The organism is Duganella sp. GW821-FHT07F09 (assembly GCF_059418705.1).
On the sequence record NZ_JBWKQJ010000005.1, the window covers coordinates 401,285 to 516,627 of the forward strand.

Annotated in this window: 81 protein-coding genes and 2 pseudogenes (1 of these 83 cut by a window edge); 43 read left to right on the forward strand and 40 right to left on the reverse strand. The window is 62.9% G+C overall.

The genetic code is table 11. From position 1 onward, the window contains the following. Positions 1-201: 201 nt before the first annotated feature. Both AC07P1_RS16150 and AC07P1_RS16155 read left to right on the forward strand, forming a co-directional pair. Positions 202-879, forward strand: a complete 678-nt coding sequence (locus AC07P1_RS16150) for a HEAT repeat domain-containing protein (RefSeq protein ID WP_494696771.1) — start codon at positions 202-204, stop codon at positions 877-879. Between the two features lie 32 nt (positions 880-911). After that, positions 912-1,340, forward strand: a complete 429-nt coding sequence (locus AC07P1_RS16155) for a DUF7832 domain-containing protein (protein ID WP_494696772.1) — start codon at positions 912-914, stop codon at positions 1,338-1,340. Positions 1,341-1,566: 226 nt separating this feature from the next. Here AC07P1_RS16155 and AC07P1_RS16160 read toward each other — a convergent pair whose 3' ends face one another. Together AC07P1_RS16160 and AC07P1_RS16165 are read right to left on the reverse strand one after the other, a co-directional pair. After that, entirely contained in the window at positions 1,567-2,703 is a 1,137-nt protein-coding gene (locus AC07P1_RS16160; RefSeq protein WP_494696773.1) for a PQQ-dependent sugar dehydrogenase, read from the reverse strand. 117 nt (positions 2,704-2,820) lie between these two features. Further along, positions 2,821-5,013, reverse strand: coding sequence for a TonB-dependent receptor (locus AC07P1_RS16165; protein WP_494696774.1), 2,193 nt, complete (start codon positions 5,011-5,013; stop codon positions 2,821-2,823). A 130-nt stretch (positions 5,014-5,143) separates the two neighbouring features. Between AC07P1_RS16165 and AC07P1_RS16170 the strand changes: the two genes are divergently transcribed. Both AC07P1_RS16170 and AC07P1_RS16175 read left to right on the forward strand, forming a co-directional pair. Continuing rightward, positions 5,144-6,316: a PepSY-associated TM helix domain-containing protein gene (locus tag AC07P1_RS16170; protein WP_494696775.1), complete on the forward strand. Its 1,173-nt coding sequence runs from the start codon at positions 5,144-5,146 to the stop codon at positions 6,314-6,316. After that, the gene (locus AC07P1_RS16175; protein ID WP_494696776.1) at positions 6,313-6,486 is read left to right on the forward strand and encodes a hypothetical protein; all 174 of its coding nucleotides are present in this window, start codon (positions 6,313-6,315) and stop codon (positions 6,484-6,486) included. The genes AC07P1_RS16170 and AC07P1_RS16175 overlap by 4 nt, the downstream gene beginning before the upstream one ends. 12 nt (positions 6,487-6,498) lie before the next feature. Here AC07P1_RS16175 and AC07P1_RS16180 read toward each other — a convergent pair whose 3' ends face one another. Then, positions 6,499-6,882 (reverse strand): hypothetical protein, encoded by a 384-nt coding sequence (locus AC07P1_RS16180; RefSeq protein WP_494696777.1) that lies wholly within the window; start codon positions 6,880-6,882, stop codon positions 6,499-6,501. A gap of 255 nt (positions 6,883-7,137) precedes the next feature. On the opposite strand from AC07P1_RS16180, the gene AC07P1_RS16185 reads away from it, so the two are divergent. From AC07P1_RS16185 to fabI, 3 genes are read left to right on the forward strand one after another with little or no spacing between them, the layout of a single operon-like run. Then, positions 7,138-8,097 (forward strand): phosphate acetyltransferase, encoded by a 960-nt coding sequence (locus tag AC07P1_RS16185; RefSeq protein ID WP_494696778.1) that lies wholly within the window; start codon positions 7,138-7,140, stop codon positions 8,095-8,097. 4 nt (positions 8,098-8,101) lie between these two features. Continuing rightward, on the forward strand, positions 8,102-9,295 hold the full coding sequence (locus tag AC07P1_RS16190; protein WP_494696779.1) for an acetate/propionate family kinase: 1,194 nt from the start codon (positions 8,102-8,104) through the stop codon (positions 9,293-9,295). Beyond that, complete coding sequence (gene fabI, locus AC07P1_RS16195) at positions 9,292-10,068, forward strand: enoyl-ACP reductase FabI (protein ID WP_315220012.1); 777 nt, start codon at positions 9,292-9,294, stop codon at positions 10,066-10,068. The genes AC07P1_RS16190 and fabI overlap by 4 nt, the downstream gene beginning before the upstream one ends. 14 nt (positions 10,069-10,082) lie before the next feature. On the opposite strand, the gene AC07P1_RS16200 is transcribed toward fabI, so the two are convergent. Next, complete coding sequence (locus tag AC07P1_RS16200) at positions 10,083-11,756, reverse strand: FAD-dependent oxidoreductase (RefSeq protein ID WP_494696780.1); 1,674 nt, start codon at positions 11,754-11,756, stop codon at positions 10,083-10,085. Between the two features lie 182 nt (positions 11,757-11,938). Here AC07P1_RS16200 and AC07P1_RS16205 point away from each other — a divergent pair, with 182 nt between their 5' ends. Together AC07P1_RS16205 and AC07P1_RS16210 are read left to right on the forward strand one after the other, a co-directional pair. Then, positions 11,939-15,115 (forward strand): TonB-dependent receptor, encoded by a 3,177-nt coding sequence (locus AC07P1_RS16205; protein ID WP_494696781.1) that lies wholly within the window; start codon positions 11,939-11,941, stop codon positions 15,113-15,115. A 53-nt stretch (positions 15,116-15,168) separates the two neighbouring features. Continuing rightward, entirely contained in the window at positions 15,169-16,158 is a 990-nt protein-coding gene (locus AC07P1_RS16210; protein ID WP_494696782.1) for a glycoside hydrolase family 43 protein, read from the forward strand. A gap of 90 nt (positions 16,159-16,248) precedes the next feature. Here the strand turns inward: AC07P1_RS16210 and AC07P1_RS16215 are convergent, their stop codons facing one another. From AC07P1_RS16215 to AC07P1_RS16240, 6 genes are read right to left on the reverse strand one after another with little or no spacing between them, the layout of a single operon-like run. Beyond that, a complete protein-coding gene (locus tag AC07P1_RS16215) occupies positions 16,249-17,643 on the reverse strand; it encodes an FGGY-family carbohydrate kinase (RefSeq protein ID WP_494696783.1) in 1,395 nt (464 codons plus the stop codon). Beyond that, the gene (locus AC07P1_RS16220) at positions 17,640-18,659 is read right to left on the reverse strand and encodes an ABC transporter permease (RefSeq protein ID WP_494696863.1); all 1,020 of its coding nucleotides are present in this window, start codon (positions 18,657-18,659) and stop codon (positions 17,640-17,642) included. Before AC07P1_RS16220 ends, AC07P1_RS16215 begins: the two co-directional genes overlap by 4 nt. Before the next feature lie 14 nt (positions 18,660-18,673). Beyond that, positions 18,674-19,675, reverse strand: a complete 1,002-nt coding sequence (locus AC07P1_RS16225) for an ABC transporter permease (protein ID WP_363495187.1) — start codon at positions 19,673-19,675, stop codon at positions 18,674-18,676. Further along, entirely contained in the window at positions 19,672-21,195 is a 1,524-nt protein-coding gene (locus AC07P1_RS16230; RefSeq protein WP_494696784.1) for a sugar ABC transporter ATP-binding protein, read from the reverse strand. Before AC07P1_RS16230 ends, AC07P1_RS16225 begins: the two co-directional genes overlap by 4 nt. 11 nt (positions 21,196-21,206) lie before the next feature. Further along, positions 21,207-22,220, reverse strand: a complete 1,014-nt coding sequence (rhaS, locus tag AC07P1_RS16235) for a rhamnose ABC transporter substrate-binding protein (RefSeq protein WP_494696864.1) — start codon at positions 22,218-22,220, stop codon at positions 21,207-21,209. Then, the gene (locus tag AC07P1_RS16240) at positions 22,211-23,077 is read right to left on the reverse strand and encodes a DeoR/GlpR family DNA-binding transcription regulator (RefSeq protein WP_090318706.1); all 867 of its coding nucleotides are present in this window, start codon (positions 23,075-23,077) and stop codon (positions 22,211-22,213) included. The genes rhaS and AC07P1_RS16240 overlap by 10 nt, the downstream gene beginning before the upstream one ends. A 324-nt stretch (positions 23,078-23,401) precedes the next feature. Between AC07P1_RS16240 and AC07P1_RS16245 the strand changes: the two genes are divergently transcribed. The 6 genes from AC07P1_RS16245 to AC07P1_RS16270 are packed head-to-tail and all read left to right on the forward strand — an operon-like array spanning position 23,402 to position 32,595. Beyond that, positions 23,402-25,501, forward strand: a complete 2,100-nt coding sequence (locus AC07P1_RS16245) for a bifunctional rhamnulose-1-phosphate aldolase/short-chain dehydrogenase (RefSeq protein WP_494696785.1) — start codon at positions 23,402-23,404, stop codon at positions 25,499-25,501. A gap of 38 nt (positions 25,502-25,539) precedes the next feature. Further along, complete coding sequence (gene rhaI, locus AC07P1_RS16250; protein ID WP_494696786.1) at positions 25,540-26,847, forward strand: L-rhamnose catabolism isomerase; 1,308 nt, start codon at positions 25,540-25,542, stop codon at positions 26,845-26,847. Positions 26,848-26,850: 3 nt separating this feature from the next. Then, positions 26,851-29,640: a glycosyl hydrolase gene (locus AC07P1_RS16255; RefSeq protein WP_494696787.1), complete on the forward strand. Its 2,790-nt coding sequence runs from the start codon at positions 26,851-26,853 to the stop codon at positions 29,638-29,640. Positions 29,641-29,648: 8 nt separating this feature from the next. Then, the gene (locus tag AC07P1_RS16260; RefSeq protein WP_494696788.1) at positions 29,649-31,088 is read left to right on the forward strand and encodes a glycoside hydrolase family 28 protein; all 1,440 of its coding nucleotides are present in this window, start codon (positions 29,649-29,651) and stop codon (positions 31,086-31,088) included. Next, positions 31,088-32,284: a glycoside hydrolase family 88/105 protein gene (locus AC07P1_RS16265; RefSeq protein WP_494696789.1), complete on the forward strand. Its 1,197-nt coding sequence runs from the start codon at positions 31,088-31,090 to the stop codon at positions 32,282-32,284. The genes AC07P1_RS16260 and AC07P1_RS16265 overlap by 1 nt, the downstream gene beginning before the upstream one ends. Then, the gene (locus AC07P1_RS16270; RefSeq protein ID WP_363495213.1) at positions 32,281-32,595 is read left to right on the forward strand and encodes an L-rhamnose mutarotase; all 315 of its coding nucleotides are present in this window, start codon (positions 32,281-32,283) and stop codon (positions 32,593-32,595) included. The genes AC07P1_RS16265 and AC07P1_RS16270 overlap by 4 nt, the downstream gene beginning before the upstream one ends. Here the strand turns inward: AC07P1_RS16270 and AC07P1_RS16275 are convergent. Next, positions 32,583-33,491, reverse strand: a complete 909-nt coding sequence (locus AC07P1_RS16275) for an alpha/beta hydrolase (protein WP_494696790.1) — start codon at positions 33,489-33,491, stop codon at positions 32,583-32,585. The two genes, AC07P1_RS16270 and AC07P1_RS16275, sit on opposite strands and share 13 nt — an antisense overlap. 17 nt (positions 33,492-33,508) lie before the next feature. Here AC07P1_RS16275 and AC07P1_RS16280 point away from each other — a divergent pair, with 17 nt between their 5' ends. After that, entirely contained in the window at positions 33,509-34,141 is a 633-nt protein-coding gene (locus AC07P1_RS16280) for a 3-keto-disaccharide hydrolase (protein ID WP_494696791.1), read from the forward strand. A 7-nt stretch (positions 34,142-34,148) separates the two neighbouring features. Here the strand turns inward: AC07P1_RS16280 and AC07P1_RS16285 are convergent, their stop codons facing one another. Beyond that, positions 34,149-35,477 carry a TolB-like translocation protein gene (locus AC07P1_RS16285; RefSeq protein WP_494696792.1) on the reverse strand — a complete coding sequence of 443 codons (1,329 nt, stop codon included), beginning with the start codon at positions 35,475-35,477 and terminating at the stop codon, positions 34,149-34,151. Between the two features lie 125 nt (positions 35,478-35,602). Between AC07P1_RS16285 and AC07P1_RS16290 the strand changes: the two genes are divergently transcribed. Next, on the forward strand, positions 35,603-37,264 hold the full coding sequence (locus tag AC07P1_RS16290; protein WP_494696793.1) for a rhamnogalacturonan acetylesterase: 1,662 nt from the start codon (positions 35,603-35,605) through the stop codon (positions 37,262-37,264). 19 nt (positions 37,265-37,283) lie between these two features. Further along, a complete protein-coding gene (locus tag AC07P1_RS16295) occupies positions 37,284-38,645 on the forward strand; it encodes a glycoside hydrolase family 88/105 protein (RefSeq protein ID WP_494696794.1) in 1,362 nt (453 codons plus the stop codon). A 177-nt stretch (positions 38,646-38,822) separates the two neighbouring features. Here AC07P1_RS16295 and AC07P1_RS16300 read toward each other — a convergent pair whose 3' ends face one another. The 3 genes from AC07P1_RS16300 to AC07P1_RS16310 are packed head-to-tail and all read right to left on the reverse strand — an operon-like array spanning position 38,823 to position 42,393. Then, positions 38,823-39,779, reverse strand: coding sequence for a glycoside hydrolase family 43 protein (locus AC07P1_RS16300; protein ID WP_494696795.1), 957 nt, complete (start codon positions 39,777-39,779; stop codon positions 38,823-38,825). 1 nt (position 39,780) lies between these two features. Beyond that, complete coding sequence (locus AC07P1_RS16305) at positions 39,781-41,166, reverse strand: rhamnogalacturonan acetylesterase (RefSeq protein ID WP_494696796.1); 1,386 nt, start codon at positions 41,164-41,166, stop codon at positions 39,781-39,783. Positions 41,167-41,169: 3 nt separating this feature from the next. Further along, the gene (locus AC07P1_RS16310) at positions 41,170-42,393 is read right to left on the reverse strand and encodes a BT3233 family polysaccharide utilization protein (protein WP_494696797.1); all 1,224 of its coding nucleotides are present in this window, start codon (positions 42,391-42,393) and stop codon (positions 41,170-41,172) included. A gap of 362 nt (positions 42,394-42,755) precedes the next feature. Between AC07P1_RS16310 and AC07P1_RS16315 the strand changes: the two genes are divergently transcribed. Genes AC07P1_RS16315 through AC07P1_RS16325 form a run of 3 tightly spaced genes read left to right on the forward strand, consistent with a single transcriptional unit; the run spans position 42,756 to position 47,280 of the window. Then, positions 42,756-45,242 (forward strand): cellulose binding domain-containing protein, encoded by a 2,487-nt coding sequence (locus AC07P1_RS16315; RefSeq protein WP_494696798.1) that lies wholly within the window; start codon positions 42,756-42,758, stop codon positions 45,240-45,242. A 15-nt stretch (positions 45,243-45,257) separates the two neighbouring features. Continuing rightward, the gene (locus tag AC07P1_RS16320) at positions 45,258-45,860 is read left to right on the forward strand and encodes a PEP-CTERM sorting domain-containing protein (RefSeq protein WP_494696799.1); all 603 of its coding nucleotides are present in this window, start codon (positions 45,258-45,260) and stop codon (positions 45,858-45,860) included. A gap of 22 nt (positions 45,861-45,882) precedes the next feature. Beyond that, positions 45,883-47,280 carry a glycoside hydrolase family 5 protein gene (locus AC07P1_RS16325; protein WP_494696800.1) on the forward strand — a complete coding sequence of 466 codons (1,398 nt, stop codon included), beginning with the start codon at positions 45,883-45,885 and terminating at the stop codon, positions 47,278-47,280. Between the two features lie 142 nt (positions 47,281-47,422). On the opposite strand, the gene AC07P1_RS16330 is transcribed toward AC07P1_RS16325, so the two are convergent. Next, positions 47,423-49,792, reverse strand: a complete 2,370-nt coding sequence (locus AC07P1_RS16330; protein ID WP_494696801.1) for an acyl-CoA dehydrogenase — start codon at positions 49,790-49,792, stop codon at positions 47,423-47,425. 90 nt (positions 49,793-49,882) lie between these two features. Beyond that, entirely contained in the window at positions 49,883-51,652 is a 1,770-nt protein-coding gene (locus AC07P1_RS16335) for a tetratricopeptide repeat protein (protein WP_494696802.1), read from the reverse strand. A 152-nt stretch (positions 51,653-51,804) separates the two neighbouring features. Between AC07P1_RS16335 and AC07P1_RS16340 the strand changes: the two genes are divergently transcribed. Further along, entirely contained in the window at positions 51,805-52,497 is a 693-nt protein-coding gene (locus AC07P1_RS16340) for a cation efflux transmembrane domain-containing protein (RefSeq protein WP_494696803.1), read from the forward strand. Between the two features lie 94 nt (positions 52,498-52,591). Here the strand turns inward: AC07P1_RS16340 and AC07P1_RS16345 are convergent, their stop codons facing one another. Next, on the reverse strand, positions 52,592-54,034 hold the full coding sequence (locus AC07P1_RS16345; RefSeq protein WP_494696804.1) for a pectate lyase family protein: 1,443 nt from the start codon (positions 54,032-54,034) through the stop codon (positions 52,592-52,594). 434 nt (positions 54,035-54,468) lie between these two features. Continuing rightward, entirely contained in the window at positions 54,469-54,897 is a 429-nt protein-coding gene (locus AC07P1_RS16350) for a YybH family protein (protein ID WP_315219935.1), read from the reverse strand. 243 nt (positions 54,898-55,140) lie between these two features. On the opposite strand from AC07P1_RS16350, the gene AC07P1_RS16355 reads away from it, so the two are divergent. Next, on the forward strand, positions 55,141-57,393 hold the full coding sequence (locus AC07P1_RS16355; protein ID WP_494696805.1) for a copper-transporting P-type ATPase: 2,253 nt from the start codon (positions 55,141-55,143) through the stop codon (positions 57,391-57,393). On the opposite strand, the gene AC07P1_RS16360 is transcribed toward AC07P1_RS16355, so the two are convergent. Both AC07P1_RS16360 and arsN2 read right to left on the reverse strand, forming a co-directional pair. Beyond that, positions 57,374-58,579 (reverse strand): MFS transporter, encoded by a 1,206-nt coding sequence (locus AC07P1_RS16360; protein WP_494696806.1) that lies wholly within the window; start codon positions 58,577-58,579, stop codon positions 57,374-57,376. The two genes, AC07P1_RS16355 and AC07P1_RS16360, sit on opposite strands and share 20 nt — an antisense overlap. Positions 58,580-58,626: 47 nt before the next feature. Further along, positions 58,627-59,088, reverse strand: coding sequence for an arsenic resistance N-acetyltransferase ArsN2 (gene arsN2, locus AC07P1_RS16365; RefSeq protein ID WP_494696807.1), 462 nt, complete (start codon positions 59,086-59,088; stop codon positions 58,627-58,629). Positions 59,089-59,235: 147 nt separating this feature from the next. Between arsN2 and AC07P1_RS16370 the strand changes: the two genes are divergently transcribed. From AC07P1_RS16370 to arsH, 4 genes are all read left to right on the forward strand, one after another. Further along, entirely contained in the window at positions 59,236-59,544 is a 309-nt protein-coding gene (locus AC07P1_RS16370; protein ID WP_363495277.1) for an ArsR/SmtB family transcription factor, read from the forward strand. Between the two features lie 36 nt (positions 59,545-59,580). Then, complete coding sequence (locus AC07P1_RS16375) at positions 59,581-60,075, forward strand: arsenate reductase ArsC (RefSeq protein WP_494696808.1); 495 nt, start codon at positions 59,581-59,583, stop codon at positions 60,073-60,075. Between the two features lie 122 nt (positions 60,076-60,197). After that, positions 60,198-61,478 carry an arsenic transporter gene (locus tag AC07P1_RS16380; protein WP_494696809.1) on the forward strand — a complete coding sequence of 427 codons (1,281 nt, stop codon included), beginning with the start codon at positions 60,198-60,200 and terminating at the stop codon, positions 61,476-61,478. A 24-nt stretch (positions 61,479-61,502) separates the two neighbouring features. After that, positions 61,503-62,219 (forward strand): arsenical resistance protein ArsH, encoded by a 717-nt coding sequence (gene arsH / locus AC07P1_RS16385; protein ID WP_494696810.1) that lies wholly within the window; start codon positions 61,503-61,505, stop codon positions 62,217-62,219. A 13-nt stretch (positions 62,220-62,232) separates the two neighbouring features. Here the strand turns inward: arsH and AC07P1_RS16390 are convergent, their stop codons facing one another. Then, complete coding sequence (locus AC07P1_RS16390) at positions 62,233-63,144, reverse strand: LysR substrate-binding domain-containing protein (protein ID WP_494696811.1); 912 nt, start codon at positions 63,142-63,144, stop codon at positions 62,233-62,235. 176 nt (positions 63,145-63,320) lie between these two features. Between AC07P1_RS16390 and AC07P1_RS16395 the strand changes: the two genes are divergently transcribed. Beyond that, positions 63,321-65,516 carry an OsmC domain/YcaO domain-containing protein gene (locus AC07P1_RS16395; protein ID WP_494696812.1) on the forward strand — a complete coding sequence of 732 codons (2,196 nt, stop codon included), beginning with the start codon at positions 63,321-63,323 and terminating at the stop codon, positions 65,514-65,516. Between the two features lie 57 nt (positions 65,517-65,573). Here the strand turns inward: AC07P1_RS16395 and AC07P1_RS16400 are convergent, their stop codons facing one another. Next, positions 65,574-67,841 carry an ATP-binding protein gene (locus tag AC07P1_RS16400; protein WP_494696813.1) on the reverse strand — a complete coding sequence of 756 codons (2,268 nt, stop codon included), beginning with the start codon at positions 67,839-67,841 and terminating at the stop codon, positions 65,574-65,576. A gap of 121 nt (positions 67,842-67,962) precedes the next feature. On the opposite strand from AC07P1_RS16400, the gene AC07P1_RS16405 reads away from it, so the two are divergent. Next, a complete protein-coding gene (locus AC07P1_RS16405) occupies positions 67,963-69,129 on the forward strand; it encodes an ATP-binding response regulator (protein WP_494696814.1) in 1,167 nt (388 codons plus the stop codon). A gap of 44 nt (positions 69,130-69,173) precedes the next feature. Here AC07P1_RS16405 and AC07P1_RS16410 read toward each other — a convergent pair whose 3' ends face one another. From AC07P1_RS16410 to AC07P1_RS16425, 4 genes are all read right to left on the reverse strand, one after another. Further along, positions 69,174-70,556, reverse strand: coding sequence for a hotdog family protein (locus AC07P1_RS16410; RefSeq protein ID WP_494696815.1), 1,383 nt, complete (start codon positions 70,554-70,556; stop codon positions 69,174-69,176). 470 nt (positions 70,557-71,026) lie between these two features. Further along, complete coding sequence (locus tag AC07P1_RS16415; RefSeq protein WP_494696816.1) at positions 71,027-71,335, reverse strand: FlxA-like family protein; 309 nt, start codon at positions 71,333-71,335, stop codon at positions 71,027-71,029. A gap of 135 nt (positions 71,336-71,470) precedes the next feature. Continuing rightward, positions 71,471-72,817, reverse strand: coding sequence for an alpha-L-fucosidase (locus tag AC07P1_RS16420; protein ID WP_494696817.1), 1,347 nt, complete (start codon positions 72,815-72,817; stop codon positions 71,471-71,473). Between the two features lie 95 nt (positions 72,818-72,912). After that, positions 72,913-74,355, reverse strand: a complete 1,443-nt coding sequence (locus tag AC07P1_RS16425) for a DUF1593 domain-containing protein (protein ID WP_494696818.1) — start codon at positions 74,353-74,355, stop codon at positions 72,913-72,915. 324 nt (positions 74,356-74,679) lie between these two features. On the opposite strand from AC07P1_RS16425, the gene AC07P1_RS16430 reads away from it, so the two are divergent. Both AC07P1_RS16430 and AC07P1_RS16435 read left to right on the forward strand, forming a co-directional pair. Further along, positions 74,680-76,281 (forward strand): glycoside hydrolase family 43 protein, encoded by a 1,602-nt coding sequence (locus AC07P1_RS16430; RefSeq protein WP_494696819.1) that lies wholly within the window; start codon positions 74,680-74,682, stop codon positions 76,279-76,281. A gap of 127 nt (positions 76,282-76,408) precedes the next feature. Beyond that, the gene (locus AC07P1_RS16435; RefSeq protein ID WP_494696820.1) at positions 76,409-77,584 is read left to right on the forward strand and encodes a helix-turn-helix domain-containing protein; all 1,176 of its coding nucleotides are present in this window, start codon (positions 76,409-76,411) and stop codon (positions 77,582-77,584) included. 10 nt (positions 77,585-77,594) lie between these two features. Here the strand turns inward: AC07P1_RS16435 and AC07P1_RS16440 are convergent, their stop codons facing one another. Together AC07P1_RS16440 and AC07P1_RS16445 are read right to left on the reverse strand one after the other, a co-directional pair. Next, positions 77,595-79,079 carry a tryptophan halogenase family protein gene (locus AC07P1_RS16440; protein WP_494696821.1) on the reverse strand — a complete coding sequence of 495 codons (1,485 nt, stop codon included), beginning with the start codon at positions 79,077-79,079 and terminating at the stop codon, positions 77,595-77,597. Next, a complete protein-coding gene (locus AC07P1_RS16445) occupies positions 79,076-80,581 on the reverse strand; it encodes a tryptophan halogenase family protein (protein WP_494696822.1) in 1,506 nt (501 codons plus the stop codon). Before AC07P1_RS16445 ends, AC07P1_RS16440 begins: the two co-directional genes overlap by 4 nt. A 403-nt stretch (positions 80,582-80,984) precedes the next feature. Here AC07P1_RS16445 and AC07P1_RS16450 point away from each other — a divergent pair, with 403 nt between their 5' ends. The 8 genes from AC07P1_RS16450 (at position 80,985) to AC07P1_RS16485 (ending at position 94,276) form a co-directional block, all read left to right on the forward strand. Continuing rightward, positions 80,985-82,214 (forward strand): hypothetical protein, encoded by a 1,230-nt coding sequence (locus tag AC07P1_RS16450; protein WP_494696823.1) that lies wholly within the window; start codon positions 80,985-80,987, stop codon positions 82,212-82,214. A 79-nt stretch (positions 82,215-82,293) separates the two neighbouring features. Then, positions 82,294-85,455 carry a TonB-dependent receptor gene (locus AC07P1_RS16455; protein WP_494696824.1) on the forward strand — a complete coding sequence of 1,054 codons (3,162 nt, stop codon included), beginning with the start codon at positions 82,294-82,296 and terminating at the stop codon, positions 85,453-85,455. Between the two features lie 127 nt (positions 85,456-85,582). Then, on the forward strand, positions 85,583-88,591 hold the full coding sequence (locus AC07P1_RS16460) for a family 43 glycosylhydrolase (protein WP_494696825.1): 3,009 nt from the start codon (positions 85,583-85,585) through the stop codon (positions 88,589-88,591). 31 nt (positions 88,592-88,622) lie between these two features. Further along, the gene (locus AC07P1_RS16465; RefSeq protein ID WP_494696826.1) at positions 88,623-89,579 is read left to right on the forward strand and encodes a PA14 domain-containing protein; all 957 of its coding nucleotides are present in this window, start codon (positions 88,623-88,625) and stop codon (positions 89,577-89,579) included. Positions 89,580-89,660: 81 nt separating this feature from the next. Continuing rightward, positions 89,661-91,187 carry an alpha-N-arabinofuranosidase gene (locus AC07P1_RS16470; protein ID WP_494696827.1) on the forward strand — a complete coding sequence of 509 codons (1,527 nt, stop codon included), beginning with the start codon at positions 89,661-89,663 and terminating at the stop codon, positions 91,185-91,187. A gap of 72 nt (positions 91,188-91,259) precedes the next feature. Further along, positions 91,260-92,870 (forward strand): cellulase family glycosylhydrolase, encoded by a 1,611-nt coding sequence (locus AC07P1_RS16475; protein ID WP_494696828.1) that lies wholly within the window; start codon positions 91,260-91,262, stop codon positions 92,868-92,870. Positions 92,871-93,069: 199 nt separating this feature from the next. Continuing rightward, positions 93,070-93,435, forward strand: coding sequence for a MarR family winged helix-turn-helix transcriptional regulator (locus tag AC07P1_RS16480; RefSeq protein WP_494696829.1), 366 nt, complete (start codon positions 93,070-93,072; stop codon positions 93,433-93,435). Positions 93,436-93,535: 100 nt separating this feature from the next. Continuing rightward, positions 93,536-94,276, forward strand: a complete 741-nt coding sequence (locus AC07P1_RS16485) for an NADPH-dependent F420 reductase (RefSeq protein WP_494696830.1) — start codon at positions 93,536-93,538, stop codon at positions 94,274-94,276. A gap of 74 nt (positions 94,277-94,350) precedes the next feature. Here AC07P1_RS16485 and AC07P1_RS16490 read toward each other — a convergent pair. Together AC07P1_RS16490 and AC07P1_RS16495 are read right to left on the reverse strand one after the other, a co-directional pair. After that, positions 94,351-94,536 (reverse strand): annotated as a pseudogene (locus AC07P1_RS16490) (hypothetical protein); the annotation flags it as partial. Next, positions 94,509-94,892, reverse strand: coding sequence for a hypothetical protein (locus tag AC07P1_RS16495; protein WP_494696831.1), 384 nt, complete (start codon positions 94,890-94,892; stop codon positions 94,509-94,511). The gene AC07P1_RS16495 and the pseudogene AC07P1_RS16490, both read right to left, overlap by 28 nt. Before the next feature lie 177 nt (positions 94,893-95,069). Here AC07P1_RS16495 and AC07P1_RS16500 point away from each other — a divergent pair, with 177 nt between their 5' ends. Continuing rightward, positions 95,070-97,049 (forward strand): peptidase U32 family protein, encoded by a 1,980-nt coding sequence (locus AC07P1_RS16500; RefSeq protein WP_494696832.1) that lies wholly within the window; start codon positions 95,070-95,072, stop codon positions 97,047-97,049. 76 nt (positions 97,050-97,125) lie between these two features. Here the strand turns inward: AC07P1_RS16500 and AC07P1_RS16505 are convergent, their stop codons facing one another. From AC07P1_RS16505 to AC07P1_RS16520, 4 genes are all read right to left on the reverse strand, one after another. After that, entirely contained in the window at positions 97,126-98,514 is a 1,389-nt protein-coding gene (locus tag AC07P1_RS16505; RefSeq protein WP_494696833.1) for a hypothetical protein, read from the reverse strand. Then, positions 98,507-99,952, reverse strand: coding sequence for a CHAT domain-containing protein (locus AC07P1_RS16510; RefSeq protein WP_494696834.1), 1,446 nt, complete (start codon positions 99,950-99,952; stop codon positions 98,507-98,509). Before AC07P1_RS16510 ends, AC07P1_RS16505 begins: the two co-directional genes overlap by 8 nt. Positions 99,953-100,021: 69 nt before the next feature. Beyond that, positions 100,022-101,689 (reverse strand): hypothetical protein, encoded by a 1,668-nt coding sequence (locus AC07P1_RS16515; protein WP_494696835.1) that lies wholly within the window; start codon positions 101,687-101,689, stop codon positions 100,022-100,024. 11 nt (positions 101,690-101,700) lie between these two features. Beyond that, positions 101,701-103,041 carry a hypothetical protein gene (locus AC07P1_RS16520; RefSeq protein ID WP_494696836.1) on the reverse strand — a complete coding sequence of 447 codons (1,341 nt, stop codon included), beginning with the start codon at positions 103,039-103,041 and terminating at the stop codon, positions 101,701-101,703. A 13-nt stretch (positions 103,042-103,054) separates the two neighbouring features. Here AC07P1_RS16520 and AC07P1_RS16525 point away from each other — a divergent pair, with 13 nt between their 5' ends. The 3 genes from AC07P1_RS16525 (at position 103,055) to AC07P1_RS16535 (ending at position 108,233) form a co-directional block, all read left to right on the forward strand. Then, positions 103,055-103,390 carry a hypothetical protein gene (locus AC07P1_RS16525; protein WP_494696837.1) on the forward strand — a complete coding sequence of 112 codons (336 nt, stop codon included), beginning with the start codon at positions 103,055-103,057 and terminating at the stop codon, positions 103,388-103,390. Between the two features lie 68 nt (positions 103,391-103,458). Beyond that, positions 103,459-106,536 (forward strand): TonB-dependent receptor, encoded by a 3,078-nt coding sequence (locus tag AC07P1_RS16530; protein ID WP_494696838.1) that lies wholly within the window; start codon positions 103,459-103,461, stop codon positions 106,534-106,536. Between the two features lie 32 nt (positions 106,537-106,568). Then, entirely contained in the window at positions 106,569-108,233 is a 1,665-nt protein-coding gene (locus AC07P1_RS16535; RefSeq protein WP_494696839.1) for a glycoside hydrolase family 43 protein, read from the forward strand. A gap of 74 nt (positions 108,234-108,307) precedes the next feature. Here the strand turns inward: AC07P1_RS16535 and udk are convergent, their stop codons facing one another. The 5 genes and pseudogenes from udk to AC07P1_RS16560 all read right to left on the reverse strand — a co-directional run. Then, entirely contained in the window at positions 108,308-108,949 is a 642-nt protein-coding gene (gene udk, locus AC07P1_RS16540; RefSeq protein ID WP_494696840.1) for a uridine kinase, read from the reverse strand. A 92-nt stretch (positions 108,950-109,041) separates the two neighbouring features. Further along, complete coding sequence (locus tag AC07P1_RS16545) at positions 109,042-109,950, reverse strand: DNA-binding protein (RefSeq protein WP_494696841.1); 909 nt, start codon at positions 109,948-109,950, stop codon at positions 109,042-109,044. 121 nt (positions 109,951-110,071) lie between these two features. Further along, positions 110,072-113,755 (reverse strand): acyl carrier protein, encoded by a 3,684-nt coding sequence (locus AC07P1_RS16550; protein ID WP_494696865.1) that lies wholly within the window; start codon positions 113,753-113,755, stop codon positions 110,072-110,074. 129 nt (positions 113,756-113,884) lie between these two features. Continuing rightward, positions 113,885-115,009: pseudogene (locus AC07P1_RS16555) on the reverse strand (AMP-binding protein); the annotation flags it as partial. Between the two features lie 327 nt (positions 115,010-115,336). After that, positions 115,337-115,343: the final stretch of a Gfo/Idh/MocA family oxidoreductase gene (locus AC07P1_RS16560; RefSeq protein ID WP_494696842.1), read on the reverse strand. The gene runs 1,403 nt beyond the window's last position; only the last 7 of its 1,410 coding nucleotides appear in the window; its start codon lies off the right edge, out of view — the gene reads right to left on this strand; it ends in the stop codon at positions 115,337-115,339.

Genomic DNA, 115,343 nt, shown 5'->3' on the forward strand with positions numbered 1-115,343 from the left:
TATCCTGATAGTTACCGGCTGGGTCAGGCTTGGACCGGACATTCAATGGAAATTAACAAGCAACGGACTTTGATGTATGCAATCAGATTACTTATGCATAAACCTAGTTATTCGTATTGGATTGAAGGAAGTTGCCCTGCATCCAGACCATCCATAGGAAACGACCATCCCGTTGCAGGACAATTGGAAAGATAACGAAATATGGCAGCAGATTTTCGTGCTGAGGTTGAAAAAGTTCGGACTTGGCTAATCACCAACCGTTGGGTAGATCAATATGAGTTCTGGTGGAGCGAAGGTGGTGTAATAAGCGCTTTCCAGGAATTCTTGGCACGCGTGTCGCCGGAGAACTGGTCAGCCGATGACGTCACGGACATACTCTACGTGCTTGAGCAGGCCAACACTGATCACATAGCTGAACTTGTCGCACAAAGCGAGCCGACGATGCTTGCAATCGCCAAACACTCACTTGCGAGAGGTGGGCTTGCAGGTGACGACATTGCTGAGCAACTAGGGTGCTGCGTTCAGCTTCGCGATGAGGCGGAAGTGCTATTGATTGCGTTTATGCAGGACGAGCACGAACGTACACGTAGGATGGCGCTCCTCTCATTGGCGCACATGCAATCAACTGCTGTTGTTTCTTGTGCCAAGGCTGCGTGGGAAAGTGGGGACGAGTATTCGCAGATGGGGGCACTTTCTGCACTCAAAACTGTTGGTTCAGGCCTGTTTGCGTCATACCTTTCACAAGCCTTGGCAGATAGACGAGAGAATTTGCTGGCCTTAGCTAAAAGGTACGCTGATGAGCTAGCGAAAGATAATTCGCATCAACCATCGGGCTCAGCCGAGACCGGCCACAACCGCCAACAGCGGCCTTACCGTTGAATACGGATTTACATTTCGATTTGGAGATGATTTTGAAATTTGATGATGCCTCATGGCATTCTGGCGGTGACTTTCCTGCTGGATTGGCTGCCGAAGCTGCCGCAACCCACATTGGTATGTTCGTGGGCTGGTGTTTACTTAATGGATTAGCTGGAGAACTCCATGCAGTCGAATTTAACAATGAACTAAAATTCCTGAAGAACAGGGTGACCACTCCTGGAGCTTGGTTTTTAGAACACTGCGATGGTAAATTCACCGACGAAGATGTTAACGAAGAGGGCAGCTCGTTCGCCGCCTCATATTATGAAGGGGAGTTGCCGGAATACGTTACGGATTATGAAAAAGCTGTTGGGGAGGGATTAGAATCGCTATACCATGTGTCAGACACTTGGGATTCGTATAATCTGTTGGAACCCGTAATTGCGAGTAGATTTTCTGAATGGAAGAAAAAGTCGGGTTAGAATTTGAGCTTGCAACGTCCGCTTTGGGGAAGCAGACACACGGCAGGAGGTCGGCGTTAAGATAACGGCCGTGTTCGCAGCCGTACTGATGCCAGGGCACAATCACTGCTACCGACACTGGCCGGTGGTGAGCATGCTAGCCAGAACCCGACCGATCAGGGCAAGCTCGGCTGCAAACATATCTACTGGCATGGCATGCCCGCACCACACCGCCCCTCCGCCTGGCCTACCTCTTCGGCGTCAGCATCAGCAGCCGGCCGCGCGGACCGTCTTCCAGCAGCCATAGCGCGCCATCCGGCCCGGTGCGCACGGCGCGGATTCGTTCGCCCATGTCCCAATGATCCTCCTTGGTGGCATTCTCGCCGTCGAGGGCGATGCGGTCCAGCGACTGGCCCGAGAGGCCGGTGATGAAGAGGGAATTTTTCCACTTCGGGAACAGATCCGCGTCATAGTAGGCGAGGCCGCCCGGTGAAATGGCCGGGTTCCAGGACACTTTCGGGGCCTCGAAGCCGTCGCCGGGCGCGTGGTCGGGGATGTCCCGGCCGTCATAGTGGCTGCCATTCGATGCCCTCGGCCAGCCATAGTTGAGGCCTGGCTTGATCAGGTTGATCTCGTCGCCATGGCGCGGCCCCATCTCCATTTCCCACAGGCGCCCCTGCCTGTCGAAGGCGATGCCCAGCAGGTTGCGGTGGCCATACGACCAGACGGCTGCATGGAAGCCCTTGGCCGCGAGCGGGTTGCCGGCGGCCGGCGTGCCGTCGAGGTTCAGGCGCAGCACCTTGCCTTGCGTCGACCCGGGGTCCTGCGCCGGATCGAGAAGCTGGCGGTCGCCACTGGTGAAGAAGAGATGCTTGCCATCCGGCGAAAAGCCGATACGGCCCGAATAGTGCCCGCCAGTCGAAGCATCCTGGCCGCGGAAAATGGCTTTTGTATCCTTGAGCGTGCCGCCTGCCTGATCCAATGTCGCGGTGGCGAGCACGACCCGGCTGCTGGCACCGGGGGCCGCCTCGGAGTAGCTGAAGTAGATCAGCTTGCTGGCCGCGAAATCGGGAGCGGGCACGATGTCCATGAGCGCGCCCTGGCCCTTGCTGCTGACGGCGGGTGTGCCGGACACTGTCCGCCTGGTACCGGTTGCGGGATCGAACAGGATCATCGCTCCTTCTTTTTGCGTAACCAGCACGTTGCCGTCGGGCAGGAATGCCATGGCCCATGGGCTCTTGAATGTGCCGACCGGCTTGACCTCGAAAGGCAGGCCGCCGGTCGCGGATGCGCTGGCCTGCGCGTTCGCGGCTGCCGGGGCGGCGGCGAACGCGAGCAGGGTGAGCGAGAAAGTGGTGGCAAGGCCGAGCATGCTCATATTCATGTTTTCCAGATCTCCATTCGCGTATTGATGCCAGGTTGTTGGGGCGAAAAGCACTGCTGGTCCATAGGGGCGTTGGGGAGTGTAGAGCAAAACTCCCTCAAATATCGCGGATTCACATCAAAAGTCGACCGTCGCCGACAACACCGCCGTACGCGGCGACCCGAGCACCAGATACCCCGAACCCGGATATCCGCCGGCCGACGCCCAGTAGCTCTTGTCCGCGACGTTGTCGATCCGCGCGCGGAAAGTGACCTTGCGGTCCGCGATGGTGGCGACATAGCTCGCGCCGATATCCAACCGGCTCCACGACGGCAACTCCTGCAGATTCGCGCCATCGGCATACTGCGACGACGTGTACAACGCCCGCGCGTTCAGATTCAGGCCACGCACGCCCGGCACATCCCACTCCGCGCCTATGTTCAACTGCGTCTTCGGCACGCCGATCACGTCGTTGCCTTGATTGACGCCGCCGGCGGTGACGCGCTGCTCGGTGTCGAGCAAAGTCAAGCCGCCCAGCACGCGCAGGCCGCGCGTCGGCACGCCGAACACGGTCATCTCCAGACCACGGTTACGCTGCTCGCCGAAGACGCCGAAGATCCTGTTTTGCACGTAGGCCGATGGCTGCTTGGTGCTGAACACCGCCGCGCTGGCGCCCACCGTGCCGATATCGTACTTGACGCCGATTTCCTTTTGCTTCGATACGTACGGCGCGAACGACTGTCCGATATTGTCGACGTCACCGGACGCCACCGGCCCCTGTTGCAGGCCTTCGGTATAGTTCGCGTACAGCGACACCGCTTTCACCGGACGGTAAACGATGCCGGCCATCGGCGTGTTCTTGCTTTGATCGTAGTGCGACAGCGAGGCGCCGGAGTTGTAGTCGTAGCTGTCGGACTTGATGGTCTGGCGGCGCACGCCGACGGTCAGCAGCACCTTATCGTCCAGCATGGACAGCGTGTCCGCCAGCGCGTAGCTGGACAGGATCGATTTGGCGGTCATTTTGGGATCGCTCATGGCGCCGCCGGTGAAGTAATCGGCGACCGGCGCCGCCACATCGACCGGAGTGAAGATATTGGTCGCGAAGCCGGCGAAGTTACTGAATGCGTAGGCGTTGCGTGACTCGGTCCAGAACCCCGACGCCGTCGCGCTCAGGCTATGGCCGATGGCGCCGGTGCGCAGCTTGGTGCGCACGCCGATTTCGCCGGTGCGCACGCTGTCGTGGCGCACGTTGTCGAAGCGATACATGCTGGCCGCGCCGCCGGTACTGCCAACGGTAGGTTCGGCGATGATGTTGGACTCGTCGCCGCTGCGCGCGCCCAGCGCTGCCCAAGCCACCGTGTCCTTGACCAGATCGACTTCGCCGCGCAAGGTGCCGAAGGTGTCGCGTTCCTTCGAGTGCGTCCACTTCTGCGCCCAGTTGCTGTCCGAGTCCGGCGCGGAGGGCAGGGCGATGCCTTGGCTGACCGTCACGCTCGGGCGCGCGCCTTGCAGGTTGTGGTTCTGATAGCCGACATCGGCCGACAGGCGGAAGCCGCGTCCCTGGAAGTCGACGCCGACGGAGGCCACCGACAACTCGCGCTTCTCGCCGTCGATGGGCGTGTCGCCGTCGCGGCGCACCGCGTTGACGCGGATGCCGGTGTTGCCATTCTCGCCGAAGCGGCGGCCGATGTCGACCGCGCCGTAACCCTGGCCGCCGCTATCGACGCCGACCGTCAGCTGCGTCAGCGGGGTGTTGCTGGCGCGCTTGGGCAGCAGGTTGATCGAGCCGCCCACGCCACCGCCGCCAGGCGCCGCGCCGTTGATGAAGGAGTTCGCGCCGCGCAGCACTTCCACGCGCTCGAGCAGTTCGGAGGCGACGAACTGGCGCGGCAACAGGCCGAATAAACCGTTGTACGCCAGGTCGTCCGAGTTGACCGGGAAGCCGCGAATCACATACAGCTCCTGGTAGTTGCCGAAGCCGCGCGCGACGCGCACCGACGGGTCGTTTTGCAGCACGTCGGCGACGCTGCGCGCTTGCTGGTCCTGGATCACGGCCTGGGTGAAGTTGAGCGTATTAAACGGCGTATCCATCATGTCCACATTGCCCAGCAGGCCAAGACGGCCGCCGCGCGCCACCTGGCCGCCGGCGTAATCCTTGGTCAAGCCGTCGGCCGACGCATCCGCCGAGGCGCTGATGACCACGGTCTGGATCTTGCCCTCGGCGACATCGGCCGCCGCGCCTGCGGCGGTTTGAGCTTGCGCGCCGGCGGCGCCGGCCATGAGCATCGCGGCCAGCGCGAACGGGGACAATTTCAGATTTGGAGTGGGCATGATTCGTTTAATTTTTGGTAAGTAAATGAGAGTGATTCTCAATTATAGCGCTGGAGTCCGCAGTATTGCTACTAAATGAGAGTGATTTGCATTATCATTGTAATTTCCGGTTCGCCGTCTCACTCTCAAAATGACACCTGTTACCGTCCGCCGTTGGGCCTGGATCCATAAATGGAGCAGCCTGGTCTGCACCGTGTTCATGCTGCTGCTGTGCCTGACCGGCTTGCCGCTGATCTATCACCACGAGATCGACCACCTGCTGGGCAACGCCATCGAGGCGCCGAAGATGGCGCCGGACACGCCCAAGGCCGATCTCGACGCCGTCATCGCCGCCGCCAAGGCGCGCTATCCGAACAAGCTGGTGATGTACATGTCGCAGGAGGCGGACGAGCGCGAGATCTGGTATCTGACGATGGGCGACCATCCGACGGACGAAGGCTTCAAGTCGGTCGCCGTCGATGCGCGCACCGCCAGGGTGCTGGCCGAGCCGAGTTTCGAGGGCACCTTCCTGGGCGTGATGTTCCACCTGCACGTGGATTTGTACGCCGGCCTGTGGGGCAAATTATTCCTCGGCTTTATGGGACTGTTGCTGGTGGTGGCGATCATTTCCGGTGTCGTGCTGTACGCGCCGTTCATGCGCAAGCTGGAATTCGGCGAAGTGCGGCGCGAGCGCGGTCCGCGCGTCAAATGGCTGGACCTGCACAATATGCTGGGCATCGTCACGCTGACGTGGGCGCTGGTGGTGGGCGCGACCGGCATGATCAACACCTGGGCGGATCTGCTGGTCAAGTACTGGCAAGCCACCGAGATGGCCGAGATGACCGCGCCCTACAAGGATCTGGCGTTGCCGAGCAAGCTGGGTTCGATGCAGAAGGCGATGGACAACGCCGTCGCCGCCGAGCCGGGCATGCAGGTGGGCTTCGTCGCCTTCCCGGGCACCGCGTTCTCCAGCCCGCATCACTACGGCATCTTCATGCATGGCAACGAGGCGCTGACGTCGCGCCTGTACAAACCGGTGCTGATCGATGCGCAAACCAGCGAGATCACCGATCGACGCAAGTTGCCGTGGTACCTGACGGCGCTGCTGGTGTCGCAGCCGCTGCACTTCGGCGACTACGGCGGCGCATGGATGCAGTTCCTCTGGGCGATGCTCGATATCGCCACCATCTTCGTGCTGGGTAGCGGTGTGTACCTCTGGTTGAAACGGGGCGTGCAGGCCAAGGCGCCGGCGCGCAAGGAGGATGACGATATCGTCGCGGAATCGCGGGAGCCCGCCTACGCGGCCGAAGGGGAGGCGCGATGAGCGGCGCGAGTCCCTTCCTCCGCATGTGGGGCGCGCCTATCGTGTTGGCGATACTGACGGTGGTCGGCCTGGTTTCCGCCTTGCTCGGCGACGGCGTGTGGGATTACGTTTCCGCCGTCGCGCTCGGTGTACCGACCGTCGCTTGCGCGTGGTATGGCTTGCGCCGTTAAGTTGCCGCGCGGCTAACCCGCCAGATTCCGCAGGCCTTGCTGTTGCCGCTTGTCCATCAGCAGCGGCAATAACTGCGTGGTCAGTTCGTTCAGCTCGGAGCCGCCGCGCTCTCGAATTTTGTTCACCTGGGCGACGATCTGGTCGTTCGCCAAGGTGTACTCGACGGTTTTTAGCATCTCGATGCGGCTGCGTATGCGCCGCAAGTCGTCGACCGCCTTGGGCTCGGCGGTCAGTTCGGTTTCCTCCACAACCGCCAGCAACACGTCGGTGATCAACCCGAGCTGTTTGCCGTACGACGCGACGCCGCTGAAGGCCTTCTCTTCAATTGCCGCGTTGCCTGCACCGGGGGTAATCCAGTGTGAGAACCACGTCAGATCGGGGTCGATCTGTTGCATTACTCCACCGCTCCAGGGGAAGTAAAATTGTGGCGACCAGGTCCAGAATGAAAGTGGCGATGTCATGATGACTCCTTTTAATTGTAGGTCTTGCGCTCTGTTAGACAGGGCTCATCAGTTAAGTTCAAAATATATAACTGCTAATTGATGTGGGTTTAGGGCAATTAAAGGCGCGGCTGCCGCACCGCACAAATCGGCGGTTGCTTTTTGTGCATGGATTGCTATCATTTGCCGGGTCATCCTCCAGGAGCCCCAATGAATGCATCGAGCCGGCAGCAATCCACGCACCCCAACTACGACCGTCTGATCGCCGCCGCCCGCGACGCCGGGCCGGTGACGGTGGCGGTGGCCCATCCATGCGACCGCAACGCACTGGAGGCGGCGCTGGATGCGGCCGAAATGGGCTTGATCACGCCCATCCTGGTGGGCCCGCGGGCGCGTATCCAGAAGGCGGCCGACGAGGCGCAGTTCGACATCTCGGCGCTGCCATTGATCGACACGCCGCACAGCCACGCTTCGGCCGCGCGCGCGGTGGAGCTGGTGCGCGAGGGCAAGGCGCAGGCGCTGATGAAGGGCAGCCTGCACACCGATGAACTGATGGGTGCCGTGGTGGCCGCCGACACGGGGCTGCGCACGGCGCGGCGCCTGAGCCACTGCTTCATCATGGATGTGCCGGGGCGCAGCGAACCGCTGATCATCACCGACGCCGCCGTCAACATCAATCCGGGGTTGAGCGAGAAGGTCGACATCGTGCAAAACGCGATCGACCTGGCGCTGGTGCTCAAATTCGATCCGGTCAAGGTGGCCATCCTGGCCGCCGTTGAGACGGTCAGCGCCAAGATGCCGTCCACCATCGACGCGGCGGCCCTGTGCAAGATGGCCGACCGCGGCCAGATCACCGGCGCCATCCTCGACGGCCCGCTGGCGATGGACAACGCCATCGATCCGGAGGCGGCGGCGATCAAGAACCTGGTGTCGCCGGTGGCGGGGCAGGCGAATGTGCTGATCGCGCCGGATCTGGAGGCGGGCAATATGCTGGCCAAGAGCCTGACCTTCATGGCCGGCGCCGGCGCGGCCGGCATCGTGCTGGGCGCGCGCGTGCCGGTCATCCTGACCAGCCGCGCGGACTCGGTGGAGGCGCGTCTGGCGTCGTGCGCGGTGGCGGTGCTGCTGGTGCACAGCAAGGCCTCCGTCGTCGCCGCGACCGGGGCCTGAGGCGATGGCGCCCAACGACTGCATCGTCGTCATCAACGCCGGTTCGTCCAGCATCAAGTTCTCGCTGTTCGACGGCCCGTCGCTGCAGCCTGCGCTGCGCGGCAAGATCGAGAACCTGTACGCCGGCGTGACGCGTTTCATCGCCCGGGATGCGCAGGGCGCGACGGTCGGCGAGCGAAGCTGGCCGGATGCGCCCATCGATCACGAGGCCGGCATGCGCTTCCTGATCGACTTCGCGCAGACGCATCTCGATGGCAGGCGGGTGGCCGCCGTCGGGCACCGCATCGTCCATGGCGGCGTCGCCTACAGCGGGGCCCAGTTGCTGGATCAGGCCGTGGTGGCGGAGCTGGACAAGCTGGTTCCGCTGGCGCCGTTGCACCTGCCGCACAACCTGGCGCCGGTGCGCTCGATGATGGCGCTGGCGCCGGAGGTGCCGCAGGTGGGCTGCTTCGATACCGCCTTCCATGCCGGCCAGCCGGCGCAGGCGCAGGCGTTCGCGCTGCCGGCCCGGATCACCGATCTCGGCGTACGCCGCTACGGCTTCCACGGCCTGTCCTACGAATATATCGCCAGCCGCCTGCCGCAGGCGGACCCCGGCCTGGCCGGGGCCAAGGTGGTGGCCGCGCATCTGGGCAACGGCGCCAGCATGTGCGCGATGTCGGGCGGGCGCAGCGTCGCCAGCACGATGGGCTTTACCGCCGTCGACGGCCTGCCGATGGGCACCCGCTGCGGCGACCTGGATCCGGGCGTGGTGCTGTATTTGATCGACGAGCTGGGCATGGACGTGGCGGCCGTCCAGAAGCTGCTGTACCAGGAATCCGGCCTGCTGGGTGTATCGGGCATCTCGGCCGATATGCGCACATTGGAGGCGAGCGGCGATCCGCGCGCCAGGACCGCCATCGGCTTGATGGTCTACCGCATCGGCCGCGAACTCGGTTCGCTGGCCGCGGCGCTGGGAGGGCTCGATGCGCTGGTGTTCTCCGGCGGCATAGGCGAGAACAGCGTGGCGCTGCGCGCCGCCGTCTGCCGCGACGCGGCCTGGCTGGGCGTGGAGTTGGACGCGGCGGCCAACGACGCCAATCCGCACGGCGTGGCCCGCATCAGCGCCGCCGGCAGCAAGGTCGCGGTCTGGGTGGTGCCGGCCAACGAGGAGCTGATGATCGCCCGCCACACACTGGCGATGCTGGAGGAGCCATGAATACTGAAACCGTTTTTCCCATTTTGGCCGGCAAGCGCGCGCTGGTGGTCGGCGTGGCGAACGAGCACTCGATCGCCTGGGGCTGCGCGCTGGCGTTCCGCAAGGCGGGCGCCGATGTGGTGCTCACCTACCTGAATGACAAGGCGCTGCCGCACGTGGCGCCGTTGGCGGCGCAAATCGACGCGCAGCTGCTGCCGCTGGACGTGACCCAACCGGGTCAACTCGAAGCGCTGTTCGCGATCCTTGCAGGGCAGGGCAAGCTCGACATCCTGGTCCACTCGATCGCGTTCGCACCGAAGGCGGATTTGCAGGGCGGCCTGCTCGATTGTTCGCTGAACGGTTTTCTGCAGGCGATGGATGTATCGTGCCACTCGTTCGTGCGCATGGCCAAATTGGCGGTGCCGCTGATGACGGACGGCGGCTCGATGTTCGCGATGAGCTACCACGGCGCCAACAAGGTGGTGCCGAACTATAACGTCATGGGGCCGGTGAAGGCGGCGCTGGAGGCGTCGTGCCGCTACCTCGCGTATGAACTGGGGCCGCGCGGCATCCGGGTCCACGCGATCTCGCCGGGACCGTTGAAAACGCGGGCGGCGTCCGGCCTCAAGGATTTCGACCGGCTGCTGAACGAGGCGGTCGAACGCGCGCCGCTGGGCGAGTTGGTCGACATCGACGATGTCGGCGCCACCTGCGCGTTTCTGGCGACGCCTTACGCGCACCGGCTCACCGGCAGCACCGTATATGTCGACGGCGGGTTGAATATCGTCGGTTGACCGAGCCGGTGCGGCTAGTTGTCCATTTCCCGCCGCGCCAGGAACGCGTGGATCTGCGATACCACGGCGGCGCCTTCGCCGACGGCGGCGGCCACCCGTTTGGTCGAATTGGCGCGCACGTCGCCGATGGCGAACACCCCCGGCACGCTCGTTTCCAGGCTGGCCTGCCGGCTTTCGAGCGTGCAGCCCGGGGCGTCGTAGCCGGTCAGGATGAAGCCTTTGGCGTCGACCTCCACGCCGCAGTCGCCCAGCCAGCCGGTGTTCGGATCGGCGCCGATGAACAGGAACAGGCGCCGCAGGTCGTAGTCGGTTTCGACTTCGTCGCGGTTGTCGCGCACGCGCACCTGCCGCAATCCATCCTCGCCGGTCCCTTCCAGCGCGACGATCTCCGAATGCGTGTGCAGCACGATGTTCGGCGTCGCCTCGATACGTTCGATCAGGTAGCTCGACATCGTCGAGGCCAGGCTGTCCTTGCGGATCAACATATGCACCCTGGACGCGAAGCCGGACAGAAAGACCGCCGCCTGGCCGGCCGAATTGCCGCCGCCGACCAGCATCACTTCCTCGCTGGCGCACAGTTTGGCCTCGAGCGGCGAGGCCCAGTAGTACACGCCCTTGCCCTCGAACTGGGTCAGGTTGGCCAGGGAAGGACGGCGATAGCGCGCCCCGCACGACAGCACCACCGTGCGCGCTTGCAGCCGTTGCAGGCTGCCGCACATTTCCACTTCGAGCGGATAAGTATCGCAAACCAGCCGTCCGGCCGGCGCCGGTATCGCCATCTCGACGCCGAACTTGCGCGACTGGACGTAGGCGCGGCCGGCCAGCGCGCGGCCGGAGATCCCGGTCGGGAAGCCCAGGTAGTTCTCGATGCGGGCGCTGGCCGCCGCCTGGCCGCCGTAGGCCCGCGTTTCCAGCGCCAGCACGGACAAGCCTTCGGAGGCCGCATATACCGCCGTCGCCAGTCCGGCCGGTCCGGCGCCGACCACGATCACGTCCCACACCTGGGCGGAGCTCAGCTCCGGCAGCGTGCCGAGGCAGCGTCCGAGGTCCACCGTCGATGGATTCTTGCGCACGCTGCCGTCGGGGCACACCACCATCGGCAGTTCCCCGGGCAGCGGGTGATACCGTTCGCACAGGGCGCGCGCCTGTTCGTCAACCTGCGGGTCTAGCACCTTGTTGGGTATCCCGTTGGCGTTCAACCAGCCCTGCAGCGCGTGCACGCGCGGATGGCCAGGTGTTGCAATCAGTACTACGCCGCTGGCGCCGTTATCCATCAATTCGACGCGCCGCAATATGAAGGCGCGCACGATCTTCTCACCCAGTTCCGCCTCCGCCACCAGCAGCGCGCGCAGCGATTGCGTGGTCAGCACCAGGACTTCGACGGCACCGATGGCGTGGCCGTTGACCAGCGACGGCGCGTTGGACAGCTGGCTCATTTCGCCGGCGAATTCGCCCGGCAGATGTTCGGTGATCACCGACGTGTTTCCCAAGCCGTCATAGCGGCTGATGCGGATTTTCCCGGCCAGCAGGACGAACATGCCGAAGGTGCTGCGGCCGGCCTCGAACAGCATCTCGCCGTCGCGGTAGCAGGCGCGCGCGCCAAAGCGCTCGATCCGCCGGACCTCGGACGCATCGAGTTTGGGGAGTGCCTGGCCGGCGCGGGATTTGAAGGTGTCGTAGGTCGTCATGATCACAGTTTAACGCGGTTAAATGCTGCACTGCCAGATTCTAAAGGAAGAGCGGTTGGTGATCATCATTGTGATTCTTTGAGCGGGCGATGATTTTTATGCGCAAGTGACTACTAGAATGCGCTCACAAGCTGATCATAAAACACCGGCCGGACATACGGCCGAGACGACGGGAGACAAAAGTGAATATAACAAGCAAGCATCCGATGCAGGCCGGCAGCCGCACCCGCACTCGCAACACCCAGCGTGTCATCGTAGCCGCCGTGGCGTCGGCGGTCGCCTCCATCCTGGCCAGTAACGCCGCGATGGCGCAATCGACCGAGGCGGCGTCCACCTCCCAGCCGGCCGCCGTGCCACGCGCGCCGGACGACGCCGCGCCGGCCGTCGTCACCGTGGTCGGCACCCGCAAATCGGTCGCGTCGGCGATCGACCGCAAGATCCGCAACTCCACCGTCTCCGACTCGCTGGTGGCGGAGGACATCAACCAGTTCCCCGATAAAAACGTCGGCGAGGCGCTGTCGCGCATCACCGGCGTGCAGCTGACGCGCGACTTCGGCGAAGGCTCCCAGATCTCGATTCGCGGCGTGGAGCCGGATTTGAACCGGGTCGAGATCAACGGCATGTCGGTGCTGGGCACCAACGGCAACGCCGGGCGGGGCGCCGAGCTGCGCGAGCTGGCCTCCGAGTTGATTGCGTCAATCGACGTGTTCAAGGGCAGCACCGCCGACCTGACCGAGGGCGGTGTCGGCGGCACCGTGGTGATCACCACCCGCAAGCCGCTCGACTTCAAGAAGTTCACCATCGCCAGCACGGTGTCGGGCGAGCAGTCGTCCAGCCGTGGCGGCGTGCAACCGCGCGCCAGCCTGTTGATCGCCGACCAGTTCCTCGACGGCCGCCTCGGCGTGATGGCCAACGTGGTGTATGACGATGTCCGTACCCGTAACGATTACACCCGCAACACCAGTTGGCGCTTCCTGCGCGACTGGGACTTCTCGCCGGAGAAGACCGTCACCTCGCTCGACCCGACGGTGGCAGGCATCTCCGAGGCATCCGGCTGCGCGTCGACCGCCCTGACGCCGGCCCAGCGCACCGCCTGCAGCTCGCAATGGTACGATTACACGCCGGGCATCCCGCGCTACGGTATCTGGACCCGCGACCATAAGCGCTCGTCGGCGGAGCTGACCGCGCAGTACAAATTCAGCAACGAGCTGAAAGCCTACGTCAGCTACCAGGGCAACAAGCAGGACCAGCGCCTCAACGATCGCAATTTCGGCACCGATTTCGGCGCGGTCACCCGCCTGGCCAACGCCGGCGTAGCGCCGACCTATAGCGCCACGGGTGTGCCAACGGGGGGCAGCTGCGTCGCCGCGCCGACCAACATCACCCCAGCGGGTATGACTGTCACCAACCACTACGTCACCGACTACACCGTCGGCAACTGCACCTACGTGGCCGGCCAGGGAGGCCAGGGCGCCTTCAGCACCTCGGCGCGCGATTTCGACCTGAAGATCGACTCCCGCTACGTGAGCACGGGCTTCACGTACAAGAACGGACCGTTGGAGGTCGAGGGCCTGGGCGGCACGTCGCGCTCGAACTATCACAACGAAACCAACAGCATCGTGCTGACGCAGAACGCTCCCGGCCTGAAGGTATCGCTCGACAACCAGGGCATGCCGCATTTCGCCTTCCCGGCCGGGTATTCGCCGGACGACAGCAGCTCCTACGTGCGTGCGGAGCTGCAGTACCGTCCCTACGAAACCAAGAACGACGAAGACCAGGCCAAGCTCGATTTCAAGTATCGCCTGTCGACGCCATTCCTCAGCAAGCTTTGGTTCGGCGTGCAGGGGCGTAAATCGTCGGCGCAGCGTTACAACGGCAACGGCTATTTGGTCAGCAACGGCTCGGATCTGGTGGGCACGGCGGACGACATCGCCGTCGGCGGGGCCAATCTGAACCAGACGTTGACCTACGACCCGAACAACACCTCCGGCGTGATACGCCAGCCCGACAGGTTCAGTCCTATCAACGCCGGCAACTCCAGCGGCTACCTGAGCGCCGCCCAGATGGCGCAGCTGGTCGACACGGTGCGCGGCCGCTCGCCTGGCACCTTCTTCGGCGGCTACGACAAAGTCAGCAACATCCCCAACGACTGGCTGTCACCGGTGTACAGCCAGGCGACGCAGTACTTCGATCCGTCCAAGTTCAACTTCAACGCCATTTACACGGGTTTGGGCAGCGACGGCAATATGTACCCGCAAGTGCCGATCTACAAAGTCGAGGAACGCACCAAGGCGGCCTATCTGCGAGCCGACTTCGACACCGAACTGTATGGCCACCAGATCTGGGGCAATGTGGGCGTCCGTTACACCGGCACGCGCGACAAAGCCACCGGCTCGCAAACCTACGCTGTGCGCGTGGCGACGGCTAGCACCGGAAGCGGCTACGCGGACCGCATCCTGGGCACCTCCATTTCGACGCTTGAAAGTTCGTACCACGACTACCTGCCAAGCATGAACGTCATGGGTTGGGTCGTCCCCGACAAGTTCATGGTGCGCTTCGGACTGGCCAAGGTGATGTCGCGCCCCCGCGTCGATCTGCTCGTACCGAACGCGAACTGCATCCGCGGCAGCGGCGATGCTCGCTTCGGCGGCGACGGCGAGGACGATTGCACGGCCGGCAATCCGGATCTGAAGCCGTTCCGCGCCAAAAACACGGATTTGAGCTTCGAGTACTATCCGAGCGCCGACAGCCAGGTGAGCGTGGGCCTGTTCAAGAAGGACATCGACAGCTACATCCTGGAGAAGCAGCTGGTCAAGGGCGTCGACCTGTTCAAGAACGGTGAACTGTTCGACGTCACGCAAGCGGTCAACGGCAAGGGAGCCACCACCAAGGGTATCGAACTGACGGCGCGCACCGCCTTCACCTTCTTGCCTGGCTGGCTAGGTGGCTTCGGCGGTGACGCCAACTACACCCGCATGACGTACAAGTACGCGGCGGGGACCGAGCGCCTGAATATTCTGGACGGTACGGTGCTGCCGTATGCCGGACTGTCCAAAAACAGCTACAACGTTGCGCTGTGGTATGACCTGGGCAAGGTCAACGCCCGTCTCGCCTACAACTACCGCGACCGTTTCTACACCGGTAGCAACGACGTTTCGGGCAATCCGAACTTTCAGGAGAAGACCGGTTTCCTCGACGCCAAGTTCCAATATCGCTACAATGACAACATCACGTTCTCCATCGAAGGCAAGAACCTGACGGACCAGGCGCAGACCACCGACGCCGGCGATACGTTCCGGGTGAACGAATTGGCATGGTCCGGTCGTCGTTACTTTGTGAGTGTATCGTTTAAAAACTAAGGGCATCCATGGCGCAAGCGTTTATTGCGCGCGGACTGAAAACGGCGGCCTGCATGGCCGCTGTTTTTTCGTTTGCGCTCGCCGCATCGGCGGCTGAACCGGTATTTAACAACCCGCTGGTCAAACAGCGGGCCGACCCGCAGGTCTCGCTGCACAGCGACGGCTATTACTACTTTACCGCCACGGTGCCGGAGTACGACCGCATCGAGCTGCGGCGGGCGCGCTCGCTCAACGATTTGGGGAAGGCCGAGGCCAAGGTGGTGTGGCGCAAGCACGCCAGCGGCATCATGGGCGCGCACATCTGGGCGCCGGAGATGCATCACATCGACGGCAAATGGTATATCTACTTTACGGCTGGCGCCTCCGACAAGATCTGGGAGATTAGGCTCTACGTGCTGGAAAACAGCTCGCCCAATCCGCTGGAAGGGGAATGGAAGGAACTGGGGCAGCTCAAGACAGGCTGGGAATCATTCTCGCTGGACGCCACCACGTTCGCGCTGGATGGCAAGCGGTATTTGCTGTGGACGCAGGTCGCGCCGGAATCGACCACGCACGCCACTAACATCTATATCGCCGCGATGGACACGCCAGCGTCGATCAAAGGCCCGGCGGTGATGCTGACGAAGCCGGAGTATGACTGGGAGAAGGTCAAGCACGCCGTCAACGAGGCGCCGGCGGCGCTGGTGAAGAATGGCAGGGTGTTTGTCAGCTACTCGGCCAGCGCGACCGATGCGAATTATTCGCTCGGCTTGTTGACGGCGCCGGTGGGAGGGGATCTGCTGAAGCCCGGCACCTGGAGCAAGTCGCCGAAGCCGGTGTTTGTCAGCAGCGAGGCGAATGGGCAGTATGGGCCGGGACATAACTGGTTCACGACGACGCCGGATGGCAAGACGGACATATTGGTTTACCACGCGCGCAACTACCGCGACATCGTCGGCGATCCGCTGAATGATCAAAACCGCCACACGCGCGCGCAGGTGCTGCACTGGAACGCGGATGGCACGCCGAATTTCGGTCAACCGGTAGCCGACAAGCGTGATTGACAACGGAGGCACGTAGGGCGGATTAGGCGGAACGCCGTAATCGGCCATGCATGCGCCGCCAACGGAGCATGCATGGCCGATTACGCTGCGCTAATCCGCCCTACGTGTCTCCACGAGGGATAGCCAGCGCTGCTTGTATTCGCTCCAACCACCGATCCCCAGCGGCTCGGCCGTCGTGCTGCGCACAGCCGGCGCGCTACCCCAGTGATGCAGCATCCAGCCGCCGCACGTGGTGCCGCTGGTATCGTCCGTGCTGCTGATCTGCTGCCGCGGACGCAACGCCGCCAGCAACGGCGCGAACCACGGATTTCCCGTGTAGCTGCCTTCTACCACCACCGCGCCGTCCACACCCAATTGCTCCAGACAGTAGTCGCTCATCAAAACACAATACAGCGTGGCGAGTGCGTAACGCTGCCTGTTGTCCTGCGGCGGCACACCGACAATCTCGCCCGTCCGCCCGGCAAACGGACCGCCGGCCTGCGAGTAACACGGCAGCGCTATGGTCTGCCGTTCGATCAGCAAGCGCAAATCCTCAACGCCACAAACCTCCAGCCCCGCCCCCGCCAATTCCCCGAACTCGCGCCCACCCATGAAGCGCATGCACGCCACGGCCTGCCCCATCGCGTTGCTGTTGGCTAGCATGTCGGCGGCCTCGCGCAAACCTTCGAGCGGCTTGCCCGGCGCGGCGGCGATCACCCAGGTACCGGTCGACAGCACTGCCGGCGCATCGCCTTCATCGCCCTCGCCACGAGCGAAATGCCGCAACAGCGACGCGTTGCTGTCATGGATGCCGCACAAGACCCTGCACTCGGACGGCAGGCCGGTTTGCCGCGCCAACTCCGCCTTCAAGAAACCAAGCGGCGCCCACGCCGGTTGCAGCGGCGGGAACAATCCGCTCCAGTTCATGCGTTCCACCAGCGATGAATACTGCTGGCGCGCCGGCTGCCACAGATCCGTGTGACACCCCAGCGACGTGACCTCACTGGCCGCCATTCCGCTCAAACGCCATGCCCAATACTGCGGATACATGAGGATATGGCGCGCGCGGCCGAATTGCTCCGGAAAGGCCTGCGCCTGCCACGCCAGCTGCCTCCCCAGATTCAGGCCGGCTGGCAGCCGAGGCGAGTAGGTCGCGGGATAGGGCGGCCGCTGGCCGGCATAGTGCGCGCCCTGTTCGGCGGGCATGTCGAATTCGTAGTCGAGCACCGGCAGCACCAGCCCCTCGTCATCGACCAGCGCCGCCGTGGCGCCATGCGTGACGCTGACGATGGCGCCGACATGCGCCAGCGCCGAAAATTGCTGCATCCCGTCCAGCATCCAGCTCCAGATGCGGTCCGTGTCGTGATGCGGATACGGACCGCAATTCAATATCGTATTCGGGCTGCGGCGCTCCGCCAGCACCGCGCCGTCGGCATCGATCAGCACCAGTTTGACGTTGGTCTTGCCGATATCGAGGACGATGGTGGCTTCGATCGGCAAGCTCATTTAGCGGTCCTTCGACCGCGCAGCAGGCGTGGCAGGGCGATGGTTGCCAGCAGCAGAACGCCGACGACGATGGTCATGTAGATGCCCGGGATATTGGCCAGCGACAGCCCGTAGGTGACGGTGCCCAGGGTCAGCACCGCCAGCATCACGCCGCCGATGGTGCCGGCGCCTCCGGCGATGCTGACGCCGCCCAGGATCACCATCGTGATCACTTCCAGCTCCCACCCCATGGCGATATTCGGACGCGTGCTGCCGATGCGTCCCGTCAGCAGGTAGGCTGCCAGTCCGGCCATCGCTCCGGTCAGCATGAACAGCACCAGGCGGTAGCGGTCTACGGCGATGCCGGAGAAGCGCGCCGCGACCGGGTTGTTACCGATGGCGTAGATGCGGCGGCCCCAGGTCGTCGCGTGCAGCACGAACGCGAACAGCCCCGCGAACACCAGCAGGATGACGAACTCGCGCGGGATGAAGCCGAAGAAGTAGCCTTGACCCCAATCTGCCATCACCTGCGGATAGCCGGTGAACGCCTTGTCTCCCAGCACCACGCTGGCCAGCCCGCGGAACAGCGAAACGGTGCCGATGGTGACGACGATCGACGGCAGCCGGAAACGGGTGACCATGATGCCATTGAGCCAGCCGCAGGCCGTGCCGGTGGCCAGGGCGACCGGCAGCAGCAGCTCCGGCGCCACGCCGTTGGCGTGCGCCAGGCCGATCGCCACCGACGACAGCGCGAGGATGCCGGACACGGAGATGTCGATCTCGCGGCAGATGATCAGCAACGCCATCGGCAGCGCGATCAGCGCCTTCTCGCTGAAGTTGAAGGTGCCGTCGGCCAGGTTGTACAGGTCCAGGAAGTGCGGCAGCATGATGGCGTTGGCGGCGAAGGCCGCCACCAGCAGCAGCGCAAGCAGGCTTTCCCAGCGGCCGAGCAGGGCGCCCAGGCGGAAGCCAGGGCGGTCCGCGATGATGTAGCGGGAGGAGCTGGCTTTTTCAGGCGCGTCGGCGGAATTGGACATCACGGTACTCGTATTCACGCAGCGCTCCCGGTTGCGTTGGATTTATTCAGGTGCAGCGGCAGGATTTGCCGGCCGATAGGTCTGCCGCCACGGGCGTTGATCAGCACCGCAGTCAGGATCACGACGCCGGTCAGCGCGCTTTGCCAGAAAGGCGATACTTTCACCACCGGCAGCGCGTTGCCGATCACGGCGAGGAACAAGCCGCCCAGCACCGCGCCGGCCACGCTGCCGCTGCCGCCGGCGATGCTGATGCCGCCGATGACGCACGCCGCGATGACGGTGAACTCGAAGCCGTAGGCGATCTCGGTGTAGGCGACCGCGTAGCGCGCCACCCACAGATAGCCGCACAAGCCTGCCATGGCGCCGGACAGGCCGTAAGTCCACATCAAGCGGCTGGCGATGGGAATGCCGACGTAGCGCGCCGAAAACGGCTCGTTGCCGATGGCGTACAGGTCGCGGCCGAAGCGGCTGTGCTTTGCGACATACCACGCCGCCAGCACGGTCAGCGCGGCGATCCACACCAGATGCGTGACGCCGAACAGGCGTGCCAGCGGGAAGGCGATGAAGTCGGCCGGCATCTGGTGCGACGACACCCAGGCGCCACCTGACAGCACGAACACCAGGCCGCGATAGACGCTCATGGTGCCCAAGGTGACGACGATGGGCGCCAGGTCCAGATAGCCGATCAGATAACCGTTGATCAAACCAAGCAGCAGGCCGATCGCCACCGCAGCCAGCATCACCAGCGGCAGCGGCAGTTCGGGAAAGCGGGACGCCAGCAGCGCCGACATCATGCCCGCCAGCGCCAGGCTGGAGGCGACCGACAGATCGACGCCGCGCGTGACGATGACCAGCATCTGCGTCAAGGCCAGCATGATCAGCAGGGTGCTGTCGGTGAGCAGATTGGCCAGGCTGGAGCCGGTGACGAACACCGGCGCCCGCGTGCCCACCAATATAATCAGTGCGACGGTGCACAGCGCAAGCTGAACTTCGCGCATTTTCAGCAGCGCCTTCATACGCATTCCTCCACTGGCAGCGCGCAGCCCGAGGCGGCGGCCACGATATTTTCCGGCGTTGCATCCGCGCGGTTATATGTATGTTCGATGCGGCCCTGGTGCATGACGACGATGCGGTCGGCCAGCCCCATGACCTCTGGCAGTTCCGACGAGACCAGGATCACGGATAGCCCCTTGCCCACCAACTCGCCGATGAAGCGGTGCACGGCGGCCTTGGAGCCGATATCGATGCCCTTGGTCGGCTCGTCCAGAATGATCACTTTGGGATTGGTCGCCAGCCATTTGCCCAGCACGACCTTCTGTTGATTGCCGCCCGAGAGTTCGGATACGTTCTGCGACAGGTGCGCCGCCTTCAGTTCCAGCTGCTCGGCGTAGTGGCGTGCGATCGCGGTCTCCTGCGCCCGGCGTCCACGCAGGAAGAAGCCCACCCTGGACAGGATGGGCAGGGTGATGTTCTGCATGATGGGCAGCGACAAATGCGCGCCCTGGTGCTGGCGGTCCTCCGGCACGTAGGCGATGCCGTGCTTGATCGCGTCCGACGCGCAGGTGACGCAAATCTCCTTGCCATCGAGCCTGACCGTTCCGCGTGCGGCGGTACTCAGTCCAAAGATCGCGTGCATGACCTCCGAGCGGCCGGCGCCGACCAATCCATAGAAACCGAGGATTTCCCCGCGCCGCAAGGAGAAGCTGACGTCGTCGAATTCGGTGGGGTGGCACAAGTTTTTCACTTCCAGCAGCACCTCGCCTAGCGTGACGTCGGCCTTGGGATAGGCCTGCTTGACGGTGCGGCCCACCATCAGCGCCACCAGCTCCTGCTCGGTGACGTCGGCGATCGTGCCTTCGGCGATGAACTGGCCGTCGCGCAGCACCGTGTAGCGGTCGGCCACGGCGAAGATCTCGTCGAATTTATGTGTGATGAAAATGATCGCGGTGCCGGCCGCGCGCAACTGGCCGATGATGCGATACAGCTCGTGGATTTCGCGTTGCGACAGCGACGCCGTCGGCTCGTCCAGGATCACCACCCGAGCGTCCTGCGACAGCGCACGGGCGATTTCGACGAAGTGGCGTTGGGCCACGCTCAGATCCTTGACGCGGGCGCGTACCGGCAGGTTGACCTCCAGGCGCGCGAACAGCTTCTCCGCCTCGGCCTCGATTTTGCTCCAGTCGATTCGGCCGGATGCGCCCTTGCATGGCTGGCGGCCGACGTAGATGTTCTCCGCCACGGTCAGCTCGTCGAACATCACGGTTTCCTGGTGCACCGCCGTGACGCCGGCGCGCATCGCGTCCTGCGCGTTGGCGAACTTGATCGGTTGGCCGGCCAGTTCGATCGAACCTTCGTCCGGCCGGTAGATACCGGTCAGGGTTTTGACCAATGTCGATTTGCCGGCGCCGTTCTCTCCGATCAGCGCCATAACCTCACCCGCGCGCACCGACAGCGCCACGTTGTTCAACGCGACGATGCCGGCAAAGCGCTTGCAGATCCCGGTCAATTGCAGGACCGGGGTTGTATTGTTATTCATAGGACTCCAGCTCAGAAGATCTTGGAGAACTTGTCGACGTTCCCTTTGTCGTAGGTGAACGGCGGCGCCATCGCGCCTTCACCGTTGGCGTCCAATGCGATGCTGCCCATGCGGCCGGCCGAGACGCTGCCGCCCGGCTTGGCGGTGGGCTGGCCCTTGACGAAGTCGTAGGCGGCGTAGGTGGCGGCATAACCGAGGTCGATCGGATTCCAGATCGCGAACTCGCGCACCGCGCCGCTCTTGACGTGGCCCGCCATCTCGGACGGCAGACCCAGGCCGGTGACGTACACCTTGCCGACCAGGTTTTCATCGACAACCGCCTTGCTGGCGGCGTTGATGCCGACCGTGGTAGGGGCGATGATCGCCTTCAGATTAGGATTGCTGCGCAACAGGCCGATCGCCTCGCGGTAGCTCTTGTCCGACTGGTCGTCGCCGTAGACGGTAGCGACCAGCTTCATGTTGCTGAACTCCGGCTTCTCCAGCGTCTTCTTCATCACGCCGATCCAGATATTCTGGTTGGTCGCCTGCGCCGACGCCGACAGGATCGCGATCTCGCCCTTGCCGCCGATGGCGTCGGACGCCATCTGGATCTGCTTCAATCCGATCAGGTCCGCGTTGGAGGGATTCAGCTGCATCAGGCGGCCTTCCGGCGCCAGGCCGCTATCGAACGAGATCACCTTGATCCCGCGCGCCATGGCCTTCTTCGTGATCGGCACCAGCGCGTTGGGATCGTTGGCGGAGATGACGATGGCGTCGACCTTTTGACTGATCAGCGAGTTGATGATTTCGATCTGGCCCTCGGCGCTCGGCGTGGTCGGGCCGGTGTAGATGATCTCGACATTTTTCAGCTCCTTGGCCGCGTCCTTGGCGCCGGTGTGGGCGGCGTCGAAGAAGCCGTTGCCCAGGCTTTTGACGACCATCGCGATGCGCATGTTCTCACTTTTCTTCTCGCCGCAGCCGGCGATGGCCGTGAGCAGGCCGGCGGCAACGGCCGCCAATACGATCTTCCTGCGCTTCAATGCGATACCTCCGATTGGTACATCGCGGCCGACTGGTAGTCGAACGGTGGATTGAACTGGCTGGCGTTGTGTTGGGCGGGAATCGCTTCCGGCTCCACGGTGACCACGCGCACGCCGGATTGCTCGAGCAGCTGCACCGCGGAATCGGAGGCGTAGGTGTCGGTGATCACGGTCGATACGCGGTTCAAGCCGCACAGGATCAGGCCAGCCTTCTTGGCGAACTTGGAGCTGTCGACCAAAACGATCAGTTCTTCCGCCTGCGAGATCAGGCGCTTCTCGGCCTGGATCAGCAGCGGGTCGGCTTCCATCAGGCCAAGCAGCGACAGGCCGTAGACGCTCATGAACATCTTGGCCGCGTAGTGGTGCTGGGTGATGTCGTTGTCGAAGGGGCTGAGGATGACGTTCTGCTCGCGATAGACTTTGCCGCCGGGGACAATGATCTCGTTCTCGCTCGATACCAGCAGGCGCTCGGCCATCAGGAAGGAATTGGTGAGGATCTTGAGGTGCTGGTCGACCAGGAATTCCGCCATCATGAAGGTGGTGGTGCCGCCGTTGATGATGATCGTTTCGCCTTCGGTGCACATGCCTGCGGCGTGGCGGGCGATGGCCCGTTTGCGCTCGGCGTAGCACTGGATATTGTGCTGGAAGGTCTCGCTGGTGAGGGTGAAGCTGCGTTTTTTCTGCTCCAGGTTCGCGGCGCCGCCACGGGTGCGGGTGAGCAGACTGCGGGCGGCGAGCCAGCTGATGTCGCGGCGCACGGTGGCGGGGGAGGCGCTGAGCCAGTCGACCAATTGCGGCACGCTGGCCGTATTGTGTTCGGCGAGCAACTTCAGCAAACGTTTACGGCGCTTGTGATTTACCATTCCTGTCTCCTTTTATTCGTCACTACTACCGTCGCTGCCGCAGTTTTCTGGGGGACCGATCCGGTGTGTGACTTTATTAATTACTAAGACTAAACATTTCAAAATCGTCCGTCAATCATTAGTCGATCAAATATTTGATTGTTTCGATATCGATTTCGCGATCCAATCAACTTTCGATCATCGATATGATTATTTCCTACTTGGTCATCAACTTGAGCGCTTGCGCATTGACACCCATGCGCCGCTGATTTCTACTGGTTACAGTTGCCATAAGCGGCATGAACGAATATGACAAACGCACAATCAAACAACGGAGATCAGTAAATGAAAGTAACCCAGCAGCAGGCCCCGATCACTTCTCTGTGGGACGACAAAGCTGCGGCAGCCATGAGCGAGCCGGAGCTGTTGCTATACCGTTCGAACCTGCTCGGTTCGGACCTGCGTATCACCAATTTCGGCGGCGGCAATACCTCGGCCAAGGTGATGATGGACGATCCGCTCAGCGGCGAGCAGGTGGAGGTGTTGTGGGTGAAGGGCTCCGGCGGCGACCTTGGCAGCATCAAGCTTGACGGCTTCTCGACGCTGTACATGGATAAGCTCAACGCCTTGAAGGGACGCTATCGCGGCCTGGCGCTGGAAGACGAGATGGTCGCCTATCTGCCGCACTGCACCTTCAACCTGAATCCGCGCGCAGCCAGCATCGACACGCCGCTGCACGCCTACATCGCCCGCAAGCACGTCGACCACATGCACCCGGACGCGGTGATCGCCATCGCCGCCTGCGCCGGCAGCCAGGCGCTGACGCAAAAAATCTTCGAGGGCGAGTTGGGATGGCTGCCATGGCAGCGTCCAGGCTACGACCTTGGCCTGAAACTGGAACAGGTATCGAAGGCTCAGCCTAACCTGAAGGGCATCATTCTCGAAGGCCACGGCCTGTTCACCTGGGGCGACACAGCCAAGTCCTGCTACGAGACCACGCTGGCGATCATCAAACGCGCCGAGGAATGGCTGGCCGCGAATTCGAAGCAGCCTTCGTTCGGCGGCCAGGCGATCGAGCCGCTGCCATCCGGGCAGCGCAGCGCCCTGGCGGCCAAACTGATGCCGCTGCTGCGCGGTAAAATCAGCCGCGACGAATACAAGCTGGGTCACTTCGACGACAGCGCCGCCGTGCTGGAATTCGTTTGCAGCCGCGATCTGCAACCGCTGGCCGCGCTGGGCACCTCGTGCCCCGATCACTTCCTGCGCACCAAAATCCGTCCGTTCGTGATCGACTTCGATCCGCTCAAGCCGGACTTCGACAAGCTGGTCGCCGGCCTCGATCAGGCGCTGGAGGAATACCGCGCAGGCTACGTGGCCTACTACGAGCGCTGCAAGCACGATAACAGCCCGGCCGTGCGCGACGCCAATCCGATCATCTATCTGATCCCGGGCGTCGGCATGCTGTCGTTCGCCAAGGACAAGGCCACCGCGCGCATCGCAGGCGAGTTCTATGTCAACGCGATCAATGTGATGCGCGGTGCGAACGGTGTCGACACCTACGTCGGCCTGCCGGAACAGGAAGCCTTCGACATCGAGTACTGGCTGCTGGAAGAAGCGAAGCTGCAGCGCATGCCGAAGCCGAAAAGCCTGGCCGGCCGCATCGCGCTGGTCACCGGCGGCGCCGGTGGCATCGGCCAGGCGGTCGCCAGGCAGCTGCTGCAGGAAGGCGCCTGCGTGATGTTGACCGATATCGATCCGGAAGCGCTGTCGCAGGCGCACGCCGATCTGGTGAAGTCGGCCGGCAAAGATAGCGTGGGCAGCATCGTCGCCAACATCACCAGCGAAGAAGCGGTGGAAAGCGTGCTGCAGGCGGCCGCGCTGCGCTTCGGCGGCGTCGATCTGCTGATCTCCAACGCCGGCATCGCCTCGTCGGCGCCGCTGGAGGACACCACCTTGGAAATCTGGCAGCGCAACCAGGACATCCTGGTCACCGGCTATTTCCTGGCCAGCCGCGCGGCATTCCGCATCATGAAGCAGCAGGGGCTCGGCGGCAGCATGGTCTTCGTGGCCAGCAAAAACGGCCTGGTCGCATCGGCCGGCGCTTCCGCCTACTGCACCGCCAAGGCCGCGGAGATCCACCTGGCGCGCTGCATCGCGCTGGAAGGCGCGCCGCACGGCATCCGCGTCAACGTCGTCAATCCGGACGCGGTCATCCGCGGCTCGCGCATCTGGGACGGAAAGTGGAAGCAGGAACGCGCCCAGTCGAATAAAATCGAGGCCGACGACGTCGAGAAGTTCTATCGCGACCGCAGCATGCTGAAACTGAGCGTTCTGCCGGAGGATATCGCCGAAGCCGTGTACTTCCTGGCGAGCGACAAAGCCGGCAAGAGCACTGGTAACATCCTCAACGTCGATGCCGGCAACGCCGCTGCCTTCACACGCTAAGCCACACACTATAAAAATAACGAAGGAGACCTATTCTAATGAGCACCTCGTCTAACACCATGATCGACAGCGGCCGCGTGGCCGAACACAACGCCAAGCTGCGCGCCAATCTGGACGAAGACTACGCGGCGCTGGGCGGCATGCTGGCCCGCCGTGGCCAGGATATCGAAAAGCTGACCGCGCAAGCGCAAAAATTCGCCGTGGCCTTGCCGAGTTGGGGCGCCGGCACCGGCGGCACGCGCTTCGCCCGTTTTCCGGGCAAGGGCGAGCCGCGCAATGTGGTCGAGAAGCTGGAGGACTGCGCCGTCATCCACCAATTGACCTGCGCAACGCCCGGCGTGTCGCTGCACTTCCCATGGGATAAAACCTCGGACCCGTCGGCGCTGCGCCAGCAGGCCGAGAGCCACGGCCTGTACTTTGACGCCGTCAACTCCAACACCTTCCAGGACCAGGTGGGCCAGGAGCACACCTACAAATACGGCAGCATGACGGCGCACAGCGCCGCCACGCGCGCCCAGGCGGTCGAGCATAATATCGAATGTATCGAGTTGGGCCGGGCGTTGGGATCGAAGGCGTTGACGGTGTGGGTGGGCGACGGCGCCAACTTCCCGGGCCAGCACAATCTGCGCGGTGCGCTGGAGCGGTATCTGGACAGCGCGCGCGGCATCTACGCCGCGCTGCCGGCGGACTGGAACATGTTCATCGAGCATAAGCTGTTCGAGCCGGCGTTCTACGCCACCACCATCGCCGACTGGGGCACCAGCTTTGCCTGCGCGCAGACGCTGGGCGAGAAGGCGAAATGCCTGGTCGATCTGGGCCACCACGCGCCCAACACCAACATCGAGATGATCGTCGCGCGGCTGGCGCAGTTCGGCAAGCTGGGTGGCTTCCACTTCAACGATAGCAAATACGGCGACGACGACCTCGATTCGGGCAGCATCAATCCGTTCCAGCTGTTCCTGGTCTTCAACGAGCTGGCCGATGCCGCAGAACGCGAACGCGCCTCGTTCGCTCCGGCCTACATGCTGGACCAGTCGCATAACGTGACCGATCCGATCGAAAGCCTGATGAACAGCGCGGTCGAAGTGCAGCGCGCTTTCGTCCAGGCCAACCTGGTGGACCGCGTGGCCTTGCGCCAGTACCAGGAAGCCAACGACGCGCTGCAGTCGGCGCAAACGCTCAAGCATGCCTACCGCACCGACGTCAGCGCGATCCTGGCCATGGCGCGTCTGCGGTCCGGCGGCGCGATCGATCCGGTGGCGTTCTATCGGTCCAGCGGTTATCGTGGGCAGGCCGCCGAACGCCGGCCTGCCAAGGCGGGTGCCAGCAGCAGCGGTATCGTCTAAGCGGTGGCCCCGACAATCAAGGGGCCGCGCGATCAGCGCCGCCCGGAGGCGCTGGCCACAAGGGCGGTCTGTCGCTCATTGGCGTCGGCGCTGGCGTTGATGTGCGCTGGCTGGGCTGCCGCGCAGAGCGGCGCGCCCGGGCCGGTGCTGTCGGACCGGCTGGCGGACGTCGCCGCGCACCTGGCCAATCCGCCGGCGGACGCGCGTCCCATGGTGCGGTGGTGGTGGTTCGGCCCGGCCGTGGTCCAGTCGCAGCTTGAGCGCGAACTGCTGGCGATGAAGGCCGGCGGCTTCGGCGGCGTCGAAATCCAGCCGGTGTACCCGATGGAGCTGGACGACCCGGCGCGCGGCATTCGCAACGTTCCCTATTTGTCGGCCGATTTCCTCGATTCGGTCAGCTTCGTCAACCGCAAAGCGCGGGCCGAAGGCATGCGCGTCGATATGACCCTGGCCAGCGGCTGGCCGTACGGCGGTCCCAATGTTCCGGTTACTGAATCGGCGGGGCGCCTGCGCGTCGCCGTTGCGGAAGTGGCGCCCGGCGCGGCCAGTGTCACGCTGCCGGCCATCATGAGCGGCGAGAAGCTGCTGGCCGCCTTCGTCGGCGCGGGCAACGCCATGCAGTATGACGCCGCCGCACTGAAGCTGACGGAGCTGCCTGCCGCTGCCGGGCCGGGACGCGCGGTGGTGGCCCCCTTGGCCGATGCGCGCGTGATGGTGTTCTACATCGCCAGCCGCACCGGCCAGCAGGTCAAGCGCGCGGCGCTGGGCGCCGAAGGCTTTGTGCTGGATCATCTGAGCCGCAAGGCCATCGATCATCATCTGAATATCGTCGCCGAGCCGCTGCTCAAGGCCTTTGGCGACCAGCCACCGTACGCGGTGTTCTCGGACAGTCTGGAAGTCTACGGCACCGACTGGACCGACGATTTTCTCGAAGAATTCCAGCGCCGGCGCGGTTATGACCTCAAGCCGCACCTGCCAGCGATCTATAACGGCGCCGGACCGGACGCGGGTGCGCTGCGCCACGACTGGGTGCAGACACAAACCGAATTGGTCAACGAGCGCTATCTGACACCGGTCAACGACTGGGCCAAGGCCCACAAGACGCGGTTCCGCTCCCAGACTTACGGCGAGCCGGCGGTCTCCATGTCCAGCAACCGTCTGGTGGCGCTGCCGGAAGGCGAGGGGCCGCAGTTCCGCGCCTTCTCCTTCACACGCCTGGCGACATCGGCCGGTCACTTGTACAACAAGCCGGTGATCTCGGCCGAGACCTGGACCTGGCTGCATTCGCCGGCCTTCAGCGCCACGCCGCTGGATATGAAGGCGGAAGCCGACCGCATGCTGCTGCAGGGCGTGAACCTGTTCGTCGGCCATGGCTGGCCGTACACGCCACCCGGGTCGCCGGAGCCGGGCTACGCGTTCTACGCGGCCGCCGTCTTCAACGATCACCAGCCCTGGTGGAACGTCATGCCCGACGTGACGGCGTATCTGAGCCGCACCAGCTATCTGCTGCGCCAGGGACGTCCGGCCAACGACGTCGCCGTGCTGCTGCCGAACGACGACGTCTACGCGTCGATGACCCCGGGTAAAGTGTCGCTGTCGGCGGAGATGCACAAACACGTCACACCGGAAATAACCGAGCATATACTCGATGCGGGCCACAATCTGGACTACGTGGATGCGGAATCGATCCTGGCGCTGGGCGTCAGCCATCCGGTGCTGGTGATGCCGCGTGTGACGCGCCTGTCGCCGGAAGTGATGGCCAAGCTGGCGGACTACGTGCGTGGCGGTGGCAAGATCATCGCCGTCGGCGCGTTGCCGTCGATGGCGCCTGGCTTCGCCGATGCGCGGCGGATCACGTCGCAGGTGGCCGCGGCTTCCAAAGCGCTGCAAGGCATGGCTGGCGTAACGCTGGTGGCCGACGATGCGGCGGTTGGCGCTGCGCTGGCCAAGGCGCTGACGCCCGACCTGAAGCTGGCGTCGCAGTCTGCCGCTGTCGGTTTTATCCGCCGCAAGCTGGTCGACGGCGATATCTACTTCATCGCCAATACCAGCAACCGTGAAGTTCGTACCACGGCAAAGTTGCGGTCGGCACGCAAATCCGCGTCGTGGTGGAACCCGCATGACGGCACGGCCAGCGCGGCCACGGTGACGCCGGCGCTGGAGCTGGTTCTGGCGCCATACGAATCACGGATTCTGGTCTTGAGCGACGGTGATGCGAGCGGCCCGGTGGCGATGCCCAAGCCATCGACTGTTCTCGCGGACATTGGCCGCGACTGGCAAGTACGATTCCCCGGTGAGCAGCCGCAGTCGGTGGCACAACCGCGCTCCTGGACCGATGACCCTTCCAGGCGCTTTTTCTCCGGCATCGCCGTCTACAGCAAAGATGTGAAACTCACCGCGTCGCAACTCAAGGGCGCCGCCATCCGTCTGGATTTCGGCAAAGGCACGCCGTTGGACAGCACGCCCAAGGTCCCAGCCGGCATGCGCGCAATGATGGAGAGTCCGATCCGAGAGGCGGCAGAAGTCTTCGTCAACGGCCAGCGTGCCGGCTCGGTATGGCATCCACCCTATGAGCTGGACGTGACCAGCCAACTGCACGCGGGCATCAACAAGATCGAAGTCAAGGTCGCCAATCTGTCGATCAACGCGCTGGCGGGCCAGGAGCGTCCGGATTACCGCCTGCTGTCGGCGCGCTATGGCCAGCGCTTCGTGCCGCAGGATACGCATCTGATCGTCCCGACGCCATCCGGCATGCTCGGCCCCGTGCGGCTGCTGGCGCAACCTAAGGAATGAGAACCAACATGAAGCTAACGAAGTGGATACGCCTCGCCGCAACGGCGATCCTCGCCTTTGGCATGGCCTCGGCCGGCGCCAAAACCTACAACGCCGGCAGCTACGGCGCCAAGGGCGACGGCGTGACCCTCAACACCAAGGCGATTCAGGCGGCCATCGACGCCGCCGCCAAGGACGGCGGCACGGTGGTGCTCAGTCCCGGCACCTACCTGAGCGGATCGATCTTTGTCAAAACCGGCGTCACGCTTCAAGTCGACAAGGGGGTGACGATCCTCGGCTCGCAGCGGATCGAGGACTACCCCATCATGCCGACCCGGATCGCCGGTATCGAAATGAGCTGGCCGGCGGCCTTGGTCAACGTCTACGAGCAAAAGAACGCCGCGATCACCGGCCAGGGAACCATCGACGGCGACGGCAAGGTCTTTTGGGACAGTTACTGGACCCTGCGCAAGACCTACGAACCACGCGGCTTGCGCTGGGCGTCGGACTACGATGCCCGGCGTCCGCGCCTGATCCAGGTATTCAATTCGTCGCAGGTCAAGGTTGGTGGCGGCCTGCTGTTGCGCCGATCGGGCTTCTGGACGCTGCATATCTGCTACTCGACCGATATCACCGTCGATGGTGTCGTCATCCGCAACAACGAGGGCGGACGCGGCCCGTCGACCGACGGTATCGATATCGACTCTTCGAAAAAGATCCTGGTGCAGAACGCCGATATCGCCGTCAACGACGACGCATTGTGCCTGAAGGCTGGACGCGATTCTGACGGCCAGCGAGTCGCCCGCCCGACGGAGGATGTCGTCATCCGCGGCTCCATCGTCCGCGACGGCGCCGCCGGGGTCACATTCGGCAGCGAGACGGCTGGCGGTTTCCGTAACATCGAGGCCTACAACATCACGGTGCTGGACAAAGTCCCCGTCGGCATCCTGTTCAAATCGGCGCACACACGCGGCGGTTTCGGCGAAAACCTGCGCCTGCACGACTTCACGATGAAGGGCACGCCCGTCGTCATCCGCATCACGATGAACTGGAATCCAAGCTACAGCTATGCCGAGATACCGAAAGAGATCAAGGACTATCCGCCGTATTGGAAGGTGCTGGCCACGCCGGTGCCGAGGGAGAAGGGTATCGCGCACTTCCACGATGTCCGCATCTGGAACATCAAGGCGGCCGGCGCCACCACAGCCTTCGAGGTCGACGGCTACAAGGAAGTGCCGCTGGACCGCTTTACCTTTGCCAATCTGGACATCGAAGCGGAGAAGGGCGGCCATATCTACGATGCCAAAGCATGGCAGTTCACAGACACGAAACTGCGCCTGAAACAGCCGGTCGCCATCGAGGACGCTACGGCGGTGCGTGGCCTGCCGGCTGGCAGTGTGGTCGTCAAGCCGGCGCCGCCCAAGGAAGATCCATCGAAGAAGAGTTTTGAAGAACAGGACAAGACTTGATGAAGACCTCGTATTTGCTTTTGGTGGCCCTCGGCCTGGTCGGCGGCTGCGCCGGCACCGGCACGCAGCAGTATCCGTTGCCTACGCCTGCCATGCAGGCCATCATCGACAAGGACACCGGCCGTCATTTCGGCGACGCCCCGGCGGATGGTGGTCCGATGGCCACCGACCTGTCGCCGGCATTGCAGGCGGCCGCCATCGACAAGGCGCTGCGCAAGGTGGCCGACTGGCAGCTGGCGCGCACCGTCCCGCATCTGGACCGGATCTGGACTTCCAGTGTGTTGTTCAGCGGTTTCATGGCCGCCTCGGAAGCGACCGGCGACCCGAAATATCGCGATGCCATGCTGGCCATGGCGAATCAGTTCGAATGGAAGCTACGCACGCCGTATCCCAACGCGGACGATATCAGCGTCGCGCAAACCTACCTGGAACTGCACGAGCGCGATCCATCGTCGGCGCGCCTCGGTCCGACCAAAACCGAGCTCGATATCCTGATCGACCTGAAGACGCTTAAACCGGGCGACGACCGGCTGCCCTGGTGGTGGTGCGATGCGCTGTTCATGGCGCCGCCGGTGTGGGTGAAGATGTACAAGGCCACCGGCGAGCGCAAGTACCTCGACTACGTGCACGAGCAGTGGCGCAAGACCTACGATCTGCTGTACGACAAGGAAGAGCATTTGTATGCGCGCGATGCCAGCTATATCACCAAGCGCGAGCCGAATGGCAAAAAGATCTTCTGGTCGCGTGGCGAAGGCTGGGTGCTTGGTGGTCTGGCGCGCACGCTGGATTACATTCCGGAGAACGATCCGCAAAAGCAGTTTTACGTGCAGCAGTTACGCGAGATGTCGGCCCGTATCGCCAGCTTGCAGGGCGAGGATGGTCTGTGGCACGCGGGGCTGCTCGATCCGGTCAGCTATCCGCTGCCGGAGATCTCCGGTTCCGCGCTGTTCGTGTACGGCATGGCCTATGGCGTCAACAAGGGTTACCTGGACGTCAAAATCTACCGCCCCGTGATTGAACGGGCGTGGGCCGGCATCCTCAAACACGTCTATGCGGACGGACGTCTTGGCGGCATCCAGCAGACCGGCGCGGAGCCGGCGTTCTACCGGCCCGCGTCCAGCTATAACTATGGCGTCGGCGGCTACTTGCTGGCCGCCGCCGAACTGAAAAAAATGGCCAACGGAGGCAAACCATGATCACGCGCGCGTTCCGCATGAAGCTCAAACCGGGCACGGTGGACGAATACAAGCGGCGCCACGATGTGCTGTGGCCCGACCTGGCCGCGGCGCTGAAGGAAGCCGGCATCTACGACTATTCCATCTTCCTCGACGAGGAAACGCTGCACTTGTTCGCGGTCCTCAAGCTGGCACCGGACAACAAGATCGAGGCCCTGCCCGGTCAGCCGGTGATGAAGCGCTGGTGGGACTACATGGCGGACCTGATGGAGGTGGAGCCGGGCAACCGGCCCCGCGAATGGCCGCTGCAGCCTATGTTTTACTTCGCCTGAGTGAGCAGGCCGCGATCGCGCATCCATTCCTCCGCGCGGCGGGGCCACAGCGACGAGGTGCCCAGGCCGTCGCGCATGCCCATGCCGTGGCCACCGTGCTCGAACAGGTACATTTCGGCTGGCACCTTGGCCTTGGTCAGCGCCTGATAGAACAGGATGCTGTTTTCAACGGGGACCGCCTGATCTTCCTGCGTGTGGATCAAAAGCGTCGGCGGCGTGGCTGCCGTGACCTGCTTTTCCAGCGACATCAACTGAAGCGTTTCGGCCGAGGGCGCGGCGCCCAGCAGCGCTTTGCGCGAGCCCGCATGGACGGCCGGCTCCTGCATCGAGATGACGGGATACATCAGCACCAGAAAGTCCGGACGGGCGCTGACGGTGTCCATTGCGGCCCCGGTGCGGCCGGCGGGATTGTCGAACAGCGTACCGGCGCTTGCCGCCAGGTGGCCGCCGGCCGAACTGCCCATGACGCCTATGCGCGCCGGATTGATGTTGAATTCGGCGGCGCGCGAGCGCAGCATGCGGACCGCGCGCAATACGTCCTGCAGCGGGGCGGGGTGGCCGTACTCCTGCATGCGATACTTGAGCACAAAGCTGGTGACGCCCAGGGTGCTGAGCCAGTTGGCGTATTGCTCGCCTTCGCGCGCCGTGGACATGCGCACGTAGCCGCCGCCGGGGCAGATGATGACGGCGGTGCCGTTCGGCCGGTCGACTGCGGGACCGACCATGGTCAGCGTCGGCTCGCTGACGTTGGAGTTGTAGCCGCCGCCGACTTTCTCGGGGCCGATGTCGGTTTTAAGTCCCGGCACGCCCTCGGGCCAGAGCTGGATGACGGTGGGGGCGGCGACGGCCAGGCTGGCGCTGACGCCGAGGATCAGGGTAATCAGTGTTTTTTTCATAGTGAAGAGAGTATCAGATGATGAATCGGATGGCATGCGCCGCCTTGCTGTTTTTTTCCGCGCAGTCGGCGGGCGCGGTGGATTTGTTTAACGGCCGCGATTTCAGCGGCTGGGAGTTGAAGACGTCGCCCGCCGCCAGCATCGACAGCGTGTTCCGCATGCTGCCGGGCGGCGTGGTCGCTTCGGCCGGGCAGCCGTCGGGTTTTCTGGCGACGCTGAACAGCTACCGCAATTACAAGCTGCATGTGGAGTGGCGCTGGAGCGGAAAGCCCGGAAATGGCGGCATCCTGCTGCATATCAGCGACGGTCCGATGGATCGGGTGTGGCCGCTCAGTCTTCAGGTGCAGACCAAGCGCGGGAACGTGGGCGATCTGCTGCCGATGGCCGGGGCCAGCTTTGCGGAGCCGCTGACATCCGCTCATGGGGCCGAGCCGCGTATCAAGGCGCATGCGGCGCCCGACAGCGAGCTGGCCGCCGGGGAGTGGAACGTCTGCGATATCGTCAGCCGCGATGGCAAGGTTGAGGTCACGATCAATGGCGTTGTTCAGAACAGCATTACCCGGAGCGAGCCGGCTTCGGGGCGTGTCGGTTTTCAGTTGGAGGGCGCGCCGTATGAGTTGCGCCGTGTGGAGCTGGTGCAATTGGATTGAGCCGCCACTAACGTTTGAGCCATGCCTCAGGCACCGGCACGATGCAAATGTTCATGCTGCGTCCATCCTCCGACAACATCGCCGATTGAATCTGTATGCGCGTGCCATCGGCGTTGAACGTCGGATGGGGATGGTCGGCCGCCGTGGTTTTGTGCCCGGTCGTCAGCATCACCATCTCCCGCGTCTTACGGTCGATCAGGTACACGCTGCGGCTGAAATCATCACCGACAGCCCAACGGCCATCCGACGATCCATGCACATGCCACAAACCGCTGCCGGACGGCGTCTGGCCCGCGATCGTCATCTCGCGGGTACGCAGGTTGACGATCGCCAGCCCGCTCGGCTTTTCGCGGGTGCCGGTGATACCCCAGCCCTCGTCCTGCCCGGGATTAGCGCCCTGAACGCCCGTCGCCGGCGCGCCAACGCCGCCGCCACCCTCGGCGATAGGCCGGTGCCCCATGATCGCCATCGCCACTTCATCCTTCGAGATCACCGCTTCGTGCGTCACCCATTCATATGGCGCCTCCGGGTAGAGCGGCCGCAGGCCGGTGCCGTCGGCTTTCACCGTCCAGGTGCGTTGCGGCGACTTGCCGCCGGTCTCCCAGCAGAAAACTATCTCGCCCGAATTCCACAGGTTCGCCTGGATGTGGCCGATCTGGAAAGGCACGGACACCACATGTTTGACCTCCCCGGTGCGCACATTCATGCGCGAGATCCCGTTCGGGCCGGCGCCCATGCGGCGCGGGCCGAAAGCCGGCTCGATTTTGACGCCCGGCGCCAGGTGCTTTGCGGCCTCGGTCGGACCGGTGCGGAAGTAGGCCCATTCCTCGTCCGCGTCCAGCGCCATGTCGCCGCCTGCCTCCAGCTCCGGCGCGGTGGTGCCGCAGATGCGCTGGTAGGCGTCGGCCGATTTGAGCTTGCCGGCTTTGCTGTCCGCCAGCAGTGCCGCCAGATCCACTTCGACGAACTGCAGTCGCTTGGCATCGGCGTCCTTGCGCATGAAGTAGAGCTTCATCGACTTGCGCGCAAGGTTCAACATGCCGACGTAGCCGCCTTCCGTGACCTGTACCAGCTCGCCGGTTTCCTCGTTGACGGCCATGGCCTCGCCCTTGACCCGCGCGGAACGGAACACCAGCCACTTGCCGTCCGACGTCCACTGCGGATGGGTGGGATAGATCTTGGAATCGCCATTCGGCTTACTGGTCAGGAAGGTCAGCATGGTGCCCGTGACCGGGTCCTTGACCACCTTGCGCTCGGACGGAAAACGCGTGCCGATCTGCGCGTGGGCGCTACTGGAGAGGATCAGGGCTGCGCAAATCAGGATCTTGATAATCATCGATAGCTCAAAACGGGTTGAAAGGTTACGATTGTCTGCTCATACCGATGCGGACATTGCTCATTTTTCTGATTCTTTAAGCTCAAAGTACGAGCCTCGAAAAATCCTCGCATAGAATTGGCGCCATGAACAGATACCTTGCTTTCATCCTTAAATTGTGCTGCGCCGCAGCAGTCGTGGCTTCCTCGACGGCGCTGGCGCAGACGCCACCGCCGGCCGTCAACACCGATCCGCGCAACGCGCAGGTGGTGCTGCCCGAACCGGCGAATCCGAACCTCCCCTCGCTGATATTGATCGGCGATTCGACGGTCCGCAACGGCAAGGACGACGGCCAGGGTAAAGGCGCGGCCGGCCAATGGGGATGGGGCAATCCGCTTGCCACGATGTTCGACCCGGCCAGGATCAACGTGGTCAACCGCGCCATCGGTGGCCTGAGCAGCCGCACCTATCTGACCACCAAACACTGGCAGCGCAGCCTCGCCTTCGTCAAGGCGGGCGACGTGGTGCTGATCCAGTTCGGCCACAATGACGCGGGGCCCGTCAACGACAACGTCCGCGCCCGGGGCACCATCAAGGGTGTCGGCGACGAGGCGGAGGAAATCGATAACCTGATGACGGGCGAGCGCGAAGTGGTGCACAGCTACGGGTGGTATCTGCGAACCTTCGTGGCCGACATCAAGGCGCGTGGCGCCACCGCCGTCATCTGCTCGCCGATACCACGTAAAAGCTGGGGCGCGGATGGCAAGATACGGCGCAGCCAGAACGAATACGCCGGCTGGGCCGAACAGGTGGCACGCCAGCAGAAGGTCGGTTTCATCGACCTGAATGGCATCATCGCCCGCCAATACGACGCGATGGGCCGCGACGAGGTGATGAAGATGTTCCCGGTGGTGACGCCTGCCGAGCAGACCCACACCAACCTGGCCGGCGCCGAATTGAATGCCCGCGCGGTGGTCGCCGGCCTCAAAGCCTTGCGCACGCCCGTGGTCATGGCGGCGCTGAACGCGGCCGGCCAGGCCATTCCCGCTGCCGAGGATGAGCGTCCGGTGGTCGATGCCGGCAAGGTCGCGGGAGAGAAGCCGCGCGATCCCTCGTTGCCCAGTCTATTCCTGGTTGGCGATTCGACCGTCAAAAGCGGCGGAGCGAATGGCGCGATCGGCTGGGGCGAGCGCATTACGCCGCACTTCGACACCGATAAGATCAATGTCGTCAACCACGCGATCGGTGGCCGCAGCAGCCGTACCTTCTTTACCGAGGGACGCTGGGACAAGGTGCTGACGCAGCTGAAGGCCGGGGATTTCGTCGCGATCCAGTTCGGCCACAACGACGGTGCCCGCATTGGCGATCCCGCTGGTAAAAACCGCGGTTCGGCGCCCGGCACCGGGCCGGAGACGGTCGAGGACACACGGCCGGATGGCAGCAAGGAACAGGTGCATACCTTCGGCTGGTATATGGCGCGTTATATTGCCGACGCCAAAGCCAAAGGCGCCACCGTGATCCTGCTGTCGCCGGTACCGCACCGCGACGTATGGGAGCAGGGCCGCGACTTCGCAAACTATGCGCAGTGGGACGAGGAAGTGGCGCGCAAAGGCGGCGCCCTGTTTGCCGATCTGACGATGGTGGTCAGCGACGCTTACCGCAAGGCCGGCGCCAGTGCCGTCAACGGCTACTTTTCCGACGCCCGCACGCACACCAATGAAGCGGGCGCGCAGTTCAATGCGGCGCGTGTGGTCGATGCCTTCAAAACCTTGCCAGGCAATCCGCTGGCAGCTTATTTAAAACACTAACAACAACGAGACACATCATATGAAAGTTAAGCTTTTGCTGAAGAAATCCGCCATCGCCGCCATGCTGCTGCCGCTGGCATGCCAGGCCTGGGCCGAGACCAAGCCGGCCAACGACATGACGGCGCCGCTGCATTTGATGAAGGCCGATTATCCCACCCCGTACGGCAATCCGTCGATCGACGATGTCAGCAAGGTGCTGAACCGGGTGTTCACGTATCTGGACGCCGCCACCCCGGCGCAGGCGATCAACGCCAAGACCAAGAAAGAGATCACCAATTTCAGCCAGATGGATGACGACACCGTGCTGGCGCCTGGCGATTTTCGCCTGACCAGCTATGAATGGGGCGTGACTTACGCGGGCATGCTGGCGGCCGGCGGCGCCACCGGGGACAAGCGTTACAAGGAGTATGTGAACAAGCGTTTGACGCTGCTGGCCAATATGGCGCCGGCCACGCTGGCGCGCATGAAGTCCAACCCGCAAAGCAAGTCGCCGGTGCGCGGCATGCTGGAGCCGCACGCGCTGGACGATATCGGAGCGGTGTGCGCGGCGATCGTCAAGGCCAAGCAGGAGGGTTTGCAGGCCGACGTGAAGCCGCTGCTGGATAGCTGCATCACTTTCATCCGCACCAAGGAGCATCGGCTGAAGGACGGGACCCTGGGCCGCGTGCGTCCGCAGGTCGATACGCTGTGGCTGGACGATCTGTTCATGGCCGTGCCGGCGCTGGCGCAGTTGGGCAAGCTGACCGGCGACGCCAGTTATTACGACGACGCGGTCAAACAGGTGGAGCAGTTCTCGAAGCGGATGTTCAATGAGCAGAAGGGCATATACATGCACGGTTGGGTGCAGGGCATGGAGGTGCATCCTGAATTCCATTGGGCCCGCGCGAATGGCTGGGCGGTGATGACCTTGGTGGAGCTGCTCGATGTGCTGCCGAAGAGCCATCCGGGGTATCCGATGGTGCTGAAGCAGTTGCGCGCGCATGTCAAGGGCTTGGCGTCGTATCAGGATGGCACGGGCCTGTGGCATCAACTGCTGGACCGGAACGACACGTATCTGGAGACGTCGGCCACGGCGATCTATGCGTATTCGATGGCGCGGGCGATCAACAAGGGGTATATCGACAAAATGGCGTATGCGCCGGCCGTCATGCTGGCCTGGAACGCGGTGGCGACCAAGGTCAATGCGAAGGGGCAGGTGGAAGGGGTTTGCGTCGGGACGGGGATGGGATTCGATCCGGCGTTTTACGCTTATCGGCCGGTGAACGTGTACGCGGCGCATGGATATGGACCGGTGCTGCTGGCCGGGGCCGAGGTGATCACGATGCTGAAGACGCACAAGTTCGAGATCAATGATAGTTCTTTGCAGTTGTTGGTGAAGTAACGCGGACTCTGTGAGCCGTCGGGTCGCCGACGGCTCACAGATGGCGGATTACGCTTCGCTAATCCGCCCTACGTGTCTCCGCGAATGCGCGGCGGCCGCCGTATTCCCGTGTTCCACGTAGGGCGGATTAGGCGGAACGCCGTAATCGGCCATGCATGCGGCACCGGGACGCGTGAGTTAACGTGCTTCCGAATTTAACTTGACGAGCACTTCTTCCGGCACGGCGATCACCGTGCCATGGCGCAGGCGAAGCGGCGTCCCTTCGTCGGGGAATTGCATCTTCGCCGTGACGTCCTCCCATTTCACCATGTCGCGCGAGCGCATGGCGCCGTAATGCTTGGTGGTGTAGGCGTCGTAATAGAGAATCACGTCCCGGCCGATCTGCAGCGCCGTCGGACCTTCCACCCACAATCCCGGTGGCGTGATCGGCGCGCCGAGTTTGCCGAACGGTCCGCGCAAATCCGGCGCTGACGCTATCCGCAGATACTTCTTCGGCGGGTTGCGCGTTTCATCCTTGACCATCAGGTAGTTTTTGCCGTTGGCGCGCACGAAGCTGGCGTCGATCACGCTGAAGCCGGGATCGTAGTACAGCTTCGTCGGCGCGTAGGTGACGAAGTCGCGCGTCGTCGTGTAGTACATGCGGTGGTTGTATTTTTCCTCCGACGAGCCGTCGGTGGCCGGGAAGCGCCCAGGTATCGTCGACGCCCAGAAGATCAGGAATTCTCCGCGCTTGTCGTCGTAGACGATCTCCGGCGCCCAGGCGTTCAGCGAGGCCGGTTCGTGCGCCATCACCGGCACCTGCTGTTGCGGCGACCAGTTGACCAGGTCCTTGGAGGACGCGTAGCCGATGTTGTTCTCGTTCCAGCCCGACGTCCAGACCATGTGATAGGTGCCGTCCGGGCCGCGCACGATGCAGGGGTCGCGCATCAATTTGGAGTTGCCGACCTTCGGCGCCAGGAAGCTGCGGCCGCCGCCCAACTTGTCCCACTTGTAGCCGTCCGCGCTGCCTGCGAAATGCAGGCCGTCCTCGCCGTTGCCGGTGAAGTAGGCGAAGACGTAGGCGTCGGCCGCCTGCGACGCGAAGCTGGCCATCGCCAGCGTTATGCCAACGGCCAGTTGCCGCGTGATTTTCATGTTATTGGTTTGCCTCGTCGCCCAGCGGGCGTTCGTTGGTGAAGGTGGGACTGGCCGGGACCGCGAACGCGGCCACCGGGTCGGGATGGGACGGATCGAAATTGCCGTAGCCGTCGGCGATGAAGGCGGCGGCGGACAGGCCGTTCTGACGCATGCCGGTCAGCACGGCCTGCGCCAGCTCGTAACCGCCGTAGTTGTTGTGGTGGGTGTTGTCGATGCGGCCCGGCTCGGGCTCGGCGAAGGCTTTCTTCGACAGCTCGGGACCCAGCGCCTCGTAGAACGGTTTGCTCATCGCATTGAGGTCGATGAAGGCGACGCCCAGCTCTTTCGCGGATTCGCGCGCGGCGTCGGCGTAGTCCCGCAACGACGGCACGACCTTGCCGGCCGCGTCGAAGTTACGGCGTTCCATCGACGATACGATGACCGGCACGCCGCCGTGCGCGCGGATGGCGTCGACGTGGGCGCGGATCTCGTCCTTGTAGGTGGTGAATGGCCCGCCCTTGTTTTCCCTGATCTGCTTCTGGTCGTTGTGACCGAACTGCATCAGGACCGTGTCGCCCGGCCGCATGGCGCTGACGACCTTGTCCAGCCGGCGGCGCGCCAGCGAATCGCGGTATGTCTCGCCCGATTCGGCGTGGTTGGCGACCGCGATGCCCGGCTTGAGAAAGCGCGGCAGCATTTGTCCCCAGCTGCTATACGGCTCGCCCGGTTGGTCACAGACGGTGGAGTCGCCCAGCAGGAACAAGGTCGGTGTTTTGACGGGGACGATCTCGATTGCCCTGATGGCCGGCTTGCCGCCGTTGATTTCCAAGGTCAGGCGCTTGTCCCAGTTCCAGGCTTCCTGCACCGTTTCGCGCGGCGCCTTCAGCTTGACGCTGCCGGCGGCGATGCCGTCGCGGGCCGGAATACGGGGTGTGCGGACATTGACGGTGAAAGTACGTTGAAGCGTGGTGCCCGGCGCGGTCGATACGTTTTCCACCATCAGCCGGCGCAGTTCCGATTTGACCGTGGTGTTCGACGCGGCGTTGCCATCGCCGAAGGTGATGGTGACGTTGTAGTTCCCTTCGGGCAGATCGACGGAGAAGAAGAAGGGCTTGCCGGCGGCAAGGTGCCCGGAACCCGCCGGCACATTGCGCACCACGGCGCCCGGCTCGAAACCGAAGCCGCGTTTTTCGTCGTAGTCCATACCCGGTTGTACGGCGGTGTAGCCGGCAGCCGGCGTGCCGCCGCCGAAAGCCAGCCGCCAGCTGTCGGTGGTTGCGGCCACCGCGGCCGCATGGGCAGAGCCGGAGGCGGCCAACGCCAGAATAGAAAACCCTGCCAGCAGCTTCGCCGAGGAGAGACGGCTTGCCACCGGCAGGGAAGGAGTGCCCGGTTTAAACAGCATTACTTATTTGCTTGCGCCCAGCGCGACGCTGACCGGCGCGCGTACGCGTGCGGCCTGCGCCGCCACGTACTTCTGCCAGTCTTCGCGGGTGGCGAAGTCGCCGCCGCGGGTCCAGCCGGAGCCGACGTAGTAGCGCAGCGGCTGGCCGGAGACGACCTTGGCCAGCATCAGTTGATTCAGCTTGTCTTCCGCGTAGCCCTTTTCGTCGGCGGTCGGCACGATGACGGCGGTGCCGAAGGCGCCGTTCGATTTCTGCTCGATCCACTGCAGCATCGCGCGGTCCGCCGGCACGGTCGACGGCTGGACGACGGCCTCCTGACCCTTGTCGGCCGGCGTCTTGTTCAGGCCAACGGCGGCGGTCAGCTGCTGCGGACCGGTAAAGGTGAAGGTGCTTTCGATCTGGTCGAAGTAGTGGCCGGCATCGACGGTGAAGCGCTTGACTTCGGAAACCTTGGTGCCGGCGGCGTCCCACGCGTCGTAGTTCAATTCGAAGATGGCGCGCACCGGACCGTTGGCGATGACTTTCCATTTGGCGTAGTTCACGCTGGTGAACAGGTTGCTACCGTCCCAGATGCCGGTGCCGCCCGCGCCGCGCGACTTGCCGACGTTGTACATGTCCATGCCTTCGCCTTCATCATGGTGATAATGGTCGTGGCCCTTGTTGTACCAGCGGTCGACGATCGGATAGGCGACGCGCTTGTGCCAGATATCCATGCCGCTGGTGACCAGCACTTCCTTGCCGCTGCCTTCGGGCGCGGGCGCCGCCAGCGCGGGACCGTAGGTGCGGTGCGCCACCTTGTCGTTCTCCCACGCGAAATCGTCCAGGCGTTCCTGAATGTAGCGGGCCGAAACCTTGCTGGGGAAGGGCGGCGCCATCGCTTCGATCTTCTCGACGGTGAAGGTGGCCTTCTTTTCGCCGACGGCGAAGTTATGCTGGAAAATCAGGTCGCCATACGCGATGCCGACGTTCTTCGGGTCCTTGGCCTGCGGGGCGACATTGGTGACCTGGTACGGCAGCACGCGGCCGGCGGCGTCTTTTACTTCGATATGCTGCAGCAGCGCGCCCGGCAACACGCGATTGACTTCGGTCCAGGGGATGGCGATCGTCTCCGACGGACGCGCCGCATCCAGGTTGTGCGTGACGGTGACGGTCAAACGCTCGGCGGCGAAGCCCGCGCCGGCGGCGGCCAGTGCGGCAGGTACGAACAGGATGTGACGAAGTTTCATGTATTTACCAGTGTTAGTGACGACATTATGAAAGCGGGTATTTCCGAGACTTTACCGCATCTTGCAAATTCGGCAAAGCACGAATGAAACAGTCCCGCGGCCTGCCGTCATCTCCTGCATATTTTGATTTTCGGTTGCGAATCCATCGACGAATATCGACGAGTATCGATATTGCGATTGATAGTGTCAACGGTTGACGCGATCTAATCATGTTTGTGACTAAAACTAGTAAGAGTTCGTAAGCCAAATTTCGTTGAGTGCTCTGGTGATTTTCGTAATTGCGGACGCCTTGACGAAATCGCAGAATGGTCGGACGCGCACCAGAGGCGCGATAACTATAAATCTAAGAGAGACGCAAAAAAATGAGAATCAAGCCCGTTGTGGCGCTGCTCGCGGCAGCGTTGTCGATCCCGCTCGTCTCGACGGCGGAAAACTATCACTGGGACTCGGTCGCCATTGGCGGCGGTGGCTTCGTCACCGGGGTTGTCCCCAGCAAGCTTGAACGCGATGTCGTCTACGTCCGCACCGACGTCGGCGGCGCCTATCGCTGGGATGCCGGCAAATCGCGCTGGGCCTCGATGACCGACTGGATAGGCCAGAGCGATGTCGGTTTGCTCGGTATCGAGTCGCTCGCGGTCGACCCGAACAACGCCGCCAACGTCTATATGATGGCCGGCACCAGCTATTTCAGCGGCGGCAAGACCGCCGTGCTGCGCTCCAGCGACTACGGCAAGACCTTCACCGTCACCAACGTCAGCACCCAGTTCAAATCCCACGGCAACGGCATGGGACGCCAGAACGGCGAGAAGCTGCAGGTCGATCCCGGCTCGGGCAACGTGCTGTACGCCGGCACGCGCCGCGACGGCTTGTTCAAGAGTTCGGACTCCGGCGCCACCTGGAACCGCATGCCCGGCTTCGAGGTGACCAGCACGCCGAACGACAATGGCGTCAGCTTCCTGCTGCTCGACCCCACCAGCGTCGACGGCGGACTGGCGCAACGCATGTTCGTGGGCGTGTCGCGCTTCGATTCGGCGGGACCGAACCTGTACTTCAGCTATGATGCCGGCGAGACCTTCGTGCCGGTCGAAGGCGGCCCCACGGGCCTGATGCCGCAGCGCGCCGTGCTGTCGCCGGAGGGGCTGCTGTACATCACCTATGCCAACGGCGCCGGTCCGCATCCGGGCACGGACGAACCGATGGACAACGGCCAGGTATGGGAATACGACGCCGTGGGCGGCAACTGGACCAACATCACGCCTGCCGGCTTCGCGCGGCCGTTCGGTGGCATCAGCATCGACCAGGGAAATCCCAAGCACCTGGTGGTCGCGACCATCAACACCTGGATGCCGCAGGGCGCCAATCAGTACGGCGACCGTATTTTCACGTCGAAGGACGCCGGCCGCACCTGGACCGACGTGGTGGCGCGCGGTTTCGCGCTCGACCCCAAGGGCGCCAACTGGATCGCCGACACCTCCATCCACTGGGCGGGATCGGTCGAAATGGACCCGTTCGACGGCAAGAAGGTGTGGGTGGTCTCCGGTAACGGCTTGTTCAAGACGAACGACATCGACGCCGCCACCACCACCTGGAACTTCGACGTCGCGGGACTGGAGGAAACCGTGCCGTTCGATTTCCAGAGTATCCCGAACGGTCCGCTGGTGTCGGTGATCGGCGACTTCGATGGCTTCATCAACGCAGATCCGGCGCAATACGGCGTGCGCCATTCGCCGCAGACCGGCACCACCACCGGCCTGGCGATCGCCGCGCAGGACCCGCGCATCATGACGCGCGTGGGCAACGACATGTACTACACCACCAACAGCGGCTCCAGCTGGAGCAAGTCGCCGGTGATAAACGGCTCCAAGGGCAATCTGGCGCTGTCGGCCGACGGTTTCGCCCTGCTGCACAGCCCCGCCGATTCGGCCGTCAGCTACCGCTCGACCAATTTCGGCGCCAGCTGGGCCGCCATCTCCGGGCTAACGGCGACCAACGCGCGCCCGGTGGCCGATCCGGTCAACCCATCGAAGTTTTACGCCTACGACAACGGCAAGCTGCTGGCCAGCGCCGATGGCGGCGCCTCGTTCACGCTCAAAAGCACCTTGGCGTCGGGCGGCTCCAAGCTCATACGCACGGCGCCGGGACGCGAGGGCGATCTGTGGGTGTGCCTGAATGGCGGCGGCCTGTCGCGCTCCACCGACTCCGGCGCCACGTTCACCAGGATCGCCACGGTCAACCAGTGCGACGCCGTCGGTTTCGGCAAATCCGCGCCGCAGGCCAACTATCCAACGGTCTACCTTCACGGCACGGTGGGCAGCGTGCACGGCATGATGCGCTCGACCGACGCCGGCGCCACTTGGGTGCGCGTCAACGACATCGCCCACCAGTACGGCGGCTTGGCCAACGGCGGCATGGTGGCCGGCGATATGAATGTCTTCGGGCGGATCTACATGAGCACGGCTGGACGCGGCATCGCCTACGGCACGCCGACGACGGCCGGCGAGGTGTTGGTGACGCCGGTGACCGCGGGGCCGCCGGTGGTTACGCCGCAGCCGGTCAACGAGTGCAGCTACGTGGTCACCGCGTCCTGGTCGGGTGGCTACAACGCCGCCGTCCGCATCAAGAACAACCGTTCGACCGCCGTCAATGGCTGGGCCGTGAGCTGGACCTACACCGATAACTCGAGCGTCCAGGGCTTCTGGAACGCCGACGTCACCGGCGCGCCGCCGACCTACACGGCCACGCCCAACCAAAGCTGGAACACGAACATCCAGCCCGGCGACACGGTCGAATTCGGGATGACCGTCAGCGGCGAGGCTATTCCCGTCGTTACCGGCGACGCTTGCAACTAATTAGAGATGAAGACGATGAAAAAAATACTGACTGGTTTTTTGACTGGTGCCGTCCTTAGCCTGGCATCCCCGGCCCATGCCACAGTGGTGGACTTCGACGACGTGAGCGCCGGCGGCAAGCTGTCGACGCTGTCCAAATACAATCCGTACGAGGATTTGACCTGGACCAGCAGCTGGTACCTGGGTGACACCGCCGTCAATGGCTACAGCAATGGCGCGCATTCCGGCACGCAGTTCGTGTCCAACGGCTTCGGCGTCAACAATCTTGGCATCAGCAGCGCCACCGCCTTCAATCTGAACGGCGCCTGGTTCGCCACGCCGGCCACCAACGGATCGAAGGCCACGTGGATCAACATCACCGCCTACGATGCGGCGAACCAGCTGATAGGCAGCACCGGCAATATCGCCATCAACGGCAGCTACAGCTGGGTACAAGCCGGCTTCGCCAACGTATCCCGGTTGACCATCACTCGCGACAAGGGTTGGTTCGTGATGGACGACCTGTCGATGTCCGCCATCGGCCCCGTACCGAGCCCCGTGCCGGAACCGGGCACCGTGGTCCTGCTCGCGGCGGGATTGCTGATGACGGGTTTTGCAGCAACGCGTCGGAAGTCCTAGCCACGTAACCACGAAAGGTCACATGATGAAACCCTTGTTATCGATGGTGCTATTCCTCCTCGCGCTGGGCGCGGGGCCGCTCGCGCAGGCGCAAAATTGCGGCAGTGGCGGCGGCGCGACCGTTTGCCTCACCGCGACCGGCACGGCCGACAATATCAAACTGACTTGGACCGTCAGCGGCGCCGTCACCGGCGTGCAGGTCTACCGCGACACCGACAGCGACACCAATGGCCGCAGCCGGCTGGCGATCCTGGCGGCATCGGCCACCACCTACACCGACGCCACGCCGGCGCAGGGTACGCCGTACTGGTACTGGATCAAGTTCACCACCAGCGGCGGCAGCTACAGTTCCGGCGCGGCGACGGCGGTGCGCTCCGGCGCGGTGCGCAACCTGACCAGCCTTCAGTTGTCGGCGCAGATGTCGCCGGGCTGGAACCTGGGTAATTCGCTGGAGGCGATCGGCGGCGAAACCGCCTGGGGCAATCCGCAGGCCAACCAGGCGCTGTTCAACGGCGTCAAGGCGGCGGGCTTCAAGAGCGTGCGGATTCCGGTGTCGTGGAGCCAGTACGCGGACTCCAACTACAACATCAGCGCCAGCTGGATGGCGCGCGTCAAGCAGGTCGTCGACTATGCGCGGAACGCCGGTCTGTACGTGATCATCAACGTCCACTGGGATGGCGGCTGGATGCAGCCTTCGTTCGCCCAGCAGGCGGCGGTGAACTCGCGCCTGAACAAGTTCTGGACGCAGATCGGCACCACCTTCAAAACCTACGACGACTATCTGCTGTTCGCCGGCACCAACGAAACCAATATAGAGGGGGTGTTCAGCGCGCCGACGGCGGAGAACTGCACCGTGCAGAAGAGCTTCCTCCAGACCTTCGTCAATGCGGTTCGCGCCACCGGCGGCAACAATACCCAGCGGCATCTGGTGGTGCAGGGGTATTTGACCAATATCGATTACACCATCGGCTGCAACGCCACGATGCCAACCGACTCGGTGGCCAACCGACTGATGATGGAGGTGCATTACTACGATCCGTACAACTTCACCTTGAGCGAGAGCGACAACATCTGGCAATGGGGTGCCAGCGCCACCAATCCGGCGGCCACCGAGACCTGGGCCAACGAGTCGTTCACCGACGCGCAGTTCCAGAAGATGAAGACCAACTTCATCGACAAGGGCGTGCCGGTGATCCTGGGCGAGTACTCGGCCAACTTGCGCAGCAATGTCGACGCGGCGGGCAAGTATCGCAAATTGTGGAACCAGTACATCACGCAGGCGGCGTTCAAGCGCGGTGTGGTGCCGATGTACTGGGATAGCGGCTTCACCGGCAACCACGCCTCGGGATTGTTCAATCGTTCGAACGGCACCCAGGCCTATCCCGACGTGGTCACCGGGATCATCAACGCCGCGAAGTAAGGAGGCCGTGACGTACCGCTGAGACACGTAGGGCGGATTAGCGAAGCGTAATCGGCCATGCATGCGTCCCGTTGACTCATGCATGGCCGATTACGGCGTTCCGCCCAATCCGCCCTACGTGGAACAGTGGCGATCCCGGCGATCAGGCTTCGATTGGCGTTTCCTTCGCCGACATGCGCCAGCGCTTGTCGGCGTCGGCGGCGGCGTTGAGGTCCTGCGGGAAGTCGTCCACGTGCACCGACAGGTCGGTGAAGCGGGCGAAGTCCGATAGCGCGCGGCGTTCCTCCGGCGTCACCAGGCCCTTGGCGGCGGCCTGGCCGACCCACTTTTCCATCTCCGGCAGGCTTTGCGGCATGCCCTCGAGTTGACCGGCACGCACCGCCGGCTTGAGGCGGTGTTCGACCGCCTCCACCTGCGGCAGCAGGCCGAACGCCAGTTCGCCGCACGCCACCGGATCGCGCAGGTCGTCGGCCAGGAAGCCGTCGGCCAGCAGTCGTTCGCGGCCGGCGCCGGCGGTTTGCATGGCGTTCGCCACGGCGCTGCCCAGTTCATCGGACGGCGGCGAGTACGGCAGCCCGAAGGGGAAGGTCAGTAAGCGCGCCAGGACGGCGGCGGGGCGGTTGGGGAAGTTCTCCAACACGCCATCCAGCGCCAACTGCGCCTTGTGCAACGCATCCTGCACCGACCAGTGGACGTAGGGCGCGTCGGCTTGCTGCCGGCCGTCGTCTTCATAGCGCTTCAGCGTGGCGCTGGCCAGGTACATCTGCGACAGCGCGTCGCCCAGGCGGCCGGAGATACGCTCGCGGCGTTTCAATTCCCCTCCCAGCACGAACATCGACATGTCGGTCATCAGCGCGAACGCGGTGGACACGCGGCCGATGGCGCGATAGTAGCCGGCCATTTCTCCGGCCGCCTGCTCCGGCACCGGCGCGGTGCCGCCACCGGTCAGGCCATACCACAGGCCGCGCGCGGCGTTGGCGCAGACGAAGCGCATGTGGCCGAAGAAGGCGGCGTCGAAATCCTGCAGCGCCTTGCGATGATCGGTATCGGCGGTGGCTTGCATCTCCCGCAGCACGTAGGGATGCGAGCGGATCGCGCCCTGGCCGAAGATGATCAGGCAGCGCGTGAGGATGTTGGCGCCTTCCACGGTGATGGCGATCGGGATCTGCTGGTAGGCGCGGGCGAGGAAATTGCTCGGTCCCATGCAGATGCCTTTGCCGCCGAGGATGTCCATGCCGTCGTTGACGACCGCGCGTCCGCGCTCGGTGACGTGGTACTTGGCGATGGCGGAGATCACGGCCGGCTTTTCGCCCAGGTCGACGGCCAGCGCCGACAGCTTGCGCGTCGCGTCCATCATGTACAGATTGCCGCCCATGCGGGCCAACGCCTCCTGCACGCCTTCGAACTTGCCGATCGACGTCTTGAACTGGCGGCGGATTGCGCAATAGGCGCTGGTGCCGCGCACCGCCAGCTTGGCCGTGCCGACGCTGGCCGAGGGCAGCGAAATGGCGCGGCCGGCAGCCAGGCATTCCATCAGCATGCGCCAGCCTTTGCCGATCTGGCGCGGGCCGCCGATGATCCATTCCATCGGGATGAAGACGTTGTCGCCGCTGGTCGGACCGTTCTGGAACACCGCGTTCAGCGGCCAGTGGCGGCGCCCGATCACCACGCCGGGATGGGTGGTCGGGATCAGCGCGCAGGTGATGCCGGTGCTGGAGCCGGCCGGCAGCAGGCCATCGGGATCGACCACGCGGAAGGCCAGGCCCAGCAAGGTAGCGATCGGTCCCAGGGTGATGTAGCGCTTGTTCCACGTGATGCGCAGGCCCAGCGTCTCGCGTCCCTCGAACTGGCCCATGCACACCACGCCGGTGTCGGGAATCGCGGCGGCGTCGGAGCCGGCGTAGGGGCTGGTCAGCGCGAAGCAGGGAATCTCGGTGCCGGCGGCCAGGCGCGGCAGGTAGTAATTCTTTTGTTCGTCGGTGCCGTAGTGCAGCAGCAGTTCGGCCGGGCCGAGCGAGTTCGGCACCATGACCTGCACCGCCAGCGCCGAGCAGCGCGTCGACAGCTGCATCACCACCTGCGAATGCATGTAGGCGGAGAAGGCCTTGCCGCCATATTCCTTCGGTATGATCATGCCGAGGAAACCCTTGTCGCGGGCGTACTGCCAGGCGGGGGCGGGCAGGCCCTGCCAGACCTGGGTTGCCTCCCAGTCGTCGACCAGTTCGCACAGGTGGCGCACTTCATGGTCCAGGAAGGATTGTTCCTCGGCCGTCAGCGCCGGGCGCGGCAGCTTCATGAACTTGTTCCAGTCGGGACGGCCGGAAAACAAGTCGGCGTCCCACCAAGTGGTGCCCGCTTCGAGGGCGTCGCGCTCGGTGTCGGACATGGCCGGCAGGATGCGCTTGAACAGCGCGAAGATATGCGGGGTGACCAGGCTGCGGCGCAGCGATGGCGTGGCGAGGATGATGGCGGGAACGCCGATCAGTATCACGAGGAATAGAGGGAAGATCATATCGTGCTCCTTTATTATTGGAGCACGATACTGCGCGGGAAGCTACGTTACCGTGCGTTCACGCGCATAACTGTCATGTAAATCAGCCGATCATCTCGTGGTGGGGGTGGATATTACGGCTTTGTCCGGACTGCCCGTATTGATGGTCTGGTTGTAGAAGTAGTTTCGGGCGGCGTCGATGCCGGCGTTGTAGCGGACCGTCGCCATCACGCTCTGGGTATCGATGGTCCATTCCTTGAATGTCGGCACGGTCTGCTCGGTGCGCATTTCAGCGAGGATATCGTCGCGGCCGGCGCCCGCCGCCAGTTTTTGCTGCCAGGTGTTCGCCCAGCTCGCGGTTTGGGGATCGAGCGTATTCAGGGCCAGCGTCTTCAGCAGGATCTTGGCCTGCGATGTGTTGCCGAGGTAGGCATGCGTCAACGCGGCGGATCGGGCGAAGGCGCCGACCTCGCGTGCGCCGTGCCAGGCCGTCAGCGCGCCCTCCAGCGCGGTTTCGCTCAGCTCGGATCGTCCCAGCAATTCAGCGCGGAAATAGGCATAGGCGGCGTCCGCCGATTCGTGATTCAGTTCCCGCGCGTTGAGCAACTGTTGCTGTGCGGTCTGGAGGTAAGCCTGCGCGCCCGCGCCCTGGTGTTGTTCCGCCAGTCGCAGATTCGCCAGACCGGACAAATACACGGCGTCGAAATTACCGGGGTTTTTGGCGATGGCCTGCGCCAGCCACGGCAACGCCTCCTGTGGATTGCCGAACGCGACGCGCGCCCGGTTGAGCGTCATTTGCGCGTACTCGTTCTTTGGGAACTTGCTCGCCTCGCTGGCGATCTTGTTCAGCAGCGCTTCGCCCGCCCGTTTGCCCGGGCATGATTTCACGGCGGCGTCGAGCATGACGAAATCGGTGGCCGCCTCCGGCAGCGCGGTGAAGTTGACGGTCGCGGTCGGCAGGTAGGGCACGTCCACCGTCAATACCTTGACCGAGGTGCGGCGGTAGCGCCACATCTCCGTCCCCAGCTGCGTCGCCTTCAGATCGAAAGCGTCCTCGAACGCCGGCACCGCTTCCTTGCCCTGGTACACCGAGTTCAGGTATTTGCTCAGGCGGCCGCGATTGTCCTCCGAAGACAGCATGTAATGCATCAGTACCCAGGACTTGGCCGCGAATTCGAGGCGCACACCGGCGTCCCCCGCGTAGTTCTTGGCGTTGGCGAGTCTTTGTGCGAGCACGTCTGTGTAATCGAGGCTGTAGCGGTGCCCCTCCTCGAGGAAGTCGAGGTATAGCGCGACGTTCAGCGGCGTTTTACCGACGATCATCTGCGTGTCGGTGAAACGTACGCTGGCGAAATACTGCGCGAAACCATCGATGAAGGCGGCGGGCGAACGGATGTCGGTATGGCGATAAATAAAGTGGCGCGTATAGGCTTCGAAGATGTACGAAAGCCCTTCGTTCTGCGACGTTTCGCCGAGATGGAAGCCGAAGCCCTGCACGCCGGCGGCGCAGCTGCTGTACAGGCCGATGGCGTCGGCCGGCAGCGCGGCGTCGATGGTGTTCAAGCCCTCGACGCGGTTCTGGTAGTAAAAGGTCAGCTTCTGATCCGAGCTATTGGCCTTGCGGTAAGGCTTGGTATATATCCGTAACAGGAAGTCGAGCCGTTCCAGATTGTTGAGCAGTTCGATCGTCGCTTCGCGCTTGGTGTCGGCGTAGACGATGAAGTGCTGGCTTTCGGCGCGGAACCATGGCGATGCCTTCTTGTAGTTGGCGATGGTAACGCTCTGGGTTACTTGCTGCGCCTCGCTTTGTTGAGCGGCGGCGTGGGACATCGTGATGATGCCGAGCGCGGCAAGCGCGCCGGCACAAATGGTGTTGTACATGACTGTCTCGTGTGAAATTTTTTAGTACGATAGCACAATCGATGTATTTATTTGCAACCATTTTTACCAAGACAGCTCGTCCTGTTGCATGGGCTTGACCTTATAGTGGCTTCAGGGTTTCTAATGGCGGCTACACAGGGAAAGGAATGCTCATGAATGACTGCTGTTCTGGAGGTTGCGCGCCTGGCAAGCCGGTGGCCGGTCCGCGTTATCGGCGCATCTTGTGGATCGCGCTGATGGTCAATACGGTAATGTTCGGCGTGGAGTTGGCCGGTGGACTGGCCAGCAATTCGGTCGCGCTGCTGGCGGATGCCGTCGATTTTCTCGGCGACGCGGGCAATTACGCGCTGTCCTTGCTGGTATTGGGTTCGACGCTGGCGTGGCGTTCGCGCACGGCCTTGTTCAAGGGCGCGACGATGGGGGCGTACGGCGTCTTCGTGCTCGGCAAGGCCGCGTGGCATATGGTGTCGGGACCCGTGCCCGAGCCGGTGATGATGGGGAGCATAGGTTTCGCCGCGCTGATCGCCAACGGCACGGTCGCGTTGCTGTTGTACGCCTACCGCGACGGCGACGCCAACATGCGCTCGGTGTGGCTGTGCACGCGCAACGACGCCATCGGCAACGCCGCCGTCATGCTGGCGGCGCTGGGCGTGTTCGGCACGCAAAGCGGCTGGCCGGATATCGGCGTCGCGCTGGTCATGGGCTGCCTGGCCCTGAGCGCCGCGCGCCAGGTCGTCAAGCAGGCGAGGGCGGAGATGCGAAAGGGCCCGGAAACGACAGCGCCGGCGGAAATGGCGCAACGCCCAAGGACGATGAAAATATCTGAAATACGTAGGGCGGATTAGCCGAAGGCGTAATCCGCCATTTATGAGCCGCCAACGGAGCATGCGTTGGCGGATTACGCTTCGCTAATCCGCCCTACGTGGTTCAGAACGGAGATTAGTTCAACTTGCCCGCGCCGGCCTTTGCCGGCACCGCAGTCTGCGCCGTGGCCGCCGTCTGCAACGTGTAGGCATACGGCGGCGTCCACGTGTTCGCCGCGCTTGGCGGCGCAAATCCGCACTGTCCATCGATCGCGCTGGTGCCCGACCGGTCGCTGTTGAAGATATGCCCCGACGAACGGAAGCCAAGGAAGCTCTTGCCCTTGATGACCTTGCCGCAGAAGTCCTCCACTTTCAATCCTTCGATGGTGTAGTAGTTATTCTGCAGTAGCATGTTCGACTGGTAGCGTGCGTCGCTGCCGCCCGCGAACTTGAGGTCCGGGTTGGTGGTGGTGGTGCTGCCGGTGACGACGTTGTTGAACATGTGTACCTGGCCAAAGCGATTCAGCGGCAGGCGCGTGGTCGCGCCATTCCACCAGTTGCCCGAGAACGTCACGTGCAGGCGGCCGGCGTCGCTCCAGGCGCGGCCGGAATCGCCGTTGCCCACCAGCGTGGTCTTGTGGTGTTTGGCGAACAGGCTGTTGGCGATGGTGACGTAGTCGCTGCCGCGCACGACGTCGAGCGCGCCGTCGTGCCGGGTTTTGTAGGTGCCGGTCGCCATCGAATCGGGCGTGTCGCCGTCGCTGACCGTCAAGTGGTCGATGTAGATATTCTGCGCGCGTCCCAGTGTGATGCCGTCGGCGTAGGCGTTGGCCGAATCCTCGGGGTTGACGTCCCATGGCGTGTCGAGCACCAGGTTGCGCACGATAACGTTGCGGGTCCAGGTCGGATAGTCGTCGCCGTCCTTGCCGTCGGCGATCCATTTCTTGAAGTCCGATTCCGGATCGCCGCCGGGCGCCAGCGCCAGCTCGCCGCCGATCAGCAGGGCGGTGCCGCTGATGCGTGCCGGCCGGCCCTGCGCATCGTTGATACCCACCAGGGTCGTGTTCGACGGCAGGCTGATCGAGCCGCCGAACTTCTGGTCCGAATAGCTGGTGTACTCGCGGAAGACGGTATTGTTCTGGCTCCAGCGCAGATCGATATGGCCGATCACGCGGATGATCTTCGGCTCGTTGCCGGCCTGCTGGATGGCGGCGATCAACTGCTGGCCGTTGTAGACGGTATAGACGCGGTTGGCGGTGGCCGAACCGCCGCCCGTCACCACCACATTGCCCTTGCGCGACCAGGCATGCCAGCCGGCGGTCGGCGCGCTTTGACGCTCGAAGGTGAGCACGCCGCCGGTCGGATCGGCCGACGCGAACTGCCATGTCGGCAGCTTGGGCGCGGCCATGTAGCTGGCGGGATCGTGCTTGCCGTCCACCAGCACCGGGGCCGAGTAATTGCGCACGCCGTACTGGGCGGTTTGCAGCGGGGTGCTGGCGCCGACCAAGGTGGCGGCGTCGATGGCGGCTTGCGCGGAAGTGGCCAACAGGATGCTGGCGGCGAGGACTGTGAGTTTCATGAGTGTCTCCAATGTGGAAGTAACGTGCGGCGTGCGTTCTTTGGTGAACGCTTCGTTTTCTGCTCGCGCTACGATCCGTACCCGCGTGTGGACGCCTTGCCTGATGCAATGCGAGGTCGAATTTCGATCGCGATTTTCGATCAAAACCGACACCAATATCGGCCGAAGGCGGTGGCGGTAGGCCACTGCGGGTCGCGACGGATATTTTCCAACTGGGTGGGTACGGACAAACATTCAGCATCCGGACAGCGATGGCTGAAACAGGCACCTTGCGTACCTGTCGCCGTTGCGAGGAGGGCGGTGGGCCGAGTTCGCGCAGGTCAGAGAACCGGCGCCGGCGCACCCTGAAGGGCGCGTATCGGCGTCGATGGATGAATACTAATCCCGAAGAAAGAAATTTGCAATGTTGGGTTTACGTTACACTCGGCCGCGCCTCACTTCGGCTTGCGGGAAGACCAGTGCACGTGCGTGATCAGCCATTGCTCTCCCTGCTTTTCCAGCAGCGCCGTCTCGGTGCCGAACAGGTGCACGCTTTTGTTCTGGTATTTACCCGTGGTCTCGGTCTCCCGCATCACGACCGCCAGCTTGCCGTCGACGCGCTCGGTCTGCTTGAGCACCTTGCTGGACGTGGCCTTCGCGAACGCCATGTCCGCCGGCAGGTGGTGGCCGGCATACTCGTCGCGTGAGCGCTCGACGTGGCCGGACTCGTAGATCTGTATCGTTGAACTCAGCAAGGCGCCGGCCTGGTCGGCCTTGCCCGAGGCGAGCGCCTCGTGGAAGGCCGCCACCGTTTCGGCGGGCGTGGCCGCGAGCAGCGACAGGCTGATCGAGGAAAGGGCGATGAAGGAAGTGAATCGACGCATGCGGGCTCCGAAAGATAGTCGAGTGGGATTGCGGTGCGCAATTAAAACAGCCGCCGCCGCCGCTGGCAAGCCACCCGAAAAAATACCTGCACCGATGCAAATTGCGCTTGACCTTCCGTCCGTGGGAAGGTGCATAACCCTTAAGGGGCTTGACCTTTCCATCGCAGGGTTTACATTGGCGGCCAAGTTGGCCGCGACCGGCTCGCCACGTGGAGCGAGCGCCCGAACCCACAGGAGCATCCCATGACCGAGAGCGAACATCAGCACCATCATGAAGGGCATCACGGGCATCCGGGGCATCGCGCCGGGCCCGGAGAGGCTGCCTGCGCGGCGTCGGCGACCCAGGCGCCGGATGGCGCGGTTTATACCTGTCCCATGCATCCACAAATCCGGCAGCCGGCCCCGGGCAGCTGCCCGATATGCGGCATGGCGCTCGAACCGGTCATGCCGGCGGTGGATGACGGGGAAAATCCCGAGCTGGTGGATTTCCGGCGGCGGTTTTGGTGGACGCTGCCGCTGACCGTCGTCGTGTTCGCGCTGGCCATGTTCGGCCACATGGTATGGGGTTCGTCCTTGCCCGGCCAGAACTGGATCGAGTTCGCGGTCGGCACGCCGGTGGTGGTGTGGGCCGGGTGGCCGTTCTATGTGCGTTGGGCGCGATCGATCGCCAACGCCAGTCCGAACATGTGGTCCCTGATCGGGACCGGCGTGCTGGCCGCGTATGGTTACAGCGTGGTGGCGACGCTCGCGCCCGGGGTCTTTCCGCCATCGTTCGCGGCGCACGGCCCGATCAGCGTGTATTTCGAAGCGGCGGCCGTCATCGTCACACTGACCTTGCTCGGGCAGATACTGGAACTGCGCGCCAGGTCACAAACGTCGGCGGCGATCAAATCGCTGCTGGGCCTGGCGCCCAGGACGGCGCGGCGCATCGCTGCCGATGGCGGCGAGGAGGACATCCCTTTGACGCATGTGCACGTGGGCGACGCGTTGCGCGTGCGTCCCGGTGAGAAAGTGCCGGTGGACGGCGTCGTGGCCGAAGGGGAGAGCGCGGTCGACGAATCGATGCTGACCGGCGAGCCGGTGCCGGTGACCAAGCGCGAAGGCGACAAGCTGATCGGCGCGACGATCAACACCAGCGGCAGCCTGGTCATGCGCGCGGAAAAAATCGGCGCCGACACCATGCTGTCGCAGATCGTGCAAATGGTCGCGCAGGCGCAGCGCTCGCGCGCGCCGATGCAGCGGCTGGCCGACAGCGTGGCCGGCTACTTTGTGATCGTGGTGGCCGCCATCGCGCTGCTGACCTTGGCCGTGTGGGGCTTTTACGGGCCCGAGCCGAGCTGGGTATTTGGCTTCGTCAACGCGGTCGCGGTGCTGATCATCGCGTGCCCTTGCGCGCTCGGCTTGGCCACGCCGATGTCGATCATGGCGGCCACCGGACGTGCGGCCACCCAGGGGGTGCTGTTTCGCGACGCCGCCGCCATCGAAGGCCTGAAGAAGGTCGACACGCTGATCGTCGACAAGACCGGCACGCTGACTGAAGGCAAGCCCGCCTTCGACCGCGTGGTCGCCGCCGACGGCTTCGACGAGGATGGTGTGCTGCGGCTGGCGGCGAGCATCGACCAGGGCAGCGAGCATCCGCTGGCGCATGCCATCGTCAGCGAGGCGAAACGGCGCGCGCTGCCGTTGAACAAGCCGGAATCGTTCGAATCGTCGAGCGGCATCGGCGTGCGCGGCGCCGTCGGCGGGCAACGCATCGCGCTGGGCAACACCGCGTTGATGGAGGCGGACGGTGTCGACTGGAAGCCGCTGGGCCAGGCGGCCGAGGCGTTGCGGGTGGAGGGCGCCAGCGTGATGTATCTGGCGGTGGACCAGCGCATCGCCGGACTGCTGGCGGTGTCGGATCCGATCAAGGCCAGTACCGGCGAGGCGCTGAGGGGCCTGTATGCGGACGGCGTCAACGTCATCATGGCGACCGGCGATGGCGTGAGCACGGCGAAATCCGTAGCAGCCAGGCTGGGCATCGGCGAGTACTACGGGGAGGTCAAGCCACAGGACAAGCTGGCACTGGTGGAAAAGCTGCAACGGCAAGGCAAGGTGGTCGCGATGGCCGGCGACGGTATCAATGACGCGCCCGCGCTGGCCAAGTCGGACGTCGGCATCGCCATGGGCACCGGGACCGACGTCGCCATCAACAGCGCGCATGTGACGCTGGTCAAGGGCGACCTGCGCGGCATCGCGCTGGCGCGGGGCATCTCCGTGGAGACGGTGCGCAATATGTGGCAGAACCTCGGCTTCGCCTTCATCTACAACGCGCTGGGCATCCCGCTGGCGGCAGGCGTGCTGTACCCCTTCACCGGACAATTGCTGTCGCCCATGATCGCGGCGCTGGCGATGAGTTTGAGCTCGGTGTCGGTCATCGCCAACGCGCTGCGCCTGCGCCGCAAAACATCGGCCCCGGCCTCGCCGGGCGGGCCGCTCACGGCTCGGTCGGCATAGATGCCGGGCCGCCGCGCGCGCCGCCCTTGACCGCGTGCAGATAAAAACCCAGCGAGACGATCGACATCGCCAACAAAATGACCAGCAAGGCGGCCGGGCTGGCGTAGCCGCTCAAAATCGCCGCCGCGACGATAGGCCCCGCCGCCTTGGCCGCCAGCGATGGCCCCGCCATCGCGCCGGAAATGGCGCCGTAATTGGCGCGGCCGAACATCGCCTGCGGAATCGTGCCGCGCACGATCGTCAGCACGCCGTTGCTCATGCCGTAAAGCACGCAGAACAAGGCTGCGGCCCAGGCCTGGGTGCCGAACAGCAGCAACGCCAGCACCGCCGCCGGCAGCGCGGAAAAGGTGAACTTGCCGACCGTTTGCGGCAGCGCGTCGCGCAGCAGGGTGCGCTCGCAGATGCGGCCCGCGACTTGCGCCGGTCCCATCAAACTTGCCATCAGCACGGCGATGGCCGCGCTGTGGCCCAGGTCCGTCAGCAGCGGAATCAGGTGCACCGACAACGCCGAGAAAATGAAGATATTGGCCGAAAACGCGAACGCCAGCATCCAGAACGCCGGATGGCGCAACGCTTCGGCCAGGGTATGGCTGGGCTCCGCCGGCGCGTTGTGAACCGGCGCGGCGGGCGTGTCGCATCCAAGCATCATATGCAGCGGCAGGCACAACAGTAGTTGCGCCATGCCGAACCAGAAATACGTGTCGCGCCAGCCGATCAGCGTGCTCAGCTTCAAGGTCAGCGGCCAGAACACGGTGCTGGAGAAGCCGCCGAACAAGGTCAGCGTCGAGATCGCCTGGCGGCTGTTGAGATGGAACTTGCGGTTGATGGTGGCGAACGCCGCCTCGTACATCGTCAGCGACATGGCGACGCCCAGCACGGTCCAGGCGCCGAAATAGGACAGCGTGTCGCCGGCCCGGCTGAGCCAGACAAGGCCGGCGCCGCACAGCATGGAGCCGGCCGCCATGATCCACTGGCCGCCGAAGCGGTCGAGCAGGATGCCGGCCGGCGTGGCGACCAGGCCCGAGACCAACAGGCTCCACGAGAAAGCGCCGTAGACCATCTCGGAACGTAGTCCCAGCTCGCGCCCGATGGCCGGGGCGACGATCGAAAAGGCGTAGTACACCGAGCCCCATGTGGCAATTTGCGTGAAGGCAAGTATGCCGACGGTGCGCCAGGAATGTGGCATCAATCTCTTTCTTAGTCCTGCGATGTATAAAGACTTGGCGGGCGCCTTCAGTCGGTCGTCAAAGACATGGACATCAAGGTCGCCGAAGCGGGACATGCGCCCTGAAATTCGCGCGAGGCGTGCAGCGCGGGGGGAACCTCGACGCGGGTGCTCTCCGTGAATCCGCGCCGGGCAAAGAACGCCGCGGCAGTGGTCGTCAGCAAGTACAGCTTGGCAATGCCGCGCGACCTGGCTATCGCCTTGAGTGCGTCGAACAGCAGGCCGCCCGTACCGCCGCCACGCCGGTTGGCCGACACCACCACCGAGCGTAGCAATGCCGTCGCGCCGTAATGTTCCAGCGCGCCGGCGCAGACGATCGCGCCATCGAACTCGCCGACGATAAAGCTGTCCAGATGCTCTCGCGCGCCGTCCAGCGGCAAGCGCGCGTCATTCAACATGGCTTCGATGGCGCCCCAGTCGGCGGCGGTGGCCGGCCGGAATGCCGGGATGCGCGCGGGTAGGCTGCTCATATCTCTCCTGTTTGTTGTTCGGCACACCAGCTTGCCTAAAGAATAATTCCCTGTCATCAAACTGTCAATATACTTCGATAATATTTGAAATGTCGTAGTCTTCGGGTTATGATACTTCAATCATTATCGAATTATGGAAGCAGGATCATGGAAACCAAGGATGTGTTGGCGGCGCTGGCGGCCATCGCCCAGGAGAGCAGGCTGGCGATTTTCAGGCTGCTGGTGCAGATCGGTCCTGGCGGCATGGCGGCCACCAAGATCGCCGAGCACCTGGACATCGCCCCTTCGTCGCTGTCGTTTCACCTGAAGGAACTGACCCACGCCAAGCTGATCACCTCGCGCAGCGAGGGGCGATTCATCATCTACTCGGCCGACGTCGCCGTCATGAACGGCCTGATCGGCTACTTGACGGAGAACTGCTGCGGTGGCGTTCCTTGCGGCCCGGCCGGCTGCTGAACAGATTCACTATCCACATCAACCCGGAGAATTCACATGCAAGAAAAAGCCTATAACGTCCTGTTCCTATGCACCGGCAACTCCTGCCGTTCCGTCATCTCGGAAGCCACTTTCAACCACCTGGCGCCGGCCGGGTTAAAGGCGATCAGCGCCGGCAGCCAGCCGGCGGGCAAACTGCATCCGCGGGCGGTGTCACTACTTGGCAGCAAGGGCATCTCGACCGAAGGCTATTTCAGCAAATCCTGGAACGATCTGCCGGTGACACCGGACATCGTCGTCACCGTTTGCGGCAGCGCCGCCGGCGAAACCTGCCCGGCCTACCTGGGATCGGTGACGCGCACGCATTGGGGCGTCGCCGACCCCGGCCACGTGGTCGGCACGGAGGAAGAGATCGACGCCGCGTTCGAGCACACCTACGGCATCATCCGCGCCCGCATCGAAGCCTTCCTCGCGTTGCCGCTGGCGGAGCTCTCGAAAGACAAGGCCGCACTGAAGGCCGAGCTCGATAAAATCGGTCACATCACCACCTAAACCAAATCCGGGGTCAGGTCCACCATTGCTACACGTCCTCATCTGTATCGGCGATTAATCGACGCTACGGTCGTGCTCGTGTAGCAATGGTGGACCTGACCCCGGAGTATGAAGGACTCGCCGTGCTTGCTGCATTTTTGATTTTTGTCGCTACATTGATTCTGGTTATCTGGCAGCCGCGCGGGCTGGGCATCGGTTGGAGCGCGGCCGCCGGCGCCGTCGTGGCGCTGCTGGCCGGCGTGATCCATGTCGCCGATATCCCGGTGGTGTGGCACATCGTTTGGAACGCCACCGGCACCTTCGTGGCGGTGATTATCATCAGCCTGTTGCTGGACAAGGCCGGCTTCTTCGAGTGGGCAGCGCTGCATGTGGCCCGCTGGGGACGGGGCAGCGGCACGCGCTTGTTCGTGCTGCTGGTCCTGCTGGGGGCCACCGTGGCGGCGCTGTTCGCCAACGACGGCGCGGCGTTGATCCTGACGCCCATCGTCATCGCCATGCTGCGCGCGCTGCGCTTTTCCGCCAAGGCCACGCTGGCCTTCGTGATGGCGGCCGGCTTTATCGCCGATACGGCCAGCCTGCCGCTGGTGGTGTCCAACCTGGTCAACATCGTGTCGGCCGATTATTTCGATATCGGCTTTGCCCGCTATGCCGCCGTCATGGCGCCGGTCAACCTGGTTTCCGTGGCCGCCACCCTGGCCGCGCTGATGTGGTTCTTCCGCAAGGACATCCCGGCCAACTACGAGCTGGCCCAGCTGAAAGCGCCTGACGAGGCGATCCACGACCGCGCCACCTTCATCACCGGCTGGTGGGTGCTGGGCCTGCTGTTGGCCGGCTTCTTCTGGCTCGATCAACTGGGCGTGCCGATCAGCGCGGTCGCGGCGGCCGGCGCGGCCTTGCTGTTGGCGGTCGCCGCGCGCGGCCATAAGATCTCGACGCGCGACGTCGTCCGCAACGCGCCGTGGCAAATCGTGGTCTTCTCGCTGGGCATGTACCTGGTGGTGTACGGCTTGCGCAACGCGGGTCTGACCGGTTACCTGACCGGCGTCCTCAACCAATGCGCCGGCTATGGCGTGTGGGGCGCGGCGCTGGGCACCGGCCTGATCACGGCGTTGCTGTCGTCGATCATGAACAATATGCCGACCGTGCTGATCGGCGCGCTGTCGATCGACGCGACCACGGCCCAGGGCGCGGTGCGCGAGGCGATGATCTATGCCAACGTCATCGGTAGCGACCTCGGCCCGAAAATCACGCCGATCGGCAGCCTCGCCACGCTGCTGTGGCTGCACGTCCTGTCGAGCAAGGGCATCGAGATATCGTGGGGCTATTACTTCCGCGTCGGCATCGTGCTGACCTTGCCGGTGCTGTTGATCACGCTGGCCGCGCTGGCCTTGCGTTTGGCTTAAACACATGAACAATCTGGACTAAACATGGAAAAGATCACCAACCTGCCCAACATCAATCCCGACCAGCTCGACCTGCCGAGGCTGGACAAGCTGGCCCAAGTCGGCGACCTGAGCCACCCGCCGCGCATCCTGATGCTGTACGGCTCGCTGCGGGAACGCTCGTTCAGCCGCTTCCTGACCGAGGAGGCGGCCCGCATCCTGGAGCACTTCGGGGCCGAGGTGAAGATCTTCGATCCGATGACGTTGCCGATGGCCGGCAGCGTGGCGGACGATCATCCGAAAGTGGTCGAGCTGCGCGAACTGTGCATGTGGTCCGAGGGCCAGGTGTGGTGCAGCCCGGAGCGCCACGGCGCCGTCACCGCCGTGATGAAGAACCAGATCGACTGGATTCCGCTGGAGATGGGCGCGATCCGTCCCAGCCAGGGCCGCACCCTGGCGGTGATGCAGGTCTGCGGCGGTTCGCAATCGTTCAACGTGGTCAATACGCTGCGCCTGCTCGGGCGCTGGATGCGCATGTTCACCATCCCGAACCAGTCGTCGGTGCCGATGGCGTACAAGGAGTTCGACGACGCGGGGCGCATGCGGCCCTCGGCCTACTACGACCGCGTGGTCGATGTGATGGAGGAGCTGTTCAAGATGACGCTGTTGCTGCGCGGCCGGTCGGACTATCTGACGGATCGTTACAGCGAGCGCAATGAACGGCAAATGAAGGCGATCGACGCCGCCATCAAACGGATCTGAACGGCTTGCCCTGTCAGCAAGCGGAATCCCGGCCTTTGCGCAACTGGTCCCACAACTTGTCCAGCATGGGCTTGCGGTGGGCGATGGCGCGGAACAGGCGGATCTCGAGCCGCATGGTCCATAGATCGCCGCCGGCGCGCACCAGCTTGCCTTCGGCCAGTTCGCGCGCGATGCTGCTCTCCGGCAGCCAGGCCAGGCCGTGTCCAGACAGCGCCATGGTCTTGAGCAGTTCGGCCATGTCGCTCTCGTAACAGCTGCGCAGGCAGACCGGCTGGCCGGTGCGCGCCTGCAAGCGTTGCACCACACGGCCGAAGTAGGATGTCGCCGTGTAGGCCAGATAGGGCAGGGGAGCGGCCGTGCCGCCTGGCAGCGCGAACATCGGCGATCCGGCGCGGTTGGGCACCGATACCGGCATCACCGTTTCGTCGCCCAGGTGCAGGAATTCAAAGCGCTGTGCATCCAGTTCGATCGGCAAGTCGGCGTGGTGGTAACACAGCAGCAGATCGCAGTTGCCCTCGACCAGCGACAGCACCGAGTCGTGCACATTGGTGGGCAGGATGCGCGCGGGCAGCGGGCCGTATTGGGCCTGCACCGAATTGAGCCATCCGGGAAAGAAGTTCAATGACAAGGCGTGGCCGGCCGACACCCGCAGCACCTGGTCATTGGTTTCCTCGACACGCAACACGGCGCGGGCATCGTTCAACAGCCGCACCGCCTCGGTGGCGCTTGCGGCAAACATCTTGCCCGCCGGCGTGAGCACCAGCGGATAACTGCTACGATCGACCAGATCGGCGCCCACCCAGGCCTCCAGCGTTTGGATGCGGCGGCTGAGCGCCGATTGGGTCACGCCACGGTCGTCGGCCGAACGCGAAAAATTGCGGGTCCGCGCGAGACTGATGAAATCCTCCAGCCACTTGATGTCCATCAGTCCGTTCTCCCCATGCCAACTGCCATTGTCCGCCCTGCCGTGCCTATCGTTATTCCGATTTCGCATAGTATCAGAGCAGCATAGCGGCCGTGACCGTATGCAGTCTTTGCCGCACGGCCAAAACAACGGATAATGGCGGCCAACTCATTTTGCGCACCAGATTGGAATTCCCCATGGAAATTAAGGTCAATTTTCTCGATAAGCTACGTCTTGAAGCTAAATTCGATGATTTCACGGTCATCGCCGACCAACCCATCCGCTACAAAGGGGATGGCTCGGCGCCGGGTCCGTTCGACTATTTCCTGGCCTCGTCCGCCTTGTGCGCCGCTTACTTCGTCAAGTTGTATTGCGTAACTCGCAATATTCCAACGGAAAACATCCGTCTGTCGCAGAACAACATTGTCGATCCCGAGAACCGTTACCAGCAGATCTTCAAGATCCAGGTCGAACTGCCGGCCGATATCTCGGACAAGGACCGGCAAGGCATCCTGCGCTCCATCGACCGCTGCACGGTGAAAAAGGTGGTGCAGGCCGGACCCGAATTCATTATTGAAGAAGTCGAGAACCTGGATGCCGACGCCCAGGCGTTGCTGACCATGAAGCCGGCAGGCGAAGCCAGCACCTATATCGTGGGCAAGGATCTGCCGCTGGAGCAAACCATCGCCAATATGTCCGGCGTTCTGGCGGGCTTGGGCATCAAGATTGAAATCGCGTCGTGGCGCAATATCGTTCCCAACGTCTGGTCGCTGCACATCCGCGATGCGCACTCGCCGATGTGTTTCACCAACGGCAAGGGATCGACCAAGGAAAGCGCCTTGGCGTCGGCTTTGGGCGAGTATATCGAGCGGCTGAACTGCAATCACTTCTACGCGGGCGCGTATTGGGGCGAAGATATCGCCAACGCCGCCTTCGTCCATTACCCGAACGAACGCTGGTTCAAGCCTGGCCGCAAGGACGCATTGCCGACCGAAATCCTGGATGAGTATTGCCTGGAAATCTACGACGCCGATCGCGAACTGCGCGGCTCGCATCTGTACGACACCAACTCCGGCAATGTGGAGCGCGGCATCTGTTCGCTGCCATTCGTGCGGCAGTCGGACGACGCGGTTGTGTATTTCCCGTCGAACCTGGTCGAGAACCTGTATGTCAGCAATGGCATGAGCGCCGGTAACACGCTGGCCGAGGCCCAGGTGCAATGCCTGTCGGAGATCTTCGAGAGGGCGGTTAAACGCGAAATTCTGGAAGGCGAAATCGCCTTGCCCGACGTGCCGCAGGAAGTATTGGCGAAATACCCGGGCATCGTGGCCGGCATTCAAGGGCTGGAAGAGCAGGGCTTCCCGGTGCTGGTCAAGGATGCGTCGCTGGGCGGAACCTACCCGGTCATGTGCGTGACGTTGATGAATCCACGCACCGGCGGAGTGTTCGCCTCGTTCGGCGCGCACCCTAGCCTGGAAGTGGCGCTGGAACGCAGTCTGACCGAGTTGCTGCAGGGCCGCAGCTTTGAGGGCTTGAACGATTTGCCCCGGCCGACGTTTGTCAGTAACGCCGTGACCGAGCCGAACAACTTCGTCGAACACTTCATCGATTCCAGCGGCATCGTGTCGTGGCGCTTCTTCAGCGCCAAGGCCGACTACGATTTCGTGGAATGGGATTTCTCCGGCCAAGGTGAAAACTCCAACGCCGAGGAAGCCGCGACCTTGTTCGGCATTCTCGAAGAAATGGGTAAGGAGGTCTACATGGCCGTCTACGACCAGTTGGGCTCGACCGCATGCCGGATTCTGGTGCCGGGCTATTCGGAAGTGTATCCGGTGGAGGATCTGATCTGGGACAACACCAACAAATCGCTGTTATTCCGTTCCGACGTATTGAACTTGCACAGCCTCGACGAGGACGCCCTGGAGGCGCTGCTCGAACGCCTGGACGATAACGAACTGGACGAATACGGCGACATCGCCACGTTGATCGGTGTTGAATTTGACGAGAACACGCCTTGGGGCCAGTTGACTACGCTGGAGCTGAAGCTGCTGATCAACCTGGCCCTGCAGCAGTTTGAAGACGCAAAAGAGCTGGTGGAAGCGTTCCTGCAATATAACGACAACTCGCTCGAGCGCGGACTGTTCTATCAGGCCTTGAATGTTGTGCTGGAAGTTGAGCTGGACGACGACCTGGAGCTGGAAGATTACGTGGTCAATTTCCGCCGGATGTTTGGCGACGCAAGGATGGACGCGGTGCTGGGATCGATGGACGGCAGCGTGCGGTTCTACGGCCTGACGCCGACGAGCATGAAGCTGGAAGGTCTCGACAGGCACGAGCGTTTGATCGATAGCTACAAGAAATTGCATGCGGCGCGCGCGAAGGCTGCGGTTTGACCTTGTCGTGGAATCGTGGCATCCCACTTCGGCCTTGAAGAGCACCCCGGGCGCTGATCATTGCAACGTTTGGTCGGCCCGGTGGCCGGCGACGAAGGTGCTCAACGCCAGCGACTGGTAGCCCCGCGCCAGCGTGTCCAGGCGAGTGGCGAAAGCGGCGTAGGCGGGATCGAGCTCCCGCAGGTAGCGCGCCCGCTCCCTGATCTCCCGCATGTTTCCGAGTTGCGCCAATTGCCACAGCACCTCGATCTCCTCGGCCGGCGGGATGACCAAATCCGTTGCGTCCTCCCCGGCCGGGTCGGCGGGCGCCGGGCGCGTGGAAATCCAGTGCAGCGACAGTTGGGTACCGATCGTGCGCAACAGTGCCGCGTGTTCGATCGGCTTGGCGAGAAAGGCGTTGGCGCCCGCTTCATAGCATTTCGATTCGTCCTCCCGGCTGGCGCCGGCGGTCACGGCGACAATCGGAATGGTCTCCCAACCCGGCATCCGGCGTATCCGCCGCGTCGTCTCATTGCCATCAAGCAGAGGCATCATGACATCCATCAAAATCAGCTCGGGCTTGAAGCTCTCCAGCAGGACCAGGCACTCCAGGCCGTTCTCCGCCGCAGCCACGATGAAGCCCACCCCCTGCAGCAAGTCCACCAACATCGCGCGATTTTGCGGCACGTCGTCGGCAATCAGCAATCGCTTGCGTGCGCCTTCATAACCGACGATGTCGTGCAGTGGCGCTACGGCGGCCGGGCTCTCGGTGGCGATCGGCACCGTCAGTTCAAACCAGAACGTGCTGCCCTTGTCCGGTTCACTCACGACCGCGATGTCGCCGCCCATCAGGCGCACCAGTTGTTGGCTGATGGCCAGGCCCAATCCCGCGCCGCCTTCGCGCCGCTTCATATTGCCCATCTGCTCGAAGGGTTGGAAAATACGCTCGAGTTGTTGAGCGCTCATGCCGATACCGCTGTCGGCCACCTCGAAGCGCAAGCGCGTGCTGGCGCGGCCGTCGTGGACGGCCGGGCCTTCCTCGGGCGACGCCGGCCGCACCCGCAGGGAAACGGCGCCGTGATCGGTGAATTTCACTGCGTTGCCCAGCAGGTTGAGCAGCACTTGGCGCAAGCGTGTCTCATCGATCGTGACGGCGGCCGGCAAGTCGGCGACCAACTCGTAGCTGAACCGGATGCCTTTTTCTTCGGCCTTCACGCGCACGATGTCGCTCACCACCCGCAGGAAAACGTCGAGATCGACGGCGGTCGGATACAAAACCATCTTTCCGGCTTCGACCCGCGCCATGTCCAGGATGTCGTTGATGAGCGTGAGCAAATGCTGGCCGCTCTCATGAATGGTGTCCAGGCCGACGGCCTGCCGTTCGCTGAGCTGTTGGCTGTCACGCCTCAGCAACTGGGCATAGCCCATGATGGCATTGAGCGGGGTGCGCAATTCGTGGCTCATTTGCGCCATGAAGTTGCTGCGCTGGTGTGCCAAGCGGATCGCCTCGGCCAGGGCCGTCTCGCGCGCCGCCTCGGCCGCCTTGCGTTCGCGATCGACGGCGGTCAAATTTTCCAGGCGTGAATTGCTGGCCGAAAGGCTGGCGCGAAAGTGGAGCAGGCCCAGCGACAAGCCGAACAGTCCGCATCCGATCCAAGCGGACACCAGATACATGAGCAGGGTTGTTTTCGACATCCATTTGCCGCGGAATTCGATCGACCGCAATTCGATCGTGATAAGCTGTTTTGGGCCTAACACCGCGGTCGCAATCTCCACGGCCGTCACGCGGTCAAGCCGCGTGGGGTTTTTAGACAACGGTATCTTGTGTGCGCTCCGCCACCACTCCGCAGTGTGCACCACGTTGAGTGGAATCGTGAAAGTCGTTTCGGGAGGGGGAGCGACCTCGGCTTCGTTATATCGCTGCGAGTTCCAAACACCTGGAGTGGATAAGCCCGGTTCAAAATTCAGCAGGTGCAGCTTGAACAATTTGGGATGATCGCTCGTATAGCGCATGTTAAAGGTAATCGTATCGAAATGCGAAAAGTCCAGTCCCTCGCCCGGCTCGCCCATCAGAAACTGCATTTTGCAAAATGGATACTGGGCGCCGGTTCCCAGGTCGCAGCGCATCGTGAGCGCATCGTCGGTGCGCACCAGCGTTGCGATCGAGTCGCCGTTGTCGTCGTCACGGTCGTCCGCCAGTTTGACGCCATGTGGGTGGCGAGGCGATATCTCAAGGCTCCGGACCATGCCGAAATGCTGCCAGATCAACAATGTCGGCGTCAGGAATAACAATAAGATAACCAGATAGTAAATTATTGCTGTTGGCCTGGAGAGCGTCTGATTCATGTGCGGACCGATGGGTTCTTGGAACAGCAAGGGCAGGGTGGAGCGAGCCCAAGTATATACCCGGGTCTGGTAGCATAGGACCAACTTCCACGAACTCATCTTGTGTACAGCCGGAGTAACCATGAACCTGCCGCCAGACTTGCGTGGCCGCACCATCTTGATCGTCGACGATATCCCGGCCAATCTGACCTTGGCGGTCGACATGCTGGAACAGCACGGCCTGCGCCTATCCGTGGCGCAATGCGGCGACGAAGCCTTGCAGCGGGTGGCGTTCGCCCCGCCGGACCTGATACTGCTCGACGTGCGGTTGCCGGGCATCGACGGCTTTGAAGTGTGCCGCCGCCTCAAGTCCGGCGGCGGCGCGGCGGCCGCCGTGCCGGTGATCTTCATGACCGCGCTGACGGACACCGCCGACAAGGTGGCCGGCTTTGCCGCCGGCGCGGTGGACTACGTCACCAAGCCGCTGCAGCTCGATGAGGTGCTGGCGCGGGTATCGACCCATCTGCGGCTGGCCGCAATGCGGACCCAACTGGTGGACCAGAATGCGCTGCTGATGCGCGAGAACCAGGAACGCCGTGAAGCCGAGCGCGTGCTGCAGCAATACCGCGACAGTCTGGAACTGCAGGTGGCAGCGCGCACCGCCGAAGTGCGCGAGTTGGCCACGCATCGGGAAACCACGCGTGAAGATGAACGCAAGCATATCGCCCACGAGCTCCACGATGAACTGGGCCAATCGCTGACCGCCTTGCGCATGCGGGCCGGGCTGCTGCGGGTACGGTTCGGCGCCGATGTTCCGGGTCTGAACGAGCACGTGCGCCAGTTGACCGATTTGGTTGACCGCAGCATCGGCGTGGTGCGCAATGTCGCCACGACCTTGCGGCCAACCGTGCTGGACATGGGGATCGGCTCGGCGCTGGAATGGCTGGTCGACGAGTTCCGCAGGCATAGCGGACTCGATTGCAGCCTGACGCTGGATCTGGAACCGGGCGGGCTGGACGAACCGCAAGCGATCGCCATATTCCGCATCGTGCAGGAGTCGTTGACCAATATCGCGCGCCATGCGAACGCTAGTGAAACCGCGGTCACGCTGCGGTGTTCCGCGCATCAGTGCGTTTTGCGGGTCGAGGACAACGGGTGTGGATTCGATCCGACGGCGGCACGGCCGCAATCGTTTGGCTTGCTGGGTATCCGCGAGCGCGCGCTCAGTTTGGATGGACGGCTTGAGATTGTTAGCCGGCCTGGCGGGAGCACCTGTGTCGATGTGGTTTTGCCGCGCAAGCCGGCGTGACCGTAGCGTGTAGTGGGGCGGGACGGCCGCTTATCTAAACCGCGCTATCGCGCCTGCGGTGGCGCTGGCTTGGCCCGTTGCATCCGTGCACGCCACCTTCGCATGGCACTTCGTGCCATCCTGAAAACGCGTGATATCCACCCACTAAGCCGTCGGAGCGCACGCATCGTACCGCACCCTGTCGCCCATGCAGCCTGCGCTGCATCCTTGAACAACTGAACGCTGCGCCGGCCCTCGGTCGGGCTGCGCGAGCCCATGGAAAGCAGCTTTATCGTCGAGGTGGCGATTTTTCCGCCAACGACCAAAGAGAAAAACCCGTAATAGAGCCAGCGATAATGTTTGCTGCGCTTATCCCCGATGGTTAGGGCTAGCAGCCTTTGCTGCTCCTCGCGCAGCCGAACCAGCGTCGGGATGATGCATTCGCTCGCCAGCGCGGTCGAGCGAACGATGTGCTCCTTATCTACCTTTCCATCAAGTGGGTCAGCAAAAGCGTTGCAGTACATAGCTGGCGTGCGCAGGCACACCGTGGAAGACGGCGCCAACTGCGAGATGCCAGGAGCTAACTGCTTGACCCGGCACTTCGCCGCGTTGTAAGCGGCGATCTCGCGCCGTATAGTAATGACTTCCTGGGGCAGGAGGGGGCGACGAAAGCGCGCGTATATATCGGCCGAGGTGTGCGGACCGAACTCTGTAAAGATCGCTACATGGTCGCTCGCGTAGTCCAGCAAGGTTTGCTGGACGTCGGAAGCCCAGCGACACGAGGCTGAATCGGTGCTCTGATGTTCTTCGCACCACGCCACATAAGCGCCCGTTTGACGAGCCAAATAACTACTGGCCTGGCGCGACGTGGACTGACTTTCCGCCAATTCCTTCGCATGTTCCCCAACGCTTGCATCAGCCACGAAAAACACGGCAGCGACGAGGCCCGCAGTACACCACAAATGGTCGTACAGGTCACCGAACCGATTCCCTAAGAGGAGGACGTCGGCCAGTAGGATTGTTAGGCACCATCCCAGCAGCACACCGAGTGCGAGCAGCGGCAGAAAGCCGAGCGGTGCGCCCAGCACCCCGGTTCCGTTGATGTCGAATCGATCGGGAAGATAGCGAAGCATCGGCCATAGCGAAACCAGGTTGAGGCATCCGGGCAGCGCAAGCAAGCCTGCGGCACCCATGGCGCCGCGTTTGCGGCCCAGGACGTAGCTGCTTACCACGAACAGAGCGGCCAGCGCCAAGCTGCACAGCGCAAGTATCCCGAGCAGCGGTATGGTAGCTTGCGCGGGAGACCAGTAACTACTGGCGATATGTCCATGTGGATCGCGCTGAACGAAATTCGATGACGCGATTCCCAGTCCTTCCATGTTTTGTTGTATGTTCCACGCCGCGCCATGCAGGGTCGAGACATACGGATACAGAAAGGTTCGGAGCATGCGGGGATCCCTCAGTGAAAAGACTAGCGCGATCGAATTTGACTAGCGCCCAGCTCGAACAACTGAAACTACCTCAACGACGTGCAGATGGGGCTCAGGTGGTGCAAAAAGCGTTCGCAAGCTCGACAAAAATGGCTAACCCTGTGATTTTAATTGCTATTTAACTTCCGTCGTTTTTCCCTGACGTTCAATTTGAGCTGCATCAACGAAACACGACGTAGTCATCACATCACATGTCAAGGCCAAGTTCAGATGTCGTCACAACTTCGCATAATTTATATTATGTAAAATATAGTATTACGACATGGGGGTGTCTTTCACCTAAATCGCGCCAAGTCGAACATCCCGTATAGCCGCCGTCTTCCACTGCCAGTGCCCGCCGCGCGACCACCTGAGCAACATCGGTCAGCGCCCAGCCCTCACAAAAAACCGCTATCGCTAGCGTTTTTTTGTGAGGTTCGGCTTGCTATTTACTGCCTGGCCTTTTCTTCGTCCGCCGGTTGATGTTTGTCGCCCTGCCTGGCGGCTGCCTTTTGCTGTTCGGCGGCCTCGATCTGTGCGATCTGCTGCTCCATCAACTGGATCGTTCGCTGCAGGTCGAAAATCTGCTTGAACAGCAGCTTCTGCAGCTCCGGATCGCTGGTTTCACGCAACTGCTTTTGCATCGAGGCGAGCTGCTTGCGCACGCCCTTGATCTGCGCCATGATCCGCATGATCTGGTTCTGTGCGCCGGCGCTGTTGGTGACGCTGCGGGCGCTGCTGCCGATGCTCAATGCCATAACCCCTCCGTATCTGATGTGCCGCGATAGTAATCCAGTTTAATAATTTAAAGCAACTAAATCATTTTGGTAATCCACCACCACGTCGCATTCGGACGGACCTCGGTGGTGCGGTCGGGAATTTGGCAATACTCCCTAGGGCATCAGCGACAGAACGGGCGCGCTGGTCTGCAACCGGACCACCATATCTACTCCCTCGTGCATACTTGCATTCTCGCCCAGGACAATCCCCTCGGCGGATTGAGTGAAGCGTACCGGCACACCCGCCAGCGTGCTTGCCGAAACGATTTTCTGCGCCAGCGGCGGTAATTTCAGGGTATCGCCGCGCCATGACCGAACATGCAGGTAGACGTTCTTACCGCGTACCGTGGAACCGTACAGTCCATCCACCGGCTGGAATGGACCTGGCCGGGTGTTGTAAATACTCTCGCCATTGACGCGCATCCACGCCCCCAGGCCCCGTAGGGTCTCGATCTGCGCCGCCGGGATGTTCCCGTCCGCATCGGGGCTCATATTGACCAGGGCATTGCCGTTGCGAACGACAGCATCGACCACGAGACGTATCACCTCCTGTGCCCCCATAGTCTTGCCCGAGGCTATGAATCCCCAGCCCGGTCCTATCGAAAAGGCTTTTTCCCACGGTTTCGACCGCACCGGCCCGGTGACTGTGTGCGCGCCCTCCTCCGTATCGAAATCGCCCTGCCAGCCCGAGCGCGGATTGATAACGATCTTGGGTTGGCGCTTGCGGACCTCGGCATTCAGGATTTCAGGGCGCCATAGCCAGGCAGCGTCGGCATCCGATCCCTGATGCGCAAGCCAGCCGCCGTCGTACCAGAGAATGTCGATCTTCCCATAATTGCTCATTAACTCGGCGACCTGCCCGTAGCCTTGCTTCTTCATGAGCGCCGCATTGTCCGGCAATCCCTTGGGATTGAAGTAGCCCGGAAAGCGCCAGTCCATCGGCGAATAGTAAATGCCGACTTTCATGCCATGCCGGCGCACCGCGTCTGCATAAGGCCCGATGAAATCCTGTCGCGCCGCGGAATGCGCGGAGTCATAGTTGCCATAGCTGGACGGGCTGTCGAACATCGCAAAGCCGTCGTGGTGCCTGGCGGTCATCACCATGTACGCCGCCCCGGCATCCTTCGCCAACATTGCCCAAGCGTCCGGATCGAAATTTTTCGGTTTGAAACGATCCGCAAGTGCCGCATATTCCTTCGGATCGATCTTGTCATTGAACATGTGCCACTCCCCTTTCGCGGGAATGGCATAGAGGCCCCAGTGGATGAAAATGCCCAATTTGGCGTCACGCCACCAGCGCATGTCTTCAGCAGGTAACAGCAACTCCGGCGCGAGGTGGCCGGAATCGGACTTCGATTTGAGGGCGGACCGTTCCTCATCGGTGACGGCCGCCGCTTGTGCCCACACGTCCCAATTGCCCAGCAGCAGTAAGCAAACAGCGGTCAATAGCGTCTTCTTCATATTTTCCTTTTCTAAAAGCGCAGCCGAAGCTTCCGCACCGGCGGTCGTCCCGACACAACGGCGCGGCCCCTTGACGAGGCCGTGCCCGTGGTGGTTCAGGGAGTCGACGGCACGATGGTGACGACCACGCGCCGGTAGCGCGTGAGCGCCGGACTGCCCTTGTCGGTCACCTTGACGATGAAGTGGGCGGTTTCCGGCTTGGTGACCACCGGCGCCTGCCCTGTAACGGTATGATGATTTTCCGCGTACCCCAGCTTGATCTCCTCCCTGTAGCTGCCCGCTTCCGGATACTGGAACCACAGATAGCTCAAGCTGTCTCCATCGGGGTCGGAGCTGCCGGCGGCGCTCATCATGAACACTTCGCCGGATTTGATGGTCAGACGGTCGCTATTGCCGAGCTTTACGACCGGCGGATGATTCGCCCCCTTGTACGGCTTGGTGGTCCAATCCATCCGCGCCGCGAAATCGTTCTGGAAATCTTTGCGCCAGCGCCAGATGGTGGTCCTGTATCCCGTGGAGACCTTGTCGTGGGCTTTCACGGTGCGGCCATAGTCGTTGTGGATAAACGGCCTGTAGCTATCCACGGCGTTGCTCCAGATGGGGCGCGGCTCTTGCAGGACCGGGACGTTGCCGGTGAAGCCTTTCGGGTCGGTGGTTTCCAGCGCCGGCGTGTACAACTCGTAACGCCCGCCCCAGCCGCCCCAGTCCGGATGCTCGGGTGCGTTCAGGCCGTTCGGTATCAGGGACAGGAAGGCCGGTGTATCGCCCTCGATGCCAAAAGAGACATCCGGATACACCGCGCCCAGCGGTCCATGCCCCTGCTGGATATGTGTGGCGATCCACCTGTTGCTTATCTCCGTGCTGTCGAAGCCCTGCTCGGTCGAGTGCATGCCGGTCCAGGTGCCGTTGCCGTAGCCGCCGGGGCTGACGATATAGAACAGATCGGGAAATTTGGTGCGCATCCAGATACCGGTATCGTCCTGATCGGAGATCGTATAGACGCGCAACTTCTTCAACAGCCGGGCGGCCTGCTCGGGCGTCCTGTCGTGGTCTATCCGGTACAACGCTTGAGCAAGCGTATTGGCGCCGCCCCACACAGAAACCCATAGGGGCCGCGTGTCATTTTTCTCCAGCGCCTTGACGATGGCGTCCGATCCCGGCGTATCCTTGCCGTCGCCGACACCTTGCATGCCGTAGAGCGGCGAGCCGGAGCGCACCAGCGCTTTCAGTGCCTGCGCTTTCGGAAAGCCCGGTTCGTGCTTCAACAGATTGGGTTGCACCTGGCCGTAGGCGTCGATAATCGTATGCATCGTTGCTGGTGCGATGCGCGACTTCTGATGCGTGGAGGTCGTGGCGACGATGCCTTCGATATCGATCTGGTTCGCGTACAAAAGCAAGCGCACCAGCGACTGGCTGTCATCGGGATCGGCCTCGATATCGCTGAGGACAATCAGGCGTTGTTTCGGTTCGGCGTGGCAAACGGCAGGCACGCAGGTCAGGACAGTCGCCAACAGGGCAGTGGTTGGAAGTAGTCGCATCGTATCTCTCGTGAATTAAGGGGCTAGCTCGCAGCACGGATTGTGATTCACACCCAGCGGGAAGACAATTATCAAATCCGCCGGTGGGACGAATAATTTTATTTAAACCGCACCGAAGTGGCGTTTTTGATGAAATTACTGCATCCGTGCAGATAATCGCATTGATAGTGCACGCCCTTGCATTCGCCGCGCGACGATACAGCTACACTTCGCCAGTTCTGCCGGGCGACCGGGGCCCGCGCCTCCTCGCAGCAAACGACAGCCACTATCAACGGGCAGCATACCCGATTAATATTCCCCATATAACCAGTAAAAACTGTGACCATGAAATTTGACACCAGGATTCCATCAATAATTTCAGTATATTTTATTCGGAAAATAGTCGGGATTATCTCCGCCTCCATTGTTTTATTTGTTCCGGGTACTTCTTTTGCGCAAGCTGAAAATCCGATCATTTTCGCCGATGTGCCTGATGTGGCCATGATCAGGGTGGGCAATAATTACTATATGAGCAGTACGACGATGCACATGAACCCTGGTGTGCCCATTATGAAGTCCACCGACCTTGTCAATTGGAAGCTGCTCAACTATGCCTACGATACGTTGGCGGATTTGCCGGCGTTGAACTTGACGGACGGAAAAGGCATCTATAGTAGAGGTTCATGGGCGAGTAGCCTGCGCTACCACAAGGGTACATATTACGTCACCACTTTTGCACATGACACGCCGGGCGAAACCTACATCTTCAAAACAAAAGATATAGAAAAAGGAGACTGGCAAAGGGTGTCCTTTAAGCCTTCGTATCATGACAGTTCTTTGTTTTTCGATGACGATGGCAAGGTCTATCTGATTTACGGCGCTAACCAGCTGAAAATTGTTGAGCTGAATGATGATCTGACCGGCGTCAGGCAAGATGTTCCCGAGCGAGTGCTTATCGAGAATTCCAGTGCGCCTTGCGGCAAAAAACCTAGCCTGAATGCCGAGGGGTCTCAACTATTCAAAGTCAGTGGGAAATACTATTTATTCAATATTTGCGCGCCGGCGAACTGGGGAATGCGGACGGAAATCATACATCGGGCAGACAGCATCAACGGTCCCTGGGAAGGAAAAATCGCATTCCAGGACCTGGGAATTGCCCAGGGAGGATTGATAGACACCCCCGACGGACGTTGGTTCTCTTACCTTTTTCGCGATTTCGGTGCCGTTGGGCGGATTCCTTATCTCGTTCCCGTGAAATGGGAGGATGGTTGGCCCGTATTGGGCGAAAATGGCAAAGCCCCGGAAAAGCTGGACCTGCCCGCCAGTACGGGTTTGATTCCGGGTTTGGTTGCTTCCGATGAGTTCAACCGTAAAAATGGCGAGGCGGCGCTACCATTGGTTTGGCAATGGAACCACAATCCGGACAACGCGCTGTGGTCCGTTAGCGAAAGAAAAGGATTTCTGCGTCTCAAGACAGGAAAAATAGACCCTGATTTTCTCTTGGCCAGAAACACGCTCACGCAGCGCACGATCGGCCCGACTAGTTCGGCTTCTGTCGTCCTGGATGCCTCAAAAATGAAGGAAGGCGATTACGCTGGATTATCGGCTTTGCAAAAAGACTATGGATTGGTGGGCGTCAAAATCGAGGGCGGTAAAAAAACGATAGTGATGACCAGCACCGATAAAGACAAAGCTGTTGAAATGCAGCGAATTCCATTGCATCAAAATAATATCCATTTCAAAATCGACTGCTATTTTGCCGATAAAAAAGACGAAGCCAAGTTCTTCTACAGTTTGGACGGCAAGATTTGGAAGCCGATAGGTGAAACCCTGAAAATGAAATATACGATTCCGCATTTCATTGGCTATCGTTTCGGCTTGTTCAACTATGCCACAAAGCATGCGGGTGGATACGTGGATTTTGACTGGTTCAGGATTAAATACTAAGATAAATTCTGATAACAGATAAAAATTTACAGGTTGCATGACATGCTGTACATTGCGAGACCTGACAACTGCGCCGCCCCGGCGTGCGGCGGACCCGCCATTGTCAGAGCTCTCAACTTTCACTTGTATGCACACCTTATATTCAAAAGCACTGGTTCGGCTGGTCCTGCTTCTCTGCATCAGTATTCTGATCGGGTATCTATGCGTCAACCGCAGCTATCACCGCGTCCCCCTGTTCGGGCAGGAGGATTTTTCCTGGCAGTTGCGCGCGTCGCACAACGGCGACGACGCGACCGCCCCGCTGCAGGCGAAAGTCGACGCCGGGCGCCTGATCATGGAATTCGTCCTGTCGCGCGACAATCCCTATCCCTTTGCGTTGACCGCCCTGCTGCTGACAGACCGCACCGGCAAACCGACGTTGTCCAACTGGTCCAGGTTCGGCAAAATGAGTTTCGAGGCGCGCTGCTTCCCAGCCGGTACCATCCGCATCGGCCTGAACACCTTCGATGACAAGCTGTCCAAGCCGGATCAGCTGCAGACTTATCGCGCGCCATCGGCTTTCGTCAACTGCAATCAGGACGGAGCCATCGCCGAGGTCGACCTGACGCGTTTGACCGTTCCGCTGTGGTGGAGCGAAATGAACAAACTCGACCCATCGGACCAGGGCTACTCGCTGGATAAGGTCGCGCAGATCGAAGTGGGCACGAGCAAGGCCAGCCGGCTCGGCATTCCATCCCGCATCGAAATCGCCAACATCGAATTGCACGACCGGAATTACGCCTACCTGTATTTTTTCGCCGTGTTCCTGATCGTGGCCTGGAGTGGTTTCGGGTACTGGTTCGTCAAGCAGTGCGCGGTGGCCTTGGCCAACGACCTGCACGCCCGGATGCAGAAAGATCTGCCGCTGGTGGCCTACCAGCAGTTGGCGCTGGAGCCGCACCGGGAAAAAGAAAAATCCAACCTTCTGAGACTGCTGGCGACGCGTTACGCGGATTCGGAACTGGATCTGGACACGGTCGTGTCGGAAACCGGCGTCAACCGCAATAAGGTCAACGAAATACTGAAGGCGGAAATGGGCTACACCTTCACCGGTTACCTGAACAAGCTCAGATTGACCGAGGCGTCGCGCCTGTTGGTGGAAAACACCAACGCCAGCATCGCGGAGATCGCCTATTCGGTGGGCTACAAGAATTCCTCGTACTTCAACCGCCTCTTCAAGGAGGAATACCATTGCACGCCCAAGGCCTTCCGCGAAGTCTTCAAGAAGGAGGCGCCCGAGCCGGCGCCGTCCAGCACAGCCTAAGGCCGAGGGTTCATCCGCGCCCCAGCACGCCGCGCAGGTAGGCGTCGTGTTTGGGCATGGCCGCCACGGCGGTGGCGATGCATTGGCGGCGCCACCGCAATCCCTGCAGCGCCACCGCCCGCTCGATGTCGCCCAACGACGGGTCGGCGCGCTCGGGCCAATGCCCCATGCCGGCATGGATCGCCAGCCAGCTGGTCGCGTCGAAGCCCTCCAGGTCGTACTGGTGCAACGCGCCCGCCTGGCGCCACGCGTGGAGCTTGAAAACCAAGGTCTCGGGTAGCTCCATGGTTGCCATCGCGCGCCACAGCGCGCTGTCGCGGCGCGCGCTCAGGCAGTAGTGCATGATGATGAAATCACGCACGCGCGCGAACTGGCGCCCCATTTCGCCGTTGTAGTCGGCCAGCACGTGCTCGGTCAACGGCGCGGCCGTCAACAGCAAATCGATCAGCTTCCCCAGCGCCCGCTGGACCAGGAAGATGCTGGTCGATTCGAGCGGCTCCAGGAATCCCCCCGACAGGCCCAGCGCGACGACGTTGTGCACCCAGGCGCGCGCGCGGTGGCCGGTCTGGAAGCGCAGCAGGCGCGGCTCGGCCAGCGCCGGCCCGTCCAGCTGCCCCAACAATTGTTCGCGCGCGCGATCCTCGTCGATGTAGCGGCTGGCGAAGACGTGGCCGTTGCCGGTGCGGCTTTGCAGCGGTATCCGCCACGCCCAGCCCGCCTCCAGCGCGGTGGCGCGCGTGTACGGCGTCAATTCGGTCCCGATCCGTTCGGTCGGACAGGCCCAGGCCCGGTCCACCGGCAGCCAGTGGCTGAAGTCGACGAACGGTTCGCCCAGGGTGCGCCCCAGCAGCAGCGACGCGAAGCCGGAGCAGTCGATGTACAGGTCGCCGGCGACCACGCGCCCGTCGGCCAGGGTAAGCCGGTCGACGCCGCCGTCGGCGCGCCGCGCCACCTCGACGATGCGCCCCTCGGTGCGGCGCACGCCGCGCCGCTCGCCCAGCTTGCGCAGGAAGGCGGCGTACAGCGCGGCGTCGAAGTGGTAGGCGTAGTCGTAGCGGTCGGCCTCTCCCGGCACCGCGAAGCGGCCCTGGCCGGCCATCACGCTCGACAGGCATTGCTCCCCCAGGGATCCAAGGCCGGCCTCGCCCAGCCGATGGTGCTGGCCCCACACCGCGCGGGAACCGCTCAGTTCGCCGAAATCACCGAAGGTGTGGAAATAGCTTTCGCCCTGCGCGCGCCAGTCGCAAAACTGGATGCCCAGCTTGTAGCTGCCGTTGGTGGCGCGCAGGAACTCGGCTTCGTCGATGCCGAGCAGGCGGTGGAGGTTGCGGATCGATGGAAAGGTCGCCTCCCCCACGCCGACGATGCCGATCTCCTCCGACTCGACCAGCTCGATGGTGGTGGCGCCCTCGAGGGCGGTGGCCAGCGCGGTGGCCGCCATCCAGCCGGCCGCGCCGCCGCCGACCACCACGATGCGTTTGAACGTTGGCTTCATGGCGCGGCGCAGTGCCGGGCGATGTGCCCGGCGTGAGCGGGCATCGCCTTGACCACCTGCGCGATCGTCTCGCGCCGGCTTGCCAAGTGCCCCAGCAACTGGTCGAAATTGAGGCTGTCGATCAGCGGGTCGTCCCGCTTGGGCACCACGCCCAGCCCCATCAGCAGCGAGACCATCGACGGTTCTGCGAAGCCGAGCGCATCGTAGACCACGACACGGCCGGTTTCCCGGTACGTCTCGATCTGGTGCCGCAGCGTGTCGGGAATCGCCATGTTGGCGCAGTAGCGCCAGAAGTCCGAGTCGGTGCGGTTGGTGAGCTTGTAATGCATGATGATGAAGTCGCGCACGTACTCGTAGCGTTGCGCGACCAGGCGGTTGAACTCGTCGGCCAGCTCGGGGCGGTAGTCGCGATCGGGGAAATACTGGAGCAGCCAGCCGACCGCGTTTTCGATGATGTTGATGCTGGTCGATTCGAGCGGTTCGAGGAAGCCGCTCGACAGGCCGATGGCCACGCAGTTCTTGACCCAGGACTTGCGCCGCCGGCCCGTGGTGAAGCGCAACTGGCGCGGCTCGCCGAGCGGTTCGCCGTCGAGGCCTTCGAGCAGCACGCGCCCGGCCTGCGCGTCGCTGGTGAAACCGTCGCAATAGACGTGGCCGTTGCCGGTGCGGTGCTGAAGCGGAATGCGCCAGGTCCAGCCGGCTTCCTTGGCGGTGGAGGTGGTGTACGGCGTGAGCGGCTCGGCCTTGGCGCACGGGACGGCCTGCGCGCTGTTACACGGCAGCATGGCGCTCCAGTCCTCGTAGCCGGCCTGGTACACGCCTTCGATCAGCAGGCCGCGAAAGCCCGAGCAATCGACGAACAGGTCGCCCTCGACGCGGCGGCCGTCGCGCAGCCTGAGGGCGGTGATGAAACCGGTGTCGGGGTGCTGCTCGACGTGCTCGATCATGCCTTCGATACGCTTGACGCCGCGTTGCATGGCATAGTCGCGTAAATAGGCGGCATACAGGCCGGCGTCGAAATGGTAGGCGTAGCCATAAGCGTCGGTGATCGATGGCATGTCGTCTTGCGGCGGCACGAAGCGGTTGCTGCGCGCCATCATGGTCGCCATCGACCATTGCTCGTAGGACGGCATGTCCTTGAACACGCGCGACAGGCGCAGCCAGTACATGGTCGCCGGGCGGTTCTCGATGGCCGGACCGAAGTCGCCGAAGCCGTGGAAAAACCGGTTGCCGACATGGCCCCAATCCTTGAATTCGATGCCGAGCTTGAAGGTCGCCTGGGTCTTCCTGACGAAATCGGATTCGTCCAGACCGAGTGCGAGATTGAAGTAGCGGATGGTCGGCAGCGTCGCCTCGCCGACGCCGACGGTGCCGATCTCGGGCGACTCGACCAGCACCACTTCGCAGCTCTTCGGCAGCTTGAGCGCCAGCGGCGCGGCGGCCATCCAGCCGGCGGTGCCGCCGCCCACGATGACGACTTTTCGTATGTTTTTGTCGGACATGTCATTGCTTCTTTTTAGAGTGCTCGCCCCCGCGGGCAAGGATGCGGCCGGCGTGTCGATGCCGGTGAAGTGAGCCCGCCGCCGCGCCGTCAGCATTGGACGCGCGGCGGTGGAGCGAAATAATTCTCGCACGAATCCGCGCTAAAAAACATGCCGGTCCGCGAAGTCGCAATCTACTGAATTTAATATGTTGTATTGATGTTTTTTGTAATTGCCGCAAGTATTTCCTCTCCACATAATAGCCCCCACGAGTGTGATACCGCAGACAACGAATTGTCGTCGTCGACGCCGCCGGAAGCAGCGGAGCGGATGCGCATTTTCGTTTGCCAGCGGCGCGGCCGGTGACAGCTAACCAGCACTAAAAGCACCAGAGAGAAACCATAAAATCATGAGGGGACAAAAAATGAAAATGCAGCTTACGGCTGTCGGATTGGCCTGCGCCACGTTGTTGGCCGCCTGCGGAGGCGGCGGCGACAAGGGCGCCGACGGCGGGCTGGCGCAGTCGATTTCCTTCCCATTCCCGGGCGGCGCGACCGTGGGCGCCCCGGCCACCGTCGCCACCATCGAGCTCAAGGCGACCGCCAGTTCCGGCGGTCCGGTCACCTACGTGTCGAACACGCCGGGCACCTGCACCGTCAGCGGCGCCACGCTGTCGCTGCTGAAAGCCGGCGAGTGCTCGGTCAACGCCAACCAGGCCGGCGGCGATGGCTACGCTCCGGCCTCGGCGCGCCAACTGTTCGTCATTCCCAAGCGCCCGGCGGTGATCACTTTCCGCAATCCGGGAGCGCAGCCGCTGGACGCGGCGCCGTTGCCGCTGGTGGCGAGCGCCGCCGAAGCACTGCCGGTCACCTTTAGCACCAGCACGCCGGAGGTGTGCTCGGTCAGCGGCAGCACGTTGCAAAAGCGCGCCAACGGCCTGTGCGTGGTCAGCGCCACGGCGGGCGGCGACGATATCTACCTGGCGGCGAAAGTGGACAAGACCATCCCGATCGGCGACGCGGTATTGCCCCCGCTGAATTTCGCCAGCGGCTACAAGACAAACGATGTCGGGCGCACATTGGAGAACGGCAAAATCGAATGGTATTCCTCGGATCCGACCAAAACCACCGTGGCCGCCGACGGCGGCACCTTCGCGCTCGCCATGGACAAACAGTCGAACGAGCCTAATTTCGGCGGCTACTACGGTCTCACGGTTTACGCCGCCGGCCTGCAGGATATGGTCAAGGGCGGCGAGACCGGCGGTGTGGTGATCGATGGCCAGCAGGCGATCAAGTTCAATCTGATGATGAACCCCGAAATGGTGGCCGCGAACAAGACCCGGCTCAGAGTCTGGCTCTACCTGGGCCACAACGCCAAATTCAACAACAACGATTGCAACGTGCGCCTGGAAAAGTTCATCACACCGGTGTTCTCGGCGTCCGTGCAGGGCGTGCAGCAGCAAAGTATCGATCTCAAGTCGTTCACCGTTGTGGAGAGTTGCGGCCTGGACGCGCTCGACGTCTCGGAGGAGCTGCAGGACCACGCGATCTCCAAGATCGAGTTCAACGTGCCTGATATTAACAATCTGCAGCCGAACGCCGGGACCAGCACCTACACCACCAGCGTGACGATGGGAACCATCACATTCCAATGATGGCGCGCGATGATTTACCCCGCCGGCGGTGCCCGGCGGGCAAGCAAAGCACTTATAAGATTCCAACAGGACGGAGACAATGAAAACAATCGGAACACCAATCAAGCGCGAACCGCTGCGGATGACGGCGCTGGCACTTGCGGCGGCGCAGGTCGCAATGTTCTACAGCGGCGCTGCGCATGCACAGACGGCGCCCGCCGCGCCGGCCGCCAAGGATGGGGAAATCACCGCCGTGGTGGTTTCGGGCCAGCGCGCGGCGATGCAATCGGCCGCCAAGCTCAAACAGAATTCCGAGGAGGTCGTCGACGGCGTCGTCGCCGAGGAGGCCGGCAAGCTGCCCGACAGATCGATCACCGAGGTGCTGCAGCGCATCGTCGGCGTGACGATGGACCGCAACAAATCGCGCGGCGACCCGGAGCACTTCTCGGTCGAGGGGTCCGGCATTTCCGTGCGCGGCCTGACCTGGGGATCGTCGACGCTGAACGGCCGTGAATCGTTCTCGGCCGGCTGGCCGGGGCGCGAATTGAGCTGGGGTGACATTCCGGCCGAACTGATGTCGGCGGTGATCGTGCACAAGAATCCGCCGGCCGACCTGATCGAGGGCGGCGTCAGCGGCCAGGTCGACTTGCGCACCGCGCTGCCGTTCGACTACAAGGGCGACAAATTCTCGGCCTCGACCTACCTCAACTACAACCAGCTCGGCTCGAAAACCTCGCCAGCCCTCTCCGGCCTGGTGTCCAAACGCTGGGAAAACGACTTCGGCCAGTGGGGCGCGCTGATCGACGTGTCCGCCAACAAGAACAACACCCACAACGACACGATCCAGGTCGACGCCTACTTCCCCCGCACCGACATCGTCGACGGACAAACCTTGTGGGTGCCCAAATCGGGATCGTGGCGCACCAACACCAGCGAGACCAACCGCGCCGGCGTGTATGGCGCGCTGCAGTGGAAGAAGGCGGGCATGGAGTCGGCGCTGACCTATTTCCACTCGGGCTACAAGGACAAAACGGTCGAGAACGCCTTGTTCACGGGGGTGGAAAACCCCTACATGTCCAAGCTGGTCGACCCCGTGTTCGACAGCCGGGGGATCTTGCAGAAGGCCAAGTACACCTATCCGATCGGCGGCGCCGGCGCCAATCAGTTCGCCGCCGGCGGCCTGGGCTTCAACTCCAACCAGGCCTTCAGCGAATCGAGTTCGCAAACCAGGGAGATCGCCTGGAACGCCAAATGGAACATCAACGAGCGCTGGACCGTCCAGAACGACCTGCAGTGGGTCCATGCGACGACCAAGAGTTTTGGCGCCGGCATGGTCCTGGGCACCTTCGTGCCGAGCATGGATATCGACCTCACCGGCAGTCCCGGCCAGATCAGCTTCGACGACGCGGCGAAAAAATTCCTGACCGATCCGGGCAATTATTACGTTTCCAACGTACAGGCGGGCAAGAGCAAGGCGACCGCCGACCTGTACGCCTGGAAGGGCGACGTGCGCTACAAGTTCGACCATCCGGTGCTGCGCGACGTGCGTTTCGGCGTGCGCCTGACCAAGCGCTCGACCAACAACACCAAGGCGACCGGCTCGGAATGGTACAGCATCGGCGAGCCATGGGCGGTGCGGCCGACGACCGTGCCGGGGAGCCTGCCCACGGCGAACGATCCGGGCTGGCAACCGCGCGCCAACTTCAGCTATCTGAGCGACCCGAAGTACGCGGCCCTGATTCCGGTCGGCACCACCAACTACAACAACTTCTTCAACGGCAAGGTTCCCGTGCCGGGCACCCTGGTGCAGCCGACGCTGGCTGCGGTCAAGGATTATCCGAACGCCTACGCCAAGCTGGCGACGATCAAGAGGTACGCCTGCGAGGACAACAATGCGTACTGGCACAGAAGCGACGACTGCTCGACCGCGGGCGCGGACTGGAAGCCGTTCGCCTACGATGGCGATCCGGCAAACGTCCGGCGTCAGGGAGAGAAGACGCAGGCCGCCTACCTGTCGTCACGCTTCGGCTTCGACGAGCTGCGCTTCCCGGTCGAAGGTAGCGTCGGCGTGCGCGTGGTCCACACCAGTACGACCGCCCATGGTTACACCGTGTTCCTGCCGACCTACAGCGGCACGACGCCCCCGTCCATCCCGCAGTTCGGCAAGATCAACCAGCCGATCGATATCGAGCACAGCTATCTCGACCTGCTGCCGAGTATTAACCTGAAGGTGGAGTTGACCGACAAGTTGCAAGCGCGCTTCGCGTTCGCCAAGTCGATGTACCGGCCGAGCTTTGGCGACCTGGCCGAGTACGTCACCTTGGAGCAACAGGTCAGCAGCAACACCGATGGCACCATCGCCAATATCAACTACAAGGGGGTCAACAAGGGTAACGCCAGGCTCAATCCGACCCGGGCCAACAGTTTTGACGCGACGCTCGAGTGGTATCCGGGCAGCGGCTCGTCGCTGACGGCCGCCTTCTTCTACAAGAAGGTGCGCGACATCGTGCTGAACTCGGCCTACACCGCCGACTACAACGACCTGGCCGGCAACGCGCAAACCTTCCTGATCAGCGCGCCGACGAATGCTTCCGATGGTCGCGTGGCCGGGCTGGAGATCGCCGGTCAAACCTACTTCAACAACGTGCCGGGATTGGAGGGCAAGCTGCCGGAATGGGCCAAGGGCTTCGGCATCTCCGCCAACTACACCCACCTGAAGAGCAAGCAGGAGCTGCACCGTCCGTTCGCGTTGAAGTACTGCCCGGCGGCCGGGTCCTTCAACAACACGTCGCTGAGCACCTACGGCTGCGACACCGACGGCACGCCATTCACCGACATGCCGTTGCAGTATTTGTCGCCCAACGCGTTCAACTTGATGTTCTTGTACGACAAGGGGCCGCTGTCGATGCGTCTTGCCTACAGCTGGCGCAGCCGTTTCCTGCAGGGCGTGGCGGTCAATGGCACGTCCGACGGCAACGGCGGCGCCACCAGCGCCGATCCGACCCGCGCGACCGTGGTCGACGGCAAGACCGTCTATCCGACGGACGTGGCCTGGGGTTTGCCGACCTGGCAGGAAGCGACCGGACAGCTCGACTTGGGGATCGACTATAAGATCACCGAGCGCCTGCAGGCCAGCTTCTCGGCGAGCAACCTCACCGATGTCGTCGTTAGGCAAACCCAGCAGCAGCATATCGGCAACATGACCCGTGCCTGGTTCGAGCCTGGCCGCAGCTATCGCCTGGCGCTGCGCTACTCGTACTAAGACGCGGCGGGGCGGCCCCCAACGGGGCCGCTTGCGCCACCGACCAAAACGCCAGCCCGGTTCGGGCCGGTGTTTTCTTTCGCTTGGGCGCCGAGCCCGCCCGTCCGCCCTTCCCCTTTTCAAGCCCATGAAAAAAACAACCTGCTCCGCCGTCGTCCTGCTATCCGTGTTGGCAGTGCTGCCCCTGCCGTCCTACGCGCTCAACCCGGTGATTCAAACGATGTACACCGCCGATCCCGGCCCGATGGTCCACGACGGCACGCTCTACCTGTTTTCCAGCCACGACGAAGAGGTCGGCGAACCCAACAACTTCAACATGAAGAACTGGGTGCTCGCCACGACGACGGACATGGTGAACTGGACCCAGCATGGGGTGATCGCCTCGCTGCGCGACTTCCCGTGGGCCGCCAAGGAGATCTCCGGCTGGGACGGTTTTAACAACGGTGCCTGGGCGCCACAGGCGATCGAGCGGGATGGCAAATGGTATCTCTACGCCCCGGTGCAAGGCCGCGGCATCGGCGTGCTGGTGGCCGACAGTCCCCTCGGCCCCTACACCGACCCCATCAAAAAGCCGCTGATCGCCGGCCACGCCGGCGGCCTGTACGACAGCATCGATCCGACCGTCTACATCGACGACAAGGGCCAGGCCTATCTCGCCTGGGGCAATCCCAATCTGTGGTCGGTCAAGCTGAACAAGGACATGATTTCCTACGACACCAGCGTCGGGGAGAAAGGCATCATCGGCCACCCGATGACCGTCAAGGCCTTGGGCGAGCGCACCCCGCCGGACACGCAAGGCGTGACGCTGCCAAAGCCCGCCCTGCGCGGCACGTCCTACGAAGAGGGGCCCTGGCTTTATAAACGCAAGAATCTCAACTACCTGTTCTTTGCCGGCGGTCCCATCCCCGAGCATCTGGCCTACTCCACCGGTCCCACGCCGGAAGGCCCGTGGACCTACGGCGGCGTGATCATGCCTCCGCAAGACGCCTTCACCAACCATCCTGGCGTGGTGGATTACAAGGGCAAGACCTACCTCTTCTATCACAACGCCGCGCTGCCGGGCGGCGACGGCTTCAAACGCTCCGTGGCCGTCGACGAGTTGAAGTTCAACCCGGACGGCTCGGTGCCGATGGTGCAACCGACCAAGGAAGGGCCGGCGCCGATCGCGACCCTCGATCCCTACAAGCGGGTGGAAGCGGAGACCATCGCATGGTCGTCCGGTGTAAAGATCGAGCGCAGCAGCGCAGGCGGCCAGAATGTCTGGAACATCCACGACGGCGACCATATCCAGGTGCGCAATGTCGACTTCGGCGCAACCGGCGCGCGCGCCTTCACGGCCAGTCTCTCCAGTAAGGCCAACGCGAAGCAAGCCACCGGCGCCAAGATCGAGATCCGTTTGGGCAAGCTCGACGGCCAGTTGATCGGCACCCTGCCGGTCTCGGGCACCGGCGGCGAATGGCAGCCGCAGTCGGCGCAGGTATCGGCCGCCCCGGGCGTCCACGATCTGTTCTTCGTGTTCCGCGGCGCGGCCGGCGAAGAACTGTTCAAGTTCGATCACTGGAAATTTGCCCCGCGCGATGCGGCGGACGCTTCTGCCGCCTCCCCGCCCCTACCGGCGCACCCCGCACATAATCCCCTGATCTGGGCCGACGTGCCGGACATCGCCATCATCCGCGTAGGAAAAAACTACTACATGAGCAGCACGACGATGCACATGAGCCCGGGCCTGCCGATCATGAAGTCGACCGACCTGGTCAACTGGCGCATGGCCTCCTATGCCTACGAGACGCTGGCCGACGACGAAGCCTTCCGCCTCGAAAACGGCAAGAACGCCTACGGCGCCGGCTCCTGGGCCAGCAGCCTGCGTTACCACGACGGCGTATTCCATGCCTCGACATTCTCGGCCAACACGGAACGCACCCACATCTACAGCACGCGCGATCCGGATCGCGGTCCGTGGAAAGAGACGAGCTTCAAGCCATCCTTGGGCGACCACAGCCTGTTCTTCGACGACGACGGCCGCGTGTACATGGTGTACGGGGGCGCCCGCATCTCGCTGGTCGAGATGCTACCCGATCTCTCCGGCGTCAAGCCCGGCGGTGTGAACAAAGTCATCGTCGAAAACGTCAACGCCCTGTTCGGCCCCGACCAGGGCGGGCTCAAAGGCGAGGGCTCGCAGCTCTTCAAAGCCAACGGCCGCTACTACCTGTTTAACATCGCCTCGCCCGGCACCCGCTGGGCGCGCACCGCCATCGTCCACCGTGCCGACACCATCGACGGTCCCTACGAGGGCCGCATCGCGCTCGACGATCGCGGTATCGCCCAGGGCGGCCTGATCGACACCCCGGAAGGCAAATGGTATGCCTATCTGTTCAAGGACAACGGCGCCGTCGGCCGCATCCCCTACCTCGTGCCCGTGACCTGGACGGACGGCTGGCCCGTGCTCGGCAAGGACGGCGAAGTGCCGATGACGCTCGACATTCCGGCCGGCGGCCAAGGCGCGTCCGGCACCTCCGGCATTGTCGCCTCCGATGAATTCTCCCGCCGGCCCGGCAGCCCCGCCCTGCCCCTCGCCTGGCAATGGAATCACAATCCCGATCCGCGCAACTGGTCGCTCACCAGGCGCGCGGGCTACCTGAGCCTGGTCACGGGCCGGGTCGACGCCAGCCTGCCGGAGGCCAGGAACACACTCACCCAGCGCGCCTTCGGTCCCGACAGTTCGGCCACCACCCGCATCGACGTCAGCGGCATGAAGGACGGCGACTGGGCCGGCCTGTCCGCTTTTCAGAGGAAGTATGGTTTTGTCGGCGTGAAAATGAGCGGCGGCGTCAAATCGCTCGTCATGGTGAGCGCGGACTCGGACAAGCCCGAGGAGATCGCCTCCATTCCCCTGTCCGGCACAACCGTTCACCTCAAGGTGGAGGGAGAGTTCCAGCCTGCGCCTGAAATGGCCCGCTTCTCGTACAGCCTTGACGGCAAATCGTGGAAGGCCATCGGCCGTCCCTCGCGCCTCGAATACAGCTTCCCGCACTTCATGGGTTACCGCTACGCGCTGTTCTTCTATTCGACCAAGACCGCAGGCGGCCGTGTCGACTTCGATTACTACCGGATCGGGCAACGCGGCGCCACGCGCTGACTTCGATCTATTCTATTTTTTGTGAAAACTTATGTCCCTCATACCGCCGGAAACCAGTTTGCCGCCCAACGCAGAACGTGAGCCGCGTTGGCAGCGCAAGCACAATCGCTACGCCATCGGCCTTGTGATCCTGCTCCATCTGGCGCTGGGATTGTTCGCGTTGCTGTCGAACTCGCGGCCCTCGCCCAAGCCGGAGGCGCGCGCCGTCGATGTCGTGCTGTTCGAGGCGAAAGTGCCGGAGAAAAAAGCGCCCGAAACCGTGCCCGAGCCGCGCCCCGTCGAGCCTCCCCCAGTGCAGGTCCCTGCCCTGCCGGACCTCGCGCCCGTCAAGGTAGCCGAGGTCCAGGTGGCCCCGCCGCCCTTGGCACAGGCCATTCCGGCGCCGTCAGTTGTCACGCCACCGCCTCCTCCTCCTCCCCCTCCGCCGCCGCCCGAGGTCAAAGTGGCGGCCACGCCGCCCAAGCTGTTCGAGGAATGTGCGGACTCGCCGGACCGGAACATGGTTGCCGATGTCTATAACCTGCGCACCGGCACCCAATCGGTAAACGAAATGCGGCGACGCAAGCCGGTGAAGCGCGTCTGCCTGGCCCAGCTCAATATCGCGCCGCGCGATTTCCGCGAAGGTTTTCCGGGCCTGGGCACGACCACCGAATGGTTTGGCCTCGATATCCGGTTCACCGTCAACGTCGCCGAAGCCGGCACGTGGGAGCTGATGCTGTTGTCCGACGACGGCGCCATCCTCAGCATCGACGGACAGGACGTGATCAACAACGACGGCATCCATGGAGCGTCGCCGGAAACGGCCAAGGTGCAGCTCGACAAGGGCTTGCGCAACTTCCGCGTGCGCTATTTCCAGGGCCCGGGTTTCAACCTGGCGCTGATCCTTGGATGGCGCAAGCCCGGCGCGGCCGATTTCGACTATCTGCCGCGCAAGCTGATCGGACGACCGCCGGCCGACACGCTGGCGGCGCTCCACTCAAAAGAATGACCAGATTCAAGCCGCACGGCGGCTTTGTAGCAACCACTATCTTTGTAGCAAACCTTAATCACCACTGTCTGGAGACCCCTGTTGAACCTCATTAAACACAGCCTCGCCGTACTCGGCATGATCGCAGCCCCCGTTTTTGCCGCCGGCCAGGTCAGCGTCAGCATCGACGCCGCCAAACCCGGCCCGGTCATCAACAAGGACGTGTACGGCCAATTCGCCGAACACCTCGGCACCGGCGTCTACGAGGGCATGTACGTCGGCGAGAAGTCGACCATCCCCAACACCAAGGGCTGGCGCAATGACGTCGTCGGCGCGCTCAAGGAATTGCATGTGCCGCTGGTGCGCTGGCCGGGCGGCTGCTTCGCCGACTCCTACCACTGGCGCGACGGCATCGGCCCGCAGGATCAGCGTCCGGCCAACATCAGCGGCGGCCGCGTGGACCAGTTCAACGCCGTCGGCACCCACGAATTCTTCGACCTGATCGACATGCTGGGCGCCGACGCCTACATCAACGGCAACGTCGGTACCGGCACCGTGCAGGAGATGGCCGACTGGGTCGAGTACCTGACCGCGGACGGCGGCTCGCCCCTGGCCAGGCTGCGCGCCAAGAACGGGCGTGAGAAGCCGTTCAAGGTTGCCTATTTCGGGGTCGGCAACGAGTTGTGGGGCTGCGGCGGCAACATGAAGCCCGAGTACTACGCGGGCCTGTACAACAACTACTGGACCTTCCTGAGGACGCCCGAGCGGAACAAACCGGTAATGATCGCCGCTGGCGGCGAGATCTCCTGGACCGAGGTGCTGAGCAAGGAACTGAAGGGCCGCACGAACGGCATCAGCATCCACCAGTACACCATCCCGAGCGGTATCTGGGAGGTCAAGGGCAAGACCCTCGGCTTCAAGGAAGGCGAGTGGATCTCGACCCTTGCTGCCGCCTCGAAAATGGATAAGATCATCAAAGACCACTTGGCCGTACTGGACAAGAACGATCCGGAGAAGAAGATCGGGCTGATGATCGACGAGTGGGGCACCTGGTATGACGAAGAGAAAAACGCCCCAAGCGCCCTCTTCCAGCAGAACTCCCTGCGCGACGCGCTCGTGGCGGCGCTTAGCTTCAACATCTTCCATGAGCACGCGGAGCGGGTCCCCATGACCACCATCGCCCAGATGGTCAACGTCCTGCAGGCGATGATCCTGACCGACAAGGAGAAGATGGTCCTGACCCCGACCTACTACGCGTTCCAGATGTATGTGCCGTTCCAGGATGCCAAGACGCTGCCGCTGGCGATCAAGAACAACACCAGCTACACCCTTGGCGCGACCACCATCCCCGGCGTGAGCGCTTCGGCCGCGCGCGCCAAGGACGGCAAGGTATATCTGGCGCTGGTCAACACCGATCCGTCCAAGGCGGTCGATGTCGCCGTCGACGTCGCCGGCACGAAGGTCAAAGGCGCGGCCGGCAAGGTGCTGACCTCGGCCGCGATGGATGCGCACAACACGTTCCAAAATCCGCAGGTCATCAAGCCGTCGGCGTTCAGCGCGCGCGCGGCCGGTGGCAAGCTCTCGATCAAAGTGCCTGCCAAGGCCGTGATGGTGGTCGCTTTGGAGTAGTAAGCGCCCGGCGCGGGCAGGACCTGCGCCGGATTTCAGTTCAATAAGTATAAATAAGCAGGAGACATTGAAATGAAGAGACAAAATCTAGTCCTCAAATCCATTCTGATCGCTTTATTGGGAAGCGTCGCCAGCGTGCAGGCTCAGACGTATCCCAACTACAACACCAATCCGATTGCCGCGAATGCGACAGGCATGAACAGCAATGCTGTTCAGTTGGCTGCCAAAATAAAGCTGGGAACCAACATCGGAAACACGTTGGACGCCTACGGCTGCAGCACCCCGGCGGAGACTTGTTGGGGCAATCCGGCGGTTTCCGCCGCCTATGTGAAATTAGTGAAGGACAGCGGTTTCGATGCGATCCGGATCCCCGTATCCTGGGATCAGTACGCCGATCAGAACACAGGAAAAATCAGTGACGCCTGGCTTAACCGCGTGAAGCAAGTGGTGCAGTACGCGGTGGATAACGGGCTCTACGTGATCGTCAACGTCCATTGGGACGGTGGCTGGTTGGAGCGGAATATTACCGAAGAAAAGAAGGTCGCCGTCAACGCCAAACAGAAAGCCTACTGGGAGCAAATCGCCACGAAGCTGCGCGACTTCGACGAGCATGTCTTGTTTGCCAGCGCCAACGAACCCGAAGCAAAAACCACAGAGCAAATAGCCATCCTCGACGGCTTCCACCAAACGTTTGTCAATGCGGTTCGCTCGACGGGTGGTAGAAACGCGCATCGCGTGCTGGTGATCCAAGCCCCGTTGACCGACATCGATCGTGCCGCCAATGATTGGCATGCGATGCCGTCCGATACCGTGACGGGTCGTCAAATGGCGGAAGTCCATTTCTACCCATGGAGCTTCACGAACCAGTCTGAAGACGCGGATTACTCGCAGGCCTTCTACTACTGGGGCAATGGCTTCCATTCGACCACAGATCCTTATCGCAACTCGACTCGTGAGGAAGAGCCTTACGTCGATGCGCAATTTGCCAAGATGAAGACAAAGTTTGCGGACCAGGGAATTCCCGTCGTGCTGGGAGAGTTCGCCGCCGTCTTGCGCACCCAGCTGACCGGCGCCGACCTTGCCCTGCATCGCGCTTCGCGGGCGTACTACTCGCAATACGTCACCAAGGCGGCGCTGGCGAATGGCATGTTGCCGTTCTATTGGGAGATCGGGATGGATCCGGGCCTGCTGTTCAACCGTACCACGCCGGCGGTGGGCGATCAGCAAATACTGGATGGACTTTTGGTAGGAGCCGGGAAAGCAGTCGTATTGGGTACCGGTCCGAATAGCTGGACCCTGGGCGGCGGCGCTACGAACACCAGTACCGCCTCGAATATGCGATTCACCATTAACCAGGCGGGCGCGGGCGCCACCTACAATTTCACCAATCCCGTTAATTGGAGCGGCGCCACCCTGAACATGGTCCTCAATTTTGACCAGGCGTTTATTTCAAATCGAAATGGCGGGACGGATGGCTTCCTGCAGTTCTTTACCTACTCCGCCAACTGGGCCGCTTACGAGTTCAAGTGCTGGACCGCCAATCAAGCGCTGGTCGCGGGTCAGGATACGGCATTCACGTGTTCTGCTTTCGGCGTCCAGAATGCGGTGGGCGTGGGCATCCAATTCCCCGGTACGGCGGGTACGGTGACCATTAAAAAAGCAACCATCAAACTGGCTCAGTAAAATTTGAGCATCACCGCCGGCTTCTCTAGAAGCCGGCTTCTCGTTGACCGCCGGGGCTACAAGAGTCGCCCTCGCCGCAGAGACACTCAAACGGCCAAATATCTAGTGCGCTAGAGTCTGGTACAATAGATAAATGCAGACACCCAAACGATCGATCGGAACCAAGTTGTCCTTCGCGCTCTACGGCGCGGCGAACCGCATGTCGCGCCTTCATAAGCCACTGCTGGAACCGCTAGGTTTGACGTTTCCGCAGTATCTGGCGATGCTCGAATTGTTGGAAGAATCGCCGGTGCCGGTCGGCTTGCTTGGCGCACGCCTCGGCATGGATACCGGCACGATCACGCCGCTGGTGAAGCGCCTCGAAATCGCCGGCATGGTCACGCGGACGCGCGACCCGGCGGATGAGCGGCGCGTGATGGTCGACCTTACCACGCACGGACGCTCGCTTGAGATGCCGGTCCGCAGCGTCACCAGCCAGATCAAGACGCTATGCAAGTTGAGCGACAAGGACATGTATGACCTGGTCCTTACCCTGGAAGCGCTGGCCCATCCGGCGCCGGAGTGAAACCAACACGGGTTCTGTTACGCGGCAAAAGTCCTCCCTCCCCTCTTTTGTATCGCCGGCAATCGGCGAAGAGCCGCAGTATTTCTTATAGGAGAAAAACATGAAAATCGGCATAATCGGCGCGGGTAACATTGGCGGAACGCTCGCGCGCAAATTCGCGGCAAAGGGCCACCTGGTCAAACTGGCGGGTTCAAAAGGTCCTGAACAGATACGTGATCAGGCTGAAAAAATTGGCGCCAGTCCGGTCGCATCGCTCGACGCGGTGAAAGACGTCGATGTCGTCATCTTGTCCATTCCCTTCGCGAGCATTCCGGACGTTGACGCCTTGTTCGCGGATGTGCCTGCGCATGTTTGCGTGATCGACACGTCCAACTACTATCCGATGCGGGATCAAAAGATCGCCGACGTTGAGCAGGGCAAACCGGAGAGCGTGTGGACCGGCGAGCAACTCGGCCGGCCGGTCATCAAAGCGTTCAACGCGGTATTGGCGCATACGCTGTCGGCAAACGGCCGTCCAGCCGGCGCTGATGGACGTATTGCCATCCCGGTGGCCGGTGATGACAGTCGCAGCAAAAAAATCGCGGAACAACTGGTCGATGAAGCGGGATTCGATCCTGTCGATGCCGGAACGTTGGCCGAGTCCTGGCGCCAACAACCAGGTACGCCGGCCTATTGCACCGAGCTGCCGGTTGACAAGCTGCGACTAGCTTTAGCGTCGGCGGACAAGGATCGCGCTCCGGCGAATCGCGATGCGGTGATTGAAGAATTTATGCAGGCCACCACGCCGCCGACGCATGAACACACCATCGAACGCAATCGCGCGATCAGCGCGCCGCGCTGACCGTTCGCGTGTTCGTCACTCGCCCTGCGTCGAGCATGGCGACCAGCGGGATCGGGTACGAATATATCGATGTCTTTGCTGAAACGGCGGCCGTACCGCAACATCAGAACCGTGCCGCCGCCGAAAGTCCAGAAGGGATCGTCGCGGCCGTGCCTGCCGATCTCGCCGATAACCTTTAACGCCTGGGTGAACAACGTCTCCCAAGTGCGGGGAATTCCCGGAGCCCAGACCATTACCAGACCGCTCTGCATACTTTCCATTGTTTAGCCCCCTGGCTGAGATTCTTCACGATTTTTTTGGCCGGCACATCGGGCGTGGCCGCCTCGGCGACAGCTTTCACCACGATGGGCAATGGCGTCTCATCCAGCAAGGCCATTAAATGAGGCTGGAACTGCTCCGGCGCTTGGCCCGAACGCAGCATAGTCGATAGCATATCCGGCGTCACCACGTCCCGGTAGCTGGTACTGATGCTGCGTGCGGCGACCGCCAACGCGCTTTTCAAGCCGGAAGGCTGCACGGTTTCCATGTCAAGGCCAAGAATATCCATTACCGCCTTCAGCTTGGTGTAGCCGACGAAATGGCCGCCGGCCGCCTGGTCGCCTGGGGAACGGCGCAAGGACCTGTCATCGAATGCTGGGTATTACATGCATCGCGTCAGCTGGTGAGCCCCAAAGTGGGCACGTTCGTCGAATTTCTGTGCGATTACTTCGGCTAGCCCATCGTGCGGCGCACATTGTCCGGCCAGCCGCGCTTTCTCGCTATAATTGCTGCTTTCATCGCACCGGATCACGCCATGACTTTGCTAGCCCATCAGCTCGAACTGCTGTCGCCCGCCAAAACCGCCGACATCGGCCGGGAGGCCATTTTGCACGGCGCCGACGCCGTCTATATCGGCGGCCCCGCCTTCGGCGCGCGCCACAACGCCAGCAATTCGATCGAGGAAATCTCCAAACTGGTGGCGTTCGCCCACCGCTACCGTTCGCGCATCTTCGTCACGCTCAACACCATCCTGCACGACGCCGAGCTGGACGCCGCCCGCGCGCAGATCTGGCAGCTATACGAGGCCGGCGTGGACGCGCTGATCGTGCAGGACATGGGACTGCTGGAGATGGATCTGCCGCCTATCCAGTTGCACGCAAGTACCCAGTGCGACATCCGCACGATGGAAAAGGCCAAGTTCCTCGGCGACGTCGGCTTCTCGCAGCTGGTGCTGGCGCGCGAGCTGACCATCGAACAGATCCGTAAGATCCGCGCCGAGGTGGACACCCCGCTCGAATACTTCATCCACGGCGCGCTGTGCGTGGCCTATTCCGGCCAGTGCTACATTTCCCACGCGGACACGGGCCGTAGCGCCAATCGCGGCGACTGCTCGCAGGCCTGCCGCCTGCCGTATACGCTGAGCGACACCAAAGGCCGCGTGGTGGCGTACGAAAAACACCTGTTGTCGATGAAGGACAACGACCAGAGCCGCAATCTGGAGGCGCTGGTCGACGCCGGCATCCGCTCGTTCAAGATCGAGGGCCGCTACAAGGACATGGGCTATGTGAAGAACATCACGGCCCATTACCGCCTGCTGCTGGACGAAATCCTGGAGCGCCGCACGGAATTCACGCGCGCCGCCAGCGGCCGCACCGACATCCTGTTCACGCCGGATGTGGACAAGACCTTCCATCGCGGCCACACGGATTACTTCGCCCACGGCCGCGAAGGTGGAGAGATCGGCGCCTTCGACAGCCCGAAATACGTCGGCGTGGAACTGGGCACGGTCACGCGCATCGCCACCGACCACTTCGACATCACCACCAACGGGCCGATGGCCAACGGCGACGGCCTGAATTACATGTACAAGCGCGAATCGTTCGGCATCCAGGCCAACACGGTGAAGAAAATCGGCGCCAGCGCCGATGGCGAGCAGTGGCGCGTGTTCCCGAACGAGACGATCGGGCTGCTGACCGGTTTCAAGGTCGGCGCGTCCATCCTGCGCAACCGCGACCATCACTGGGAAGGCACGCTGAGCAAGAAGTCCTCCGACCGCAAGGTCGACCTGCACCTGTCCTTGAGCGAGCACGGAGACGGGCTGCGCCTGTCGCTGCGCGATGAAGACGGCATCGTCAGCGTAACCGACGCCGTCATCGCCTACCAGCCCGCACAGCAAGCCGAGCAGGCGGAAACCTCGCTGCGTGCCAGCCTGGGCAAGCTGGGCGGCACGATGTTCTCGGCCGCCAGCGTGGAATTGAGCCTGTCCAAACCGTGGTTCGTACCGGCTGCCGCGATCAACGCGCTGCGCCGCGACGCCATCGAAGCGCATGAAGCGGCGCGCCTGGCCGCATGGGACCGTCCGACGCGCAAAGCCGGCGCCGAACCGCCGGCGGTCTACCCCGACACCCAGCTCAGCTACCTGGCCAACGTCTACAACGAGAAAGCGCGCGCCTTCTACCACAAGCACGGCGTCAAACTGGTCGCCGCCGCCTACGAATCGCACGAGGAGCCGGGCGAAGTGCCGCTGATGATCACCAAGCACTGCCTGCGCTTCTCGTTCAACCTGTGCCCCAAGCAAGCCAAGGGCGTGCAAGGCGTGCAGGGCCAGGTCCGCGCCGAGCCGATGACCCTGGTCAGCGGCGACCACACCTACACCCTGCGTTTCGACTGCAAACCCTGCGAGATGCACGTCGTCGGCGCCATGAAGCCGGGCATCCTGAAGTCCCCTCCTCCGTCGAACATTCCGTACAGCCCGCTGGTCTTCCACCGCCAGCGCCCGCGCGCGGAAATATAGTCGCGATAAGTGCTGGATCAGCAGCTCGCGCTTTTCCGGGCACGGCGCGATGGATGGGTAATTCGTCTCGGACAAGTTATACCTTGAGCGGCAGGCTAACGGCTGGGTCCCCGATAATGACGAGACTTTGCAGATCCCGTGCCGCCAACTGCATCGCCAGCAGGTCGCCGAGGTTCCGCGAGCCTGCTGCATAGAGTTCAGAGGCCTGCTCCCATGCCGCCAGATAGCCTCCAATATTGTTGTGGACTTCGCGAAACGCATGCCCGACCGGTGTTTTCAATTGTGTTTGGAACAGCCTTGGGTAGATCGCATCGACAATCGGCGCCGTCATGACTTGCCTATTACTCGGATTGCGTAGCGTCCAGTCAAACGTCGGTTCGACGTGCCCGATAAACGCGCGTGCCGGATTGCTGTCGCCAAGCAACCGCATTGGCAAGGGTGCCACGAGCGACCCCGCCGCCGCTATCCCGTCGAGCACCGCGCGTAGGTTGCTCCCCTCCTCGAACAACGGTGCGAAAAAGCTTGGCGCTTCACTGCCAGCCGAGCAGCAGGCGTGGCAGTACCAGATGGCGCCTCCAGGACGCCAGCCGTCCAGCAGGTCATCGGGCAGGAGCGGCGAGCCGTTCTGGTCGACCGGCAATCCCATGGTCCGTCGCATTTGCGCTACTTCGGACAGCGGACCGGTCATGCCGTGGCTGGTGGTGATGATAATCCCGGGCCGGCGCGTCTTCAACTCGGCCATCAGGCGCTCCGTGGTCGCTAGCTGCGGGTCCGCTCCGCCGTCTAGGAAAACTGATTTGGTAAGTCCCATTTCCTTGTCTGTAAGGAATTGCTGATGCAGTTTGGCTGCCAGATGATCGCGCATTAAATGGCTGATGTCGCTAGGCGAGGTGTCGACGCTCCAGGTGACTGTCGTATAGGGATCGGCCGACTCTTTATCGAAGTCGCTCAACACCGCGTTGACATAGTTATCAAGCGCGGCGCCGACCAGTGGCAAACGGCCTACCGCGCGCGTCGCGGCAAGCGAAAACTGCAAAGCCCAAGGTATCTCGTCCGGCCCTCCGTAGATCATCAGGTAATACGGAAGTCTTCCCGGTCCCTTCCCCCTTGCCGAAGCGGCGATGGCGACATCCCTGTTCAGCGCCGGATTGCGCAGAAACGTCTGGCGCCGCTCCCAGTCGGGCAAATAATGGAAGATTTCCCCTTGGCGGTGATGAACCAAGGCCTGCAACGCGGGCGGCAGCGTTGTCGTCGTTGCAGACACAATCAAGCCCCAACCGACGTCGGCATGGATAAAGTCGTTCAGATCGGCCACCGGCCCGGGCGCCAGAGCGGCGCCGGCCGGCTGGCCTTTTTCACGCAACGCGAAGCGTTTCGACAGCCGGCTGTCGAGGCTGATGGCGTCGGCCATACTGGCGCCCGAGGGGTCGTAACCGTTAATTTGCAGTTCCAGCCGATTATTCATCGTCGCCGACTCCCGCAGCGTAACGCTCCATGAGGTCGCTCAGCCGCTCCTGCGCCACGCGCAAGCTTATACCCTTTACGCCGTTCCGCACATACACCTGCAACGCCCTGCGTTCAAGCTCGTCCGCTTCCCGCTCGTATCGTTCTGCGTTTGCGACGAGCATATGTCTCACGGTGGCCGAGGTATCGTCTGTCTCTGGTACTTGCAGGGTGCGAAAGGTGGCGGCTTGGCTGCGTAGCTTGGTGATGCCGGCCTGTTCATGCAGCTGCAGTAGCATCATCACGCTCGCGGACCGCGGACGCGCCCGTAATTTCAGCTCTCCCCGGTGCAGATATACCACCGGCAAGGTCCAGGCTGGATCCTGGTGCCGTTCCTGGCCGGCGAGCAAAACCCTCGGCAGGTACATCGAATCCAACCACACCTGCTCGGGAATCGTGACGGACTCGCCGTCATTCGCCGCTTGCGCGCTAGGTAGTAACTGGGTCAGCGAGGCGATCAAGGCCCGGTAATATTCGCCTGCGAAGGTGTGCGCCTTCCTGAAGTCGACGCTTTCACGCATTGCGACCACGGCCGGCACGCCCTGTTCTGCCAGCTTAGCCGCCAGCGAATGCACACCGCCCGTCGCGCGCGCGCCTTGGCAACAGTTGAGCGTGATGAGCCACAGACTTTCGTTGCGCGCCAATGGGCCGAGCTCGGCGATACCGAAGAATATGCGTCCGACCTCTATTTCGGCATCATAATCGCTCATCGTGGCGAGGTTGAGTTGAGGTTCACTTTCCCGGGCATCGCCGTGACAGAAGAAATGTACGATATTTGGCGCGAGGATCGACACCGCTTGGTGAAAAGTCTGGGCGGACGCCAGTAGCTCGCCCGTTACCCGTACGTCCCCTTCCTCCGCTAAGTCGATCTGCTCGAGGATCTCCATTTGGCAGGTGAGTACATGCACCCGTAGTCGGCCTGGTGAGGGGGATGCTTGGAGTTGCCGCCAGATTGCCTCCCACTCGCCGACCGCGCTAACACCTTCAGGGCCGGCCCCCCACGCGGCGGCAAGGATCAACAGAATGGTGATTTCCGGTTCGATCCAGGGCGTTCTGTCGCTTTGCCGGCTGGTTGGTGGCAGGCGCGCGATGGGCCAGTTCGGTTCCAGCGCTATAAAACGATCCTGATGCCACAATGCCTCCCAGGGCAAGTTTTCGGACGCTGGACTTTCCAATTTAAAGTAGATTGGCGTTCGGTATGCCGCGTCGAGCCGGGTTCCGCTAAAGCGCGGAATCTGGTGAAGGCAGTCATACAACTTGACGCCGCAGGTCTTGACCATGTCTTTTTGCAACGGCAGCAGCGTCAGGTTGGAAAATGGCGCTTGGTCCGACCGGGCATCCAATTGGATCGCCAGCGCCGATTGCGCGCTATTGTCCGGCGTCTCGGCGACGGCCATCATGAGTACTTCCGCTACGGAGGTCTTCGCAGGAAAAATATTTATCACTAGCCCACGGCACATTTTTCACCCCTACTGAATATTCGGACCCATATGCTTGGTCAGGATGGCCATCGCTTCGGTCAAGGCGCTGGCCACACCGTCACGAGCGGCCTTGTCGCGCTCGGTCAGGGGCGTATCGCTCAACTGGATCGAAGCCGACTGCTCGATGTTCCGCTGCATGACGGCGGCCCAGGTCGGCGTTGCCGCGTCGCGGTTCATCTCGGTCTTAACCGCTTCATAGGCTTCAATAAATCCCTTGCCAAGAGAATTTTTCAACCAGGCTTCTGAAACTTCGGGCTGAAAATCAGAGGGGTCGCATTGCACCACTAAAGCTGGATGGGTAAACGTAGCCATCTGCCATGCGCCTCCTGTCAGCATTCGGTATAGAGGCGCGCACGCGGCCGCCGCAGGGTCGGACACCATGTCATGCACCGCGACAAGGGCCGGCAACAAGGCAGATAGCTGGTACATGAGCGCGCGCTGGCAACGCAGGGAAGCTTGGGTCGGCGCAGATAGCACAATGGCCCAAACGCCCAATTCGGTGGCCAGGTCACACCCCAGTTGCGCGTCCACGTAGCGCGAACGCACTTTTTCTTCTTTCGATAACCATCTGCCCACTCTGCCAAGGGAGACCGGCGCCTTGCCCGGGTCGGGGGAAAAATGCAATACCGCCTGCGCGTGCGAGAAATGTGCGGTGCAAACGATATGGATCACGTCCGCTGCCCTGCCCGCCATTGACGTCTTGATCCAGCGGGCCCATGGCCGGTCCCAGATGCTCTGGGCGCGCTCCGGCGGCGATGACGCCGGATCGGCGCCCCCCAGTTGCTCTTCTATAGGACTATCGTAGAGCACAATTCCGCGCCCGTATTCTGGCTCGCCTTCAGCGATCGTCTGCAAACCATGTTGAGCGAGGGCATCGGCAATGAGCGGGCGATGCAGCGCATCGGCAAACAAATGCACGACAGCGCGCTTTGGCGGCCGGCCGGAGTCGAGCATACTCCGGCATATGGCAACAACGGACTCGGGATCGACTACCGGGGCAGCATCGACTCCGGTGCAAATCAGTATCAAGTCCTGGGCCGTGATCCCCGACATTCCCTGTGTAAGGCGCCGCGCCAGGCGTGCAATAGGCCTGCCCAAGGCAGGCCTTAACATCCGCTCCCACGGGAGCAATGGCAAGAAGCCCGAAGGTTGCGATAACTTCAGCCAGATAGTCTGCTGATCGGTCGCCAGTGATTCGACGGTTTGGCTCAGTGATTTGGATATCGCCAGCGGCAACGATGGATCCGCACTCAATCGCTGACGTACTTTATCGAGCAAGTCGAGGGTCCGCGTGGACAGCCGGTCGGTCAGCGCCCAGGTGCTGCGTGCGGCAATGCTGTTGATGGCTGGCCTTAGCCCGGCTACACGCTCCTCCAGCTGGATCAATGCCTCCGGAGCCAGCGGCAGATTCAGATCGGCCGCTGAAAATAGCCAACTGCCAAATACGTTGGCACCGTAGCTCAGCTCCATCTTGACGCGCAGCCGATCCGGGACAATCTGGTTGGTGGATTCCTGAATGCGCCGGCTCACATCTTCCAGTGCCCGCTCCGCCCTGAGGCCGAAGGAGGCGGCAGTGGGCAGGTCCTCATCACGCGGAGCGGGCGCGGCATCCACGGACAGCGCAAGGACCAGCAGCTCTTCCTTCGAAGCGGTCATGGCATCCTCCCCTATGCCGCATGAATTTGCTGATACAGCGCCCACCATGTTGCGGCAACGCTAATGGCGCCATGGCCCATGATCGCGGAGTCTGCCTTGAGCGCGATCAGACGGACTTCGGACTGGCCCAGTGTGTACGGGTGATTGAATTGAGGGATGGGCACATCGGTGTACTCGGCCGCTAAGCAGCCAGCCGGACCGTATCCGCCGAGCGCGGCATATTGGCTTGGTGCGCCGCCGGCGGCGATTTTCGGTTGACCGAGATCTTCCGCGCGGCGGGCGGCTAGATGAAACAGCTTAGTGAGCGGCAAATCGTGTGCGCTGTAGGTGCTAAGGATGGGCTGGTGCACGCGCTCGAAGACAATCCGATAGCCGCCGGACTCGGGTTTTCCGGGAACATGGGCGGCAAAGCAGTACTGGGATACCGCAGGCTGCAACAGCAGGATGGAATTGATTTTGCGGGGCATCTCCACTTCGGGTATGGCCGCGACAGCAGATAGCATCACGAGACACCCGTAGGAGTGGCCAACCAGACTGACCTTTGCATCACAAGTTTGCAAAATGTGCCGCAACAGTAGCGAAACGCCTGCGCCGCCAACACGTACCGCGCGATCCTTCATTTGCAGCACTGTGAATACGCGTAACAGCCACCGCGGCGACGTCAAAACGCCGAGCAAATTAAATGCCGCGTTAGGTGCGGTGGCGACATCGTCGGCCAGCATGCCTCCGCCGTCATCGTCCGACTTCGTCGCTGTCATTGGCACGGCAACTTCGCCGGCCGCGAGGATAATATCCGCCGCATCCGCACCCCAGCTCGCCAAAAGCGGAGCGATCGTAACGCTTAGTTCGCTACGCTCCTGCGCGCTGATCGGTGAAGTTTTGCTTAGCAACTGCCGGAATTGGCCGCGCTCGCCCTCCGGCAGATCGTCAGCCAGATTGTTTGTCGCCTGCTCGAGCCAGGAGGCATCTTCGACGGCCGGTGCCCATGGGACATTGGCGGTCCCGGCCATGGTTGGGGCGTCTTCACTCTGCAGTACTAATGCCGTACTCGGCCAGAATATTCCAACGAGCAACGGTTTTATTCCGATTTCGTTCTCAGCAACAAGACCCTTATGCTGTTTCAGATAGCCCTGGATGAAGTTTTCGTAGCGGGCGGTGGCGGCAGCCCAATCGTTATTCCAACCGTGGGAGAAAATGATGACGTGAGTGAACCCGCCTTCAGAAAGTGTCTTTAGCAAGTGCTCGCGCGTAAGAGGCGCCACGCATTCGCCATGTTTATCAAAAGGTATCAGGTAAACGGGCGCACCAGACTCCAGGACCTTAAATGGCCCAGCAGGCAGCTGATTGGACATGAGAACTCCTGGTATGGACAAACCATTGTTTAATATTATTCTTGTCAGATCCGCCTACATCACCGATGTGGTATTTGCAAGATTTAAGTTGACATTCTGCATGCGGAAAATCAACGAAGTCAATAAATCAATAACTATTAGAAAAGACATATTGATAACATCCGTGGCGAATTTGGTTGACGTAAGCCTCGCTATGTCCCAATGGTTACGCTTATCACGCCGCGCTTCACACTTCATTTCCGTACCGCATAACATAGACCCGCGCCCCGCCGTGCCTTGTGTTGTTCAAAATGGTTGCGCTTATCAAATTTTGTTTGAAGTTGTTGACTTTGCTCAAGCCGCCTCCTAGACTTGGCGTTGTCGTGCTGAAAAAAACAGGAAAAGCACGCCAGTACCGATAAAAAACAGGAGACCGCAATGAATCAACGTACGACCGCCAGCCGGCGCGCGGCGCTTGGGCTGACCGTCATGGCCAGCATGATCGCCCAGGCCTACGCCCAGCAAACCGCCCCCGCCACCCCCGCCGATACCACCAGCGCCACCACCGCGGAGGCGCCGATCACCAGCGTCCAAGTCACCGGTTACCGCAACAGCTTGCTGTCGTCCGCACGCGACAAGAAGGAGGCCGTCGGCTTCCAGGATTCGATCAACGCCGAGGATTTCGGCAAGTTCCCCGACAAGAACCTGGCCGAATCGCTCAGCCGCGTTCCCGGCGTCGGCGTGTCGCGCGACGTCACCGGCGAGGGCATGACCATCCAGATCCGTGGCCTGGGCTCGTCGTTCACCAAGATTCTGCTGAACAATTCCCCGATCGCCGTGGCCTCGTCCGGCCCGATCGACGGTGCCAACACCAACCGCGAAGTCGACCTGGATCTGCTGCCGACCGACCTGTTCACCAAGCTGACCGTCAGCAAGAGCCCGACCGCGGGCCAGATCGAGGGCGGCGCCGCCGGCGTCGTCAACCTGCGCAGCGCGCGCCCGTTCGACAAGGAAGGCAAGCAGCTGTCCATGGGCCTGACCGGCACCAAGCAGCAGATCGCCGACAAGGCCGGCATGCGCGGCAATATCATGGCCAGCAACACCTGGGACGGCAAGTTCGGTATCCTGGGCGGCATCTCGTTCTCGCGCCAGCAGGCCCGCACCACCGGTTTCGAGACCGTGGGCTGGACCAATCCCAACCTGACCGCGTCGCAGAGCAGCTCGCCGACCCGCAACAACACCGGCGGCGGCAACTGGACCATTCCGGCCACCGTTCCAGCCGGCGCCGGCAACGGCCTGGTGGCGGGTACGCCGATCAACGAGGCGTTCCTGCTGGCGAACAATCCGGGCTTGACCATCGGCCAGATTGACAACGCAATCATTCCGCGCCTGGGCCGCACCATGGAGTACTACGGCACCAAGGACAAGATTTCCGGCGTGTTCGCCGCCGAGTACCGGCCGACGCAGGACCTGCACTTCTACCTGGACACCATGTACAGCAAGAAGGACGACGACATGACGCGTAACGGCTACACGTGGGCCGTGCGTAACAATGGCGCCATTCCGCTGAACATGACGGTCGACAAAACCGATTGCACCAACGGCTGCACGGTGACCTCCGGTACCTTCGCCAACGCGCTCAACTTCATCGAGTTCGGCCCGCGCCGCGACAAGGTCGACCTGCTGGGCATCAACCCCGGCATGGAATGGAAGATCACGCCGAAGCTGTCGCTCGACGTCGCCGGTAACTGGAACCGCAGCCGCTTCACCCACGAGGCGCCGACGGTCATGCCGATCACCGCGCCCAACAGCGGCAACACGATCACCTACGCCAACAATGGCGGCGTGCCGTCCATCGTGTCCAATATGGACCTGAACAACCCGGCCAATTACCAGTGGATCGGCGGCCGCGTCAATGTCCAGAACGAGTTGCGCGAGACCGAGACCAAGGGCTTCCACACCAACCTGGCCTGGGGCGACAAGAAGCTGCTGATCAAGGGCGGCTTCGCCTGGGACGATATCGACCGCACCATCCGCGGCCAGGACAACTCCGCCGCCTGGCAGGCGGCCGTCTGCGGCAACAATCCGTCGGTGTTCCTGCAAGGCCCGAACGGCGCGCCGCCATGCAACGGCGCCAACACCCCGGGCGCCAGCGCCGCCGCGCTGTACCCGGGCTACGGCACCGGCTACACGGCCGGCCAGACCGCTCCGCTGACCTACCAGGGTTCGCTGATCACCAACGCGGCGCTGCCGAGCTATCTGTCGCCTGGCCCGTACGGCAACCTGGCGCTGGACTGGGATCGCTTCCGCCAGGATTCCAACTACAACTTCTTCAACAGCAACGCGCCGGACACGGGCGCCTCGTCGACCGGCGCCAGCGCCGGCTACATCCGCGAGAAATCGAAAGCTGTCTATCTGGAGGCGAGCGGCGAATTGGCGCCGGCCGGCTTCAACACCCGCTGGAACGTCGGCGTGCGCTACGTCCGCACCCAACAGCAGGTCGGTTCGCGCAATTCCTTCAGCGATCCACGCAACGCCACCTTGCCGCTGAACGGCAGCAAATATCCGAACATCGATTCGTGGGTCTACCAGGATTCGGAGTACAGCAATACGCTGCCTTCCGGCACCCTGGCGGTCGACGTGATGAAGGACGTGGTGGTGCGCGCCGCCCTGTCGCGCAGCATGACGCGGGTTAATCCAAATTCGCTGCGTCCTGGCGTCAATTTCTCCGGCGTCTCGGCGGACACGGGCACCCAGGGCAATCCAAACCTGAAGCCTTATTTGTCGGACAACATCGACCTGGGCATCGACTGGTACACCGGCCGCGAAGGTTATGTTTCGGTGACCGGCTTCCAGAAGCGCGTCAACGGCTTCACCATTGACGAGAACGTCACCATGCCGTTCTCCGCGCTGGCACAGTACGGCATCAACTACGGCACCCTGATTCCGACCCAGCAGCTGGCGATCGATTCGCGCGGCGGCCCGGACGTGGCCACCGTCGTGATGACGCGTCCACGCAACGCCGACGGCATCCTGCGCATTCGCGGCCTGGAAGTGGGTTGGGTCCAGCCGCTCGACAAGTGGCTGCCGATCAAGGGCTTCGGCTTCAACGAAACGCTGACCCTGATCAACCAGAAGGCCAGCGGCGAGGGCTCGAAAGGTTTCATCGCATTGGGCGTGCCGAAGAAGACCAACAACTTCGGCGTCTACTACGAGAACCACGGCTACATGGCGCGCTTCATGCACACCTACTCGCAGGGAAGCCAGGTGGCGACGGCGAACCAGAGCGGCATCACCCAGGCGGCGCTGTTCAGCGACACCTACAAGCAGTGGGACTTCTCGTCGAGCATCGAGCTCGACCAGGTGTTCGACCGCGATGGACTGCCGATGATCACCTTCGACATCGTCAACCTGAACAAGGCCAAGCGTCGCGGATACTTCCAGTTCCCGAACGCCACGATGTCCCAGTATGATCCGGGCCGTACCTTCGCCCTCGGTCTGCGCATGAAGTTCTAACGCAGCCGGTGCCGCACTTTTAGGGTTTGTAAATGAATCAGAAAATCTTACTTGTCGCGGCACTGTGCGCGGTGTCGACGGCCCAGGCCGCCGACACCGCCGCGAGCGCGCGCTTCGAGCGCTTCAGCTACGCGGGCAAATCGCTGGAGCAGGCCAGGCCGCGCACCGGCGAATTCCTCAACCCCATTCTGTCGGGTTATTTCCCCGACCCGTCGATCGCCCGCGTGGGCGACGACTACTACATCGTCAATTCATCGTTCACCAACTTCCCGGGCCTGCCGGTCATGCATTCAAGGGACATGGTCACGTGGACGCAGATCGGCAACGCGCTGGACCGCCCGGAACAGGTCGACTTCACCGGCGTGCGCGGCTCGCAGGGCATCTACGCGCCGGACATCTCGTTCCACAACGGCCGCTATTACATCATCACCACCTGCTCCAGCTGCCCCGGCGGCATGGGCAACTTCGTCATCACGGCGGATAAGCCGTCCGGCCCCTGGTCCCAACCGGTCACCATCAAAGGCTTGAACGGCATCGACCCGTCGATCTTCTGGGACGGCGACAAGGCCTACGTGGTCCACAACGACGCGCCCGTCGGCACTCCGCGCTACGACGGCCACCGCGCCATCTGGATCACGGAGATCGACCCGGCCAGCTTCCAGCGCATCGGCACGCCGAAGGTGCTGATCGACGGCGGCGTGGTCCCGGCCAAGAATCCGATCTGGATCGAAGGCCCGCATCTGCTGAAGAAGGACGGCTACTATTATTTGATGTGCGCCGAAGGCGGGACCGGGGACAATCACTCCGAAGTGATCCTGCGCTCCAAGGACGTCATGGGGCCGTATGTGCCCGGACCGGCCAATCCGATCCTGACCCAGCGCGATCTGGATCCGGCCCGCGCCAATCCGGTCACGACCACCGGCCACGCCAAGCTGGTGCAGACCCGGCAGGGCGACTGGTGGGCGGTTTTCCTGGCCACCCGCCCCTACCCCGGCAATTTCTACAATATCGGTCGTGAAACCTTCCTGCTGCCGGTGACGTGGAAGGATGGCTGGCCGATGATCCTCGAACAAGGCAAGCCGGTGCCCTACACCTTGGCCAAGCCCAAACTGCCTGCCCAGCCGGCGCCCGCGCTGCCGATGAACGGCGACTTCAGCTACGTCGAGGAATTCGACAAGCCGCTCTCCGCCGCCTGGATCGGCATGCGCACACCGCGCGGCCAGCTGTACAAGATCGACCAGGGCGACCTGGTGCTGAACTCCGGCCAGCCGCTGGGCAAGCTTGACGGCGTGCCGGGCTTTATCGGCCGGCGCCAGCAACACCATGACGCAACCGTGTCGACCGTGGTCGACTACGCGCCGCGGCGCGACGGCGACCGCGCCGGCCTGATCGCCATCCAAAACGATGCGAACTACCTGTTCATGGGCGTGACGCAAACGGCCGGCCGCCGCATGGTTGCGCTGTACAAATACGAGGATGGCAAGGAAACCTTGCTGGAATCGGCGCCGGTGACGGACCAACGTGTCGAGCTGATCATGGAGATGCGCGGCGGCCGTTCCGCCTACAGCTACCGCAGCGGCGGGCAGGTCAGAGCGCTCAAGAAGGACGTCGACGTGACCTTCCTGTCCACGCAAAAAGCCAAGGGCTTTGTCGGCGTCGTCATCGGCCCCTACGTGCAGTCGACCGGGGCGGATTGAACGCGTGCGCGGCGCCGCGCTAGCGGCGACGCTGCGGGCCGGCTACCGTTTCCAGGGAGCTTCAGGCGACAAAATCAGGGCCGTTTCAGCTGGCCGATCACGCTCGCCACCTTGGTGGTGATGACATCGACCGCCGGACCATTGGCGCCATGCGGAATAATGACATCGGCGTGGCGCTTGGTTGGCTCGATGAATTGCTGGTGCATCGGCCGCACGGTTTCCAGATACTGGTCGACGACGCTTTCCACCGACCGGCCGCGTTCGGTGATATCGCGTTGCATGCGGCGGATGAAGCGCACGTCGGAGGCGGTATCGACAAAGATCTTCAGCGACATCATTTTGCGCAGGTCCGCGTCATACAGGGCAAACAGCCCTTCAATGACGATGACCGGCGCCGGCTTGACCGGAATGGTCCGGTTGGAGCGATTGTCCAGCGTGAAGTCGTACTCCGGCATCTCGATCGCTTCGCCGTTGCGCAAGGCTTGGACGTGCTTTACCAGCAACGGCCAGTCGAAGGCCTGCGGATGGTCGTAATTCTGCTTGCGGCGGACTTCAGGGGTGAGATGGGATTGGTCGCAGTAGTAATCGTCCTGCATCACGACAGAGACCATATCGGAGCCGAACGAAGCGAGCACTTGCTGGGACACCGTTGACTTGCCACTGCCGCTTCCGCCGGCGACACCGATAACAAAAGGATGGAAAGAAATCTTATTCATACCGAATGATACCGGAACCGGGATCGAACTAACAGGGACCGGCTCGATTCCCAACCCATGCGACGGCCCGTGACCTGCTGGATTTCATCCAGCTATTTAGCTTTCGTCTTTGCACCTGCTGTCATTTTGTCGAGATAGGCTTGCAACTGCTCGCCAATCTGATCTTGCGCCTGCGCCTTGGCGTTGGCCTGGGCCAGAAGCAACTCGAACTCGCGTAACCGCGCCCTGGCCGGTTCCAGCCGTGCTTCGGCGCTCTTCAGTTGCTCGCTCAGCACTTCGGCTTCGGCGATTTTGCTGACGAGTTGGCGTTGAAGATCGCCCGTGTGCAGGTGGGCGGCCTGAAGCTGCTCGATCTTCTGTTCCAGCTTGCGGCCATTGGTTAGTTGCTCGTAAAGCGACTGCTTCGTATGCGACAACTCCAGGACCAGGCGGGCGCCCTCCTGATTGAGTTTGGTGACCTCGTCCTGCTTGCTCCGCGCCGCCAGTTGCTGCTGGCGCAGCTCCAGCTTCACCTGCTCAAGCCGATCTTTCAAATCGGTCACTTGCTGTCCGGCCGTATGGCGCGCGACGGTTTCGGCCTGGAGGGCGGCACGTGTTTTGGCGTGGCCGGCAATCTCGCTCCGCAGGCGCTCCTCCAATCCACGGGCGGCCTCTTGATTGGCGAGTAGTTCGCCTTGCAGTTGCCGGTAAGCCTGCGCATGGGCTTGTTCCTTGGCTTGGAACCCCCGTGTCGCCTGCTCGATCCGAACGTCGGCTTCTTCAGCAAGGCGCGCCGCCAGTCGTTCGACCAGATCTTGCAACGCTTCGCTGATCGACGCCTTCTGCCCGCCGCTACCGCCCTCCTCCTCTTCCAGTTCCCTGAGATACTTATGGATCGTGGTCTTGGACCCGGTATTGCCGAGAGCGATGCGAACCGCGTCCACGGATGGATACTGTGATTGCGCGATCAAGCTGTCCCGCGCCTTCCTCACGTCCGATTTCTCAAGCCCTGCTCTCGCCATATTTCCTCCGTTTGATTCGTACTGTATTACATACCACGTAATTATGTACTATTTTCGCACGAAGTGGAAATCTATCCGTATCATTCTCGATTCTCTGCGCACTCCCACGTTGCCGCGATCATCATCGCAATGAGAGCGGATCCGAGTCATCGGAGTCGCGGCCGGAAGCAGCCGTAGCGGCAACGGCAACGGCAACCAGAATCGGCGAACGCTGGCCGGCACGCTCGTCGCGTCGCGCCGCCGTTTGCGCCATCCGCGACAGCATCGCGTCGCCGGGCGTGCCGCCGCAGGCGATATGGCGCGCCAGGCTGCGGATGGTTGGGTACCGGAGCAGATCGATGTTGCTCACCTCCACTTGCAAACGTTGCACGATCAGGCTGCGCGTCATCGCCATCAACAGTGAATGGCCGCCCACGTCGAAAAAGCTGTCCTCCGGGCCGAAATTGGCGTCGCCCAGCACCGACTCCCAGATCGCCGCCAGCGCCAGTTCGGTCGCGGTGACGTAGCGGCGCGCCGCCGCAGCCGGGGCAGAGCCGGCGTTGACGGCGGGGCCCGGCCGGTATTCCGACCCGGGCGCCGCCGCAGGATCGGCGCGCCCCAGGAACTCGATGGTGCCGTCGTGCCAGTAGCGCCCCAGGTCACCGGTCTTGAACAGCGTGGCGGGCGCCGGCAGGGACGGACCGGACGGCAGGTAGGTGAAGGTATCCGGTATGAACACCCGCGCCGTCAGTTCCTGCCGCTGGTGGTAGCCGTGCGCGACCTGCACGCCGCCGATATAGAGCTCGCCGGCCATGCCGATCGGCACAGGCCGCAGCGCGGCGTCGAGGATGTGGATCACGGTGTTGGCCACCGGCCTGCCGATCGGCACCGAACGCAGGCGTTCGCCGCGCCGGCAGGCCCAGTGGCAGACATGGATCGAGGCTTCGGTCGGCCCGTACAGGTTGTGCAACTCGCCGTTATAGCTGGCCAGCACGTCGTCCTGCAAGGTCAGCGACAGTGTCCCGCCGCCGCAGAAGATGCGCCGCAGCGAGGGGCACAACGGCAGCTGCCCGGCGTCGGCGAAGGAGCGCAGCGCCGACGGCTCGAACTGGATCTGGGTGATACCGTCGGTCCGTATCAGCGCGCCCAGCGCTTCCGGCGCCGCCAGTTGGTCGCGCCGGCCCAGGTGCAGCTGCGCGCCGCTGATCAAGGGCAGGAAAATCTCCCACGCCGAACTGTCGACATTGATCGAGGCGCTGCCCAGCACCTTGTCGGCGGGGCGCAGCGGGAAGCGCGAGCGCATCCACCGCACGTAGTTGCACACGCCGGCGTGCGGCACTTTCACGCCCTTGGGGCGGCCGGTCGATCCGGCGGTATAAGTCACATACATCAGGCTGTGCGGATCGACGGCGGCCAGCGGCGCGCCGGCAGGACGCCGGGCGACCTGCGCCCGCTCGTCGTCGACCACTACCAGCGGCACGTCGCAGGCGGGCAGGCGCGGCAAATGGGAACGCTGCGTGACGATCAGGGCCGGGCGGGCGTCGGCGATGACGTCGGCCAGCCGCTCGCGCGGGTAGCCCGGGTCCAGCGGCACGTAGGCCGCGCCCGTCTTGAGTATCGCCAGCAGCGTGACGACCAGGTCGGCGGACGGCTCCAGGTGCACGCCGACCCGGCGGCCCGCCGCGCCCGGCCCGAGGCCGACATCGGCCGCGATCAGGTGGTGGGCCAACTGGTTGGCGCTCCGGTCCAGTTCGCCGTAGGCCAGGCCCCGCTCCCGGCTAGCCAGGGCCGGGGCGTCCGGCGTGGCGGCCGCCTGCCGCTCGAACAGCCGCAACACCGTGTCCGGAGGGGTGCCGTCGGCCGTCGCGTTCCAGTGCGCCATCAGGGCGCGGTCGGTGGCGCTGGACAGCTCGTAGGCGCCCAGCGCGCGGCCCGGTTCGTCGAGCACCTGCTCCAGCAGCATCACGAACTGGCGCAGCATGCGCTCGGCGCTGCCCTGCGCGTACAGGTCGCTGTTATAGGAGAGGCGCAATTCCGGCCCCTGCTCCCGGTCCTGCACCTCCAGGGTCAGCTCGTATTTGGCGTCGTCGTTGCCGTCCTCTTGGACCGTACAGCGCAGGCGTTCGTTGATCGCGCCCCGAAACAGTTTTTCCTGGAACAAGAACATCGCCTGCACCAGGGGCGTACGACTGGCGCCGCGCGCCGGCTGCAACACCTCGACCAATTTTTCGAACGGGAAGGACTGATGTTCCAGGCAAGCCAGCGACGCGGCGCGCACCTGCGCCAGCAGCGCGCCGAAGGTGTCGCCGGCGTTCATCCGGGTGCGCATCACCATGGTGTTGGCGAACAGGCCGATGGTGTCGGCGGCCGCCAGCGGCTCGCGGTTGGCGGCCGGACAGGCGAGCAGCACGTCGTTCTGGCCGGAATAGCGGTGCAGCAGCAGGTTGAACACCGCGAACAGGGTCATGAACGAGGTGGTGCCGTGGCGGTGGTTGAATGCCGCCAGGCTGTCGTGCAGCCCGGCCGCAACCGTCAGCCGGCTGACCGCGCCGCGGAAGCCGCGCACGGGCGGACGCTGGTAGTCGGTCGGCATCGCCAGCACCGGCTGGCAGCCGTCGAGATGCCGGCGCCAGAACGCCAGGCCGGCGGCGCTTTCCTGCGCCGCCCGCCAGCGCACCCAGTCGGCGTAGCCCATCGCGGGGGTAGTCGCAAGCGCCGGTCCGCCGGTGCGGGACCGGTAGTGGTCGATGAATTGGCGGCAAAACAAGCCGATGGAGCGGCCGTCGAAGACGGCTTGATGCACCGTCACCTGCAAACGGTGCTCGTTGCCGGGCAAACTGAAGCAGGTGAAGCGGAACAGCGGGCCTTGTTCCAGATCGAAGGGCTGGCCGCCATCGTCGTCGGCCAGCCGCTCGCACTCGCGTCCGGCGGTGGCCGGAACGGCATAGCGCAGGTCGACCCGGCGCGCCGCGACCGCCAGCCCGGTCCGCACCGATGCCAGCAGGCGGTCGCCGTCCTGCGCGAACACGGTGCGCAACGCGTCGTGCGCGTCCACCACGGCGGCCAGGCTGGCGTCGGCGGCATCTTCGTCGAGGTCGCCGTTCAGGCGCAGCGAAAAGCGCATGTTATAGGCGCCCAGGCCGGGATAGGTTTGCGCCAGCAGCCACAGGCCGGCCTGGCCGGGCGAGCACAGGCCGGGCGCCATCGCCGATGCCGCCGATATCGTCACCGTCGCCACCTGGTCCGGGGCGGCGGGAGCCGACAACCGCCCGGCCAGCGCGGCCGGCGTGGGATGGTCGAAGAAACGCCGATAATCGAGCGCGATGCCCAGCTCGGCGCGCACGCGGCTGATGACGGCGGCCACCTTCAGCGAATCGCCGCCCAGTTCGAAGAAGTGGTCGTCGATGCCCAGTCCTTCGAACCCCAGCACCCGCTCCCACATGCGCAGCAGTTTGCGCTGCATGGCGGTGCGCGGCGGAACGCAGGCGTAGGCCAGCCGTGGCCGGTCCCGGCCGGGCGGCGGCAAGCCGCCCCGGTCGATCTTGCCGTTGGCCAGCGTGGGCAGCGCCTCGAGCACCACCCACGCCGACGGCAGCATCGCTTCCGGCAACCGCACCGCCAGCGCGGCGCGGATCTGGTCGACCGGCACGTCGGCACCGGGATGAAACACCAGATACGCCACCAGGCTCTTGTCCAACCCCTCTTCGCGGCAGACGACCGCCGCCATGCGCACGGCGCGATGGGCCGTCAACGCCGCCTCGACCTCGCCGCACTCGATGCGCACGCCGCGTATCTTGACCTGGAAGTCGCGCCGGCCGAGATACATCAGCTCGCCTCGCGGGTTGTACCTGCCCAGGTCGCCGGTACGGAACAGCGGCCGGCCGGCGAAGTGCGGCAAGGGATTGGCGATGAAGCGCCGGCGCGTCAGTTCCGGCAGGTTGACATAGCCAAGCGCCACGCCGTCGCCGCAGATGCAGATCTCGCCGGGCTCGCCCGGTCCGACCTCACGCAACTCCTGGTCCAGCAGGAAAATCTCGGAACCGGCGATCGGCCTGCCGATGCCGGCCGGCGCGCCGGCGCGCAGTTCCGCATAGCTGGCGTTGGCGGTGGCCTCGGTCGGTCCGTACAGGTTCCAGATGCGCAGCGCCGGCCAGATGCGGGCGCTGCGATCGAGCAGCACGTCGTGCACCGCCTCGCCGGACAGCAGAACGCAGGCCGGGCCGGCCGGCCGTTCGCCGGGCGGCAGCGCCTCGACGCATTTGAGCACCTCGTTCCAGACCGACGGCGCGCAATACAGGCCGAACCCGGGACGGTCGCGATACCAGTCGAGCAGCTGCGCCGGCTGGCGCAGAACGTCCCGGTCCGGCACATGCTGGGTGCGTCCGAGCAGCAAAGGCGCATAGAACTGCGCGGCATGGGCGGCAAATCACATCGACGACGTCAGCGGCAGGTCGATGCCGCCCAGTTCCGGTCGCAAGTGATGGCAGTGCCAATCCAGGTAGTACGCCAGGTTGCGCCGGGTCACCATCACGCCCTTGGGCTTGCCGGTCGAGCCGGAGGTGTACAGCAGATAGGCCAGGCTGTCGGGGTCGGCGGGGTTGCGCGGCGCGGGCTCCACAGGGACGGCGGGCAGCGGCTGGACCGGCCCGAGCACCATGGTGTCGCGGATCAAGGCGCCCAGCTTCGGCTGCAGATCGGCCTGCGTGAGCGCCAGCGCGACACCCGCGTCCCGCACGATATAGGCGAGGCGCGCGGCCGGATCGTCCGGCGACAGCGGCACGTAGGCCATGCCCGCCTTCAGCACGGCCAGCACCGCGATCGCGGTCAGCGGTCCGGGTTCGAAACAGACGGCCACCCGCGCCTCGCCCGGCAGCCCGCGCGCCAGCAGCGTGGCGCACAGCTGGTCGGCGCGGCGGTTCAACTCGGCATAACTGAGGGCGTGCCGCTCGCTCTTGACGGCGATGAGGTGGCCGTGCCGGCCCGCCTGCTGTTCGAAACCCGCCACCACGTCGGTGATGATCGGCGTTGCCGCGCCGCTGCCTCGACCCTGCGAAATAGAAAGGGAGCCGGTGATGTCCATGTGTCCTTTCGTGGCGGTGGAGGGAGCGGCGGGCAACGGAACGACGTCGTCAACGAGCACGCGGCTGGACTTTCGTCAAAGTAGTCGCGGCGTTTTTATGGCGGAGTACGCTTCAATCAATTCAGATTAACAACGTTTTCAACGCCCGCCTTGACGTGGCTCAATTCAAGAACCCTTGCTTTGGGTGCATGGTGGACGGTGGCCGTGAACGGGCCGGGCAAAAACGGGGGACGGCGCCGGATGGCGCGTGGTCGAGAAAAAGCCGGCGGCCCTGGCGGCGCCGTCCGGCCGTATGAGGGAGTGCGACCGGCGGCGCGGACCCGCGCCTCAGAGT

Excerpts from the sequence above, each read along its gene's own strand:
- AC07P1_RS16150 (WP_494696771.1), top strand. The coding sequence starts at position 202 with ATGGCAGCAGATTTTCGTGCTGAGGTTGAAAAAGTTCGGACTTGGCTA.
- AC07P1_RS16160 (WP_494696773.1), bottom strand. The coding sequence starts at position 2,703 with ATGAATATGAGCATGCTCGGCCTTGCCACCACTTTCTCGCTCACCCTG.
- AC07P1_RS16165 (WP_494696774.1), bottom strand. The coding sequence starts at position 5,013 with ATGCCCACTCCAAATCTGAAATTGTCCCCGTTCGCGCTGGCCGCGATG.
- AC07P1_RS16170 (WP_494696775.1), top strand. The coding sequence starts at position 5,144 with ATGACACCTGTTACCGTCCGCCGTTGGGCCTGGATCCATAAATGGAGC.
- AC07P1_RS16175 (WP_494696776.1), top strand. The coding sequence starts at position 6,313 with ATGAGCGGCGCGAGTCCCTTCCTCCGCATGTGGGGCGCGCCTATCGTG.
- AC07P1_RS16180 (WP_494696777.1), bottom strand. The coding sequence starts at position 6,882 with ATGCAACAGATCGACCCCGATCTGACGTGGTTCTCACACTGGATTACC.
- AC07P1_RS16185 (WP_494696778.1), top strand. The coding sequence starts at position 7,138 with ATGAATGCATCGAGCCGGCAGCAATCCACGCACCCCAACTACGACCGT.
- AC07P1_RS16190 (WP_494696779.1), top strand. The coding sequence starts at position 8,102 with ATGGCGCCCAACGACTGCATCGTCGTCATCAACGCCGGTTCGTCCAGC.
- fabI (WP_315220012.1), top strand. The coding sequence starts at position 9,292 with ATGAATACTGAAACCGTTTTTCCCATTTTGGCCGGCAAGCGCGCGCTG.
- AC07P1_RS16200 (WP_494696780.1), bottom strand. The coding sequence starts at position 11,756 with ATGACGACCTACGACACCTTCAAATCCCGCGCCGGCCAGGCACTCCCC.
- AC07P1_RS16210 (WP_494696782.1), top strand. The coding sequence starts at position 15,169 with ATGGCCGCTGTTTTTTCGTTTGCGCTCGCCGCATCGGCGGCTGAACCG.
- AC07P1_RS16215 (WP_494696783.1), bottom strand. The coding sequence starts at position 17,643 with ATGAGCTTGCCGATCGAAGCCACCATCGTCCTCGATATCGGCAAGACC.
- AC07P1_RS16220 (WP_494696863.1), bottom strand. The coding sequence starts at position 18,659 with ATGTCCAATTCCGCCGACGCGCCTGAAAAAGCCAGCTCCTCCCGCTAC.
- AC07P1_RS16225 (WP_363495187.1), bottom strand. The coding sequence starts at position 19,675 with ATGAAGGCGCTGCTGAAAATGCGCGAAGTTCAGCTTGCGCTGTGCACC.
- AC07P1_RS16230 (WP_494696784.1), bottom strand. The coding sequence starts at position 21,195 with ATGAATAACAATACAACCCCGGTCCTGCAATTGACCGGGATCTGCAAG.
- AC07P1_RS16240 (WP_090318706.1), bottom strand. The coding sequence starts at position 23,077 with ATGGTAAATCACAAGCGCCGTAAACGTTTGCTGAAGTTGCTCGCCGAA.
- AC07P1_RS16245 (WP_494696785.1), top strand. The coding sequence starts at position 23,402 with ATGAAAGTAACCCAGCAGCAGGCCCCGATCACTTCTCTGTGGGACGAC.
- rhaI (WP_494696786.1), top strand. The coding sequence starts at position 25,540 with ATGAGCACCTCGTCTAACACCATGATCGACAGCGGCCGCGTGGCCGAA.
- AC07P1_RS16260 (WP_494696788.1), top strand. The coding sequence starts at position 29,649 with ATGAAGCTAACGAAGTGGATACGCCTCGCCGCAACGGCGATCCTCGCC.
- AC07P1_RS16265 (WP_494696789.1), top strand. The coding sequence starts at position 31,088 with ATGAAGACCTCGTATTTGCTTTTGGTGGCCCTCGGCCTGGTCGGCGGC.
- AC07P1_RS16270 (WP_363495213.1), top strand. The coding sequence starts at position 32,281 with ATGATCACGCGCGCGTTCCGCATGAAGCTCAAACCGGGCACGGTGGAC.
- AC07P1_RS16275 (WP_494696790.1), bottom strand. The coding sequence starts at position 33,491 with ATGAAAAAAACACTGATTACCCTGATCCTCGGCGTCAGCGCCAGCCTG.
- AC07P1_RS16280 (WP_494696791.1), top strand. The coding sequence starts at position 33,509 with ATGATGAATCGGATGGCATGCGCCGCCTTGCTGTTTTTTTCCGCGCAG.
- AC07P1_RS16285 (WP_494696792.1), bottom strand. The coding sequence starts at position 35,477 with ATGATTATCAAGATCCTGATTTGCGCAGCCCTGATCCTCTCCAGTAGC.
- AC07P1_RS16290 (WP_494696793.1), top strand. The coding sequence starts at position 35,603 with ATGAACAGATACCTTGCTTTCATCCTTAAATTGTGCTGCGCCGCAGCA.
- AC07P1_RS16295 (WP_494696794.1), top strand. The coding sequence starts at position 37,284 with ATGAAAGTTAAGCTTTTGCTGAAGAAATCCGCCATCGCCGCCATGCTG.
- AC07P1_RS16300 (WP_494696795.1), bottom strand. The coding sequence starts at position 39,779 with ATGAAAATCACGCGGCAACTGGCCGTTGGCATAACGCTGGCGATGGCC.
- AC07P1_RS16305 (WP_494696796.1), bottom strand. The coding sequence starts at position 41,166 with ATGCTGTTTAAACCGGGCACTCCTTCCCTGCCGGTGGCAAGCCGTCTC.
- AC07P1_RS16310 (WP_494696797.1), bottom strand. The coding sequence starts at position 42,393 with ATGAAACTTCGTCACATCCTGTTCGTACCTGCCGCACTGGCCGCCGCC.
- AC07P1_RS16315 (WP_494696798.1), top strand. The coding sequence starts at position 42,756 with ATGAGAATCAAGCCCGTTGTGGCGCTGCTCGCGGCAGCGTTGTCGATC.
- AC07P1_RS16320 (WP_494696799.1), top strand. The coding sequence starts at position 45,258 with ATGAAAAAAATACTGACTGGTTTTTTGACTGGTGCCGTCCTTAGCCTG.
- AC07P1_RS16325 (WP_494696800.1), top strand. The coding sequence starts at position 45,883 with ATGATGAAACCCTTGTTATCGATGGTGCTATTCCTCCTCGCGCTGGGC.
- AC07P1_RS16330 (WP_494696801.1), bottom strand. The coding sequence starts at position 49,792 with ATGATCTTCCCTCTATTCCTCGTGATACTGATCGGCGTTCCCGCCATC.
- AC07P1_RS16335 (WP_494696802.1), bottom strand. The coding sequence starts at position 51,652 with ATGTACAACACCATTTGTGCCGGCGCGCTTGCCGCGCTCGGCATCATC.
- AC07P1_RS16340 (WP_494696803.1), top strand. The coding sequence starts at position 51,805 with ATGAATGACTGCTGTTCTGGAGGTTGCGCGCCTGGCAAGCCGGTGGCC.
- AC07P1_RS16345 (WP_494696804.1), bottom strand. The coding sequence starts at position 54,034 with ATGAAACTCACAGTCCTCGCCGCCAGCATCCTGTTGGCCACTTCCGCG.
- AC07P1_RS16350 (WP_315219935.1), bottom strand. The coding sequence starts at position 54,897 with ATGCGTCGATTCACTTCCTTCATCGCCCTTTCCTCGATCAGCCTGTCG.
- AC07P1_RS16355 (WP_494696805.1), top strand. The coding sequence starts at position 55,141 with ATGACCGAGAGCGAACATCAGCACCATCATGAAGGGCATCACGGGCAT.
- AC07P1_RS16360 (WP_494696806.1), bottom strand. The coding sequence starts at position 58,579 with ATGCCACATTCCTGGCGCACCGTCGGCATACTTGCCTTCACGCAAATT.
- arsN2 (WP_494696807.1), bottom strand. The coding sequence starts at position 59,088 with ATGAGCAGCCTACCCGCGCGCATCCCGGCATTCCGGCCGGCCACCGCC.
- AC07P1_RS16370 (WP_363495277.1), top strand. The coding sequence starts at position 59,236 with ATGGAAACCAAGGATGTGTTGGCGGCGCTGGCGGCCATCGCCCAGGAG.
- AC07P1_RS16375 (WP_494696808.1), top strand. The coding sequence starts at position 59,581 with ATGCAAGAAAAAGCCTATAACGTCCTGTTCCTATGCACCGGCAACTCC.
- arsH (WP_494696810.1), top strand. The coding sequence starts at position 61,503 with ATGGAAAAGATCACCAACCTGCCCAACATCAATCCCGACCAGCTCGAC.
- AC07P1_RS16390 (WP_494696811.1), bottom strand. The coding sequence starts at position 63,144 with ATGGACATCAAGTGGCTGGAGGATTTCATCAGTCTCGCGCGGACCCGC.
- AC07P1_RS16395 (WP_494696812.1), top strand. The coding sequence starts at position 63,321 with ATGGAAATTAAGGTCAATTTTCTCGATAAGCTACGTCTTGAAGCTAAA.
- AC07P1_RS16400 (WP_494696813.1), bottom strand. The coding sequence starts at position 67,841 with ATGAATCAGACGCTCTCCAGGCCAACAGCAATAATTTACTATCTGGTT.
- AC07P1_RS16405 (WP_494696814.1), top strand. The coding sequence starts at position 67,963 with ATGAACCTGCCGCCAGACTTGCGTGGCCGCACCATCTTGATCGTCGAC.
- AC07P1_RS16410 (WP_494696815.1), bottom strand. The coding sequence starts at position 70,556 with ATGCTCCGAACCTTTCTGTATCCGTATGTCTCGACCCTGCATGGCGCG.
- AC07P1_RS16415 (WP_494696816.1), bottom strand. The coding sequence starts at position 71,335 with ATGGCATTGAGCATCGGCAGCAGCGCCCGCAGCGTCACCAACAGCGCC.
- AC07P1_RS16420 (WP_494696817.1), bottom strand. The coding sequence starts at position 72,817 with ATGAAGAAGACGCTATTGACCGCTGTTTGCTTACTGCTGCTGGGCAAT.
- AC07P1_RS16425 (WP_494696818.1), bottom strand. The coding sequence starts at position 74,355 with ATGCGACTACTTCCAACCACTGCCCTGTTGGCGACTGTCCTGACCTGC.
- AC07P1_RS16430 (WP_494696819.1), top strand. The coding sequence starts at position 74,680 with ATGAAATTTGACACCAGGATTCCATCAATAATTTCAGTATATTTTATT.
- AC07P1_RS16435 (WP_494696820.1), top strand. The coding sequence starts at position 76,409 with ATGCACACCTTATATTCAAAAGCACTGGTTCGGCTGGTCCTGCTTCTC.
- AC07P1_RS16440 (WP_494696821.1), bottom strand. The coding sequence starts at position 79,079 with ATGAAGCCAACGTTCAAACGCATCGTGGTGGTCGGCGGCGGCGCGGCC.
- AC07P1_RS16445 (WP_494696822.1), bottom strand. The coding sequence starts at position 80,581 with ATGTCCGACAAAAACATACGAAAAGTCGTCATCGTGGGCGGCGGCACC.
- AC07P1_RS16450 (WP_494696823.1), top strand. The coding sequence starts at position 80,985 with ATGAAAATGCAGCTTACGGCTGTCGGATTGGCCTGCGCCACGTTGTTG.
- AC07P1_RS16455 (WP_494696824.1), top strand. The coding sequence starts at position 82,294 with ATGAAAACAATCGGAACACCAATCAAGCGCGAACCGCTGCGGATGACG.
- AC07P1_RS16460 (WP_494696825.1), top strand. The coding sequence starts at position 85,583 with ATGAAAAAAACAACCTGCTCCGCCGTCGTCCTGCTATCCGTGTTGGCA.
- AC07P1_RS16465 (WP_494696826.1), top strand. The coding sequence starts at position 88,623 with ATGTCCCTCATACCGCCGGAAACCAGTTTGCCGCCCAACGCAGAACGT.
- AC07P1_RS16475 (WP_494696828.1), top strand. The coding sequence starts at position 91,260 with ATGAAGAGACAAAATCTAGTCCTCAAATCCATTCTGATCGCTTTATTG.
- AC07P1_RS16480 (WP_494696829.1), top strand. The coding sequence starts at position 93,070 with ATGTCGCGCCTTCATAAGCCACTGCTGGAACCGCTAGGTTTGACGTTT.
- AC07P1_RS16485 (WP_494696830.1), top strand. The coding sequence starts at position 93,536 with ATGAAAATCGGCATAATCGGCGCGGGTAACATTGGCGGAACGCTCGCG.
- AC07P1_RS16500 (WP_494696832.1), top strand. The coding sequence starts at position 95,070 with ATGACTTTGCTAGCCCATCAGCTCGAACTGCTGTCGCCCGCCAAAACC.
- AC07P1_RS16505 (WP_494696833.1), bottom strand. The coding sequence starts at position 98,514 with ATGAATAATCGGCTGGAACTGCAAATTAACGGTTACGACCCCTCGGGC.
- AC07P1_RS16510 (WP_494696834.1), bottom strand. The coding sequence starts at position 99,952 with ATGATGGCCGTCGCCGAGACGCCGGACAATAGCGCGCAATCGGCGCTG.
- AC07P1_RS16515 (WP_494696835.1), bottom strand. The coding sequence starts at position 101,689 with ATGACCGCTTCGAAGGAAGAGCTGCTGGTCCTTGCGCTGTCCGTGGAT.
- AC07P1_RS16520 (WP_494696836.1), bottom strand. The coding sequence starts at position 103,041 with ATGTCCAATCAGCTGCCTGCTGGGCCATTTAAGGTCCTGGAGTCTGGT.
- AC07P1_RS16525 (WP_494696837.1), top strand. The coding sequence starts at position 103,055 with ATGGACAAACCATTGTTTAATATTATTCTTGTCAGATCCGCCTACATC.
- AC07P1_RS16530 (WP_494696838.1), top strand. The coding sequence starts at position 103,459 with ATGAATCAACGTACGACCGCCAGCCGGCGCGCGGCGCTTGGGCTGACC.
- AC07P1_RS16535 (WP_494696839.1), top strand. The coding sequence starts at position 106,569 with ATGAATCAGAAAATCTTACTTGTCGCGGCACTGTGCGCGGTGTCGACG.
- udk (WP_494696840.1), bottom strand. The coding sequence starts at position 108,949 with ATGAATAAGATTTCTTTCCATCCTTTTGTTATCGGTGTCGCCGGCGGA.
- AC07P1_RS16545 (WP_494696841.1), bottom strand. The coding sequence starts at position 109,950 with ATGGCGAGAGCAGGGCTTGAGAAATCGGACGTGAGGAAGGCGCGGGAC.
- AC07P1_RS16550 (WP_494696865.1), bottom strand. The coding sequence starts at position 113,755 with ATGTATCTCGGCCGGCGCGACTTCCAGGTCAAGATACGCGGCGTGCGC.